This window comes from Leptonema illini DSM 21528, from assembly GCF_000243335.1.
In the GTDB taxonomy this organism is placed as follows: domain Bacteria; phylum Spirochaetota; class Leptospiria; order Leptospirales; family Leptonemataceae; genus Leptonema; species Leptonema illini.
In genome coordinates, this window is record NZ_JH597773.1 from 3,618,115 (window position 1) to 3,729,751 (window position 111,637).

Consider the following 111,637-nt stretch of genomic DNA (forward strand, 5'->3'; position numbering starts at 1 on the left):
AGAGAGAAGGAACCGTGTTTGGGAGTTCGGATGTATTGTTGATCCGACAGTGCAGGCTCTGCCATTCGTGTGGTTCAAAAACAATTTCTGCGGAGAGATCTGGAAGTTCCCTGCCTATGAATGTCAGGAAAAGGATTCTCCATGCGATGATGCTATCGACTGTGATGCATGACATCAGTCGAGCTCCGGTCTTCATCTGTCGGTTTTCAATCTTGCATCCAGATTTGAGGACCTTGAAGAAGGTCTCAATGATCCAGCGATCGGTGTACCATTCCACCTTCTCAACGGCTTCTTCGAAAGTGAGAACCGGCATTGTGGTGAGCAGCATCCATGAAATCCCCTCTTCCTTTTGCGGTGGATTTTTTTTCGCATGTATATACTGCATAGAGATCGAAAGATGGATTCTCTTTCACAGGATATCGGTGAAAAGGCCGTCGCATTGTTATCTTTGAGAAGCGTATTTGCAGCGTTGCTTCTCTTGCTTTCTTACCCACCTTTCTTTGAACCTGAATATCATACTCACCGAATACATCTATGGACTCCATGAAATCCCACAAAAAGCCCGAATCCCCGGCCAATTTGCGGTCTTTTGCAGCTCGAACAAGCAAATCAGGCGGATTTTCTGTAGATAGTTTATGATGCTCAAGGAAGAGATCATACATATCTCCTTCGCGATCGCAGACGTTTACGAAGTGAACTTTATCATTCATCTCCTTTTGAATCTCACAGACCTTGCGGTAGCTGTTTATCCATTTCATGCTCTCTTTGTCTTCGAGAGGAGTATTTCTTCTTTCCTCACGTGTGAGTTCAGAAGACCATGTGTTGTCAGGTCTATTCCAGATTTGTAGATCCAGTATTCCGAGCGGTGTGCCTTCGGGAGTAACGGCAAGAGTGGGATGAAGCATAAGTCCTCTTGTAAGGCGATTGCCGGCCGGTCCAATATCGTCGATAGCGTCACGAGTGCTATAGTCGATCGTCGATGTATCCTGAATCGCAAGAACAAGCTCTCGACCCTCGATCCTTCGCTTCGTGGACTCTGTGTGCGGACTTAAAATATTCTGTGAGTTCACCTTGCCGTTGTCAAAGAACCGATACACTCCTTTCGCACCCGCCCAGCTTGCCGACGCCTTTGGAACAGACGCACCCGGCTTCTGCATGAAAGCCTCAGCGACAGCAATGAGTCTGGCGTTCAAACGCGCATCACCGATATTTGCACTGGCGAATTCCTGCGCCCCCCAATTGGCTACTTCGCTATCCAGCTCCTGTGGTTCCTGAGCACTCTGCTGTCGTTTCTTCATGCGACATATTGCGCGGGCTCAAAAACAGTACAAGGAGAAATACTTCTGGGTAAGGATATGGCGGGTGAGGGTGGGAGCGAGCCGGGTTACCAGATGAACTCGCCCGCTCCTCCGCGCTTATCTCGTCCGTCAAGGACGTGAAAGCGGCGCACGCGATTCAGCTGAACCGGATTTATGTTCGAAAGCGGAAAGTGCGCGATGCGCTGGCCGAAGCGCCCGGCGAGGTAATGCAGACGTTGCGACGGAGGATGCTCGGCGACGTGCACGACGACGTTCTTCTCGTTATACAGAATGGCGGCGGCAAGCAGACGATCGCGGGCCTTATCAAATTGATTGAAGAAGGGATCGGTCCAGATATCGCCGAGCCGCCCGGGAGGGTAGGTTAACAGAAAACCTCCATAGACACAGCGACTGATTCCCGGGCCGACCATGTGCGTATGCATCGGAGTCGCATAAAAGGCCATGTCGGATTCCTGCGTATGCTCTCCCCACCAGACGACCTTCCACGGATGGGCCTCTTCGTCGTCGCTGTAGATGACGACGACGCTGCCGGCTTCGGCTCCTTTGCGTCGCACTTCTTTTACGAAAATGCGATCCTGATATACGTTGCGGATCGTTTCGCGATAATCGATACCGTCAAGCAGCGACGACGAGAAAGGCAGCGTGCGGCTTTCGTTACTCTTTAGAAGAGAAACGGCTTTCGTCTGCAGATACTTCGCGAAGTCCTCGATAATGATATCTTCTGGCGGGTACGAGCACATGCCGCCTTCGCCGAACGACTCCTTCCATTCGCCTGGATATTTTTCGCGTTGCAGCCCTTTGCGTATGGCCGGCGGCGCCACCTTCGGCTTATGATTGAGCTTCATACGGAAGCGGATCATCCGGCTGTTGCGATAGAGATCGTCGAGCGTTACCCGGGCCTCGGGAAAGGGCGAGTCTTTTTTCTCGAAACGCAGAAGAGTATCGTAAAAGATGCGGGCGAAGTTATCGTTTACGAACGATCGGGCGGCGACGACGAGTCGATACGGATCGGGCAATAACCGTTTGCCGAGAAGCGACCAGTTGCGGGCGAAGCGAAAGAAGAGCTTTTCGCGCTGCGGCGGAATAAACTCCGACGATTCCTCTTCGTAGATACGCCGTACTGTGCGATATACTTCGCGCTGCAGAAGGATGCGATCAAAGAGCGGGAATCTGCGCGGATCATTGCGTATCTGCAGCCACTTCACGTTATAGTATGCGGGTTGTTCGAGCACCTCTCCGCTTTCGGTTGAAAGCGAAAGGATCTCGACCTCTCCAGGAATCGGCTTCTCGTAACGGCGTTCGCTTTCCTGCGATTGCACGATGAGATCGAGAGGCTCGTCTTCTGATTCCAGATGCGATTCCATCACGGCCTGCAGCTCGCCGCTCACAGAATCTTCGGCGGCATAGGGTGAAACAAGCGCCATGAGCTCGTCGCGGGCCTTTGCATATTCGTCGTCGCTGCTGGATAACCATTTTTGAATGCGGGGCAGATGCCTGATGCCGCATAAAAAGAGGATGGGCCCGGGCAGGGCAGCTTCGATCTGACGCAGAGATTCGGCCATGCTGAATTCGCGCACGGCGTCGATAAGGTCGGTTTCCGGTGAGGCTGTCGCCAGTTCCTTGCGGTACTGCGTATACAGATCGTTCAGCGGATAATGCACAAGACTGTAGGTATCTGGAAAGGGCTCGCGAAAGATCGACGGCAGGTTGCTCAGCCGGTCGATGCAGAAGACGGGAACGCCGGCTTCAACCGCCGACCGCAATCCCTCAACAAGCGGTTCGAGAGGTTCAAGGATCAGATAAAACGGAAACTCGCCGTCGCGCTTGAGCACCGGAAAGCCGTCTGCATGAGCGATTGCTCTGTGCAGCTCATGACGCATATCGGCAGGCAGTTCGAGAACGACGGCAGAAGGCGGCCGCTCGAAGAAGACCCGGCGTACAAGAACGGTTACCTCGGCCGAGCCGTGAATCACCGGCAGCGCCTGGATCTTCTCGCTCAGCGGAATTAAAGGAAGCGGTCCCTGTGTGACATGGTTAACCATACGTAGGCCGATTCGAAATCAGACGATGTAACGCAGAGCGTCGTCGCCGAGAATGCCCATGACGGCATCGTGCAGAAGCTCTCGCAGAAGACCCGGCGACACGGCGCCTGTTCCGTTGATGTTGATCTGCTTTCGCGACGTACCGAGCTTGAGGATCATACGCGTGATATTGATGCCGTCCCGCACCGAGAACGGTTCGTCGTGCGAATGAGCGTTCTGTAAGAAGCTGACGACGTAGGCGATGATCTCGTCGGGAGCGAAGGGCATGTTCGCCTTGATGATTTCATGTTCTTCGTCGGCGTCGGCGAAGTCGATGTAGATCTGCGGTTGAAGCCGGCTCTGAATATACTCGGGGATTTCGAAGGTAGAGGCGTCTTCGTTCATCGTCGTACAGAACCGAAACTCCGGATGCGCCTTGATCTTTACGCCGGCGACGATGGATTCGACATAACGCCGGTGGTCAAGCAGCGGGGCGAGCGACGCCCAGGACTTCTCGCCCATTCGGTTGCCTTCGTCGAGGATGGCGACTCCGCCTTCGATCATGGCCGTTACGATGCCCGATGCGACATATTTAATCTTTCCCTCGGCATTGATGACAGGCGAGATGAGCAGGTCTTCGGGACGCGTATCCATCGTGCCCTGAAAGATCCAGTAGGGTCGGTCAAGCGCCTTAGCGGCGGCGCAGGCAAGGGTGGTTTTACCGACGCCCGGTCGGCCGATCAGCCTCGGACTGAGCGGCAGGTCGGATTCATGCACCTTCATCCAGCAGGCGAGCAGCTGATCGAGCACCTCCATGTTTCCGACCCAGTTCTGGTCCTGAGAGTCGGGCGGGGTGAGTTCGAGGGCGACGCCGTCGAGCTGAATCGTTTTCATGAACCCGTTTCGCTCCCTACGGGGCGATGTTCAAACATTTTTATTGTAGAGAACCCGAGCTTTCTTATCATGGTAGAGCCGTATCGGAAATCGCAGGCGCTCCGAACGGAGATTGCCTGGCAGCTGGCGGAGGGCTGAAATGAGAATCCCGCAGTCGATTTAGAGGCCCGCGTTTTTCTGTTTCTCTGTTAATTTCAAGTCCGCGACGTTCGATACTGGATGAAGGAGATCCGTGATGTTCAAGAAGCTCGGCCTGTTTGCCCTACTTGTTACCTTCCTCTCGGGAGGAGTACTGTTCAGCCAGGCTCCCAATATTTCCGAGCAGCCGGCGCAGCCCGGCAATACGACGGCCGTTAACAATACGGCGATGATCGCCATCGAGAACTTCAATCCTCAGCCCATGAGCGATCCGCGTTTTGTCGTATCGAACTTCTCGCTCGATCGCCGTTATGCTCCGGACGGCAAAGGTGAAATCCTCGACGTTTACTTCGACATTTATAATAACACATCCGAGGCTATCGAACTGTATGCCTGGGTCATGGCCTATACAGAAACGAATGCCATCGATAAAGACGAGCGACGGATCGTCCCTTACCCCACATGGCGGGTAGAGAATCCCGACAAGCGGCTCTTCCTGAACCGGTACATTACGATTACCCCGCAGAACATCGCCGCCGACCAGATATGGACGAAAGAGGATCCTGATTACAAGAGGCATATGTACGCCATTGAGCGTATGCGTTCGACTGTCGGCTCCATCAAGCCGATCGGTGACGTCTTTCCGCCGGCATGGAAGTATGTGGCCTATATCAACCGATTCCCGACGAAAGGTCTGCTTTTGAAGCTTTACGGAGATCAGGGTCCGGCGCAGAACGAGCTGGTGCAGACGAACTATGTGCCTCCGACACCCGAAGAAAAACGCACAAAGATCTTCAAGAATGTTCCCGCCCACACCTACACACTTGAACACACTCGTCGCAAGCTGATCTTCCGATCGCATCATTACTCGGCGTATCGGGCGGACTTTGAGTTCTTCAATAACGTCGCCATCGTTCTCTTTGATGCAAAGAAGGCCGCCGAAGCAGAAGAGCAGTCCAAGCGTGAGCTGCGCGAAGGTGAGATGCCCGCTCAGCCGATGGTGTACTATCGAACGATTCGCGCCAACAAAAAGCTGCGCATCTATTGATCTTGCTTCTGCGGTTGGCGAAAAACGGCGAAACCCGCTCCGGCGGGTTTTTGCATGTACGTGAAAAAAGGCGTTGACCGGCCGACGGAATACGGCAGCATTTTATTCCTTGTCGCATTCAGTAGATCAGAACGCTCTCACCGAGAGCCTGCTTTCGAATCGCTCCCTTGTATACGAGCTTCAGGGGAGCGATGACGCTTTTTTGCGTAACCTCAATTCGTTCACACACAGAGTTCTGTCCGAACTCGACCTTCTCTTTCTGAACGAGCCCATATTCATCATTCAATCCGAGCTGATAACGAACTTCCTGAAGGCCTGCGCCAAGCGTGTCTTCTTTGAGCGGGAAGGCCTCAGTCTTTCCGAGGCGGCCGATTATCAGAAGGGAATGCAGAGCTTTCGTACCGAGGTGCTCGAAAAGTGGGATTCGCAGGCCATACGGCTGGCCGAACATGGCATGCGAATCGTGATTACGTACGCGCTTACCGACGGCGGCATGCTTCTCACGATCGAGAATAATGTGGAGATCTCGCCGTTTGAATATGAGCGCATTCAGAAGCGACTCTCGTTCGACGTTCACTCTGTCGGCATCGATCCCGACTTCACGGGCAATATCGACCTCTCGGAGGGCGGCGGCCTGGGATTGATTCTCATCACCATCCTGCTTCAGAATACGGGAATCGGACGCAAGAACCTTCAATTTCATGCCGACAAAAACGGAACGCGGATGAAGCTCTTTATTCCGCTGCACGTCAGTCGTCCCGTCATTGAGCGACATCTGAGTGAGCGCGTCATCGGCAAGGTGGAGGCGCTGCCCTCCTTTCCCGAACACATTCGTCGCCTCATGGATCTGTGCGATTCGCCGAGTTCCGGGCTTGACCTGATCGCCTCGCATATCGGTCGAGACCCTTCGTTAACCGCTCAAATACTCAAACTGGCAGGGTCGGCGGGTTATATTACGCGAAACAAAAATCCGTCTCTTCTTGAAGCCGTACAGATCGTAGGACTCAATCAGGTGAAGTCTTTCTTGCTCGTCGCCGGCGTGCGCACCATTCTTACAGGTCTTGTTCCGTGCGAGCGCATGGAAGAGATCTGGGAAAGCAGCAATCGCATTTCTTTTTTTGCAGGCCAGCTTGTCCGTGATAAGCGAGAGCTCAAGGAAACGGTCATCGTCTCCGGCCTTCTGAACGACCTCGGCCGGATCGTCATCTATTCGTTCAGCGAAGAGGATTTCGATCGTTTGCGAAAGCTGACGGGCAAAGAGAGCAGCGAGGTGCAGGTCGTGCTTGAAGAGACGACGCTTGGGATCAGCTTTCCCGAAATCGGCGCCATGCTGGCCCGTAAGTGGAACTTTCCCGAGAACATCCTTTATGCCATCCGCTACCAGATGCGTCCGCTTCATGTAGATGAATCGAGAGAATCGCTCGTTTATCCCGTCTATCTCGCCCGTTGCATGGCCGAGGTTCTCAAAGGCTGCCAGCAGTTCGAGTACATCGAATACCGCGTGTTAAAGGCATACGGGCTTCTTGATAGAAACGTTTTCAACAAAACGTTAGCCGAGATGGAAGAGCGATTCGTAAAGCAGTATTCCGTGTAGCGGAAAGTAAAGCACTGATCGGCCATTCAGGCGGCCGGCTACATCAGGCTATCGTTTCAGTCCGCTCTGCACAAGCATCACAATTAACAGAAGAGCCGTCACCGGTAGAAAATGCTCCTGAAAGACGTGCAGGGAGCTGTGATCCCTACAGAGGATGCCGGCGCAGGCCGATGCTGCCAGTGAAGACGAGAGAAAAAGAGCGATGGCCGATGCCTCGCGGTTCAGGACGAAGCGATTCCGGACGATGATGGCGAGAAAGATGAAGGGCAGGATGCCGATGAGCATGATGTCGAGGATACACATGCTGCCATGCCAGCGCATGATCTCTTCGGCTGCCTGCGGCATTAACGAGATGTCATAGAGAAGGTATGCTCCCCATAGAACGAAGAACACGACAGTGAGCAGTTGCCAGGGCTTCGTCCGGCGCCCAGGAAGAGAGAGCAGAATCGCCCAGATACCCGAGGGCACAGCGGGCAGAAGCGCGAGCAAAAAGGCCGGATTAATAAGATGAAATGCCCAGCTGCGTTCGGGCATAATCATCGAGGCGATCGTCAGCGACGAAAGCACAAGGATAAGAAAGGCGCCCGCCCAGGTAAGGAGCGGCGGCCACAGACGCGAGCGATCGGGCACGCAGGATAGCTCGTTTACGAGCGAATCGATAAGATCAGATCGGCGTTCGTTCATGGCCGCTCTCCCTGAAGCGACGACTCCGCCTCACCACCGGGGAATCTTGCCCGGATCTTCTTATACGCCCTGTGGGCGGCTACCTTCAATGCCGTTTCGCTCATATCAAGAATAGAGGCCGCTTCCTTCACCGAGAATCCGTCGATTTTCAGGAGACGCACGATCTCACGCTGACGCTCGGGCAGATCCTGAATGGCACGCAATACGGCCTCTCGATCGACCAGGTCGTCGGGGTTTTCCTTTTCATGATTCGCTATTAAAGGCAGGATGGTTTCACCCGGAACCTCCATTCGATCGATACGGCTCTGTTTTCTTACATAGTCGATATAGCGACGGTAGGCGATCGAATACATCCAGTTCGAATAGGGCAGCGAAGGATTGTAGGTGGAGCGGGCCCGATGGAGCGAGAGCAGCGTTTCCTGTATCAGATCGTCCCGGTTATCCTGCCTGTAGATGCGGGAGCGAAAGTAGTCCGAGAGCATGCGGGCGCTCTCTTCAAGCAGCAGCCTGTAGGAGCGCTGGTCTCCTGCGAGAGACTCGGTCATCCACCGTTTCAGTTGCTGCTCTTTGCTGTGCGCCATCGGAAATGTGTTTGAAAAATGGAGCCCGAATGCGACTTAATCCATGTGAAAAAGCGGAAGAAGGATTCAGCGCTCGACTTTACGGTCGGTGATATGATTGAAGACAACCGGAGCAAGAAAAATACTGCCGACCGGTCGGATCGGGGCCTGTTTCCGGAATTTCAGATTCAGGGCGGAGTTCAGAAGGCAGCCCGGCTGCTTCTTGCCCTCGGGGCCGACGAGGCGTCGCGCATTTTGCGAGAGATGCGGGATGACGAGATCCGCCTGCTCATCGAAGAGATGAGTCGCATCCGCTTTATTACTGCAGAAGAGAAGAATCGCATTCTTGACGAGTTCCGCTCGGCCGTTCCTTCCGAGGCGCCGGTGGAGGGCGGCCCCGAGGCCGCTCGCAGCATGCTTGTGCGCAGCTTCGGCGAGGCGAAGGCCGACGAGATGCTCAGTCGCATGCAGCGGCAGGATGCACGGCGGCAGTTCGATTTTCTGACCGCCTATGAGCCTTCTCTCATCGCCTCGGTTCTGTCGCAGGAGCATCCGCAGATTGCCGCCGTCACGCTCTCGTATATGAAGCCCTCTCTGGCCGCCCAGGCCTTCAAATACATGCCCGATGAGTTGCGTATGGATCTCTGTACGCGCATCGGCCGCTCGGCTAAGATCAGCCCCGAGGCCGTCGTGCGTGCGGCGAAGTCGCTTCAGGAGAAATTCGAGAAGCGCATCGACGAAACCTTCAGCGACACAGGCGGAGCCGAGACGTTGGCCGGCATCCTCAACCATCTCGATCGTGGAACGGAAGAGCGCATCCTCGATCAGCTACAGAACGCCGAGCCCGAGCTGTTTGAGCGCGTGAAAGAGCGGCTTTATACGTTTGAAGAACTTGTGAGCCTCGATGCAAAGGAGCTGCGTCTGCTTCTCTCGCAGATCGACACCGATACGATAGCGACCGCATTGCGAGGAGCGCCCGAAGAGATGCGTCGCGCCTTTTTCAATTCGCTGTCGCAGAACCGCGCCGCCGACGTACTTGATGAGATGGACCATCGGGGCCCGATCTCGGTGCGTGAGATCAACGAAGGGCGCGGCTTCATTCTTCAGACGGCGCGACGACTCGATGAAGAAGGCCGCATCTTGATCAAGAAGGAGCGCGACGAGTACATTTAGAGCCCTGCAAAGGGGCACGGAATTCCATGGTCGGTGCGACTTCTATCTGTGAAAGAGAGCGTCGAAGAAAAGGCGGGCGCTTCCTGTTGTGAAGAACAGGTCGACAAGCGGCAGAAAGAGGCGTCGTCGGCTAACCAGAAAGACCGGCCTCCATTGCGGATGAAACTTCGCTTTGAAGGCATATAGTCCGCGCGCATGATAAGCGTGTGACATCATACGTCCGTAAAAATGAATGCGAATATCGGGCGGATCGCCGACTACAAAAGGGCATTCACCAAGGCTGAGTTCGTATGCTCCCTCCTGTTTGAGATCTGTAGCCGCCCGTATGATGAGCGCTTCCATCGTTCCTTTCGGAGCGTCCTGTGCTCGCATAAGGATTTCTGTGTGGTAGGCTCGTTCACCGCGACGACTGGCCGTCACCAGGCCGACGACCTGACCGCCGACGACGAAAGACCATGCCTTATGCCATTGAGATGCGTCGGTGAGATAAAGCCCGCGTAACGCCGGCCTGTTTGCGTACGCGGAGCGGCTGCGTAGTTCACTCAGATCGGGGTAGGGCCGGTCGGTTTGTGATGTCGGGAAGTATTCGATATGGCCGTACCGCAAAGCACGCCTCGCAAGCTCTCGCAGCGACGATCTATGCCAGGCCGTATCATTGAGATCAAGGGCCGCTTCGATGCCGCTCTGGAAGACGTGGCTGCCTGTTTTACGAAATCGTAGCGCAATCTCTTCGCCCGCTCCGCGTAGAACGGCAGGGCGTGCAGATACAAGCAGAGCGGTGAGAAGTTCATCAAGGTCGGATGTTTGCTTGAGCGAGGCGCTCTGAATCCACTGTGAGCGCGAGAGCAGCAGCGAGCGAGATATAACGGTCGCCTTATCGTCGAGACGCCAGCTCAGCGGGAGCTTTTCAGTCGTAGTAACTCCTCCTCGTTTTTATGTATGATCTTTACAAGGTTCTGAATCAGGCCCAGAACGAAGTCGGGGTTCGCCTGCATCAGAGCATCGAGATGGTCACGGTGTGCCACGGCAACGACACAGTCTGTCACGCATTCGGCAGTCGCCGATCGCGGCTTATCTGATACAAGAGCCATCTCGCCGAAGATACTTCCCGGGCCGAGTTCCGAGAGCTGCAGACGCTTGCCGTTATCAAGCTCCTTGAAGAATGCGATCTGTCCCTTTTTTATCAGAAAGAATTGTCCTCCGCGATCGCCCTCTTTGAAAATAGACTCACCGGCGCAGTAGTCGCGCTCGTTCTGCATTACGGTGAGCGGACGGACGAAAAGCGCGCGCACGCTATGACTGCCCGGAAAATTCAGAAGAAGCATGAAGCCTTTGATCAAACGAAAGAAAAGATAACGCAGAAAGTAGCGCTTATAGGATTGCTGATCGGGCAGAAGATCGACGATCATTCCCGAGGGATAGTGGCCGGTGTTATTCTCGATCGTTTCGCGAACGACATAGGTTATCGTTGAGCTGGTTCTGTTATGATAGCTCATCCGGAGCTGAATGCGATCTCCTTCTCCGAAGAAATCTTCAGAATGGATAAACATCGATCGCGAAGAGATCTCATAAGAGATCGCCGAGATGCGAGTGTTTCGGTGACCGGTCATCTCGATGTCGACGACGACGGGAATACGCAGCCGTTTGTTCTTAAAGTACTCGGAGTTCACGCTACCGATAACAAAAAAGATCACGCCAAACGAGGCGGGCATGATGCCGAAAATGGCGAGGCGATAGCTTGTATCTACTTTAAGAAAGGGCGAGTACCAATCCGCATCAATAAAATAAAGAGCGGCGAAGGCAAGCATGACCAGCGAAAGAAAGATACGCAGATAGTTCGGCTGAAAGCGAAAGAACGGAATATGCGGTAGATTGCGCGTCCCGGACGAATAAAGGATCCACTTGGCGTAACCGAGCTGCTTTTCAAGCGTGAACCAGTCCTCGAAGCGCCAGGCTCGGTCGGCGAGATAAGAATGTTCGGGAAAGGTCTGCATGCGCGAATACAGGACTTCAAACAGCAGCACGGAAAGGACGATCATCGGCCCCGTATAGACCTCCCAACCCTGATCGGGCATGCAGGTCAGATCGTACAGTCCGTGCAGGGCGACAGGAACGGCAAACGCAAGGACAAGCGACCTGACTCTATTTCCAGAAAGGGCAAAGGATCGGCCCATGCCGATGTAATACGCCTGGATGCCGCACGTCGCCAGATGCATGGGCACGGAGCTGATAAAGCGAATATAGATGCTTTCGGGAGGAAGATTGAAGGCATAAACGAGGTTTTCGAGAAATGCGAAACCGGCCCCGAAGTGGATACCGGCCGAGACAAAACGCCGGATTCCTGCTTTTCGGTAGAACAGGTGAATGAGTGCCAGCAAAAAGAGATAGCTGATCGCTTTCTCGAGAGCGGCCGCCTTGATAAAGACGCTCCAGTCGCCCTTGAGCAGCAAAAAAAATCCGCTCAACACAGAGGATAAAATCAAGAGAATGAGGCCGGCAAGAATTCCCGTCAGGAAGGACTGGAAGAGAAAGATGTATGGACGCAGGTTGCCGTAGTAGCTCAGGTACGCATAAAGCACCAGAAGCTGCACGAAGAGAAAGCCCAGTGTACGCGCATCAAGAGCCATAGATCCGTTTCTATTATCGGATCAGCGGTGGCGGTTTATTGCAAAGAGCATAAAAAAGGCGAGCCACAGCCCGCCTTCTTCATATTCAAAATGGTTTGGACCGCGGGCGTGAATCACATATCCTTCGTCAGAGCCTTGTAGATATAGGCATTTGCACCGAGCATAATGGGGAAGAATGCAAGTGCGCCTGCAAATGCGAACAGAGTACCGATGATCTGATGGATGAACCCACCGATCGCGCTGAGGATGGCAAGACCGACAAAGAGTGCAGCGGTGAGCGCCAGCGTTCCAAGGAAAATCGTCCACTTTTTGCCGTAAGTCAGTTCGTTGCTTTTACGAAGTGCTGCCATAGGGTCAAGGCCGCGATCCAGCAACAGGTAAAAGCTCTGGCCGAAGGCGATGCGCACAATGGGCATTACCAGAAGAGCCAGTGAAGCGAGCAGCATTCCAAACATAAGTCCGGAAAGAAGGAAGAATTCGCCCATCTGCTTACGATACTCAGGGTTGAAGATCTCAGTGGGGCTCAGACCTTCATCTTTTACCATCTTCGGAACAAGATTCACGAGACCGATCGTAGTGCCGACGTTGATATAGGGAATCCACGCCGTCAGTACGTACAGGAAGGCGTTGATCAGAAGAGGAACAAAGTTCCGGAGCCCGATCTGTATGCCGTTGGTGACGATGGCTCCTATCGTTAATTCGTTCATTGAATGAACCTCCGTTTTTTATGTTTCGGTAGCGTGAGCGCTTACCGCACGGAAGTCAATATGTTTTATTTTCAGAAATAGTTTTCGCCGTGTTTTTTCAGGTCGGTTTACAGCGGCTTATCGACAAAGACGATATCGGTGTTCGCCATCAGTTGTGAAAGCTCTTCGTTGAGAGAGCGGCAACGAGCCGCGTTGCTTTCTTTCGCGGCGATCTCAATCTCGCGACCCAGTTCGGTAACGCGATCGAATCCGTAACCGCCGCCGGCCCCTTTCATACGATGACCGAGCGTTCGGACCGTTTCAAAATCTCCGGACTGAAGTGCATCATGGATAGACGATATGTTTTTCGACACCGTATCAAGAAACAACGGCATGATATCTTCAAGCTCTTTTGAAACTTCGAGGCGAATGCGGGACATACAGGCTCATTCTACCGGCGTCCGCGAACAGGCAAGCTTAAATCCCGCCTGCACCCACCTTCGGCCGTGCGGGTAAAGCACGGGCACACCTCATTCCTCACCCCGCGGGTGGTGCTTTGTTGTTTGGTTGAGCACCGGGCGGGGTTCGGATGGGCGTGCCTGTGCTGGGATTGGTCGGATTGTTGGGCGCGGCGACGCTGTATCCGCTGCTGACACAACTGATGCAAAGGTTGTTCTAACGCGCTATTTCAGGGGGAAGGGCTTTGCTGCGGATATTCCTGGCTGATGCGATTGTAGATCTTGCGGCAAATGGACGAGTACAGTCGGCGTCGGGCTGTGACTTCGTCTTCGACGAGGCCTTCTTGAGTGGAGTATTGCGTGCGGGCGTCTTCTTCAAATGATGTGACCGTCAGCCCCGTCTGGCGCTCGATCAGGCGCACGCGCACGACCATGTTAAGGTCGTATCGCGTGGGATTGAGCTCGTTGTCGAACAGATGGCCTTCGCGGCGATAGAGGATGACGTCTCCGAAGAGAATGAAGCGAGCAGCGTCACGATCTTCAACAAGAACGTATCCGCGGCGCATGTGGATGTATGTGCGCAGTGATTCCGTCAGCTCCATCTGCAAATCGCCTTCAAACGTCGAGTTGCCGAAGTTCTGTAAGAAAAGCGTGCGCTGCTCGACGGGAAGGCCCGATAGGCGCCTGTCTTCGGTGATGCATGCGACGGAGAGCAAAAGCAGCATCAGCGGCAGAAATCGAGACGGACGGAAAAGGGCACAAACGGAATCCACAACTCCTGATACTGACGGGCACTCAAGACGGCAACCGAATCTCAGGGAGTCGGGATGGCACTGAGTCGATCGACAAAGCGGTCGAATCGTTCCTTCTTCACCGCATCGATGACGCCCTCCGAGTCCGCGCGGATCATCGTACCGTTCGGCCCTTCAAGCTCTCCATTATAGAGTGTGAGTCGCAGCGTGCGATCGCCAAACGTGCGCTGGAGAGCGCTGCCGGCTGCCGGCCCTTCAAGCACAAGATCAAGCTCTATCGTGTAAAGAGGCTGACCGGGCGTCTCTTTTTCTGTCAGCATCTCGTCTCGTTGCATATCATACAGCGTCGTGAGCAGGTTCATCACCGTCGGCTGTGCAATCTCTTTTTCCTCGCCGCCCTTCGCCTTTACAAACCAGTGAACAGCTTCGACCTTAGATCCGTCGGGCGCCTGGGCCGCCTGCTTTTTGCGAAAGAGTTCGACGCTGCGATCGGGGCCGACGATGCGCAGGCGATCGGGAACCGTGCCTGCCGGCATCACAATCAACCGCTTCTCGATATAGTGCGCGGGATCGGTGGATAGCCGGCTGAAGATATGATCGGGCAGAAGATAGACGCGCTGCGGATCTTCGGGCATCCTTACGGGGCTGAGGGCGTTCTGCGTTCTTCCGGCGCAGAGCGTGTCGGTGGAGCTTCCGTGAAAGAGGCGGATGCATTGCGCGTCGGCAAAGCGTTTGCCGGCCTCGGCCTCATCGAGGATGTACTCCCCTTTGACGATCGGAGCTTCGAATTCGGCGAAGATTCCTTTTACGGCCGGCGATCCCGGTCGGCGGATAACCTTTCCGTTAACCGAAGGCGTTATAAAGAAGCGGTCTTCAAACCAGCCCGATTCTTTTTCAAGACGCACCGGCCCGGTCGGGCCTTCATACTCGATGGCGTCGATGGATTTACGCCAGAGCCGTCCGAACTCTTCTTTCTTCGGAGTAAAGAAGATGAAGCCGAGCAGGGCGATCAGTCCGAGGGCTCCGAAGAGCAGCCACTTTTTTTCGGAGCTCATCGATTCTGCTCTCCGAACTTACGGCGGCGGCGATACAGATAGAGCGAAAGAGCAAGCAGCAAACCCGAGGCGACGGGAAATCCGAATACGCCGAGCACGATATTGCGCAGCTTCAGATCGTCGTTTACCTGAATGGCGCGGTCGGTGCGTTCTTTTACTACGATGCCGGGAATCTCGCTGCCGCCGACCAGCCAGAGCATGCTATCAAGGCCGAAGCGCACGTTCTCTTTATCGACGGGAAAGGCCAGCATGGCGTTGGAAAGCATATTTGCGTCCGAAAGCACGATTAGCTTGCCCGGCTGTGCGGTTAACGAAGCGTCACGCTGGGATTCGCCGGGCATGGGCGCTGTCGAGCCTTCTGAAGGGCGTTCTGTGGTATCTTCAAAGAGCAGACCGAGTACGAAGCGACCGGCCTCTTCGCCCGGCTCGATACGCCCGTTGCGATTGCGATCGCGAAAGGCGCGACCGTCGGAATGCAGTAGCAGATCTTCTTTATACGCGGTCTTCGTTCCCTCGGGCTGAGTTGCCGCAGGCTCAGTCGGCTTTCGCTTTTCGAAGAATCCCTGGCCGGAAAGCAGCACGGCTCCGCGCAGCACCGACTTCAGGCTCTGGACCATCTTATGATCGCTGAACGAACCCGTGTGCAGCAGGCCGGGATGATCGCGAAACATACTCAAAAAGCCCGACTGTAAGCGATATTGAGAGCCCACGTCTTCAAGAAGCCAGGCAAAATCCTCTTTGCCGGTCGGATTGGCAAGCGCAAGCACCGAGCCTCCTTTTCGCAGATAAGCAAGGATGGCATCACGGCTCTCTATCGAGTAGGGCACGGTCGGGCCCGCCAGTACTAACGCTTTTGCGTCGTCGGGAATGGTGATGGTCGGGCCGCTGTCCGTCTGAGTGATTGTGAAGTTATAGAAACGCAAGGCGGTGATCCATTCGTCGAGTCCGTCTGGAGCGGGGCGTCCGGCAGAGGGACCGAGCTCGCCGTTTGACCGGGCGAAGTAGATCTTCGACGGCGGCAGCGATACGTGCACAAGCGCCTCGATCAGGCTCTTTTCAAACCGATCCAGATCCTTTTCGCCGTACACGTAGACCCTTCTTTCGGCGAATGGCGTTGTCGTCGATGCCTCATCGGAATACGAGCGAATCAGGATCGTGCCGTTTGTGATGCCGCGATACTCTTCGTTGCCGGGGTCGACTAAATCTGCGTTCACGATATCGACGGATAACTTCGGATTGATGAGCTTGAGCTGATCGATCATTACGCGCAGCTCTTCTGATATCGTCGTCAGTTCCGGAGGAGTGGTGCGCCGTCCCGTATCGCGGATCACCTGCTGCACGGGAAGAAAGGCGATGATACGCACGGGACGGTCGATGGCCTTGATGACGGCGCGGGCCGGTTCGCTATACGAGTACAGTCCGGGACTGAGATCAAGCGAGGCGTTGCGATAGGCCGAGATAACGTTCAGGCCTGCAAGCAGGGCGACGAGTCCGATGACCTGAAGGGCAGCCAGAGAGCCGAATCGACTGCGAATGCCCGGATCTCGTACCGTGTCTTCTGAGGCGGCCTCAAGACCGAGCCACAGGCGATAGAGGAATCCGCCGAAGAGGCCGATCAAGAAAAGCGCAAGCAGCACCGAGCGCAGACGTCCAATCGGAGTATCTTCGACGGCGCCCGTCTTATCAAGGGGCAACGAAAGAAACGACCGCACGATAAAGAGCACGCTTGCAAGGGCGAACGTTGCCCAGGCGGCTAACAGGCGCGGTCGATAGTATGCAGCGGCCGACCGGAACGAAGGAGCGGGCGCAACAAAAAAGGCGATCGGATCAACAAGCAAGGCGACAAGGGAAAGCAGGGCGAAGGCCCATCCCATCCAGCCATCGAGAGAGTTAAGCGACAGGAGCAGGCCGACGGAGCCGACAAGAAGCAGCCATGCGCCGGCGGAGCTGAGCATGCGAGAGAAACGTGTATGATTCATGATAGCAGACCTCGATACAGTGCGGTTAGTAACCTTGCTCAATTCCATCCGCGAAAGCGTCGGAACTCAAGCGCCTTCACGGCCAGGAAATGAAAGAGGACGCCGCCCGACAGGAAGAGCACCGTCCCTTTAAGCGGGATTACGCCTCTTGCAAAAGGCAGAAATTGATTGAAGGCGTGAAAGTGCGAGAAGATCTCACGGGCCGGCGAGGGAAATAGCCCCGAATAAAAACCGCCGATGTCGACGGCGATGATCACGCCGACAGCGATAAGAAGAGCCATAAACGGACTCTCGCTGACCGAGGAGGCAAAAACGCCAAGAGCGACGGCATAGTAGGCGACAGTGAGCAATCCAACGAAGGCGGCAAAGGCCTGATAGAAAGGCGTCTCGGCGATGCCGACGATGTAGATGACGTCGAGAAGAAGCAGCAATCCGGCGACGACAGAAAAGTTCATCAGTATCTTGCCCGTTACGAGCTCGAAATCTGTGACCGGAAGCGTATAGAGCAGATCAAGCGTGCCCTGACGCTTCTCGGCGACGAACGTGTTCATCGTTAAGAAAACGCTGGCGACTAACGTGAGAATGTAGAACATGCGAATCATCAGCGCTGTCACCTGTTCGTAGGTCGCTCCCTGGCTGAGGCCGAGAACGACGCTGACGAGTCCGGCAAGAAAAACGACGACGGTCAGGCTGATAGCCGGCGATCCCGAGCCCGGAAAAGAAGCGAACTCTTTTAAGAGAATCCAGCGGATGCGAAGAAGCGACTGTCGCCCGCGATTCATCGATGATTCCGTATTCATCGTCCTACCTCCATCTCTCCGCCTGTAAGCGACAGGAAGCGCTCTTCAAGGTTATTCAGCTCGTCGCCCTGAAACTCGGCGACCTTCTCGCCGCGATGCAAAATGATGACGCGGTCGCAGGTGCGCGAGACCTCGGTTAAGATGTGGCTTGAAAGAAGGATCGTATGATCCTGCGCCAGCTCGCGCACAAGCTTGCGCATCTCGACGATCTGATGCGGGTCCAGGCCCGAAACGGGCTCGTCGAATATGAGAAGCGGCGGATGCCCCATAAGCGTCTGTGCGATACCGACTCGCTTGCGATAGCCGAGCGAGAGGTGTTTGATTAAAGAATGCCGGGCCTTTTCAAGCCCGGTCTTTGACGTCACCTTTTCAAAGAGTGCATCAAACTCCGCCTCGGAAACGCCGCGCAGGCGTGCGATGAAGCGCAGGTACTGGAGTACGGTGAGCTCAGCGTAGACGGCGGGATTTTCGGGCAGATAACCGATGCGAGAACGAGCGGCCATGGGATCGGCGACGATGTCGTTCCCTTCAAGAAAGACCCTGCCCTCTGTGGGAAGCAGAAGGCCGGTGAGCACCTTGAGGCATGTCGTTTTGCCGGCGCCGTTGCGACCGAGCAATCCGACCACCTCTCCTCTGTTGATTTCAAACGATACCCGGCGAAGGGCCTGAAAATCGCCGTAGGATCGGCTCAGTCCTTCGACCTGGACCACGGGTTGCTTTGCCGACATAGATGCTCAGATGCGGGATTTGCGGCCTGTATGTCAACGTCTTTCAGGGGCAATACGGAATGACAGCAATCTGCCGTCTGCTGTACTGGATTTACTTCCCGACTGCTCAGGTGTAACTCTTTGAGTTCACTGTCGGGCTTCTCTCAGGTCACTGGTATGAAAAAGTTCGCCTTCTCTTTTGCTTCTGTACTCCTCATTTTTCTGTCCGTTCAGGGTCTTCAGGCCCAGGATGCTCTGCGAGAAGGCAAGATCGCCTTTGCAAAGCGCAATTATTCGCAGGCCATCACGCTCTTGCAGGCGGCAAAGAAGGCAAGGCCGTCCGATGGCGAGGCCTATTACTACACCGCCCTTGTGTATGAGCGCACCGGCAAGAAGGGCGCGGCCTTGAGCGAATACCGCCGGGCTACGGAATTGCAGCTCGCTCCGGAGCTGAAAGAGAAGGCCTTCTGGAAGCTTGTGCTGCACTATCGTCACGTACAGGATTGGGATAATCTCTATTCGGTATCGCAGCGCTTTTTAGCATTCCGGCCTAACAGAGAGGTCGAGAAGTTCCGGGATCAGGCCGAGGCCAATCTGAATCCCGCCCGCAAGCGCATACAGCGACTGATTGCCGAGGGCGAGGCCGACGAGAAGCGAGGGCAGCTCTCGCAGGCCGCCGCCCACTATGCCGAGGCGGCGCGTCTTGATCCCGAGAATATCAAGATCCTCTGGAAGGCCGGCGACGCCTATCGCAAGCTCGATCGTTGCCGCGACGCCCTGCCCTACTACAAAAAGGCCATCGCCGCCGATGATGATTCGTGGTACTCTCATTTTCAGGCGGGCGTCTGCCAGTACGGTCTGCGCGAATTCGACGATGCGCTTGTATCGTTTGCAAAGGCCGAGAAGCGCAACGATCGCCCCGATGAGACGTTTAAGTTCTATCTGAATACGGGGCGCGGCCTCGCTCATCTTGAGCTCGAGCAGATCGACGAGGCGGAACGAGCGCTCAGTATTCTAAAATCGAATCGCAAGCTTTTCGAGAAAAGTGCTCCGGCTTCGATTCTGGCGGCCATGCTTGCCCTTCTCAAGAATGACCGAGCGTCCATCGATCCTTACCTGAATCGTATCGGCAAAACCGATCCCGACCGCCCGGCCGTACCTCTTCTGCGATCGATCCGCGCCGTGAACGTCGGCGACTATGCAGAGGCCGAGAAGCAGATGGATGAACTCTTCCTCGAGAACGAGAAGCGTGGGAACAGGTTTAACCACTATGTCGCCCAGGCCCTTGTATTGATCGCCCATCATCATTATCTGAACGGACGTAACGAAAAGGCGCTACAGGCCCTTGCACGCTATAGATCTCTTGAAGTAGATGAAACGGCCTCTAAAGGCGTTCTCTACAGATTATCCTCGGCCAACCCCGTCACTCCTTTCAAAGAAGGACAGTCGGCCCTTGCACAGAAATACTCGGCTGTGCTTCGTATCCTGGCCGCTCATCCGACACAGGCAGCGGCCATCGTCGAAGGCCGTATTCTCTTTGAAGAGGATGAACGAGAGCAGGCCTGGTCTGCTTTAAACAAGGCTCAGGGTGATCCTCTCTGCCGTTTCTATCTGGCCGAACTGCAACGCGAAAGAGGCGATGCAAAGCTTGCCCGCGAAACTTTAAAGTCGGCTCTACGCGAAGACGACACGCTTGTGCAACGGCTTCAAGAGTTCAAGGAGCTCGACGAGATCTGGCGAACGCCCGAACCCGTGCCCGAAGCGAAGCCATAAGCCTATGATTCCGCATATCGCAGGCATCCTCAATATGACGACGGATTCTTTCTCGGACGGAGGGCTTTTCGTCGAGGGTGCAGCGGCTGAGCGACAGGCGCTGAGGTTGATCGAAGAGGGAGCAACAACAATCGATATCGGCGCCGTCTCGTCTAACCCCACCGGAGCGGACGTCTCTGTACAGGATGAGATCGATCGCTTGAATCGCGTTGTGCCCGCATTGCTTGAGCGCGGACTTTCTATATCGATCGATAGTTTTCGTACTCCGGTGCAACGTCATTTTCTACGAAGCGGCATCAGGTTCCTCAACGACATCTCGGGCTTCGCAGATCGCTCGTTTTATTCGGAGCTCGCCGATAGCGAAGTCCGCCTGGTCATCATGCATAGCGTGCAGAGCGGACGGGCCCGGGTCGAAGAGATTGATCCGGCATCGATACCGTCACGATTGATCGCCTTTTTCGATGAAAGAATCGAGGCGCTTGAGAAGGCTGGCGTTGCGCGTGAGCGGATGATCCTTGATCCGGGCATGGGGCATTTTATCGGACGCAATCCTCAGTGCTCCGTGCAGGCCATCCGATTCTTGCCCGAATTAAAGGCCCGGTACGGTACTTCGCTGCTTGTGGGCGTTTCCCGTAAGTCGTTTCTTGGCGCCATAACGGGGCGAGACGTCACGGAGCGACAGTCGGCGACGCTGGCAGCCGAGCTGGCCTGCGTGTTGCGCGGCGCGGATTTTATTCGCACACATGAGCCGGCTCCGCTTCTTGACGCTTGCCGTGTGCTTGATCGAATCAATGCAGATAGTATGCCTGCCCTTTAGCAGGAAGAACCCGTCAATAAACCCACGGGGGATTATGAGACGTGTTCAAAGTGAATTTTAAAAGTCGTCTGGAGCATGAGTCATGGGAAAGGTTTTAGGAGTGATACCGGCAAGGTACGGTTCGACCCGGTTTCCGGGAAAGGTTCTTGCGAAGATCGGAACGTATCCGATGATCCGATATGTATATGAGGCGGCGAAGCAGGCGAAGGGCCTTGACCATCTTGTCATCGCCACCGACGACGAGCGCGTGCGCGAGGCCGTCGAGGCCTTTGGCGGCGAATGCCTCATGACATCCGAAGAGCATAAAAGCGGCACCGATCGTCTGGCCGAGGTGGCCGAGTATTACAAGGATTACGATATTCTTGTGAATATCCAGGGCGACGAGCCCGGCATCGAGCCCGAGCTGATCGACGGCGTAGCGCGCATGAAGATCGAGAACCCGGACTGGGAGATGACGACGGCCGCTCGTCCGTTCAAGCCGGGTGAAGATCCGTTGCAACCGAATCGCGTGAAGGTTGTGATGACGCGCAGCGGAAGGGCGCTGTATTTCTCACGTTCGCTCATCCCCTTCCCTCGTAACAAGGTGGATCGTCCGGTCTATCTGCATCTGGGAATCTACGCCTATCAGCGTGACTTCCTCATGCGTTTTCATACGCTGCCCGCCTCGGGCCTTGAAGATGCCGAGTCCCTCGAACAGCTGCGCGCCCTTGAAAACGATCATTCTATCGGCGTTTTCATTACGGAAGCTTCGCTGCCCGGCGTGGATACGCCCGAGGATCTGGCGGCGATTACGGGAATCTTCAAAAGCAAGGGCCTTCTTCGTTGAATACGCTTGAGACACTTCTCGAAATCCTGAAGCGACTGGAGGAACTCAACCAGAAGCTTCAGGAGATCCCCATACCGACGTCCGAAGACATCTATCGGCGTCATATGAGCGATCTGCACGATTCCGAGGAGAGTCTCATGTATCAATTGCGCCTTTTACAGGAGGCGCATTTTATCTTCATGATCCATATCGTCGAGCCCGACGATCGGTTGATGATTCCGGGCATCTACGGTTATGTCGTCGCGAAGAACGAGATTCTGCATCCGCTTGTGGCCGAGTATCACAGGCGACTCGAGCAGGTGTATGAGGCGCAGCTTTTCAAGCGCAAGGCGGCCTCAACGATCATCCGCGAGTTGATGCCCGAGGTAAAGCAGTACAACAACACGCCGCTCGGGCAGATCCTCAATATCTCGATCATGCTCGAACAGTACGTTCGCCTGATCGCCGAGAAGCCCGAAGAATACGAGGATTACTGGAAGCAGGTAAAGCTACGTCAGCTGCTTCCCGATCTCGAAGGCGTTGAGAGTGTGGACATGCCGGGCTTCGGCGACCTCGCTTCAGATTCAGATCTGGGCGAGGAAGATTCGAAGGGGCCTGTCGAGAAGGTCGTGCGCCGAGCCGTCGATACTCCGGAGTATCAGGAATTGGCCCGCATGGATCTTTCCGGATCCTGGGGCAAGGCCGTGGAAAAGTACGGGGTCGTCTTTTTGATGCGCGTGCATCTTCGCAAGATGGAATTCGACACGCTGAAGCGCCTGATGTCGCGTCGTCGCATCACGCGCGAAGAAGATCTGCGTTACCTGCGAGATTCGCTGCGTGTCATGGAAGAACGGTTCTCGCTCGATCGAAGCATGGCGCACATGATCGAGCCTGTGCGCGAATTAAAGCGCATTGCGCAGATCCGCCTGAATCAGTTCACGATCTTGCGCAAGAAGCTCGAAGACGAACTCGACGTTTAATGCGCGGACTCCGGTCTGCACAGCTAACGGTCCAGATGCCCTGAAAATCCTTCGCCGTCTTTAACGAGAGAAAAGCGTCCATACCCCGATGATGATAAATCCGGCCCCCGCCACCATCTTGATATAAGACGGATCGATGCGGGTGCTCAACCAGTTACCGGCGACGACGCCGATGCCCGCAGCAAGAATTAGGGCGACGGCCGATCCGATAAAAACGATATAAGGATCTCGACCCTCTGCCGAGAACATCATGGTTGCAAGCTGCGTTTTGTCGCCTATCTCTGCGAGAAAGACCGACCAGAATACGATGATAAGGCTACGCCAATCCATGGGCCGTAATTGCGCTATGCTCTATAGAGGCAAATCGTTTGCACCGTTACCCTGTACTTATAGCGTCGCTCTATGAATACCGGCACGCTGGAGAGGCAGCTTGAGAAGGCTCTGAACGACAGGCATTCGTCGCCGGGCCTGAGCGTTCTTCGCTCTACCATACAGTTCCATTCGAGCTCACTCTTTCCGCTGTTTCGCTGGCAGGTTCATCTGTCGGATGGCTCCGCCCCGGTGTATGCCCTGAAGCAGGTGAACGGACTGCAGATGACCCTGAGTGAGGCCGATGGTCTGGCCATGCTTGCCACGCACGGCGCGCGAACGCCGTCGGTGGTCGGTGTGTTGTCGGCCTCTGACGATGCGGCAGAAGGTCCTGCAAGCAAAAGAGAGATGGGTTCAGAGGGAGGCGCAGACAGGCAGGGCGTCTATTACCTTGCGATGCAGTTTATCGAACACCGCGCCGTCGATCGCCTTCTTGCTAAGGAAGATCTGCTCGGGTCGCTGCAGAGGCTCTATTCTTTTTCAGCGGAGGCCTTTGGTTATCAGCGTTTTAACTATGTCGGCTCACTTGAGCAGCGCAACGGTTTACATGTAACGTTTGAGGAATTCTGGTGGCAGGATCGCATTCAGCCGATGCTTGCGCTATGTCAGTCGATGGGCCGCTTGCGAGGGTTAGCCGAAGTCCGGATCGAGCAAACGATACATCGGTGTATTGAAAGGCTGGATTTAGCGTCTGAGCGCCCGACGCCCGTTCACGGCGATCTCTGGAGCGGCAACGTTCTCTTTTCGGGAAGCGAGGCCTACCTGATCGATCCGTCGGTGGCGTATTCTCTTCCCGAGCAAGACTTCGCCATGCTGGAGCTCTTTGGAAGCCCGCTTACGATGGACGACTACCGGAGCCTGCGCGATATTCCCGTTGATCTACTGAAAAGGCGCATCGAGTTTTTTCAGCTGTACCCGCTGCTTGTGCATGTCGCCCTTTTTGGCGGATCGTATGAGAGGCAGGCGTTGCAGCTGCTCGAAAGGATCGCCTCCGCGTAACGACGTTAGCGTCCGAGAATCTGTTTGATGATTCGATCATAATCCGGTTCTACAGCCGTCATATAGGGCTCCGAAAGATGAGCGACCCCTCTTTCTTGTGAGTAAAGACGAATGGCCTCGCTTGTCGTTTTGCCGATCGAACAGATACGCCAGCCCTTTGACCAATCCCGTTTTACACGATCGAGCGAAGCTGCGAAGGCATGAAACGAGGACGGGCTTCCAAATACTAAAAAAGCATCGTCTTGAATAGAAGCAATCGTTGATGCGGGGATTTCAATCGCTTCAGTTGCATAGGCCTCTACGCGTTCGGGCTGGAATCCACCGGCGCTGATGATATCGTAGAATTCTTCGCGACCGGCGGCGGCCGAGAGTCCGACAATGCGTCGGCCGACAAGTCTGCTCTCACGGGCAGCGAGCAGCGAGCGCGCAAGGCCGGCGCCCGTGCCGTCGTCGCCGATGACGATCTGCTGCGAACGCACACCACGCTGTAGCAACATCTCGGCCGTCTTCTCGCCCGGCACTCCCCACACAAACGTGAGATTCTTGAACCAGCGTGCGTCAAGCTGCTCGATCAGGCGCACTGCATCGGCGCTGAAGCATCCGATGACGGTCTGGTCGGGTAGCTCGGGCAGTCTCTCCAGAAGGGGCCGCGTCTCGATAACGCCGATGCAGCGGGCCTCTTTATACGAATCGGAGAGCGACTGCATGCGATCCTTCTTTCCGAACACATAGAGTGGAGTCGAAGCATCCTTCAACTCGGCGATCAGGAATTCACGCAGCACCGCCGGCTCGGCATGCCGTCTCGTGAACTGCACGGTATACGGATAACGCGTCTTCAAGAACTCCTTTCCGAGATAGACGGACGCTTCGACGAATCCATCCCGTGCATGGGCCTGGATTCCCAGAGGCAGATGGCATCCGCCTTCAAGTGCGGCCAGCACCCCACGCTCTACGGATAGGATCTCTGCCAGTGAAGAGTCGTGCAGCTTTGCAAGCGCGTCCCGCGCCGCCGAATCGGCAACCCTGCATTGCACGGCGAGTGTTCCCTGTGCCGGCGCCGGAACCAGCGTTTCGACGTCGACGGGCATGATGGCCAGCTGTTCGAGCAGATGCTCTTCCACGAAGCGCTTCTGTTCTATTAAGCGCTGCACTCCGGCCCCCGAAAGCAGAATGCCTTCAGGCCCGCCTTCTTCGAAGAGTCGTCGCACACGGGTCGGTACGTTACCGCGTAGCTCCATCACCTGTAGGGCCGGCAATAGATGAAGCAGCTGCGAGCGACGGCGCACCGAGGATGTTCCGATCCGCGCATCGGCTCTGATATAGGGGAACGTATCGCTGACCTGATCCTTCTTTTTGAAGATGAAATAGTCGCGGGAGTCGAGCCGTTGCGGAATAGCGGCGATCATCAATTCAGGAACGGAGACCGAAGGCAGATCCTTGTAAGAGTGCACGGCAATGTCAGCCTCGCCGGCAAGCAGGGCATCTTCGATCTCTTTCGTGAAAAGTCCTTTGCGCTCGTCTCCGGAGGCCAGGGCAAAAGGCGCAAGATTCACATCGCCCGTCGTTTTCACGATGAGCTGCTCTGTTTTATAGCCCAGCGATTCGAGCCTGGCCTGGATATACTCCGTCTGGGCGAGGGCAAGGTCAGATCCACGGGTTGCGATGCGAAACATAGTTTCTTTTTTTAGAAGGCATCCGTGCAGTCCACCGCTAAGAGGTGCGTAGGTGGTGTGATTATTTGTCCTTGCCTTTCTGTGTTCGTACCTTTATAAAGAAATTGATGCCTTCTCTCTTCTTTGACGCGCACTTACATATAATCGATCCGCGCTTTCCTATTTCGAAAAACCAGGGATTTCTGCCCGATCCCTACACCGTCGACGATTACAGACAGGCGCTGGCCGATCTGGAAACGCTTGTTACTCCGGTCGGCGGTGCAATCGTATCGGGTAGCTTTCAAGGCTTCGATCAATCCTATCTGCTCGATGCGCTTGAGATTCTCAATGCCGTTGAGGTACAGGAAGCTCGCGGGTCGCAATATGTCGGCGTCACCCAGATCCCCTATGATTATCCAGACACTGGCATTATGTCGCTTCATCGCCAGGGTGTGCGAGCCGTGCGCTTTAACCTGCGCCGTGGCGGATCAGAATCAGCCGATCATATTGAAGTCCTTTCCCGGCGCGTGTATGAACTGGCAGGGTGGCACGTGGAGTTTTATATCGATACAGCAGAGCTCGATGATGGGCTGATCGAGCGGCTGCTGGCGTTGCCGCAGATCGTCGTCGATCACCTTGGATTGTCTGAGGCCGGACTGCCGCCTCTTCTGCGCCTTGTTGAAGGAGGCGCCCGTGTGAAGGCGAGCGGATTCCATCGCGGAGATTTGAACTGGCTGGCCGCAATGAGGCAGATTCATGCGGTGAATCCCGATGCACTGATGTTTGGGACCGACCTGCCGGGTACTCGAGCGCCGATGCCTTTTCAGAGAGCCGATCTGGAGCGCCTTCTGGATGCCTTCGCCGAGGATGTGTTGCAGCGCATTCTGTACGAGAATGCGCGGGCGCTCTATCGGCTGGGTTGAGTTCTGTGCTTGAAGAACGCAAAGCACATCTTCAGAGGCCAGCCTGGCATTGACCAGCCTGCTCAGTGATCAGGCATTGCGGCCGCTCAGCTGAAGTAGCCTCATGTGAATGAGATCGATGTCGGGCGGATCGACGCCTGAGATGCGCGAGGCGGCGTCGAGGTCGACCGGGCGCAGACGCTTCAGCTTTTCACGCGCCTCCTTCTTCATAGCAGTCAGGCTATCATAGTCGAAGTCTGCGGGGATGACGATCTGGCGTGCCTTCTCCCGACGCTCGATGTTCTCCATCTCGCGCTTCACGTAGCCTTCGTATTTCACTTCCATCTCTAATATGCGTCGGTGATCCTCGTCGAGCTGCATCACCTCGGGTACAAAGACCTGAACATCCTCAAGCTGCACCTCGGGACGGCGCAGAAACGAGTCGACGGTCTTACCGAACATCTGGTCCGTACGGGGGATGCCTTTCTCGGCCAGCAGCGCGTCGAACTCGGGAAGCGGGCGCATGCCGGTCGCATAGATCTTTTTCCGAATGCCTTCGATGCGCGCGTAGCGATCGACCATGCGAGCAAAGTCGTCGTCGGTGATCAGGCCGAGCTCATGCCCGTATTTCATAAGCCGACGATCTGCGTTATCCTGTCGCAGCAGCAGCCGATGCTCGGCGCGGCTCGTGAACATACGGTAGGGATCTTCGACGCCCTTGTACACGAGGTCGTCGACAAGGACGCCGATGTAGGCCTCCCCTCGCGAAAGCACAAAGGGCGCCTCTCCGCGCAGCGAACGCAGCACATTGATGCCGGCCATGAGGCCCTGGGCGGCGGCCTCTTCATAACCCGTCGTACCGTTGATCTGTCCGGCGAAGTAAAGATGGCGGATCTTCTTCGTCTGCAAATCGGGACCGAGCTCGCGCGGATCGACATAGTCGTATTCGACCGCATAGCCGGGCTTCATGATCTCAGCCTCTTCAAGACCGCGGCAGGAACGGATGAGCTTCCACTGGATCTCTTCGGGTAGCGACGTCGAGACGCCGTTTAGATAGACCTCTCCGGTACGGATGCCTTCGGGCTCGATAAAGATATGATGTCGCTCTCGGTCCGTGAAGCGCACGACCTTATCTTCGATGCTCGGGCAGTAGCGCGGTCCGGTACTCTGGATCTGTCCCGAGTACATGGGCGCCCGGTCCAGGTTATCGAGGATGAGCCGGTGGGCCTCTGCGTTCGTATAGGTGATGTAGCAGTCGATCTGCTGTTGTCGGATCGCCTGTGTCGCATACGAGAAGGGCTGCGGAATCTCGTCGGGAGGCTGCACCTCCGTCTTTGAAAAGTCAATGGATTTTTTGAGAACGCGTGGAGGCGTGCCGGTTTTCAGACGGCCGAGGGCGAAGCCGTAATGAGCAAGGCAATCCGAGAGGCCGATGGCCGACGATTCAGAGATGCGACCCGATTTTGCCTGGTACTCGCCGATGTGAATCAGGCCGTTCAGGAAGGTGCCCGTCGTCAGAATGACGGCCCGGCCCGCGATCTCATGGCCGCGACCGGTGACGACGCCGACCACCGCATCGTTCTCGATGAGCAGAGAGTTAACCGTATCCTGGCGCAGGCTTAGATTCGGCGTTTCTTCAAGCGTCCACTTCACGACGTTCTGATAGGCCTTCTTTTCGGCCTGGGCTCTAGGCGCCCATACGGCCGGACCCTTGCTGCGATTGAGCATCTTGAAGTGGATGCCCGTCTCGTCGATGACGCGACCCATGATGCCGCCGAGGGCGTCGATCTCACGTACCATGTGCCCTTTGGCAATACCGCCGATGGCCGGGTTGCACGACATCTGGCCGAGCGTATCGAGATTCATCGAGATGAGTACGGTTTGCAGTCCGCCTTTAGCGCAGGCATAAGCGGCCTCGGCGCCGGCATGACCACCGCCTACGACGACGACGTCGAAGCGTGACGGAATAACAGGATTTTGCTCGTTCATAAAAAGGGATGCTTGAAAAGGGGGAAGGCTCAGAACCAGATAAGTGGATTTTTCGCTCATGGCAATCAAACAAAGCAGAGATAATAGAAACGGTATGAAGCGCTCTCTTATCATCATTGGCGGAGGCATGCTGCAGCTTCCGCTTATACGCACCGCCCGTCGCATGGGGCTTTCTGTCATCGTCTTCGACATGGACCCGGATGCCGTGGGTATGAAAGAGGCCGACATGGCCGTGCGCATGAGCACCCGCGACATCGACGGATGTGTGCGCGAGGCGAAAAAGCTGCGTCAGACGATTCAGGTGCACGGCGTCATCACGGCAGGCACCGATGCCAGCCGTGCCGTCGCCGCCATCGCCGGAGCGCTCGAATTACCGGGCATCCGCTACAGCGCCGCCGAGGCCGCTTCGAATAAAGTTCTCATGCGCAAGACATTGCGGCGGCACGGTGTGCCCATTCCCGATTTCTATTCCGTATGGTCGTTGAAAGAGGCGCGGGATGCCCTGGATGAACTGGGCTGTCCGGCCGTGCTCAAGCCGGCCGAGAATATGGGTGCTCGCGGCGTTATCAAGATTCGCAGCCGTGAAGAGCTGCAGCGCGCCTACAGACATACAAAGAAATATGCGACGACGGGGGAACTGATCCTCGAAGAATACATGGAAGGCCCGGAGCTTTCGGTGGATGCTCTTGCATGGAATGGACAGATCCGCATGACGGGCATCGCCGATCGAATCATCACCAATGAGCCCTATTTCATCGAGATCGGCCATAACATGCCGTCTGCCTTGAGTCCGGCTATTCTGGCCGAGGCCGAAGAGGTGATGAAGGCAGGCATGCGTGCGCTTGAGATTCACACAGGAGCGGGCAAGGGCGATTTAAAAGTCACACCGAAAGGCGTCATGGTCGGCGAGATTGCAGCCCGTCTTTCAGGCGGATGGATGAGTTCGCACACCTTCCCTCTGCATAGCGGTATCGATCTGTATCGCGCAGCCATCCGCATCGCACTTAGTGAAGAGCCGGGCGATCTTGATCCGGTGCATGACTTTGTCTGTATAGAGCGTGGTATGCTCTCTGCTCCGGGTAAGATCCTTTCCATCGAGGGCATTGAGGCGATGCGAGCCGTTCCAGGAGTCGAAGAGGTCATTATAACGAAGCCCGTCGGCTCGGTGATGCAGCCGATCACAAGCAACATCGATAAGGTCGGCCATGTGATTCTGCGAGGACGCACGCTTGCCGAGGCCGAGGCTTCTGCCGCTGCTGCCTTTGCGCATCTGCAGATCGCCGTCGACGATACCTTCAGCGTGGACTGGAAGCAGGTGGAGCAGAAGGCACGGGAACGCTTTGGCGAATCTGTATGCTGGGTCTGCAAGGCCTGTGATGGAACAAACTGCGCAAGCTCCGTTCCTGGCATGGGGGGCGTCGGTTCGCAGGCATCGTTCATCGACAACTCTGTTGCTCTTTCGGAGTATAAGATTCTTCCGCGCTACATTCGAGAGTTCGTCACTCCACAGACCGGGCTTGAGCTATTCGGACGTCACCTTGAACATCCGATTATGATCGCGCCCATGACGGGGGCGACGACGAATCTGGGGGATGCTATCTCAGAAGAAGAGCTTGCCCGACACCTCGTGCAGGGCACCCGCGAGACGGGATCGATCGGCTGGGTTGGCGACGGAGCGAGCATCAACAAGTATCATTCTATTTACGGTGTACTGAAAGAGCAGGACGGGTTTGGAATCGCCATCCTCAAGCCGCGGGCCGATACCGATGCGTTGTTACAGCGCATCGATGAGGCCACAGAGGGCGGCTTTGTTGCGGTGGGCATGGATATCGACGCCATTACCTTTCGCACGCTCGCACTGCGCGGACAGAAGGGCATGGCTCGCAGCTTTGCCGCTATTGAGGAACTGTGTCGGCGCACTTCCCTGCCGTTCATATTGAAAGGCATTATGAATCCGGACGATGCACGGGCCGCTGTGGATGCGGGAGTGGCCGCTATCGTCGTTTCAAACCATGGCGGTCGGGTGCATGAAGAGCTTCCCGGAACGGCGCGCGTGCTGCCCGAGGTTGTGGCGGCGGTGGCAGGACGCATTCCTGTTCTTGTCGATGGAGGCATCCGCTCTGGTAGCGACGTTTTCAAGATGCTTTGCCTTGGGGCGAATGCGGTGCTTGTCGGTCGCCCCGCTGTGATTGCTGCGGTCGGGGGTGGCCTGCCCGCCGTGAAGGTGCTGCTGCAGCGCTATGCCGTTGAGCTCCGTCAGACGATGGAACTCTGCGGTGTATTGTCGCTTCGAGATGCCGGACCGTCCTATCTGAAGCGGATCAAAGAGCCGGGCGAAAGCTCATCGGGCGCTGCCGGATCTTCTTCGAAAGATCGGACTCAAGCAACCTGACACTGACCTGACAGCCGTTCTCGTTAAAGTCCTGAAAGGCTACGAAGGAGCGGTTCAGCAGATCGGCGAAGTCGATGGAGCCGAGCAGGATCTCCCTGTCAGTAAAGACGTGCGGATAGTCCTGCTTGAAATCCCCTTTTTCCTGTTTAGCGCTTCCAGGGACTCCGAACCGCGTATGCAGCATCATCGAGACGAGGCGGTCATGCGCCATCTCGCCGGCCCGATTGAGGCAGGCCTGGCGCATCTGTTGCAGTTGTCCGTCACCGGCCCGCATGGTCGAAGAACCGGCTGCCTGTAAGAGATCGGGCGAAAGGAAGCCTTCTTCGAGAAAGTTATAAAGGGCGTCTCGCTTGTAGTAGATCTCGGATGGCTGAAGGGGCGAGCAGCTCATGGCAAGCGGCAGAGCGCCACACAGGATCAGGGCGGCAAAGGAGCGAAAGGGCAAGAGACGCATGGCCCAATCAACGAGACGCTGGCAGGAGAGCATCTGAAATTTCCTGGTTATTGGATTTCAGGGAATGCTCCGACAAAAAGAAGGTCACATGTCTTTTCTTGAAGATCTGAATCCGGCGGCCGACCGGACGATTCTCGAACTCTTTGATGGGCAGGCGATCGAATCGTTTTACTCCTTCTTGCGTGAGAAGAATGATATCGGCGGGTTCTTCTCAAAGGGCGATTTCGAGAGGATCGCCGATCGTCACCTGTATGAGAGCCTGGCCTATGTGGCCCGCATTATGTCCCTGAAAGGTGTTTCACGTGAAACAAAAATCCTCGATGCAGGCAGCGGGCCGGGGTTGCCAGGCTATCTGTTTACCTGCCTGAAAGAGCCTCCTTATGTCACGTTGCTCGACTCGTCCCGTCGGCGCCTATCACTGCTGGAGGAGTTCCACCGTTCGCTGCCCCCGGAGCGCCTGCAACGGCTGAAGGGACGAGTGCGCTTTCAGTATGCCCGCGCCGAGGAAAGCAAAGGCGACTATGATATCGTAACGGCCCGGGCGCTCATCCCCTTCCCTTTCAACGCCATTTTACTGCGCCATCTTCTTAAAGGACAGATGGCGCTGGCCACCGGCCCCTCGCCTGTCACCCCGGAATCAGAAAAACTGCTGCAACAGTTCGGTTTGATGGTGGAAGAATCTTGCCCGCTGGCCGAACTGGATTTTATCGGTGAACGGCATCTGCTTCTGCTACGGAAGAAGAACCGCACATCGACGCTTCAGCCCGTTCCGTGGAAGACCATTCAGGGACTGCGGGCCGCTTCAGAGAAATGACCGATTGCCGTGATAGCATGGCAGGACATCACACACAAAGGAAACATTCATGGCGCAGATAATCGCTATTGCCAACCAGAAAGGCGGAGTCGGGAAAACGACCTCCACGATCAACCTCGCCGCCGCTCTCGGCCGCCTCGGTAAGTCGGTGCTCATCGTCGATCTTGATCCGCAGGGCAACGCCTCCTCGGGACTTGGAATCGATATTCATAAGACGGAGCGCACGATCTACGAGATCCTGCTTGAAGAGTATTCGGTGGCCGAGTGCATCGTGGAGTCGGCAGAGAAAGGCGTGCAGATCGTTCCGTCAAACGTCAACCTCTCGGGTATTGAGGTGGACCTTCTGGAAAGCGAGAATCGCAATCATCGCCTCAAAGGGTATCTTGATCCGGTTCGCAATCGTTTCGACGTCATTCTTATTGATTGCCCGCCGAACCTCGGTATCCTCACGCTGAACGCCCTCTGCGCTGCGGATGGCGTCATCATCCCGCTTCAAACCGAGTACTATGCGCTCGAGGGGATCACACAGCTTGTTAAGGTGATTCAGATGGTGCAGAAGTCGTTGAACCCTGCCCTTGCGTTGACGGGCGTTCTGCTCACCATGTACGATCAGAGAACGAATCTGTCTCGCATGGTCGTCGACGATGTGCGCGGACACTTTCAGGATGCGGTCTTTCAAACGATCGTGCCGCGTAACGTGAAGCTCTCCGAGGCGCCGTCGTTCGGCCAGAGCATCCTGATCTATGCGCCCGACAGTCCGGGTGCAGCGGCCTATCAGGGCGTCGCCGAAGAGCTGGTGAAGCGCATCTGATACCGATGGATCTTCGTACTGCAAGAAAGGCAGTCGGATCGATGTAGAAGGATAAAGGAAGAACTACTATGAGCTTGAAGAAAACAGGACTGGGCCGCGGCCTCTCGAATCTTATTCCCGATGCTCCGTCGGCGAGCGTCGCCTCTTCGTCGGAGTTTCAATACCTGAACCTCGACGAGATTGATCCGAATCCGGATCAGCCACGCCGCGTCTTTAAAGAGCAGGAGCTGAGCGAGCTCGCCGAGACGATCCAGAACGTCGGCGTCATCGAGCCCATCGTCGTGCGCAAAAAAGGCAATCGTTATCTGATTATTTCGGGAGAGCGTCGCTGGCGAGCCTCGAAGCTGGTCGGATATAAAAAGATCCCCGCCGTCATTAAGGACTTCGACGACGTGCGTGCGGCTGAGGTCGCGTTGATTGAGAACATCCAGCGTGAAGACCTGAGCGCCATTGAAGAGGCGCGAGCCTACGAGAGCCTGATGGCGCTGACCGGCGATAAGCCCGGCGACCTGGCTAAGAAGGTAGGAAAGGACCGCACGACGATTACGAACCTGCTGCGTCTGTTGAAGTTGCCCGAAGAGATACTCAAGCTTGTTGAAGAGAAGATGATTACGGCAGGGCAGGCCCGGCCGCTTCTCAGTCTCGGAGATCGGAAGATGATGACCCAGCTTGCCGGCCGGATCGCCAGAGAGGGATGGTCTGCTCGTCGTGTGGAAGACGAGGTGGCGAAGTTAACCGAAGTCGCCGGACCGACGAAGGCGAAGTCGTCGGGCAAGGATGCGAATACGCGAAAGATGGAAGAGCGCATCAGGGCCCGTCTGACGGCAAAGGTTGATCTGGCGCATAAAGGCAGCGGAGGCGGAAAGCTGACGATCCAGTACAGCTCGCTCGATGACCTGGAGCGCATCCTCGATCTGATGGGCGTGAAGATGTGATCAGAATGAAAGGGCTTCAGAGCAGCGTTCTTAAAATCATCCTCATGGGAGTCGCTCTCTTGCTTTTGAGCGGGTCATTGCTGAATGCAAGAGTAGCTCCCCCGAAGCTGCCGCTGAGCGAGAGTGCCGGTTTGCCTGGCAGTCCGGTCAATCTTTCCTTTGTTAGCCAGCCGGATGCCCTGTTCGCCGACTTTCAGTACAGAAGCAGCGATGATCGATTCACCTGCCAGGAGAACGGCGGAAGCTGGCGCGACGGCCAATGCAATTACAGAGGATTGCCGATGCCCGTCGAGGTATGCTTCGCAGGAACGTGTTTGTTCAACAGTCGCTTCTACAAGGTCGCTCAATTGAATATACTGACCGGGCAGTCCTACAGATTCGTCCTGATCGAAGCTGGACTTACGAACACGGCTCAGGGAATTTCCGTTTTTCAATTCGGCGTTTTTGGCAATGAAGCGAAGACATCAGTATTGCAGGCTGCCGGTGGCGGAAATATGAATGAGAATGCAATCGGCGTGCAACTGGCGGGAATATTCAATAATAATAAAGATCGCAGTTACGGAATCTCTGCAGCCGGCCTGGTCAACTTTGGCGGCGATGTAAAGGGAATGCAGCTGACTGCCGGTTTGAACGTCGCAGGAAGAGTGCAGGGAGCACAGGTAGCACTTTTCGGAAATATGGCTGATGAAAGTGCATTCGGAATTCAAGCAGCTGGTCTGGTGAACAAAGTGAGAGGACGGTTAGATGGTGTGCAGGCAGCCGTACTTGTGAATTCAGTTGAAGGCGACGTGGCCGGTCTTCAGGTGTCGGGCCTGGTAAACGAGTCAGCGGGATCTTTGACCGGAGTTCAGCTTGCTGCTGGAGGAAACGGAGTAGATGCTCACCTCGTGGGATTGCAAGGCGCTGTACTGGCAAACTATGCAGGAGAAATGCAGGGAATCCAGGTGGGAATTGCGAACAAGGCACACTGGAGAATGGAAGGCGCTCAGATTGGCGTATTGAACGTGGCAAACGATCAGGGGGCCGAAAAGGGTGCGCAGATCGGTCTCTGGAACAGTGCCGAAAAAAAGTGTCTGGTGCAGCTGGGTGTAATCAACTCATGCAATGGCAGGGCTCGTTTTCAGTTTGGTCTTCTGAATATGGCACAGGATAATTGGATTCCGATAACGATCCTGGTGAATTTTGATTTTAATTGAATTACACAGTGATCGGGAGCATCTATCTGTCCCCGCTTCCCCGAACAAAAAACAACGCTAAAACTCCGGCTCGACAAAAATTTTCGAATCACTTACTTCTGAAGCGGCAACAAAGCAGTGTATCGCAAATATGCGAACCAAACTCAGGAGATAATGAAATGAAAAAGCTCATGCTGGCAGCTATTGCCGCTCTGCTTGTAACACAGGCCGCCGTGGCCGCTGAATTCGAGGTGGATGCATCGCATTCTCAGGTAGGCTTTTCTGTAAAGCACCTCGTGATCTCGAATGTTAAGGGATCTTTCCAGAAGTTTACGGGCAAGTTTACTTTTGACGAAAAGAAGAAAGTCTTCACCGCCGGTGAGGCAGTCATTGAAGCAAAAACGATCTTCACAAACGACGAAAAGCGTGACGAACACCTTCGTTCGGGCGACTTCTTTGACGTCGATAAGCATCCGGAGATCAAGTTCGTTCTGAAAAGCGGCCGGGTGTCCGGGAACAATGTCCAGGTTGTCGGTGATCTGACGATCCGCGGCATCACGAAGACGGTCGTTCTGAACGGTCAGTATCTGGGTGCGGCCAAGGATCCGTGGGGCAACGAACGAGTCGGTTTCACCGCTACCGGCAAGATCAACCGTAAGGATTTCGGGCTGACCTGGCATAAGGCGCTTGAAACGGGCGGAGCCGTTGTAGGTGACGAGGTGATTCTGACGATTGAACTCGAAGGGATCAAGAAGAAGTAATTATCTTCTTTTGCTTCGTTGAAACCCGTCAGCGAACCTGGCGGGTTTTTTTGTATTCGGATCAGCTATTTTTCGACCCACCCTTACATGAACGAACAGTTGCGAACGGAGCGAGAACCCTATTACCGGAGTCGATCTACCCTGCTGATTCCGGATGAGCACTTTAAGAGGTTCTTCTGGCGAAGCCCGTACATAAAAGTGGAGGATTGGGCGTTGGGGGCTTTTCTGAGCATCCTTATGGATGACCCGGCGCTGAAGTACAAACTCAGTTTCATAGAGAGGAGCGGTAAATGGAAGAAGCAATATCAGGAGGAGGGACAGGAATTGCATCGGGTGAATTTTTATCCCGATGACAGGGATTGGGGGAGGTTGTCGGCGATTTCGAATGCTACGGGTTATTCTCGATGTTATATATTTGTGTTTCTCATGTTGATCTTTATGGGGGTGATAGTCCTCGAGAATGGAGGAACTAATCCAATTTTCGTGAAGGGACATTGGAACCCCGTAGTTTTTTGCTCAATTTCCATTGATGCGGCGACCAGAAACCTCACGAGAATACTACAAACATAGCCAGTCTCCGCTGCCGCCCGTTTTCCACCCCGGCTCATTGGAACTCGAGGGCTCCCTTTTGCCTTCGGCCTGGTAAAACGCGCCCGCATGCGTCATGCGGAGCGAATATGCTCGTGCGCATGCAAATGCTTCGAACAGTACTCGTGATCGTCGCAGTCGACGCAAAAACGAAAGTCCATAGTCGGATCATCCGACTCGGTCATCCCGCAGACGGTGCAACGGTGGATGGCGTCCGTGCGGCGGGCCTTGCGTTTGAATGATGCTGTTCGCGAGACCCCTCCGACATGGAGCAGATATGGGATTGCGAAAAAGATGATGTAATTGGCGAAGCCGAGAACCGGACCGAGCAGATGAGAAACGCTCCCTGTAGAAATAGTGTTCCTTGCCGGAATAAAAAGCAGATAAACGGCAACGCCTATGGCCAGCCATCGATACTTCATTGGGATGATAAAAAAAAGCAACAGCTGTCGTTCGGGATCGAGATGGGCGACGGCCAGGAAGACGGAGAGATAGATAAAGACTGCAGAGACGGGTGAGAAGTAAGAGCCCAGGATCGCAAAGACGATGCCTGTGAAGATATAGAGGCTGTAGCGCAGATCGCCGATGGCCGCCTCAAGGTTCTGTCCGATCATGAAGAACATATAGAGATAGACGACAAGGCTCAGCCAGGTCGGAGCGATGCGAAACGGAAAAAGAAGGACGGTCCACCACTCCGGCGTGAAGAGTTTTTCGAAACTGAAATGCGGAAGATTGCCGGGCATCCAGAGATCAAGGCCGTTGACGATGGCGATGAGCAGGATCAGACCCACCGTTAAATTCGGAATTGCAAAGACGGACGGGTCGAATTTCTTCTTCATTAATTCATCGGTGGCCTGCAGGGCCTGTCGGTCAACCGGATTCAGGAGCACGCACTGGATACTTCCACGGCACGCGCAGAGCATCACAGTCGCGGAGGGCATGAGCCGCCGGGGCGACTTTCCTCTTTTTTGCGGATGCTGCGATGGGAACTGCGCCTTGAGCTGCGTAATATCGGAACGATGATCGTTCTGCTGCCGTATGCAGCGACGCTTGCCGTTCTCTTCCATTATTCGCTGCAGCCTGCCGTCTTTCATGAAGGAAAGAACCTGATGGGATTGCTTTTAATCTCTCTCTTCTTTATGGTTTCGATGATGACAGCCCGTGCGATGGGACGCGAAAAGGAATCCGGCGCTTTTCGTATTCTTCTCATGTCGGGTATGGATCGGACGGCCTATCTCTTCGCTCGCGTTGTCGTAAAGTCGAGCATGATTGGTATTCTGCTTCTCGTTTATTCGATTCTTTACAATGTTCTTCTTGTAGGAACTTCGCAGTTCTTCGAGTTAACGGGTCGCACCCTGCTCTTCCTTCTTCCGTGTACGGTAAACCTTGTGCTACTCGGCGAGATAGTCGCCATTCTTTCGGGTGCCAATCGAATACGTGAGATCGTGCTTCCGATTTTATTTTTCCCGCTCTCTCTTCCGATCTTTATCGTCTATTCCGGAAGTTCTGCCGTCCTTGAAGGCAGAGCGGATGCGGCTCCGTATGCTGTCGTCCTGCTTTCCCTGCTCGCCGTCTATGCCGGCGCCGGAGCGTTATTCTTTCAATTTATGGCCACCGACGAGGCCTGATGAGGTGAAGATGCAGATCCGAAATTTCAATGCCGCGCAGACGACCCTGATGGTATTGGCCGCCGTGGCCATGCCGGCGGTCATCATGCTGGCCTTTTATTATCCTCCGGTGATAGCCGATCAGGGACAGGCTCATCGTATCTTCTATATACATGTGCCGGTAGCATGGGTGGCGCTTTATTCGCCGGCCATCGGCGCTCTTGCGGGGTTGGCGTATCTGTTGCGTCGAGAGGAGCGCTTCGACACCATTGTCGTCGTCTCGATGCGGCTGGCCTTGCTTTTTGCCCTGGGCGTCGTGATCAGCGGTCCGCTCTGGGCCTCTACGGAGTGGGGCGTCTTCTGGAATTGGAAGGACTCGCGGCTCATGAGCTTTTTTATCCTGGTTCTTACGATTGGTGGTTTTTTTGTTGTGCGTGAATTCACCGAAGATCCGCGGCGAAAAGGGTTATACAGCGCCGTCATGGCTCTGCTCTGCACGTTTGCCGCACTGCTCACGTGGTTCGCGATCCGCGTAATAACGCCAGAAAGCCATCCGACATCGGTGCTGGGAGCGATGTCGCCGAAAATCAGACAGACCTTCTGGTTATCCGTTCTCGGATTCCATTTCTTTTACCTCTTTCTTTTCGTTTTGAGCTATCGTGCTGAGAAGCTTCAGAAGATTACGGACGGAGTGCGCTGAAAATGATTCGTATGGTAAACGTTTGCATGATAAATACTCGTCTGATGAACAAAGGAAACAACATGCTTCGACGATCGCTCTTTATACTGATACTGCTCTCGTTCGCAGGGCTTCTTCAGGCGCAGCCATCCTTGCAGGAAGAAGCAAAAAGGCTTGAAGAGCAGGCCGATGCCTTGCTGGCGTTGAGTCCGGCCGCCCAGAAAGAGCAGATTCTGAAGATGTCTGCTTCGGAGGCCGAAGCGCTGATGAGCACGCTCAGCCGTCGTGCTCTTGCGAAGAATCCCGAGGCAGCGCCTGTATTTTATCTTTACGAACATCTTGCCTCGCTTGATGCGATCGAGCTGGCACAGAAGCGTCTGGATCGACTGCTGGCCGTCTTTGTAGTCACTCTCTTGCTCTTTGTCGCGTATCTGCTCTTTCTGTTGATGCAGCAGAATAAGATTGTGAAGACGCTACGATCGCAGCATCCGATAGCAGAGGGACGCCTTACAGAGCCCGTAAAGGTGTACCGTGGCGAATAGAATGCCTGCCTACTGCCTCGACAACTTCAAGCATCCTTACATTCGGTTTGAAGACCGTTTCGCCTGGCCATCCGTCCATCTCATTGATACGTCGGCCGAAGAGATTCTGCGAGTGCGGGCGCTTCTTGGCGAACGCTGGCCAGGTTTTGGTGACCATTTTGCATTATGGCAGAACGATATCTTTTCGGGGAATCAGAAGTACCTGAGTTTCGTCTGTCAGACCGATGCGCTGAAGCAGGCAGAGATGATGCTCGAGCTGCGCGTTCTTGTCGGCTACGCAGGCGGCGCTGAGATGACCGAGATCATTCGCCCGGCCGAACAGAATCGATCCCCTGAGTTTTACACCGATCGCATCTACTATAAGGCCGGACTTCTTCCTATCGAGGAGTTCGTTGTAGACCAAGGCGTCGTCAAACATCTTGATATACTGACATTCTCTGAAATCCTTGAGGCCTCGCGTTATTCACTCACGCGGGAACAGAAGGAGATCTGGACGACGGCTCTTTTTGACGCCATCGACTATTCCTATATTCAGGAGCGTCTGCTTGGCATCCTGTCGGGCCTTGAACCCTGGAAACCCGGCATGCTCTTTCCGCCTGTGATGATCGAGCGAATGACGTTCTGTCTGAACGTTCTGACACTTGAACAGGCCGAACAGATGGCGTCAGCATTTCGTGATCTGGTCAAGCACATTCAGGATGAGGATCTGCAACATCTCAACTCGCGGGATGAATGGAAGCGCTACAACTCTGCATGGAACATGGAAAGGGCCATGTCGAGATCGGGGAACCCGCATTGGATTTTCACGGGTTATCCACGTACGCATGGATTCTAACTCACGAAGGCCTGGGCCTGGCGTTTTGTTTTCAATCAGGTAATTTTCATGTTTATCAATCTAACAGACCCATTGCACTCTATTTCTTCACTGCGGACCTTGACGCTTCTGCGTGCTTTGCTGATTCCCGCCGCGATGTCGCTGTGCGTCAGCTTCTGCGCAAAGCCACAGCTAAAGCAGATGAGCGGATGCAATCGTACCGTCGATCTGGAAGGCGTCGTCGACATAGCGGATGCCGGATCCGGTCTTCTCTTTGTAGCCGTGCACGACCGACGGCCGGTCGATGCAAAAGGAGAATCCCTGAATAGCGGAAGAATCGTCACCGTGCATCGGCGCACACTTGAAGTGAAGGAGCTCATTGTTCAGGGTCGAGATGAGTATCCGTTCAAACCGCTGGGCATCGATGCCATGGTCGGGCGAAATGAGCCGATGCTTTTTGTCGTGAACGAGGCATATCATAATCAGAGAAGCATCGAGGTCTACCGACTGCAGCGCGGTAATCTTGTTTTTCAGAAGCGAATCCGCACGGCGCGCATGCAGGGGATCAGAGATATCGCCCTTGTCTCGCCCGACGAGTATGTCATCGTACGAGAGAAGCGTTCGGGCCTATTTGGTGGCGATGGCGATCTGATACTGCATCGCAGCCTGACTCTACGTTATCTACCTGTGAAAACGGGAGGAGCGCTTTATGCCGGCAAAGCGGGAGAGCGCACGGTGCTCATCCCGAACGGAAGCGCTCTTATGGAGCTTGACGTCGATCGCCTTACTCTTCGTGAGATTCCGCTGAGTGTCGGTGAATCGCCGTCTGTGGCGAATATCGCCGACGGGAAGCTCTTTGTTTTGCATGAATCCGAGCAGCCGCAGTTATCGATAGATGCCGCGCTTTTTGTGGCGCCCGTGAAAGATCCGTCGACGTTCTTCGTACTTTCTCCCGAAAAAAGCATCGTCTTCGGGCGCCGTAGCGGAGGGTTAACTGTCTGCGAATTGCCGGCACCGTGATATCAGCTTCTGATGCAATCGCAGCGATGCTCTGAGGTCGTTAAAAAAGGCAGTGAGACTTTCGCCCGATGGACTTGCGCCTTCGTTTGAAAGAAGGCTGCTCTGCATGCCGCTGCTCAATAATCGTGTCACCGAAAAGCCATGCTCTTTATCGAGCTGAAGCAGCTGCCCTGCCAATTCGGCTGAGGGGGCACCTGCTAACATATCTTCCGCCGCCTTGAGCGCGTCATCGAGGCGTTCAAGCAAATCGCCGGCGAATGAGTGAAGTGATTCGAGTATTGCCTCTGTATCAATCGTCTCGGTACCATTTGTAAGGGCGGCAATGCTACCGCCCGGTCGCATCTTATTCACTTCGGCTAACTTCGGATGAGCGGCGAGCGCCTCTGCGAGCTTCTCTGAACCAATACGGGGGACTCTCGAAAATGAAGCCCCTCCACCGTCGACATGCACAACATGCGGAGCCGGGAGTCGAGACCTGTACCATTCATAAAAGATCAGTAGCTTATCGTTAGTTGGAACGGCCCTGCTCTCTGAATTCTGAAGATAGCGTCGGTCGATGGCCGTGAGTTGAGCATGATTCTGTTGATGTGCCGTATGCAGTCTGTGCGTCTTTGCAAGGGCGGCCTCTTCGAGTGCCGAGCCGCGTGCATGGATGCGGTTTTCGGGAAAGGAAAGATCAAGCCCGCACAGATAGACCGGCGAGCAACCAAGTCGGAGCGCAAGATCAAACGCATTAGTCGAAACCGAGCCTCCGAACTGCAGCTCTCCGGCTCCGTCTGGAAAAAGCATCTGGAGCAGTATAGAGGCCGCCGGCAATGGATTCTGAAATGTATAATAAGGACCTTTCAGATGACGCAAGGCCAGATAGCTTACGGTCGTATCGACGACAAGGGTGGCCTCTCCACTGTAGGATCGCAGATGCAGGAAGTTAGGCGCCTGGGCGTCCACGGAGAGCAGATAGTCCGGATCAAGACCGAAATGGCGCAGAGCGCTCACGGCCGTGTCTACGGCGATAAGAATAATGCGAGAGCGATGTTCGGCCAGAGCGGGCAGGCAACGATCAAGCGAAGGGCCGGCCGATACGACGACGGCGGGCATGTTCCTGTGACTCTCAAAGAGCGACGATACAGGACGTAGTTGTGAAGCCGTTGCCAGATTGTAGTACAGGTTTTTCAACCATATTTTATCGAAGCGTTTGAGCGTGTTGCGGTTAACGGTTTCGCGAAAGCCGCGCTGCTCAAGATCGGCTACAAACGAAACATATTGAGGCCGGAAGGTTGCACGTAGCGAAAAGACATGCCATGTGTCGGGCGTTCCCGGAAGCAGGGAGCGAAGATGCGCAAAGTCTGGAAGAGAGTTGCGCAGTATAAGGCGATCCCCTGATTTACTCGAATAAATCGTCTGACCGTCGACGATGCGTCGCCGCAGGCCGGTCAACTTCGAGGCCAGCCTTCGCAGAGCAGCCTCTCGAATACGTTCGTCCGGCTCGATCCAGAGCAGCATCGCGTCGCTGCCTTCAAGCAGAAGGTCGAGCACGAAGCCTAACCCTGGAGAAAGCAGGATGACGCTGCGAGGCGACCGTGCCAGGATTTCAGCGGCCTGACGCTCCGCCTCACGCTGAGCATGGCGACTGTGCACGGCCCGGCCGTTCAGCATGAGCTGCTGCGCAGCATCGGCATCGGGCAAAAAGAGCACCTCATCCGTCATGCAGGACGTAGTACCGGCCGTTATGCTCACGGCAAATCAGTTTCATGTCATACAGGTCGCTTAGATTCTGGGATGTGAGTACATCCGCCTTTACTCCCGATGCGAGGATCTGGCCTTCTTTAAGCAGGATGATGTCGGTGACGAATTCAGGCACCTCTTCGATACGGTGAAGCACCGATAACGAGAGCCTTGCATGTTCTTCTAATGTGGAGGCGATCAGGCGTTCAAAGGCGGCCCGGGCGGGAAGATCAAGCCCGTCGAAGGGCTCATCAAGAATGAGCACCGCCGGATGCGTCACAAGCGAACGCAGAAGCAACATACGAAATCGTTCACCGGTGGACATCGTGCTGAAGGCCCGGTTCTCTTCGGTGGACTGCACGTACTTACGAAAGAACGTGCGAGCCGCCTGCCATTCCTCGGGGCTCGCTTCATGATAGTAGGCGAGCGCCTGCCGGAATCCCGTGCTGATCAATTCAAGGGCCGTGATATCGGGATGATAGGCCTCGATATGGGCCGCATATCGCGGAAAGAAATGTCCGAACATCGCCTTCACATGCGCCGGATGCTCGATGCCGTCGTCTGTATGCACCAAGACCTTTCCCGTCGTAGGCCAGTCCATGCCACAGATCAGCGATAGAAGCGTCGTCTTTCCCGCTCCGTTCGGTCCGATCAGACAGTAGTGACGGCCTTCGTCAAGGCGCAGGTCGATGCCTTTGAGTATGGCGTTACCAGATCTATAGAAGGTCGCTTTTTCGAGCGAGAGGTGCATGTTAGCGAAACAGCTCCAGTAATTCCTGAAGGCCTTTTTTATCGGGAGCCTGTGCGATCAGGCGCAGGATGGGCTCGGTGTTCGAGGCGCGCAGATGTACCCAGGACCGGTCGTTAAAGAGCAGATGCAACCCGTCACGGTGATCGACGTATTGCAGCTTGCCTGTTCGCAGGGCAATGGATTCGAAGCGGCCAAAGGCCTCGTTGAGATCGCCGTTTCGTTCAAGCTTCTGCTTGCTCATAAAAAGCGGGGGGATCTGTTGTAACAGGTCGTCTACGCCTTTTACGTTCTGCGCCGCCATCGCCGAAAGAATCCACGCGGCGCCGGCCAGCGAATCTCTTCCAAAAGAAGGCAGAGCCGGATCAATCACGCCTCCGTTCCCCTCACCTCCAAACAGCGCCTTGCGCGAAAGCATCTGCCCGACGACGTTCGCCTCACCGACGGCGGAGCGCTCCACCCGATGTGGGCCGGCGACGGCATCAAGCAGCGTCGATGTCGACAGGTTCACGACCAGGATGCCGGGCTTTTTAAGCGTCTCGCGTTTACCGAGAAAAGCCAGCGGAAGCGTGTATTCTTCGTGAACCGCTCCGAGGTTAACCGATCCCGTTACCAGGCGATCGGCGTCGGGATCGAGGGCGAATCCGACGGCGGCTTTTTCTTTTTTAACGAGAGCGCCGAATTGCTTTAAGGCGGCCGGCGTGGGCTCGGGCGGACGCGGAAAGCGGTCGCTTGCTTCACAATAAAGCGGAACGACCTTGCAACCGAGCTCGGCAAGAAGACGCGGCAGCGCTTCTCGTCCGGCTCCGCCGACAGCGTCGACGACGACGCGAAACTTGTGTTTGCGGATGGCGCTTATATTCGGCAGCGATTTCAGGATGGCCTTGATATGCAGGTCGATGCCGTCTTCATGCGTCGTTCTGCCGAGCTTCAGGCTGCGTCCGGGTGTGGCGGCAACAGTCGGTCGGTGTGCGGGCGAGGCGATCTCGGCAAGCAAGGCGTCGACCGATGTCTGGTCGTAGAAGAATCCGCCTTTACCGAGGAACTTCAGGCCGTTCCATTCTTCGGGGTTGTGAGATGCAGTGACGATGAGACCTCCGCTTGCCTTTCGCGCGGCGACGACGGCCTTCACCGTCGGCGTCGGAGCGATCCCCGTATCGATCACCGTCTTGCCGCGCATCTCAAGGATCGCACGAAAAAGGCTGATAATCGGTTCTCCTGTGGGCCGTGAGTCACGACCGAGAACGATGGTGTTTCCCGTCGTGTCGGCGAAGGCCGTGGCGATGGTGCAGAGCTCGTTCGGATCAAGTCCGTCGGGCAGAACGGCGCGAATCCCCGAGACCGAGATCATCAGCTTTTTCTCGGCGACGGCCTTTTGAAAGATGGATGGCAGCTTCATTGGTTCCAGCTCTGATCGTCAGACGGAGCAGTCGAATTTATTTTTTGCTCGACCGGCGAAGAAGCCGGCGAAACGTTGCATCAAGCTCAGGTGGTGGAATGGTAGACACGCTACTTTGAGGTGGTAGTGCCTTCGTGGTGTGGGGGTTCAAGTCCCCCCCTGAGCAGTTTCTTCTTCCTGTTGCTTGCGACAGAACCTCCCCAACTTCCACCGCTTATCAGGACGCTCTTACGGGCTCGTAGCGCATTTCAATACCTGCAAGATCGACCGCTGTGCAATGTCCTTCCTTCTGCTGCCCTGTTGTCAGCGCGAGGGCGTTCGGTTCTGGTATTTTCATGTCGGCCGGTTCCTGCGCGCTTGTTTTTATGGCCATGAAATCCGAAAGACATTAGGAATGGACCCGCTTTTAGATGAAAAGATCGTGCTGACCGTATCTCGCTCCTTTGTCGAGTATATGGAGGAACAGCTGCATATTCAGGCATGGCGCGAGGCATATGGCCCGTCGGTGAACGAAGGCCTCTGTTACGAGAGCACGACCGCACTACCTTTTTCGGGCGATTTCTCGGGCAGCCTCTACTTCTGCATGGACGGTTATACCCGTCTCAAGCTGCTTCCGCTTATAGCCGAAACCTTCCAGATCGATAGCGTGGCAAAGGGCATGGCCGATTCCATTCTGGCCGAGTTCGCCAACCAGATCAGCTTTCGCATTCTGCACGAATTCGACGATGCCGGTTATCAGCTTCATCTGCAACCGCCCGAATCGCTCAACCATAAACTTGTGAGTATCAATCTGCAGAACCAGAGGCAGTATATCGTGATCTTCTTTATCGAGGATCGACAGAAGAAACAATACCTCGGTCGCTGTCACGTCGTGCTGGTGCTCGATAAGTTCTGATCTGTACCCGGGTGTGCGTCGTTATCGCGGGCAGCTTTTCATTTCAGATGCAGCCCGTTTCGTTCGAAGATGGAATAATGGCTCGCCTCGCCTCTCTTTTCCGGGTTGCTTTTCTGCCGATGACGCTTCTCTGCGTACTGCCGCTGCGTTCCGAGACGATCGTTCTCAAAGAGGATCGACCCATCCCCGCATCTCTTGGCTTCGGGGAGGAGCTGGATGCCGAGGAAATCGTGACATGGTACGAACTCGAAAAGATAGCCGCCGCCGAAAATCGTATCGTTCTATCGGATTGCGGCACGGCCGGACTTCAGGATAACATCGCCCGCTGGATTCCTGAGACGGGGCTTGAGTTCACTCTGAGGCCGCAGAGCAATCGCCGTGTTTTCTTATATCTGGATTTTGTCGGCATGATCGACCAGGACATGGAGGCCATCGCCGACGAGCAGCGCTGTCGGCCGGCTCGCCGCGAGACCATTCTTCCCTCCGCGAAACCGGGCCCGTACGAGTGGGTTGAGGTATTCGTAAACGGCAAGCGCAAGCTCATCACCTATCAGGGTCACGACGTCGGCTTTACAGGGCCGATCGCCGTTCCGGTATCGCGCGATGAGTTTCGCGCCGGCCTGATACACGTGCGTATCGTGCCATCAGGCCGATTGCTGGCGCTGTGGGATGTCTTTTTAAGCCACAGCCCGCCCGAAGAATAGGCGGAGCTGCGATAAGGAATAGGCGAAATCAGAATCCGCTGTAACGAGTTTGAAAATCGTCGGTGGAGAGGATTTCAAAATAGGTGGTGAGACCGCTTACTTTGAAGACCTTCTCGATGGCGGGCTTGAGGTTGGCCACACACATATTTCCGTTCAGGCTCTGCACATAATTCAGAGATTTTATGAGAATTCCGATCCCGCTTGAGTCTATATACGTCAGACGGTCAAGGTTGATGCAGACGTCGGAGTTCTGAGCCTTGATGCTATCCTCAAGCGCGCTTTTCAGATCGAGCGAAGTATAGATGTCGAGAGACCCTTCAAGGTCGAAGACATATTTATTTTCTTTGTTGCGGACGGTGATTTCCATAGAGAATTACCAGTAAAAGAGCTGCCAGGGGACTGAATCGTGCCGGCTTTGATAAGAGCCGTCCTTGCCGAACACATGAAAAAAGATGGAAATTTCTTTTCAATGACTTTTCGAAACTTTGCAATTAAAAAAACCTGCGTGTTACTGCTGATTCTTCTGGTCACATTCGTCCAGGGTCTGCATGCAAACGGCCGCGCCCTTTTTGAAGAGGCCTACCGAATTGAGAAAACCCGGCCGGAACGTGCCGCCGTCCTTTATCGGCAGGCGCTGGATGCCGGTCTGACGGCCGATCTGAATAAAGCGGCTCGCTGGAGGCTGTATTTCCTCTGCCGCTCGCAGGGCTGGTATCTGGAGGCCTATGAAACGCTGAAAACCGTCTCGCATAAGGCTTCGATCGAAGACTCGTTGATGGACGACATCAAGAGCCAGTGGGGGCTTCGCCGGCAGAGCTTCCTCAACTACGCGAAAATCGCCCGAAGCTTTAAAAAGGGCCGAAGCCCCAGCGAATCCGATCTATCCGCCTTGCGTGCGATCTATGGAGAGGGCTCGAACCGCTTTCGTGCCGACCTCGATCGGTGGCTGAAGGAGCAGGGTCAGGAGGCCGTCAGTGTTCAGCTTGCGTCAGGCGATAAGAATCTCTCGGATGCAGAAGCGGCGATCCGAACGGCATCGTATTTCGTCGATCGTAACGATCCAGGAAAGGCCCGGGAAGCTCTTGAGTCGGTTCTCACATCGGATCGTCTGAGCCGCGACGAGCGTATGCGCATCCTGTATTTGCTCGGCCGTCTGGAGCGCCTGACCGACGACGGGGAGTCGGCCGTTTACTTTCGCATGGCGGCTAACTATGGCTCGGGCAACGAAAGGCAGCGGCAGATGGCGCTCGCCGCCTTTTCGCTCTATCGGGATGGGTTATCTGAACAGGCCTCTCAGCTGACGGTTCATATCGATGCGACCGTCATCGACGATGCAGGCATGAAGCTCTTTCTGGACGTCGTCGCCGCCGACGTGCGCGAAGATGCCGACGCTCTTGCCCGACTGCGCGCACGAGAAAAGGATCTGCGCAAACAACGCAACAGCTTCCTGGCCGAAAGAGCTCTGATGATACTGGAGCGAAGGCGATGAAAACTTTGAAAGCATGGCTGCTATTGCTGCTCATCGTCTCCTGTGCGTCTCCGCAGAGGAAAGACGAGATCGATAGCGGCAAGGATTCTCGATCTAAACCCGAAGCAGAAAGGAAGACCGATGAGTCCACTGCCCTCACTGCAGAAGAATCTCGCCGCCGCGCAGAAAAGGCCTATGAAGAGATGCTGCGTCGTGAGCGAGAACAGAAGAATAGCGACATCAGTATTGAGCAGGATCAGACCGGAAAAGAAGAAGCTAAAAAAGAAACAGTCTCAGATGTGGCGCAGAAGGACGAAGGGCGTGACAGCCATGAAGATTCCGATCGACAGAATCGCCTTGAAGAGCAAATGCTGGCCGACGAGGCAAAGAAGGAGCGAGAGCGAACGGAGGCCGTCGCGCTATTGAGCAAAGATAGAGAGGAAGAGCAGCAGGCGCGCAAGGCGCAGGATGTCTACAGTAAGAACCGCCCGCTGATGCAAGAAGAGGCCCGTCGCCTCAGCGTTGCCGATGCATCGGAGCAGAAGCTCTTTGATCAGGATTACGAACACTTCCTTGCCGCAAAGAAGCGTGACGAAGAATACCGAAGCAGCCGCATCGCTAAAGTCGACACAGGACGCGATCTCTTCTATCGCCTTGACGCCCTGAAGATGTTTCCGTCGCGCCTCGAGATCGGCGATGTGCGCAGCCGATCGATTCAGCTGATGCGAAACCGTAACCGTCAGCAGTTCATGGGCTTTGTAAAAGACATGAAGTATGTTCCGCTTGTGCAGGCGGTTCCGCTGCCCGGCGGTCCGCCCTCTCGACTGAGGCTATACGAATTCTTTAAAGGCCGTCCCGGTAACTATGTGCTTCTGGAAGACGGACAGCCCGTGACGATTCGCGTAAAAAATCAGAACTACCGCATCATCAACATCCGAAGCGACGGCGATGTGCTGATTATCCTGGATCTTGAACGCGATGACTTCAAGGAGTATTACAGACTGTCGGTCGATGATATCGTGCTTGTGCTGGAGTGAGCCGAAGCGGGCCTTCAGAAGAGAATTGAATAAATGTAGGATCACTATGCACCCATTGGAAGTAGAATACGGATTAACATGTGAGCGATTGTTGGATAGTCTTGCGAAACGGTTTCGAGCGAGAGTCACCCTTGAGGGGGCCGTTGCAGAGGAGCAAATGGCTGAGCACTTGAGAAAAGCGAAGCAGAAAGGCGTGATTGAGAGGTTTGAAGAGCACGACCTGGATGGACACGCAGATTTTTCGATATGGATTCGCGGCCGTAACGAGCCACTTCTGGCCGAGTGCAAGAATGTTCGCAACCACGAAGAGGCTTACAGAAAAGGTGGTGAGGTTATCGCCTATAAAGTGGAGACGCAAAAGACCCGGACATCGAATAGTGATGCATCGAGTCGTTACTACGATACAACCCAGTTTGATATCTTGGGCGTCTGCCTTGGCAAAAAAACGAAAGATTGGCGCAATTTTGTCTTTGTAGCTACACATCGACTTGCTCGACATAAAGCTTATCCCGGGAAACTCGCCGTTATGCAGCCCGTACCTTTGCCCTATCTCGTCGAAGTCCCTTGGTACGACGATATTGGGGATTTGATCGAAGCCGAATTCGGGAAAAAATAGTTGCCTGGACCAAACATGCGTTTAGCGTGGGATTATGAAGCCATACTATAAGACAAAATCTGGCCGTGCTTATTTGGGTGATTGCCTAGAGGTTCTGAAGCAGGTGCAGACAGAGTCTGTAGATTTGGTTGTTACTTCACCTCCCTACGCGCTACATTTTAAGAAAGAATATGGCAATGCCAGCCAATCTGAATATGTCGATTGGTTTTTGCCGATTGCGTTAGAAATAAAGCGAATCATGAAGCCGACTGCCAGCTTCGTTCTAAATATTGGCGGAACCTGGACTCCCAAAATCCCTACCCGCTCTTTGTATGTTTACAAGCTCGTTTTAGCCTTATGTGAAACCGCTTCATTTCATCTGTTGCAGGAATTCTTCTGGTTCAACCCGGCTCGAATGCCGGCACCGGCTGAGTGGGTGAATGTACGTAGAATTCGAGTCAAAGATTCCGTTGAGTATATTTTTTGGTTCGGAAAAGATCCTTTTGTTAAAGCTGACAACAGGCGAATTCTTCGGGAATACAGCAAAGATATGCAGCGTTTGATAAAGAAAGGCGTGAAGAATACGGTGCGCCCCTCCGGTCACGTTATCAATGAGTCCTTTTCAGCCGACAAGGGTGGCAGTATTCCACCTAATATTATCATCGCTGGCAATAATGAAAGCAATAGCAATTATATTCAAGGAACAAAAGCCAAAGGGCAAAAGGTGCATCCTGCTAGATTTCCAGGCGATATTCCGCGTCTGTTTATCGAATTTCTAACCAATCCGGGTGACGTTGTCCTAGATCCATTTGCAGGCTCGAATACAACGGGCTTTATTGCTGAACAGCTGGGAAGGCAGTGGATCGCAGTCGAGCTGTCTGAGGAGTACCTCTCTAATTCGCAGCTTCGGTTTAAGGCGGGTAAGCAGAAGCAGGATTCAGATGAGAACGATCTTTTTGCAGCGGTTGGGTCGTAAAATCTTCAGGCTTCTTTGAAGATTGCCTACGCTCAATTTGTCCAAGAGTATCCTTGGATTATTGAGGGAAGAGCCAAATCTCTGCGTTGCGTTTTACAGTGTATCAATACAGAGGCAGTAACTGCGCAGTTCTTGGAACAGCATGATCAATGTCATTGGTATCCTGCCGATCGAAGTTCACGCGCTTTCTGAATATCTTCATCGACCGAACCGATTTCAGCGTCGAAATATCCGTGGAACTTGAGAAAGGGTTTTTCGGCAGGCTCAAGCCGAATTCCATCCTTATCAATATTCCACTCGATCACGTCTGAGACGCCGAGTTTCATTCTGTCTCGAATCTCACGAGGGATAGTGATCTGGAATTTTGATGTCACTCTGGAGCGAATCTTTTTCACTCCCTTACCAAAGGGGAAATTGTAAGGGGAGTCAAGTTGTTTCTGCGAGTGTGCAAAAAAACGGTCGGAGGCTATGAGCGATTAGCATTGAGCGGAAGCGGGCCCAGGCCCGCCTCATTCAAGCTCTTGTATCAATCTTTCTTTTTGAAAAGTCCGATGATACGTTGCAGCAGAGAAGGCTTCTTCACCGGCTCTCTCTGTTCGCGACGTGAATCACGACGCTGGTCCCTGCGCTGATCGCCCCGACCACGATTGTCGCGATCCTGGCGACCGCGTCCCTGCGAGCCCCGGCCCGAATCACGACGGGAGTCGTTGCGACCGCCTCGTCTCGATTCGCCCTGTCGGGAATCGCCCGGCCTGGAGTCGCCCGGACGAGCCGGTCCTCTCTGCCCGTCACGAGCCTGGCCCGCAACGCCCTCAATCGTCGCCTCGCGTCCCTGATTGTTCTTTTTACGACGACGCTTCTTCTTACCCGTTTGCTCGCCTGACTCGCCGGCAACGGCGGCCTCGGGCCTTGCAGGCCGCTCACCGCTGCGGCGATCGGAACCCTGACCACGTCCACCGCGGGTATCGCGTCCGCCGCGACGGTTTCCGTCTGACAGGCGATCTCCGCGCGGACGGCGATCGCTTTCGTTCAGGCGCTCCTCTTCGGGAACGCTGATCGGCGACGGCGCCGGAAAGATAAACATCTCGGGATCGATGGCATCGACGGGAATCTTATGTTCGAGAAGGATCTCGATGCGCGGAAGGCATTCATAGTCCATCTCGGAGCAGAACGAAATCGCCGTGCCTTCTTTGCCCGCTCGCGCCGTTCGTCCGATACGATGCACGTAGGATTCGGCGTCTTGCGGAAGGTCATAGTTAAAAACGTGTGTGATGTCGTCGATGTCGAGGCCGCGGCTGGCGACGTCGGTGGCGACAAGAACGTTATACTTTCCGAGCTTGAACGACTTGAGCAGATGGATGCGCTTCTTCTGATCGAGAAGCGAACTGATGCCCGTCGCATGCACTCCGTATTTGCCGAGTACACGCACGATGTCCTGCACGCGATGACGTGAGTTTGTGAAAACGATGCCTTTGATATCGGGAATGCTGCGGATCAGATTCACAAGATAGGGCATCTTTTCATCGATGCTCAGATGATAGAGGCTCTGCTTGATCTTCTCGACTTCGACCTGATCGGTATCGATCTTGATATGCTCGGGCTCTTCCATGAAGTCGGTGATGAGGCGCATCACATAATACGACATGGTGGCCGTGAAAAGCATGATCTGCGAGTTCTCGGGGATGGCGCGCATCACGTATCGGATGTCGCGTATAAATCCCATGTCGAACATGCGGTCGGCTTCGTCGAGAACGAGCACCTTCATCGTCTCGACGGGGATCTTCTTCTGTTTCATGAAGTCGATCAGTCGGCCCGGCGTGGCGACGATAAAGTGCGGCATGGCCGCAAGCTCTTTCTCCTGCCTGTTGTAGCCTTCGCCGCCGTAGACGGTGGCCACACGAAGCGGATGAGCGGCCGTAAGCCGTACGAGCTCTTCTGAGATTTGAACGCAGAGCTCACGCGTGGGGGCGAGGATAATGCATGTGGGAGTGTCGATTTTCTCGCTGTAGATTCGATTCAGAATGGGCAGAAGGAAGGCAAGGGTCTTACCGGTTCCTGTCTGCGATATGCCTACGATATTTTTACCGGCTGAGCCGGGGGCAAAACACTGTATCTGAATGGGGGTGGGAGTCTCGAAGCCAAGTCTGTCAATGGAATTGAGGAGTTCGGGCTCCAGACCGAGGTCCCGGAATGTCATACTGACACATCGTGTTTGAACGGCATCCTGTCAATGTCGATTCCGGTTGACGTACCGGTCTCAATACCTTACCATAACAGAGATGTTACGTCACTCTTTCTTGATTTCTGCCGTATTCTTCGGTGTTTTTAGCTCTTCTCAGCTCTTATCGGCCCCTGAGCCCGGTTCATCTCTGCGATTGAAACGCATCGTTCAGACCGGAGTCATCAAGATCGGCCTGCAGAAGATTCAACCGCTCTATCTCGAAGAAGAGAGCCGTCCGGGCATCGACGTCGAGCTGGCGCATCGCATCGCCGCCGATCTTGGAGTGAAGGCCGAGATCGTCATAGGCACGCCGGAAGAGCTGATCGAGCGCGTAACTAAAGGCACGATCGATCTCAGCCTCGGCGGGTTATCGTCGACGGTGAATCGTGGATTGCAGGTGCGCTTTACAGGTCCGTACATCCTCGTCACGCCGGCCGGTCTGCTGAACCGACTGAAGATTCCCGAAGAGTCCGCATCGATCGACTTCCCGAAACGTCAGATCAATTCGCTGCGTGATATTCAGATTCCAGGAAAACTCGTCGTCGGAGTAAGAGCGGGAAGCACAAACGAACAGATCCTGAAGGCCGATGCGAAGTTCTCGACTTTTCATATCGAAACCTTCGCGACTAACCTTGACATCCTGACGGCGCTTGATAAGAACCAGATCGATCTGCTTGTCGCCGACGACATATGGATTCGATCCGCCCTGAAGAATCGGCCCGATATCGTCTCTCGTTTTCAACCCATCCTTGGCCCTTACAGCGAAGAGCATCTGAGCATCGCCGTGCCTCCAGGCGACGCCGAATACTGGATGCTCATCGACTTCATGGTCAAAGAGTATCGTCGCACCGGCGTGATCACGCAGATCCTCGAACGATATATCGACGTCACGCGCGACGTACGTTGAGGGGGATGAATGCGTCGGATTCTGTTTTTCAGTATTGCCATCAGTCTTTCCGTTCCCGTTTCTGTTTTCGCTCAATCCGCCGAAAAGCGCTTTAACTATAACGGCGACATGCTTGTGCGCGGGTTTTATACTTCGCGGGATCTTCCGCTTGAGCGTGTGACGAAGGAGCCGTGTCCGAATCCGGCAGAGGCAGGCAAGGCAGAAGCGGTGCAGTCGCCGTGCCAGGAGGCGAAGGATTTCTATACGGCACGCTTTCGGTTAAACATGATCTTTACGCCGAACGCCTATGCCGACATCTATTATGGGCTTGAGGTCGGCGACATCACCTTCGGACAGGACAGATCCAGTAAGACGGGACCGGGCTCGGGCGGCAAAGGAGCTGACGCGGTGAATCTGGAAACGCGTGAGATGCGACTGCGCTTTCATAACGAGGACCGCACGATTCATTTCGATTCGGGGCTCTTTCCAGTCGGCTCGCCGGCCGGTCTTGTTCTGGCCACAAGCGGAGCGGGCTTTCGTCTTGAAAGCGAGGCGAAGTCTCTCTATTCGAGCTTTCAGCTCGTTTATCTGCGGCAATCCGACGATTCGATCAAAGACGGCGACCAGAACGGATACAACGACGATACCTTCAAGGACGTTAACCTTCTCTACGGCAACTGGCGCTTCTTCGGTTTTCAGGATTGGAACTTCGATAGCTACGCCATCTACAGGCGTGATCCGACCGAGTACGATGATAGCGGTAATCTGCGCGATACGTCGCAGCTCTACTGGACCGGATCGCAGGTGCGTTATACGAAGGGCGATTTTTCGCTTATGTTGCACGGCGTCGCCAATGCTGGCATCGTATTGTCGACGACGGACCGTGAGACGAGCGGATCGAACAATAAGTTCTATCAACCCTCAATTACGAACGACGGCAACATTCTCTGGACGGCGACCGATAGCGTCGATCTGCGAAAGGCGTCGTCGATCTACGAGAGCGAACGTCTCACGCTGATCGAGGAGGCCCGCAATGCCTTCCCGGCGAGCCGACGACGTTATCCTGTGCGTTCGGGGGCGGCGCAGTTCGAGATGTCTTATCGGGTGGCCGACGGTACGACGGTTTCTCTGTCGGGGGCCGGCGCAAGCGGTCGTTTGAACGCCGAGACCGACGGAACGTCACAGGCCTACCGTACCGACCGATTTTTCACGGCCGGATCGGCCTTTCAATTCACCGAGATCGCCCTCGACACATCCGGAGGTTATACAATCTTCCGTAACGGAGAGCTGACAGGCTTGCGAGCCTACAAGCTCGAATGGAAACAGAAATTCACGACGACCATTGAAGGCAGGACTTCTTACACGCATATCCGCTCCGCACACGGGCTGGACGGGCAATATAACCAGTTCTACGGCTGGTGGAAGGGTCCGCCGTCCAGCGATATCGGTAACGAATGGAATGTCGTCGTTGACTGGCGTCCGTTTGCTCAATTCGTGCTTACCGCAAAGGCGGCCATCTTTCTGCCGGGGCGTGGCTATCGTTTTTTACAAGATGCCGAGCATGGCAGCGCGATCCGGGAGTATTCGATCTATTTATTGCAGCGGTTTTGAGTATGGACGATAGTAAGAGCGCACTTGTTGTCATTGACGCTCAAAGAGATTTTCTCGATGAAGAAGGGCCCTATGCGCGACGTCATAAGGGAATAGCTTCCATGCGACATACTGCCATGCGTATTGCGATGCTCTTAAAGCAGCCTCCCGTCCCTGTCGTTGCCGTCATCGCTCATTACCGACCGGATCAGTTCGCAGAGGGTCTTTCTCTTTGCATTCGAGACACATCCGGCGTTGAGCCCGCACTGGAATTACCGAAAGATCTGCCGACCTTTGTGAAACATGAGCACAGCGCCTTCAGTTCGGCTCCGTTTTTACAGTATCTGGCCGATCAACAGATCAAGCGCCTCTTTCTCGCTGGATTCTTGATAGAATACTGTGTTCGGGCCACGGCACTTGATGCATTAGCGGCCGGATTTGCTGTTGTCATCGTTGAGGATCTGGTCGATACTGCCGATGACGTTCAGCAAAGAAAAGAGAAGACAATCACTGAGTTGCGAGGGGCGGGAATAGCGAGCTGTATATCGATCGATGTACCGGTGGCCAGCTTATGAACATATCAATCCGACCGATGGTTTCCATTCTACTATATGTATTGCTCTCTCCTTTTCTCGCATCATGCATGTCAGGCCTTGAAAGAGATGTGAGGGTCCGCTTCAAGCAGTACTCGCCGGGCATGACCTCCCTGATTGAAGAAGCTCAGAGAAGAGTTCAGGCCGAGCCCAGCCGAATTAAACTGCAAACAGTGCGCAACAGATTCCTCTCAATCACGGCTGAAGATCATGGCCGACAGATCTGCGCCGTAGTGTCGTATTATCTACTGTTGAAGTACAGCGATGCCGATCTACCGGACTTCCCCGACTTCTATTTGCGTGCCATTGATGAGGGCATTATTTCAGAGACGAAATCAAAAGATTTTCCGCCCGGTTTTGCTCTCCTGGCTGGTCCCGATGCAGCAGCAAGGCTTGTAGAGCGTTACAGGGTGAAGGGCCATCCTGTTAACCTGCAACGGTCAGAAGAACCTGACCGATTTGATGCCTTGCTCTCAAGCCGAAGCAAGTATGCCGTGTTCGGTCGCGTCGATGAGAACTATGACGGGCACTATTTTCTCGTTTACGTTGACGACGAAGGAATGCTTCGCTATGCCGATGCCTTGAATACCCACAAATTCGGAACTGTCGTGGAAGAGCGGCCAAGAACCGTAGCATTCCTCGATATCAATGAGCCCTCGCCCGAAGACGAAGGCCCTTGATGATAACGATGCAGATTATCGCGAATACTTCGCCGTGATCGAGCCTTCGGCAAGCTTCATCTGATTGATCATAAATCCGACAAGGGCCGGAGAGGCATTGCCGTCCAGTGGCAGTTTATCGCTTAATGCGAAGACTCTGAGGATGTAGCGGTGCTCTCCATGACCGACAGGAGGGCAGGCTCCGGCAAACGCTGCGGCGCCTCCGTCATTCCGGGCCATGGTAGCGCCGGGTGGCAGCGTGCTCGCATTCTTGCCTGCGTCGGCCTTGAGAGACGTCACCGAAGCGGGAATATTGAAGACGACCCAGTGCCAGAAGCCGCTGCCTGTCGGAGCATCGGGATCGTAGATGGAGACGGCATAGAACTTCGTATCGGCCGGCGCTCCGTTCCATTGCACGTCGGGCGAGATGTTCTTGCCCGTGCATCCGAAGGTATTCGCAACCTGATCGTCGGCGAGTCGCTGGCCTTGTTTGAAGGCCTGGCTGCTTACGGTTAACGCCGGAACGGATCGCTCGGCCGGAGCGGAGGCACAGGCTTGCAGAATAAAAGCGGCGGCCGTTACGGCAAGCCAGGTCGCTACGGTATGAGACCTCTTTGCTGATCGCAAGAGGCGCAGTGTGTTCAGGGATTGCATGACAGGAAAGAAGCGACGGAGCCCGAAACGGCAAGGGTTTTTCGAGCTCTCTCGTTTGTTGAGTCGATCACTGCATATCAATAGGCGCTTGCGGCATCGAGCAGCTTCAACGCCTCTGCATCGAGCTTTACGTCCAGAGCGGCGATAAGAGCGTCGAGTTGCTCCGTCGTCGTCGCACTGACGATAGGCGCCGTTACGGCCGGGCGACTGAGCAGCCAGGCGAGTGCGATCTGCGCCGGAGTCGCATGAACGTTAGCCGCCACCGTATCAAGCGCACCCAGAATGCGAAGCCCGCGATCGTTCATGTACTTTTTCATGCCTCCGCCACGGGCGCTTTTCGAGAAATCCGCCTCGGAGCGATACTTGCCCGTAAGAAATCCCGCCGCCAGAGAGAAATAGGGGATGACTGCCAGCCCCTGCTCTTTGCTGACTGCGGCAAGGTCGGTCTCGAAGTCCTGCCGTTCATAGAGATTATAATGCGGCTGTAACGTCTGGAATACGGCGTAGTTCTTAGATTTCGCAATTCCCTGAGCCTCACGCAGGCGGGCGCCTGAATAGTTCGAAGCACCGATGGCCTTTACCTTGCCCGCCTTCACAAGCGAATCAAATGCTTCGAGCGATTCCTCAAGAGGCGTCGCCGGATCATCCTGATGCGCCTGATAGAGATCGATACAGTCGATCTGAAGTCGCTGCAATGATTCATCGACCGATGCAAGGATGTGTTTCTTCGAGAGGCCTTTGCGATCGGGAGCCATTTCCATGCCGACCTTCGTTGCGATGACGAGCTTCTCGCGCTTTCCTGATTGCTTGAGCCAGCGACCGATGATCGACTCAGAGATACCGGGCTTACCGATCCATCGAGCATACGTGTCGGCCGTATCGATGCAGTTCAGACCGCGATCGACAAGATGGTCGAGCATCCGGAACGATTGCGCTTCGTCGATGGTCCAGCCGAAGACGTTGCATCCGAAAACGATGGGTGTGATGTTCGTATTTTCAAAAAGGGGGCGTTGCATGTTAACCTCTATGGACAGTATAAATAGAATGGGGTGCAGCGGGGAGGATTATTTCGAGGATCGCAACGGAGACGGACGGTATGAGATCATGATTGAATACCGAAACGGCCGCCAGATCCGATACCTCGACAGAAATCTCGATAACTTCTATGATGCCCACGAAGTCGTTCCATGAGTTCATTGTGCCGGCTGATCAATTAAGCATTGACGCCGGCGCTGAGCGTGCAATTCATAGAGTATGCGTCGATTCCTGATCCTGACGACAATCCTGCTTATTTCGTTGAATTCCTGTCTTTCTCTCGGAAATGCCGTGAACGGTACGCGCGGAGGCGAAAAGATTGCCGGTTCTGTCGTAACGGGTGGCTTCGACGGCTGGGCTGCCTCTGCGATGCTCAGATCTCCGGTGGGATGGGTTAGTACGGCCGGGGCTGTTTACGGAGGACTTACCGTAGTCGTTCTGTTACTGAACCTGAGTGGCGGCGTATCTGATCTGGTCGAATTGCGGGCCGATGTTCCGGCAGGCGGCACTGCAATGAAGCCGTCCGGTGAAAGCGGCCCGATTGAAAGCAAGCAATAAGAAGAACCTGCTCCGAGCAGGATTCGAACCTGCGACACCTGGATTCGAAGTCCAGTACTCTATCCAGCTGAGCTATCGGAGCGGTACGTCAGAACGCCCTGCCTCAGCTCTCTGACAACCGCTTTTTAGATATTAGCCTGATTCCGGACGAACTTCTTTTCATTCTCAAAATCAAAAGCCTCATTTTTCTAAAAGCAGCGGATTTTTCTTCTTGCTCGATTCCTGAATTCGTGTCGGTCTGGCGGCTCTAAAAATATACCCCTACCCGCTAAAGGTAGTAAGGAGGAAGAGTATGCCACTTCAATCGCCCGGACTGATGTTTCGTAAGGCTTTAAATTTCCGCTACGCCGTCGGAGCCTTCAACGTGAATAATATGGAGATGCTGCAGGGTATCGTCGAGGCGGCGCGGGCTCTGCGTTCGCCCGTGATCTTGCAGGTTTCGGCCGGTGCGCGCAAATACGCCGGCCATGACTATCTGGTGAAGATGGTGGAGGCGGCCGCGACGACCGACGTGCCCATCGCCCTGCATCTTGATCATGGCGCCGATTTCGAGATATGCAAGGCTGCCATCGACGGAGGCTTTAATTCGGTGATGATCGACGGATCGCATCATGGTTTCGAAGAGAACATCCGGCTAACGCGACGCGTCGTTGATTATGCCGATGAGCGCGGCGTGTTTGTAGAGGCGGAGCTCGGCCAGCTTGCCGGCGTCGAGGACGACGTATCGGCCGAGCACAGCGTCTTTACAGATCCTGATCAGGCCGTGGAGTTTGTTCATCGAACCGGATGTCATTCGCTTGCCGTCGCCATCGGAACGAGTCACGGCGCATATAAGTTCAAAGGAGCGGCTCGTCTGGATTTCGAACGGTTGAGCCGGATTCATACGCTCATGCCGGGTTATCCGCTTGTGCTGCACGGCGCTTCGTCGGTACCGGCTGCCCTCATCGAAGAAGCGAACCGATACGGAGCGAAAATCGAAGACGCACAGGGCATTCCCGAAGAGATGCTGCGAGAAGCGACGACGATGGGAGTGGCGAAGATCAACATCGACACCGACCTGCGTCTTGCAGCCGTGATGGCGCTGCGTCGTGCGATGGCGGGTAACCCGGCGGAGTTTGATCCGCGCAAGTTTTTCGGTCCGGTGCGCGACGCCATCCGCGAGATCGTGCAGCATAAGATGAAGAACGTACTCGGAAGCGCCGGTCGCGCCGATGACGTTATCGGAGCGGCGTCATGAACGCGGCAATGCTTGCGCCTTCCATCCTGTCGGCCGATCTAACGCGGCTTCGCGATCAGATCATCGCCGTCGAGAAAGGCGGCGCCGATCTGCTTCATGTCGACATCATGGACGGACATTTTGTGCCGAACATGACGTTCGGGCCCAATATCGTGCGTGCCCTGAAGTCCATCAGTAATCTGCCGCTTGATGTTCATCTTATGATCGAAAGACCCGAGAACTATGTGGACGAGTTTATCGAAGCGGGAGCGTCGATCGTGAGCGTTCACTATGAGGCGACCGTGCATCTGCATCGTCTGGTGCAGCGCATCCGCTCAAAGGGAGCGAAGGCAGGCGTCGCTCTGAATCCGGCGACTCCGGTCAGCGTGCTCGAAGAGATTTTACCCGATCTCGATATGGTTCTTCTTATGTCTGTGAATCCGGGATTCGGCGGTCAGAAGTTTATCCCGGCATCTGCGGCTAAAGTCGAGAAGCTTCGTGCGATGTGTGATCGACTCGGCGTGAATCCGCTGATCGAGATGGACGGCGGCATCGGTGTGGATAACGCAAAAGACCTGCGCCGGGCCGGAGTGGACGTCTTCGTCGCGGGGAACGCCGTTTTTGGCGCTCCGCAGATTGCGGCGACGGTCGATCTGTTGCGCACGTTGATTCAGGCCAATCAACCCGTCCAGCAGCCGGTGGAGGTGCGATGATGGAGCGTCCTACACGTAACCTGGGTTTTGATCTTCTGCGCGTAACCGAGTCGGCGGCCATGATGGCGGCGCGCTGGATGGGGCGGGGTGATAAAAACGAAGGAGACCGCGCTGCCGTCGATGCGATGCGGTTGATGTTTGGCACGGTCGACTTTCGCGGGCGTGTCGTGATCGGCGAGGGCGAAAAAGACGAGGCTCCGATGCTGTATACGGGCGAAGAGCTCGGTACAGGCAACGGGCCCGAGATGGATATCGCCGTCGATCCCGTCGAAGGCACGACGCTTCTTGCGAACGGGCGTCCGAACGCGATCGCCGTCGTCGGTCTTGCTCCGCGCGGATCGATGATGGATCCCGGTCGCTCGTATTATATGCAGAAGCTCGTTGTTCCGCCCGGCGCTCGAAATGCCGTCGATCTCGACGCTCCCGTTTCGGATAACCTTGCAAGCATAGCTAAGGCTCTTGGAAAGCAGGTCGACGATCTCGTCGTCTTCGTCCTTGATAAGCCGCGTCATCGCACGCTTGTCGATGAAATTCGTCGTGCCGGGGCGCGTATTCAGTTTCATACCGATGGCGATGTGAACGGAGCGCTGATGGCCGCCCAGGGAAATTGCGGTATCGATTTGATGATTGGAACGGGAGGAACGCCCGAAGGCATCCTGGCCGCTGTTGCCATCAAGGTGATCGGAGGTCAGATCCTTGGCAGGCTTGATCCACAGAGCGAGGACGAGCGTCGTCACCTTGAGGAGGCGGGCTTTGATCTGAGGAAGGTGTACAGCGTCGACGATATGGTGCGTTCGAACGACGTCTATTTTGCCGCGACGGGGATCACCGACGGTCCTTTTCTCAAGGGCGTGCGTTATGAATCGCATTTCGTCGTCACACATTCGATGGTGATGCGCGGATCTACGGGATCGCTGCGGTACATCGAATCACACACCGATCTTGATAAGCTGATGCAGATCAGCGCCCTGTCGTATCACTGAACGACCACGAATTCTGCAACTCTCACTTTTTTATAGGAGTATCGTATGTCTGTTAAATATCCGGTTATTGCGGTCACAGGCTCATCAGGAGCGGGAACGAGTACCGTTCGCGTCGCCTTCGAGCATATGTTTCGTCGGTTAAAGATCAATGCCATTACTGTGGAAGGCGATAGCTTTCATCGGTATGATCGCAAAGAGTTCAAGAGCGTCGTCGCCGAATCCTATGATAACGGGCAATGCAGGCCGCCAAGTCACTTCGGTCCGGAAGGCAATCACTTCGATAAGATCGCCTCTCTGTTTCAGGAGTTCGGGCAGAGCGGACAAGGGCATGTGCGGCATTATATTCACAGCGAAGAAGAGGCCGAGCAGTACGGAACGGCGCCTGGAACGTTCACCGAGTTTGAGCCCATTCCAGAAGGCACTGAGGTTCTGTTTTACGAAGGACTGCATGGCGGCGTCGTGCATGGCGACGTCGATGCCGCATCACATGTCGATCTTCTTGTCGGAGTCGTGCCGATCGTTAACCTTGAATGGATTCAGAAGATTCATCGAGACGTCGGCCAGCGAGGCTACACGGCTGAGGCGGCCACCGAAACGATTCTGCGTCGTATGTACGACTATGTGCACTATATCACCCCGCAGTTTTCGCTTACGAACGTCAACTTTCAGCGAGTGCCCACGGTCGACACTTCCAATCCGTTTATTGCACGGGACATCCCCACACCCGATGAAAGCTTTGTCGTTATCCGATTTCGCTATCCCAAGAGGATCGATTTTCCATATCTCTTGCAGATGATTCAAGGAGCGTTCATGTCCCGGCCGAATACGATTTGCGTGCCGGGTGGAAAATTCGGAATGGCGCTTGAAATCATTTTGCAGCCAAAAATCGAGCGTATTTACGAAGCGAGCTTGCAGGCGCGCGGAGTTAAATGAAGACCGGCTTACAGGCTCGCGGAGTCGACGAGAGCCTGTAAGCCGGCGGAATTGAATGAGCCTGCCTCTCAGACGGTGAGGGAATCAAGGTACGCAAGGTCGACGTAGCCATCATGAAGCGCGGGCCCATTTATCAGACGGGCCGGCGTTTTAGGATCTCCGAGATCGCTGAGCACGGCGGCGGCTCCCGAGAAGTCGTGATGATCGGTGAATTCATTCTGCGTGATGAGCACGGGCAATCCTGCAGATCGAGCTGCCACAAGGCCGATGTGGCTGTCTTCGATGACGATGATATTCTTGCGGTTCTGTTCAAGAAGCATCTGCTTTGCCGTTACATAGATAGCCGGATCGGGCTTTTTATGGCGGATCTCCGTTCCGGTGAGCAAGAAGGCGAAGTATTTCGAATAGTCCTCGGCGAGAGAATAGCGAAGCAACGGATCAACGTTCACGCGAGATGTCGTCGTCGTCAGACCGCACGTGATGTCGCAAGCGAGGGCGTCTTCGAGCAGCCTGCGCACACCGGGACGGATCTGAAACCCGGCCTCCATGCGCTCGACGTATAACTCATTCTTCAGCTTGTGAAGTCCGGCGGCAAGATCGCGCAGATGGTCGGGAGGGTTGTCGAGTTTTTCAAAAAAATGACGGATGCGCTCTCGACCGCCGGCGATTTCAAGCAGGGTTCGATATTCTTCAAAAGACCACTGATATGGAAGCCCGAAGTGCTGGAAGGCCTCGTTGAAGCATTGCAGATGAACGGTTTCGGTCTCGGCTATGGTACCGTCGAGATCAAAGAGCACGGCCTGAAGACGCATGACGTAGTGATACAGGTCCGATGATTCTGGCGAGCATAAATTGGCTAACGCCGCACGTCCGCAGCACGGTGTTTCAGAAAGGCCAGGAATTCTCGTGCGGCTCGCGGAAGCTGTTTGCCGCGTCTTGAAACGGCGAACCACTGCTTCTGTAGCGGGAATTTCTCGGTCTTGATTACCACCATCCTTTTCGAAGCGGTTTCCAGTTCGATGCTGGAAAGCGAGAGCACCGAGATGCCGAGCCCGCCCATCACGGCCTGCCGGACGGCTTCATTACTGCCAAGCTCCATATAGGGCTTGATCTCGTAACCGCTTTCGCGCATCACCGTTTCAAAGGCCAGCCGTGTGCCCGATTCAGGTTCGCGCAAGAGCAGTCGCTCGGTAGCAAGCTGTTCAAGGGAGATCGATTTCTTTTTCGCAAGCGGATGGTCGGGCGAGGCGACGACGACCAGCTCATTTTTCATGATGGGCAGGGCGTCAACAGGCAAACTCTCGGGCACTCGTCCTGTAATAAATATGTCATCGCGGTTCCCTGCGATGCGTTCGATCAGCTCAGAGCGATTGCCAACATGAAGTCGGGGGATGACGTGTGGATGCAGATCGAGAAACAGGCCCAGGTAAAACGGTATAAAGCCGGCGGTGCTCACGGAGCAGATGCGCAGCTCTCCTTTGAGATCCCCCTGCATTCCCGAGATTTCGTCATCGAGCTTCTGCAAAGCCGCAAGGATGCTGCGAGCCGCATCATAAACCTGCTGACCTGTTTCTGTTAATTCCTGTGTGCGACCGATGGTCTGGAAAAGCGCTGATCCGACGATTTCTGCCATGCGGCTCAGCTGAATAGAGATCGTCGGTTGTGTAATGTTCAGCTCTCTTGCAGCGGCGGAATGCCCGCCATGATCAACGACGGCGACGAGTAGCTGGAGCTGGCGCAACGTCAGATGCTGAATAAAATAGTCGGTTTCTCGCATACCGTTCCTGCCCGGCGTACACAGCTTCGCTTTTCAGATGCCGGCTGCACATTGATGGCAGTTTATCCGGAGCAATAGATAATTGTCTATTAGTATTTGGAGAAAAATAGATTGAAAGCAATACCAGTCCTGACAGACGTTTGCTTACGGCCTGGAACAAGGAATGTCGTCAGGAGCCTGCGCGAAGGTAAGAGTCGACGAAATACGACGAAACAAGTCGAGATACGACAATTGGCCTCGTAAAATCTGGAGGGAATTATGGATCAATCAAAACGTTATGCGAGACTGGATCTTCGCGAAGAAGACCTGATCTCTGGCGGAAGACATGTTCTGACCGCCTATCGCATGAAGCCGAAGCAGGGTTACGGTTATCTTGAGACGGCGGCGCATTTCGCGGCGGAATCTTCGACGGGAACGAACGTCGAGGTGAGCACGACGGACGATTTCACACGAGGCGTCGACGCCCTCGTCTACTGGATCGACGAAGCGAACGAGCTGATGAAGATTGCGTATCCGATCGATCTCTTTGATCGTAACATACTCGATGGCCGTGCGATGATGGTTTCGTTTCTGACGCTTGCCATCGGAAACAATCAGGGCATGGGCGATGTTGAGTATGCGAAGATGCTCGACTTTTATTTTCCACCGGCCTATCTGCGTCTTTTCGACGGACCGACAAAAAACATCGCCGATCTGTGGCGTGTGCTCGGTCGGCCGGTCGTGAACGGCGGCTTTATCCAGGGCACGATTATTAAGCCGAAGCTCGGGTTGCGAGCCATCCCCTTTGCGAAGGCTTGCTATGAATACTGGGCGGCCGGCGGGGACTTCATCAAGAACGACGAGCCGCAGGGCAATCAGGTCTTTGCTCCATTGCAGAAGGTGATCCCTCTTGTCGCCGATGCCATGAAACGAGCGATGGATGAGACGGGCGAGGCCAAGCTTTTTTCGGCGAATATTACGGCCGATGATCCCGCTGAGATCATCGCTCGCGGCGAGTTCATACTGCGAGAGTTCGGCGAGCATGCCGATCATGTCGCCTTTTTAATCGACGGCTATCTCGCCGGTACGACGGGCGTGACCACGGCACGACGCAACTTTCCGGATCAGTTCATCCACTATCATCGAGCCGGTCATGGGGCGATCACCTCTCCACAATCGAAGCGGGGTTATACATCGTTTGTTCTTTCGAAGATGGCCCGATTGCAGGGAGCGTCTGGCATCCATACGGGCACGATGGGATTCGGGAAAATGGAAGGAGATCCCGAAGACCGCATCCTCGCCTATATGCTCGAAGGCGATTCCGTCGATGGGCCATTCTTTCATCAGGAGTGGCTCGGTATGAAGGCCTGCACGCCGATTATCTCGGGTGGTATGAACGCCCTGCGTCTGCCGGCCTTCTTTGATAATCTCGGGCATGCGAATATCATTCAGACGTCTGGCGGCGGTAGCTTCGGTCATAGAGACGGAGTGAAGGCCGGTGTGGCATCGATCAGACAGGCCGTCGAGGCATGGCAGAAGGGCATTTCCCTGCTGGACTATGCAGGCGACCATCAGGAACTGGCAGCAGCGTTTCATTCTTTTCCGGGCGATGCTGATGTCATGTTCCCGGGATGGAGGGAGAAACTGCGATGAATAGCACTTATAAAGAAGCGGCTTCGGAGTATGCACGGACCGCTACCGTCGACGAGGAGCGAGAGATGGATCGTAAAACACTGGCCAATGCTATTCGAGCGTTGAGCATCGACGCCGTCGAGAAGGCGAACTCCGGGCATCCCGGTGCTCCGATGGGAATGGCCGATATGGCTGAGGTTCTCTGGAACGATTTTCTCAGACACAATCCGAAGAATCCGAATTGGGCGAACCGTGATCGTGTCGTGCTTTCAAACGGCCATGCCTCGATGTTGCTCTACTCGGCTCTGCATCTGAGCGGTTATGATCTTACGATCGATGATCTGAAGAACTTCAGACAGTTGCATTCGAAGACTCCGGGGCATCCCGAATACGGTCACACGGCCGGCGTCGAGACGACAACAGGGCCGCTCGGACAGGGCATCACGACCGCTGTCGGCATGGCGCTTGGCGAGAAGCTGCTTGCTTCTGAGTTTAACCGGGACGGCCTTTCTATCGTCGATCATCATACGTATGTTCTTGTCGGCGACGGATGTCTCATGGAAGGCATCTCGCACGAAGCGGCTTCTCTGGCGGGAACATGGAAGCTGGGCAAGCTCATCGCCCTGTATGACGACAACGGCATCTCCATCGACGGAGAGGTAAAAGGCTGGTTCAGCGAAGACGTCGCCGGTCGTTTCCGCTCGTACGGATGGCAGGTGATCGACGGAGTTGACGGCCATGACGCATCTGCCGTCGCCGCTGCCATAGCGAAGGCGAAGGCCGATACGGAGCATCCTACCTTGATCTGTTGCAAGACCGTTATCGGATTCGGCTCTCCTGCGAAGGCAGGCAAAGAAAGCGTGCATGGCGCTCCGCTTGGAAAAGACGAGGCGGCCGCGACAAAGGCTGCGCTTGGCTGGAATCATGACGCCTTTGTTATTCCCGACGAGGTCTATAAGGCCTGGAACGCTTCGGTTAAAGGAGCGGAGGCCGAAGCGCAGTGGAATGCGCTTTTTGCAAAGTATGAAGCCGCGCATCCCGATCTCGCCGTCGAGTTTAAGCGGCGCGGCGAAGGGCGCCTTCCGGCTAACTTTGAAGAAGTCGTGAAGGCCTTTCTTTCAAAAGAGCAGCCTGCAAAAGAGGCGACTCGCAAAACGTCGCAGCGTGTGCTGGGCGAGTTGAAGGCGGCCCTGCCCGAGATGCTCGGCGGTTCGGCCGACCTTACACATTCGAATCTTACGAACTGGTCGGGTATGAAATCCGTACAGCCTGGCGCAAACGGCGGTAACTATCTGCATTTCGGCGTACGTGAATTCGCCATGGCGGCGATCATGAACGGCCTGCAACTGCACGGACACTATCGACCGTTCGGCGGAACCTTTCTCGTCTTCTCGGATTACATGCGCAATGCGATGCGGTTATCCGCCCTGATGAAGCTGCCTGTTATCTATGTTCTCACGCATGATTCGATCGGCCTCGGCGAAGACGGCCCGACACATCAGCCCGTCGAACATGTGCCGTCGTTGCGCTTGATTCCCGATCTGGACGTCTGGCGCCCCGCGAACGTCGAAGAGACGCTTGTGGCATGGAGCGAGGCCTTGAAGCGTAAGGACGGACCGTCGGCCTTTATCCTCAGTCGATCGAATATCGACTTCACTCCCGTAACGGATCTATCGGCCGTTGCAAAAGGCGCCTATGTCGCCGTCGAACCTTCGCGTAAGGCCGAACAGCTCATCATCGCAACGGGATCAGAGCTGCCGTTAGCCATCGAGGCGGCAAAGCAGAAGAATGCATCAGGCGGAGCGGTGCGCATTGTTTCGATGCCCTGTGCCGAACGGTTTGATCGTCAGGATGCGGCGTATCGGGAGTCGATCCTGAATGTGCCTTATGCGAATCGTTATGCGATTGAAGCTGCGCATCCGGGTCTGTGGGCGAAGTATGCGCCGTTTGAAAACATCATCGGTATTGATTCGTTCGGAGCCTCGGCCCCCGGAGAACTCTTGATGAAGCACTTCGGATTCACGGTGGAGAATCTGCTGAAGCGACTCGGTTGAGTTTTACAGCAGAAAGCATCGACAGCGAAGCAAAGCCGATTCGATGAATGAAGGCCGCCTGTTAAGGCGGCCTTTTGCTATGCTGAGGGCATGTTTCTCGTCAATGGCGCTGGACTCAGCTTTCTCAGAATGGCTTGACGACGGCCAGGATAACGACGGCGATCAGAACGAGGGTGGGAAGCTCGTTTAAAAATCGAAAGCGTTTATGATCGAAGGCCTCGCCGGCCATAAGGCGTTTATGATAGCGCACGGCCAGGAAGTGATTGGCAAAAAGCACGAGCACGATCATCAACTTCGTCCAGATCCATCCGACGGCCATGAAATAGTCGAGATTGATGAAGAGCATGACGAGCCCGAGCACCGTCGTCACGATCATCGCCGGATTCATAATGATGCGAATCAGTTTCGATTCCATGACGCCCAGCTGCTCTTTTACGGCGGGCGAGTCGTTCATCGCATGATAGACGAAAAGCCTCCAGATGTAGAAGAGGCCGGCGAACCAGGCGACGAGAGCGATGATGTGAAAAGCCTTGATCCAGAGGTAATAAGTCATTGACGTTCCTTCTTCGCCCGATGCGATGAACCATGCTGCCCGGAGCGATGAGCGAGTTCTTCCAGCGGAATCATATAATGTGTCTGGCTACGGCATCAGGCGGTCAACCGTATTCCACTCCGCTCTTCTATCATTTCAGTGCAACAGACGTGATTTTCACTTTTCTCAGCTCCCTTCAAACGCGCCATGCCGACGAAGCCATTCTTAACGAACGTGTGAGCGCCGCCGTCTATGCGCCTCATCGTGACGTGGCCATGCTTCAAGGGGCGCAGATGCTCGGAACGGTGAGCATGCACCGCCCTGACGAGCGTGAAACAGCGAAGGACTTTGCCGGTTACAGAGAGAGGTTTCCGGAATGCGAGCCGCTGCTTGGCGATCCCGAGCTGCGCTTCTGGACGCTTCGGGTGCACTGGATCAAATATACGGATAACACCGTGCGCTTCGGGCATAAAGAAATCTGGAGTCGATCGTGATCCTTGTTCTGGACGGTTTTAACGTTATCTATAAGTTTCCCGAGTTTGAAGAGGATATGGTGCGCGGTCAGCTGGAATCGGCCATGCGCGGACTGACGTCTTACATGGCCTTCTTGCGAAAGAGTTATCCGAAAATGGAGATACATATCTTTTTCGACGGTAGGCGTTCGAGGGGCGACGATACGTTCCGGGATTACGAAAGCGGCATTCATACGTATTATAGCATCGACGAAAGCGCCGATCATCTGATCCGGGAGTTCGTCGAGTCGAAGTTCGGCGGGGAGCAGATTCGCGTCGTCAGCTCAGATAAACAGGTCAGGCAATACGCAAAGGCGCATCGCTGCGAGCTCCAGAGCTCCGAAGAATTCTATGAATGGTACGGGAAGGCGACGACGCCGAAGCCCGGTCGCGTCGCCGAGAAGCCCGATCGGCAGATGAGCTCTCGCGAGGTCGAAGACTGGATGAAGCTCTTTCGGTCTGGGAAAAAAAAGCGGACTTAAAGTAGCTCCTGAAGCCTTATCCAAATTCAGCTATCACTCCTTATTTCCGATCAGATCGAATCAAGCCCGTCTGCGTTATAACTCAGGAATGATTGTAGGAAAAAAGTGTTGCACCCTGCAAGGATAGATTAATAGTCAGTACTGCCTGTGTGAGGTGATGGATGGACGCTTTTCGTGGTTTTGTATTCTGCCTTCTTTTCCTGTCATTTTCGTGTGCTCATGAGAATGCAAAATTTGCATTCCATTCGACCGGTCAGGTTACGGAAAGGACAGACAGGCCGATTCTCATTATCCCGCCTGTAGTTCTTCACTCGGGCAGAACCCTGCTGAAGAAGCAAAATCTGCGCATCGTCGATGGCAATGGATTCTCTTCGAATTTTTCAGAGATTCAGGAAAGTCTACCGGCCGAAGTCAGGCAGAGGGTTCGTTACAGCCAGAATGACGGCCAGGCGCTTTTGGGAAAGGTCGGACGTTCAGGGAATCCGGCCATGCTGGAACACAGTCAGTGCGTACACTGCGTGAGAGACTTCCTGCGCAGCCATGATGCCGACTGGTTGGTTGTGCCCGCCATCGATTTTGAGCTAAGAAAGGGTACGTTTATCCCGAGCAGTCAAGCTGCCGGCTCATTTACGTTCTGTCAGAATGCAGAATGGATTCAGGGCGATTCGTTTATCCTTATATTTAATCGGAATGGCGAATTGATGCTCGATTCAAGAGATACGGATCTATACCGGTCTAACTTCGGTGCGACATCATCTCGCAGCGTCAATCGGATTCAGCTGTTTGAAGTACGGAAGAAAACTGAAAATAAGTGCGATATGGTTTATCAACCTCAGTTTCAGCCGTCTGCATATTTCGAAGGCATAAATTGGTCGGTGATTTCGGAGCTCCCATGAGAACAACTGGTAACGCGTTATTTTTTTTCAAGCGAATTTTCCGGGTAGGATCTTTCTTTCTACTGACTGGCTGCATGACTCTTACTGGTGGAACGAATCAGTATGTTGAGATCCAGTCTGATCGGCCCGGAGTGCAAGCAGTGATTCTGCTGAATGGAGAGGTTGTCAGGACTTCCGACCCAGGGGATGAGTGGATTGCCGTCCCGAAAACTCCCGGAGTTGTTATCCGCTTTGATCTAAAAGGGCACCCTTCAAAGTCCTTTGTTCCGACGGTTCGACCCGATCAGGTACAGGGAGTGAAGGTCCTTCTTTTTAACCTGCCGAATATTTTTGTAGGTTATCTGATCGATGAAGCCAACGGGGCGACGAATGTTATCGCACCTGAAACGGTTGAGCTGAAATGGAGTGAAGACCATTCGAAGTAGCAGGGATCACAGGAATCCGGCAAGGTGCGTATGACGTACAGCACCCACAGGATAAAAAAAATAGGAGAACAATCGATGTTGAGAAAAACCGGTATTTGTGCACTGGCGCTGATAGTTTTGTCGAGTTGCATTGCGAATGCTAACCTGAAGGAGGGTCCGCCCGATGATAATAAAATTGTCATTACCGGCGTGATTACTCGAAAAGAAGGTGGAGAGCAGGTTTCCTGGATGCGTTATCGTGTATTGATGGCGGTGAATTGCGTTGGAAGCGCCGCATTCGACCCGGAAGGAAAAAGTGCCGCTGGTGTGGGTATTGATTCAGGAACGGGCCTCTATGCGATTGAAGTTCCGGTAGACTACGCAGCGACGGCATCAAACGGGCGATTGGTGCTCGCCTGCACATTTGCATGGGGACAGAACACGACTCTTGCGTCAACCGTTCTCTATGATCTGGGCTTCATTAAAAAGCCGGGAGTGTATGTCGTTCCAGCTCTCGACGCACATTTTGCTTCCTGGGATAGCATCGTTCCTTCGTCTATCGTATTACAGAGCGGACAGCCGCACGAGACGAGCCTGAAGGTATTTCAGGAGAAGTACAAAGATTACAATGGATACGGTAATATTATACCGGTCGATCCAAAGATGATTGTGCATGTGAAGAAATAGTATGCGCTGCCGGCAGGTTGGACTCTGCGTTTCCTGCTGCGATATCAAGATCTTGCGCCGATAAGCTAAAGCTGTAGCGGATGCAGGCCTGTCAATCCGGGCCTGCATCCGCTACAGACAGCTCAAGGATCGTGATTATCTCTGTTCTCTTTCTGCACAAATCCGTTCAAGCAACGCAAGCACGGTCGACTTCATTCCCTTCTCTTCTGATAGACCGATACATGCCGGGCATCCGTCCTCGCAGGCGCATGCGGCGACATGATCGTGTGCGGCCTGGCTGATTACTTCGAGATTACCGAGAACGTAGTAGGCCAGCTCCAGTCCTCCTGGAAAGTTATCCACCGCATAGATGCACGGAAGAGCAAAGACGGGATTGCGAACCTCGGCGTGAAAACGCATATCGCGCGGATCGCACATCGCATGAATGGGAGCGACGACTCCAAGTGCATGTGCCACGCCGGCAAGCGTCGCGCCTATACGTGCGTCAGAATCCAGACCGGGAAGCTGATCGAGATCGCGAAAGAGCATCCAGAAGCCCTGCGTATGCATCTCAAGCTCGGGAAGATGAATATCGCCCCAGCCGAGATTCTCATGCGTCTCGAATTTGATCTTCTTGAACATGACGGCGCGGCGCTGGAGCTGCAGCTCCCCTTTGTAGAGATCGAAGGTCTCGCAGGATCCGGCGACCTCGCTTTCGAGGATCGAGACGTCGACCTTCTCCTGAGCATCGGTATAATAGTCGACCTCGACCTTGCGTATCTTCGCGATGCGATCCTCCCAGAGCAGCTCTTCGACGTAATACGGCTCGCTCTGATGCAGATAGATGGCATGCGGATGAATCATCGTCGGAGCGGCGAAACGATCGATCTCGCCGATGATCTTCTCGCGTCCCGTGTCGCTGATATCGACGATGACGAAATTCTCGCGCGGGCCCGCACGCAGGCTGATATTGTTCGCCGGATACGAATCGTCAGACCAGTGCCAGTCGTCTCCGCTTCGGGTAACGATGCGCCCCTGTGCCAGCAGATCGAGCAGCTCCGTCACCTCGGCGAAACGGCCGAACGATTCGCCCTTCTTAAAAGGCAGCTCGAAAACGGCGCATTTCAGATGCTCTATCAGGATAAGCAGATTGTCGGCATTGATGCGACCGTGCTCCGGGCTGCGACCGAGCAAAAATTCCGGATGTTGCACGACATATTGATCGGTCGCTTCTGACGTGGCGATGAGAATCGATATGGCGTCATTCTGTTTGCGCCCTGCGCGGCCGGATTGTTGTAATAGCGAGCTGATGCTGCCCGGGAATCCGACGGTGATGGAGACGTCGAGCGAGCCGATGTCGATGCCCAGTTCAAGGGCGTTTGTGCTGACGACGGCGAGCAGTTTGCCTTCGCGCAGATCCCGTTCAATAGAGCGACGCTCGTTGGGAAGATAGCCGCCGCGATAGGCCATGACGCGATTGGCCTTCTGTTTCGACGCCTCTTTCAGATAATTCGTGAGCACCTCGACGCGCGTGCGGCTGCGACAGAACAGGATTGAATGCACGTTGTTGTCGACAAACAGTCCGCCTAACTTTGCCGCCTCTTTCACCGACGAAACTCGGATGCCCAGCTCCTTCTGCACGACGGGCGGATTATAGAAAAGAAAGACCTTACGGCCCGAAGGCGCTCCATTCTCATCGACGACATCAAATGGTCGCTCGAAAAGCTTCTCGGCGAGCTCACCCGGATTCCCGATCGTCGCCGAGGCACAGATGATGCGGGGGCTTTTTCCGTAAAAAGCAGCGATGCGAAGCAAACGACGCATGACGTTCGCAAAATGGCTGCCGAAGACGCCGCGATAGGTATGCATCTCATCGACGACGATCGTCTCCAGATTCTCAAATAGCCTGATCCACATCGTATGATGCGGCAGGATGCCTGCATGCAGCATATCGGGGTTTGTGATGACGAAGTCTCCCGATTCACGAATGCGATTGCGTGCCGAGGCCGACGTATCTCCGTCATAGGTGAAGGTGCGCAGCTCCATCTTCGCCGCCTCAGAGAAGTTTTCGATGGCCGCCTGTTGATCGCGCGAGAGCGCCTTGGTCGGGAAGAGTAGAATCGTGCGCGCCTCGGGATTCTCGAGCTTGCGGTGAAGAACAGGCAACAGGTAGGATAACGATTTTCCGGAAGCCGTCGGTGTGACGACGACGACATCACGACCTTCGCGCATCCGACGGTAGGTTTCGGCCTGATGAATATAAAGCCTTTTGATGCCCTGCGCCTGTAGCATGCCTTTCAGCGCAGCGGGCAGGTCTTCGGGGATTTCGATCGACCGCTCTTCGCGCGCCGGTATCTCGTGAAGCGAAGAGATGTTTGCGGCAAAGCGTTCGTTCTTCTGTAAAAAATCGATCAGCTGAGAAACGTTCATGTTCTGTTCCGGTTCGCCTCGTCCGTTGCAAGCTTCTTGCGAATTCGAGCGCGACGTCGTTCAAGCGGTTCGCCGCGCAGCAAACCGACGGCGCGCACACGACCGACGGTCAGAGCCGGTTCGGTGAAGTCGATGATGGCCGGAATCTCGTCGATGAGCTTCAAAGCCGCATCAAAATCGAGCAGGCGGTATTCAAGGAATCTAAGAAGCAATAGCATCTCAAACGGGCTTCTGTCGCGGCGAACGAGTCGATCGAGACAGAAAGCCGCTTCTTCATTTCTATCAAGTCGTGAATAGATGCGATAGAGCGTCGTTAAAAGAATACGTTCGTCGTCGGCACGTTCGATCGTTTCATTTAGCAGGGGCTCAAGCAGAGCCAGAGCCTCTCTGCCCTGATGATTGCGAAAAAGGATACGACCGATGCGGATGCGCGTCGATGGGTTATCCTTTTTCTTAGCGCTCAGATTTTGCTCGAAAAGCGCCGCCGCCTCTGCGTAGAGGGCGATCATGCCCTGCATATCGAGTTCGTTATGCCGTATGATCTGCGTCAGTCCGTTATCGACGCCGTATTTAATCCAGTCGAAGTAGATACCCGGAATCGCTGCGCCGTCGATGTCGTCGATGCGCGGAGCTCGAAGAAGCGTCGTTTCCAGGTTCTTCTGTTTGAAGCCGCCGGGATAATCGCGCGGCAGCAGTCTCTTCCAGATATGCAGCAGGTCGAAATGATGGGCAAAGACCTTCATCGTGCTGCGTTGCAGGGCGAAGCGATTGCGAATCAGCGGCACGTCGTAGGATTTTCCGTTGAACGTGCATAGATACGGGAATCGCGAAAAAAGGGCGTCCATTTCTTTTACAAGAGCGGCCTCTCCTCCTGGAGAACTCAAGAAAAGCTGCCGGATCGTCAGGCGCTCTTCGTGCCACCAGGCAAGTCCGATTAAAAAAGGCAGCGTTCCCGTGCCGATGGATAACCCTGTCGTTTCGGTATCGAGAAAGAGCACGTCGCCGGCGGGCAGACCGGGACCGGCAAGATCGAGCATGCCCATGACGGCCGTCGGCAGTTGCAGGGCATCGTAGGGCAAAGGAACGATATTCTGTTGCAGTGGCAGCTCGACCTGCCGGTGAAGAAGCCCTGAAGAAAGCGGCAGGAATTCCGGCAGCTCCTTCACCGACGGCGCCGGAGCTTCAGGGGCCGATCCCGTCACCCCTCCGTATAGCTTCAGTCTGGCCGCCGCCTTCATGCGGATCAGAATAGGATTATGTCCTGTATCGGCCAGCGGAATTTCAGCGCTTCAGGTGCACCACCATCTCCATATGCGGGGTGCGGGGAAAGAAATCAAAGGCGGCCAGGCCGGCGACGGTGAATCCGCCTTTTTTCAGAAGGCCGATATCACGGTTCAGCGTCTGCGGATTACACGACGAATAAATCATCTCGCTGATTTTCGAGCGATTCGCCTCATGGCAGAGCGGTTCTTTCATGCCCGCCCGCGGCGGATTCACGATCCACAGATCGGAACGCATTTCGCCTAACCCGGAGATGCCTTTTTTCTGGTATAGATCGCGCAGCAGAAAGCGGCCTTCAAGGCCGGACCGCTTGAAGTTCAGGCGGGCCTGCTCAAGCGAGGCGCCGTAGGATTCGACTCCCGTGTAGCTGCGAAGATTCTTGCGCACGTAGCCTCCGATGAGGCCCGATCCACAGAAAAGCTCAAGGGCGTTGCGCGGCGATCCGGCAAGCAGGTCGTCAATATAAGCAAGCCAGGGCCCGATCAAGAAGCGATTGGCCTGAAAGAAGAGCCCGGGTCGGTACGGCCAAGAGAAGGACCGATCGGGCGTTTGCAGTTTGAAATCGATTTCTTTGTTTTTCTCGCTCGATTCTATGACCTGACGGTCGGTGGTCAGATAAAGAGAGAATTCCGAGGCCAGTGGTTTCGTCGCCCGTAAGGCTGCGTTCAGCTCCGGCGCAAGTTGCAGGCATCCCGATTCGGGAAGCTGGATGAGTTCCTCCGTCCAGAGTGCAAAGAATCCGACAGCGGCGTCTGTGCGGTGCAGGCGGGCGTGATGTCGGTAGCCATCCGGATCGGCCGTGAAAAATTCAAGCCGATCGAGCTCCGGCTCAAGATGCCGATGTTCTCGTAACAGATCGCGCTTGATCTCGATCTCTTTTGCATAGTCTATGTGGCGAAAGCTGCATCCGCCACACTGCGGAAAGATCGAGCAGTCTGATGGTTTACGGCCAGCGGAGGCTTCGAGAACGTCTGTGACGACGGCAAAGCGATGACCGGTGCGCTCACGGCGGATCTCTGCCTGCACGAGCTCGCCGGGCAAGGCGCCGTGAACAAAGACGGCCTGCCCTTCATGATGAGCAAGCGTCAGTCCTCCCTGGACGAATTTTTCAGGTCGGATGGTGATCGAATCAGATGAGGGCATCCCGTCGGTATTTATGAAGCCGTGCGGGCGACAACTGAATCTGCGTGGGGAACCGTCCCTGAATGCAGTCAGGCCGACTTTTATCTAATTGACAGAGCGCTTCTCGGGCTTAGAATTATTGAGTGCCCACGATCTTTCGACATAATGGTTTTCGATACTTTTTTTTCGCAAATGAAAATCGGTCCTCGAATGAGCCCATTCACGTGCACGTCGAGAAAGCCGAAAAGGCTGCAAAGTTCTGGATAGAGAACGGTATAGTCCTGGCCGAATCGTACAATATGAGTACGAAAGAATTGGCTGATATCGAAGAGATAGTCAGAGAGAATGAAGATGTCATCATCATTCGGTGGAAAGAGTTTTTCGGAGAATAAAATGGAAGCACCAAAGGCTGTGTCGGTCAAGATCGATGATACGTCGATTCTTATCGAATTGAAAGATGGGCGTAATCTATCGGTTCCTCTCTCATGGTACCCCAGATTGAGCAAGGCCACTCCCGAGGATCGCGCCGACTTCCGTTTAATTGGTGGTGGGATCGGTATCCATTGGCCCAGACTGGATGAGGACTTGAGCATCAAAGGATTCCTTCTGGGTAATCCGGATCTAACGAGACCCATTGAGACGAGCTCGCCTTAAAGAAACTGAAACGCTTGCGATACTCTGTACGCAAACCTCTCTTACGGCTTCTTGAAATTCGCCGTATACGTCCGTTCCTTCCCGAAACGCTGTTCGAATACGAATCCTGCCGGTTCGAGAATCGATTTCACCTCATCTAACGAAAGGGCATCGGGATCGCCGCCCTGCTCCGTGATCGAAACGATGCCGCCCGGCTTCAAGATGCGGAACATCTCTTTTGCATAGGCGCCCTGCTCTGCAACCTCACCCAGCACCGAAATGAGATATATGCCGTCGAACATACTATCGCCATAGGGCAGCGTGCTTCCCTCGCAGACGGTTAACTCTACGTTTGTGACGCCTTTCTTCTTGAGGCGCTTCGCCGCCTTCGCTATCATCTCAGGCTGGATGTCGGTAAGATACAGCCTACCTTTCGACGCTGCTTTCGCGACGGCCGGACTGAAATAACCGGGCCCGCAGCCGATTTCGAGCAGAACGGAGTCCGGTCGCACAGCGAGCCGCTCGATCAGCTTTTTCGGTGAAAGATAGAGGTTGCGCAGGGGCAGAAGCAGCGTCCACGCCATCTGATGCGGAAAGAGGCCCTTGCCCGAGAAACGCTGTGATATGTCAGAGAGGTCTGTCATCGCGTCGGACGGGGCTCGATCCGCTCAAGCGTTCTATCAATACTTGCAATGTAATATGCGAAGGCCTCGCTCTCCGTCATGGAGATCTTGCGATTCGGATCATTGGGATCCTTTATTTCAATGGGTTTTCCCGGTTCCTGTGTATTAACCTGTTGGAGCTCCTTTTCACATCGTTTTCGGAATTTTTGCAGCACCGGTTTGCATCGAGCGTCGCATATTTTTTCGGCAAGCGGCAGAGCCCTCCCTGTGTCATAATAGGGAAAGTAGCGACTGTTTACAAGGAGCTGGATAATATCGGGCATCATGTCCGGCGATTTCCATTCTAATAGCGGGTCCATGCCGAGATTGGATTCGGAATCGCGACTGGCCAGTCGGAACAGTATGGCTCGCGTCGATTCGGCAAAGGGTAATTTACCGAGCGCCGCTGAAGCAGCTTTTTCCGGATTCATCGTCTCATACGGGCTCTTGATCAAAAACGCAGTCGAATACGACGTCGTTCCCTGAATCATTCGCTCAAGCGCGGGCCGGGCCGACTCCAGTTTTAGATCGCCGGCAACAGTCGCTCCGTAAAAGCGCATCCGATTATCCTGATGCGCCATGGCTCGAAGCGCAGGAGTATCGCCGTATGCCGTCGTTACGATACGCAAAAGAGAAAGAATCGGTCCGTTCGGACACAGCCAGACGGGTTCCTCAAACGGGGCCTCGAATTCGTTGCTGAGGTGATTCTCATCCTTGAACGTCGTAAAGAGAGGCGTCCTTGTGGCGAACTGGAATTCCTCTTCATGGAATGCGCTGTCGATTTCGAGCGTCAGGAAACCATTTATCCGGGCCGCCGTATAACGACGGCCCTGCACTCTTCTGTCCCGGCTGTTGTATTCCGATGAGAGCGCCTGTCCCTGCCATTCAAGAGAGACCTTAAACGGCGATGCCGGATCTTCCTTTAATCCGGCCGAGGTTAGAATCTCTGCTAACACCTTCCTGATACCCGGATCAGGCGCACCGGCCGGGAGGTTTCTAACTTCGTTTAAAGCGAAGGTCTTCTGGCCCCGCATCAGCGTTACCAGATCGTCGTCCGGTAAGGAATACTCCCGTTCTGCCGATGAGGTGCATCCGACAGAAAAGGTTAACAGAAGGAGCAAAGCTCTGAAATAACGGTTCATTTTCATCCTCTTACAAATCTCTTCAAAAAAGCGATGCCTCTTCTTCTTGAATATCGACGGGACGCAGCTCGCCGTCTTTCTTCTGGAGCATCTGCAGACGTTTTTCGGCCTGACCTAAATAATCCGTGCACAGATCGCGCAGCTTGATACCCTCTTCGTAAGCGGCGAGGGATTCGTCGAGGCTGAGCTCGCCCGATTCAAGATTGCGCGTGATCTCTTCAAGACGGTCGAGGGCGTCTTCAAAACGGAACTCTTCTGTGTCTTTGCGTTTCTTGCTCATGGCAATGGCCTCTGTTATGTGGAGAATAGCGGATCAGCTCAGATGACTGAGCAGTGAGACGAGCTCCTGCATGGTAGGATGCACGACCTGCTTGCGTCTGGCAAAGATTTTTTCGCAGTCCTCAAGGAAACGTCCGGGCCTGTACGAATGTCCGGTGATTCCCCAGGAAAGCGGCGGCACATACGACGACGGCGAACCGGCAAAGATGTTCGAGCCGGCATCGACGACCGTGCCCGTATTGAGCATCGTGCCGATCGCCGTCTTCACGCAATCCCCGAGAATAGAGCCGAACTTGATCTTGCCCGTTTCGAGCGTGAAGAACGAGCTTGCACGCGTAGGAAAGCGCTCTTGCGGCAGTTGCAGGCGTATCTCGCCGTAGTTATTCTTAAGATCGGATGTCGTCGTCAGAGCGCCGAGGTTGACCCAGTTGCCGATCAGGCTATGACCGACGAAGCCTTCATGATGCTTGTTCGAGAAGCGTCCGAAGAGCGAATTCTCGATCTCTCCGCCGACGCGGCAGCCTTCGCCGAGCACGGTGCCGCCTGTGATGCGGACGTTATCCAGATGGCAGTCCGGCGCCGCATAGAACGGTCCGGCGATGTACGTGAACGGAGTGAGCGAGCATCGCTCGTCGATAACGACCGGACCTTCGCGCGTATCAAAGACGACGCCGGGCGGCACCTCGACGGACTGATGAATCCACAGATCCTGCTTTGCTCCGATGAGCTGTGCGGCCTGACGGTGTTCAAAGTCTTCTCGGTTTAAAAGAAAAAGATCGGCGGCGATGCGCGACGGAGCGTCGTCAAGCAGCGCGACGACGTCGGCCGAGAACTCGACGTCATCATAGAGGGATTGTAGCTCTGTCTCGACAAAAGAGCGGCGGTCGGCGCCCGTATGCGCATGCTCCGACGAAAAAGCCGTCAGATCGACCTTCGCCTGATCGGCGCGAAAAGGAACAAGGCCGAGCCGGTCGGCAAAGAGCCGCTCCAGCCGGGCATCGGGATGCAGATACACGGGCACCGCATCAGGATGCAGGCGTCTGATGCGTTCGATGTCCGAGAAGATGCCGTTGCGATACGCGAAAACGGGCTCGAAGCGACTGAGCACTCGTCCTGCCGGATGATCGAGATCGACAAGCAGGAACTTCATGCATCACTCCACCGTTACGGATTTTGCAAGGTTACGCGGCTGATCGGGCTCACATCCTCTTTCTATGGCTGCATAGTAGGCCAGCAGCTGCAACGGAATGACCGTTAAAAGCGGCGTCAGGAAGTCGGGTGCGGCAGGAATATGGAAGTAATGATCGGCGAGATCGGGAACCATCGTATCGCCTTCGGTGCAGATGGCGAGGATCTTGCCTTTGCGTGCCTTTACTTCCTGGATGTTCGACACCATCTTGTCGTAGACCTCGGTCTTCGGAGCGATGCATACGACGGGGATGTTCTCGTCGATGAGGGCGATCGGTCCATGCTTGAACTCACCGCCTGCATAACCCGAGGCATGAATGTACGAGATCTCCTTCAGCTTCAGGGCGCCTTCAAGCGCCGTCGGATGGTTATAATAGCGACCCAGGAAGATGAAGTCGCGGGCGCCGATATACTCGCGCGCCCAGTGGCGGATCTCTTCGGCCCGCGCAAGGATCGATTCGATCTTCACCGGCAGCTTGCGAATCTCTTCAAAGATGGCTTCGCGCTCCTCTTTCTGCGTGATCCAGCGGATGCCCGACATATAAAGCGAGAAGAAAAGCATGTTTAACAGCTGAGCCGTATAGGCCTTCGTCGAGGCCACGCCGATTTCTGGCCCCGCCATCAGGTTGATGAAGGCATCGGAATCCCGGGCGATCGTCGAATCGACGCGATTCACAAAAGAGAGCACGCGGCAGAACTTCGACTTTGCCTCGAGGATGCCGGCCAGCGTATCGGCCGTCTCGCCGCTCTGCGAGATACCGATGACCATCGTATCGCCTTCAGCGATCGGATTGCGGTAACGGAACTCCGACGACAGATCGACGTCGGTGGCGATGCGGGCGAACTTCTCGAAATAGAGCTTTCCGACTAACCCTGCATGCCAGGACGTCCCCGCGCTCGTAATGAGGATGCGCCCTACGCGACCGAGCACGTCGTTCGACATCTCCATCTCGGGAAAACGCACCTTGCCCTTCTCGTCCATTCTCGCCTCGATGATGCGACGAAAGACGTCGGGCTGCTCGAAGATCTCTTTGAGCATGAAATGATCGTAGGGGCCTTTTTCCAGATCTTCGACGGTGAGCTTGATATGCTCCAGATGCACGTCGACGGGCGATCCGTCTTTTTCGAACAGATGGAACTCGTCGCGGGTCATCCATCCCCACTGGCCGTCTTTGATAATGCATTGCTCTTTCGCCTGCGGAATGATGGCCATGATGTCGCTGGCAAGGAAGCCTTCATTCTTGCCTTTACCGTAGATCAGAGGCGAGCCGTCTTTAATGAAGTAGATGCGCTCCGGGTCTTTTTCGTAGAGGATGGCGCAGGCGAACTTGCCTTCAAGCTTCGCCACCGCCGCGGGAATCGCCTTCTCAAGCGTGCCGTGCGTTTTCAGCTCTTCTTCAAGCAGATGCGGGATGACCTCGGTATCGGTCTCGGTGTGAAAGAGGTGGCCTTTTTTCGTCAGCTCATGACGCAGATGCATGTAGTTTTCGATGATGCCGTTATGAACGACGGCGATCTTACGTGAGCCGTCGACGTGCGGATGGGCGTTTCCACGGGAGGGCTCGCCGTGTGTGGCCCATCGCGTGTGGCCGATGCCGATATGGCCGTTTACGGGATGCAGCTTCAGGTAGTCTTCAAGCGCCTTGATCTTGCCCTTTTCTTTTCGGATCTCAAGCTCGCCCTGGTCGATCGCGGCGATGCCCGCCGAGTCATAACCCCGGTATTCAAGCCGGATCAGACCGACCAGAAGAACCGAATGGATGGACTTATCGCCCGAATATCCTACAATACCACACATAGAGGCCCACACTTCACCGTGTCAGTCGTCCTTCAACTAAGAAAAGTACCGGTGAACGGCTTCATTTATACTAACAAATCCTGTGCTACAGGAATGATACAGTGTCGGGTTTTTGGCCGGATGGTTAACAGACATAAAAAAAGGGGCCGTAGCCCCTTTTTCGTCTCAGACCCGTCGCCGGGCCCAAGGCCTACATTTAACGCAAGATCACTTCTTTTTGAGGAACTTCATCATGCTGCGCAGTTTGGCGCCCGTCTCTTCGATCTGGTGCTTCTTGCCTTCGTCACGCATGCGATTGAAATTCGGGTATCCCTTCGCCGTTTCTTCGAGCCATTCTTTAGCGAAACGAGCGCCTTTATCTTTCTGGATGTCGTCCAGAACGGAGCGCATGGCCGCTTTTGAATGAGCGTCGACAACGCGGGGACCGCGGGTCAGGTCGCCGAACTCCGCCGTATCTGAAATGGAGCTGCGCATATTGGCGATGCCGCCTTCGTAGATCAGGTCTACGATCAGCTTCACTTCGTGCAGACATTCGAAATAGGCGATGTCGGGATCGTATCCGGCCTCGACAAGCGTTTCAAATCCCTTCGTAATAAGGGAGGTCAGGCCGCCGCAAAGCACTGCCTGCTCGCCGAAAAGGTCGGTTTCGGTCTCGTCACGGAACGTCGTTTCGAGGATGCCCGCACGTCCGCCACCGACGCCCGCAGCGTGAGCCAGCGCACGTTTGTGAGCCTCGCCCGTCGCATCCTGATGGATGGCGATAAGGCAGGGAACTCCGCCTCCCTCTGTGTAAACACGGCGAACGAGATGGCCGGGACCCTTCGGGGCGACCATGTAGACGTCGACGTCTTTCGGAGGCTGGATGATGTCATAGTGGATGTTGAATCCGTGCGAGAAGACAAGGGCCTTCCCGGCTGTAAGGTTCGGAGCGATCGCTTCGTTATAAAGAGATCCCTGCGTCTGGTCAGGAGTCAGAACCTGGATGATATCGGCCTTCTTGCAGGCCTCGGACGGAGGCAGAACCTCGAAACCGACCTCTTTCGCCTGGGCGAAGGATTTCGAATCCGGGCGCAATCCGATGATAACATTCAGGCCGGAATCCCGCATATTCTGTGCCTGGGCGTGGCCCTGGCTACCGTATCCGAGTACCGCGATGGTTTTACCCTTGAGCAGGCTCAGATCACATGCGTCGTCGTAGAAAATTTTTGCCATACAGGTATGGCTTTGTTACGGGCCGATGGTGACAAGGAAAATTCAAATCACAGGTCCATTGTGTGCACACAGGAAGAGGGGAGGCGGTGACATAAAAGAGTAAGCAGGCACATCTCTGAACATCTTGACTCTTATCGGATTATGGGTTGAACTGACCTGTCCGCAAGGCTAAAATATGAAACTACTATTTAGACTCAGATTGAGATTGCTTGTTGTCGGCTTGGTGCTGGTTTTTTCCGGCGGTGCGACCGCAAAGCCTCTCGTACTGAGTCGATGCGAACATGGGGATTGCTGGAACGGCTATGGCTTGGGTCAACTGGCTGGTTTTACAGCAAAGGTGTGGTGGGAAGGCTGGTGGGCCAATGGGCACCCAAAAGGGGAAGGCTGGGTCCAGACCGATGCCAGGATACCATGCACGGCAAAGGAAGACGGCGTTTTCAATTGTTACGAGGACGGGAATCCCTACGAGGGGGCGATGATACTAACACAAGTTCGCCCTGGCAGCGCCGGGAAAATTGTTGATACAAAGTATGTGTGGCTTGTAAGGCACGGGCTTGGCAGGATGAAGGGGGAAGCTGACGGCACTTTCGATGAAGAGGGAACATATCAATACGACCGGCTCTTCAACGGGATTCAACGTCGGCTGGTTCAAGGTAAAACCATTGTCGTCGTCGTTAGAAATGGTGTGCCCGACGAGAGGGAATGGAAAGAGGCTGTTGCTTCAGCGTTGAAACAAGCTTTGCACGACTCAAACAATGATAAAGAATTGGCAGCTATGAAGGGAGAGCGGAGCTACAGAGCCTATTGTGCCGCATGCCATAAGCCAGATATGACAGGCCTCGTTGGCCCCAATCTCACAGACAACTCATGGTTGCATGGGCATCGATTTGAAGAGATATTCTGGTCGCTGATGTACGGCATAGGAACGGAGCGTGTGAAACAATTACCTCCCAAAGGGCCCTGTCCTGCGCATGCGCAGTCTCTCGGGACTGACGAGCTTATTCAGATCATACGATACCTTCAGGCTACAAACAAAAACATCGAGTAAGCAAAATCTCCTTTGCGTGTCAGTGTCCGAACAGTCTCATACGGTATAGTTGATAAATCGATTTGTTTCGAATGGGATGAGCGCAAGAGTCGTCAGAATTTAGGAAAAAATGGCATCGCAGATAATCACAATGAGGAAAGAATACGACTTTTCAAAAGCGAAGAAAAACCCTTATGCTCGCAGGCTGAAGAAGCAGATCACGATTCGCATCAACTCAGAGGCCATCGATTACTTCAAGTCTATGGCTGAGGAGACGGGCATCCCATACCAGAATCTCATCGATCTCTATCTGCTGGATTGTGCTAAAAGGCATAAAAAGATCGAGCTCTCGTTCAAGTAGCGGAGAAGGAACCTGAGTAAGGCGAATATTGAGATCGTTTCTACTTGCGCCTTCGCCATAAAAACCGGCACTTTGCCTTTTGTCGAAAGGGAGCCGCTTTTATAGCGAAGGAAGCAGGAGGATTACTTATCCTGCCGTTCCGTGACGGGCTCCACATAGATCCACATCCCCGTGGCTTCAAAGAGAGGATCCCACACCAGGTTCACGGTGACTGTTTTCTGCTCGGACTGTCCGGATAACCTGATTCTGGAAGCACTACTATCGTCCTTTTGCGTTTGATCCTCGACGTTCTTCAGAGCAACACCGCAGACTGTCCTATTTTGGTAAAAGCCGCGCATCAGCTTCAATGTTTGAAGGGCTCGCTGAAAGTTCGTCTCCTCGCTGACGGAGCTGAGAACCGGGTATCCGTTTTCTTCCTTTCGGACATGGATCTCCTTGATCTGTGCAGGAATGGGAAATGTGCAATCATAGACCGATACCGCTCCATTGACGGCCTTGAGCGGCGGTATTTTTCCCACAGTACATGCAGTTTTCTGACCTGCATAGCAGGCAGAACGCAGTTTTTCAGCGGCTTCTTCATTCTTCCCGGTTTGCAGATAGATCTGCCCGATGATGAGCTCGGCTTCGCTCTGTGTGGAGTTCTTGCCTTCGGTTAGATAGGTCAGGGCTTCATCGTACCGACCGAGCTTGAAAAGCACCCTGCCGATGTTCAGGGAAATGTGCATGTGCTCCGGAGCCTTCGGCTGGATCTCCTTGAATAGCGCGAGGGCCTCTTCGAGTTTTCCCTGCTCTTCGTAGATTTCTGCAATCCTCCACTGTTCGTTGGTGGCCTGCCATCCCTTCTCAACGGGTACTTTCAGTACGGCGACGGCTTCGTCGAGCCGGCCCAGTGCTTTTAAAGCAAGGCCCAGGTGCACATAAACCAGCCGGTGCTGCGGGCTCTTGTTTTTCACTTTTTCAAGATGCAAAACCTTCTTTTTCGGATCCTTCGAGAGCATTCCTACCTGGAAGTTGCAATAGACATCGTCGGGTTTGATTTGAAGAGCCCTTTCGAAATATGGGACGGCTTTGCGGCCCGCTCCGCCGGAAATCCAGTAATGGGAGCGGCCGAGACCGGCGTTCGCCTCAAAAGAGGCAGGGTTTTTTCGAAGATACGATCCGTACTTTTCAATGGCGCATTCGAAATCCCGCTTCTTCTCGCATGCCGTGGCCTCCTGAAGAAGAGGATCTACGGCGTCGCCGACCGGTTCGGCGGTCAGAGCGGAGGAAAAGAGCAGGAATGCAATCGTAAGGCGAAAGGAAGATTTGACCATGGTGTTAAATCGTAAGCAGCCGTTCGATGTCAATGATTTTCAGTATTTCCTGCCATCATCTCGCAACTCAATGACGTTCACTTTGCCGTGTAGCTTTGAGCGAAAGTCTTTCATCTCTCGCACGAGTTTTCGATAGTCCGGCTGCTGTGCCTTTTCCAGGTCGGGGGAATCCCCGGCAATTTCGGAAGTCTTGATTTCAAAGGCAGCGAACTGAACGACCATATTGTCTTGCGGCAAGACGTCCTCTACTCGCTCGTCGTAAGGATCCAGAACGAGAATGGTTCGTTCGCTATCGCTCAGACATTTCACATGGCTGATGCAAAACTCATTGAGAGAATCGTCGGACCAATCAATTCCGGTCACTCCGGTCAGAGTGACGGATGTCATCTCTCCGTCTCGCTCTGTAAGATCGAGATCAACGACGCGGCGTGACAGGTTAATCCTTATCCCGGTCAGCGTTCGATCGCGCAAGAAACGCTCCAGTTCCGTGATGCGATTCATGCGAGCGTAACTACAACGGCAGCTGAAAGCGCCCGTCAAGAATTCCCTGAACCGTCAGGTCTTCGTCGAGCTCTTCCCAGCGAAGGGCTGCTCCGTTCAGGCGAATCGAGATGCGAGCAAGCTGTTCTTCTGTTGCGTTTTTCAAAAGGCGGAAGCGATCAGCAGGAAAGGCAAGCAATCGGCCGTCCGATAGCTCGAGATGAACCATCCGCCCCTCTGTCCATGCACGCAGAGTAATGGCCTCGGAATGAACTTTCCCGACCGTGGAACTCATTGTATTTACCAATCAGAAGGGCCTGATGCTCAAAGACAAGTCTTTCTATTGTTCGGATTTCGTATGCTTTTAATCCGGAGTTCCTGGCCAGAACAACCGGATCGAGCCAGAATTTGCACTCAACGTCATCTCTCGTGACATGAATATGGGCGGGTTCTTCGCCTTCGTTCGAATAAAAATGAAAGCGGAACGGACCAATGTGCATCACTGTAGGCACAATTCATGCCTTCAGGCTCGTGTGCTCAGTTGAGCGATTGTCAGGAAATCGGATTTTTTCTTTTCTATGCTCGCCAATGCCCTCTTCTGACATATGCGCTGGCTGGCCTTACCTCTGCTCGTTGCAGTTCTTTCCTCCTGTTTGTCGGGCGCCATGCGTTTGAATACAGATCGCAGGGTTCGTTCTGCTGCAGAATCTCCGCAATCCTGTAACTTCTACGTTCAGGGAGAAGAGGATCATAGTAGACTTGGAATGTGGGATCTTACCGGAATGATATCGGCTCCTGTTCTGGATGTTGGCGTCATTTACTATCTCAGTCTTTCGAATCCCTGGTATGGCTTTGGATATTTTGCGCTGGGTTATCCTATGGTCGCTGCTGAGCGGGTCCCGCCGTGGGGCTTTGGCCGCTGGTGTGGAACACCAGAAGCGCCACAGCAGCCTCCGTTTGAGTATTACTATATGCTGGAATCAGCGAGCGACACATGCGAATTAACAGAAGAGAGAGAACGGTTCCTTGACTTTACTTTCCTGCACTTCAATGAGATTGCCGTGCATTGGTCGCAGATTGAGAATGCTGAGAGCGTTCCACCCCTTCCAATGGAGATGAAGCGCCTGTCGGTGCCGGCAGAAAAAGGCCTCTGCGTGTATGCCTATTACATGCCCGGCGGCGAAGAGGCCTTCAAGAAGGAAATGGTGGCGCAAAAAAAGGAACCAAACGAAGAATAATGACCGGATGTTTCTCGCAGTCATGAATTGCACAGTTTCCTGAACCTTTCGAGAATAGCACTGTAAAGAGGTTCTCCATCAATTTGTCGGATGATACCCAGCGCATATCCGAGCGATGCGGCTGCAAGGTTTAACCAGATGTCATGAATGTCGAATACACGCTCCGGTACGAAAATCTGAATGGCCTCATCGACGGAAGCCAGTGAAAGAGCTGCTATGAAGGATACCAGGATTCCAAATCTTCGATGCAGCCCTGAAGAAAAACCCAGACCGAGTGGAAAAGCCCACATAGCATGTATTACATTGGCCTTGCCCTGTCCGTCCTGGCCGACAAATACTAACGCTGGCATGGCCAGAACTGCCATGTGCGCTGGAACGATCAGGGAATAGAATCGAGAATTCTCTGGAAGCCGGGCCGTTATCCATAGTCCCAGGACCGTTCCGGTAACGATGAGAAATAACAGGTAGCTCGCAACGTTATGTTCGCTTTGAAGGAGAGAACCAGCTTGTTCTGACCCAAACAGAGTAGTTGCATAGATCGCGCAGGCATAGAGAAGAGGCGCCAGAAGCGGCACAATAGCGAACCTGTTCCAGATACGATGCCAGATGAAGACAATTAAGGCAACGCTGAATGATATCGGTGATCCGATGAATAGTACGGCCGACAGCGTTCGAAAGCTTGTATCCATAATCAAAACATCGGAAAAGGGAAGAACCCCTGACGACTCCCCCCCTCAATACGCCGTAATCAGAATCGTCTCGATCTCGTTGCGCTCCATATCACGAGGAGTGTTCTTGATAAGCGGATACTCGGCGGCAAGCTCGGCGATCTCGCCCAGTGTGGATTTGGCGATCTCGAAATCCGACAGGCGCTGTGCTACGTTCAGGTCAAGGTAGAGCTTGCGCACGCCTTCGACGGCCTTGATGGCCGCTTCGATGATTGAGATGTCGTGGATGTCCTGCTCAAGCGCCCGGGCGATCTGCACGTATTTTGACGCCGAGCTGGTGAGGTTATACTCCATCACATGCGGCAGAAGAATATTGAGGGCGCTATAAAAATCCATGCCCGTCACGAGATGAACGGACTGTGCGATGCTGTAGCTCAGGCCAAGCGCCGTGCTTGATGCAGCCATACCGCAGACGACGGAGGCGACGGCGAGGTTATACCTGGCCCCCTGATTCGCCTGATCGGTCATCAGCGTATTGATCGAACGCACGACAAGCTCGATGGCCTTCAGCGAAAGTGAGCCCGTAATCTCGTTGGATTTGCGCGAGAGGATGGATTCGACTGAGGCGGCGATGACGGCCATACCCTGACGCACGAGCTCGTTTCGCGACGGATTGGAAACGAGGTTCGGATCCACCAGAATGGCCTCGGGATACAACCTGTGATCTCTGTGATAAAAGAAATCGCCCGTGCTGCTATCGTAGCCGAACATATCGGGCGAGCTCTCTTCGCCGATGGTCAATCCGGTGGGAATACAGACCACGGGCATCGGCGCCTTTTTCAGCGGAAAGCGTTTCTGTTTCAATTCGCCGGCATAAACCTCGTTGCGGGCAAGCATGGCCAGCGAACGGGCGACCTGAAACGTATGGCGTCCGCCGATGGCGATGATGATGTCGGCGCCGCTGCGTCGCAGAAAGTAAGAGGCCGAATCCATCTGATCGTACGAGGGCAGCGAATGGAATTCATCATAGATGATGCAGCCCGACATCTGCTTCTTGAGGCCGGTAAGCAGGATCTGGTATTCATCTTCAGAGCGGATCTCTTCCTGAATACTGAAGACGAAGGGACGCTCGCCCAGATCGCGAATCAGGGTGCCCATGTTATGTGTGGAATTCCGCTGCACGTAGGTCCGCGTCGGAAACTGAAAATCGACCCATTCAAAGGATTGCACGCATCCCCCCTGTGATTCAGATAATTCTGATGCCTCTCATAAACGGAAGTGTTTTCGCGGTTCTCCGGCGGCGGGCGTCGGGAAAAGTGGAGGTATGAAAGAGATCGATCAGGATCGGATGGCTGCGGATCTACGCTCGGCCGGCATCCATTTAAAGAAAGATGCCCTTGATCGACTCTGGTCCTTTCATCGCATTCTACGCGAGCGCAACCGCGAGCTCAATCTCACGCGGCTTTATAGCTACGAGACGATGGTGCGCAAGCATTACGTCGACTGCCTGCTTGTAACCGAGCTGCTTTCAAAAAGCGGCCTGCGGCTTGAGGGCCCCGTCATGGATCTGGGATCAGGCGGCGGCTTTCCAGGAATGCCTCTGGCCATCGAATCGCCCGATACGGCCTGGTATCTTGTAGAAGGCCGCGAGAACCGCTGTGCTTATTTAAAAGAAACGGCGGCCGAGCTTGGCCTCTCGAACGTCACCGTCTACTGGCGCAAGCTGCAACCCACCGACGCCGTATCTGTGCGTGCCGTCATCACGCGAGCCGTCGAAGGCATGACGGGCACGGCTGAGCGCGTCAGCGGATCTCTCGAAAAAGGCGGATTGCTTCTGTTTATGAAGGGCCCTCACTGCGACGACGAGATCCGGGAGATGCAGGCAGAGCCCTATGAGCTTGTGCTCGATGAGCATTATACGCTACCCGGATCGGAGCGCGATCGACGTCGCCTTGTCGTCTTCAGGCGCACGTCCGAGCCGGGGCGCGGGCGCAGGCTCTATCCCTATGGCGAGACGGCCGAGCAGTGGAAGCATGCACTGCATATCACGTCGGCCGAGAACGTGCGTTATAAATCGCTGAAGAAGATCATGCAGGGCGGAGCGCGCTCCATCATGAAAGAAGGGCAGACACTCGTCTACGGGCGACGCGTCGTCGATGAGGTGCTGAACGAGACGCCCGAAAACGTCGAGGCCGTGCTGTTCGAAGAGCGGTCTGTGAAGAAAGGCCTTGCCGACGATGCCATGACCGACATTGCCCGGGAGGAGCGGCTTCCGGCTGGCATGGATCTGCTTGTGCTTTCCGGTCCGCTGATCGACGGCCTCGGTCTGAAGGGCTTCGAGCCGCCCTATCTGCTCTACAAGGTGAATCCCATTATACAGTGGGATGCCTCTGCGCTGACCGAGCCCACGCTCTTTCTGCCGCTGGGCGATCCCGAGAACATGGGCCTTGCCTTGCGCTCCGCACTTGCCTTCGGATTCAAAGAGATCATTCTTCTTGAAGAAGCGGCCTCTCCGTACCTGCCCACCGTCATCAGGGCGTCGTCCGGAGCCTCGCTGCGTCTGAACTATCGCCGCGGGCCGTCTATACTCAAGCTTGCTAACGTACTGGGCGAAATGCGTGCCGGCTTACCGGGCGGTGGGCCGGGAAAGGCTCTTGAAGCTCCGATCTTCTATCTCGATCGTGACGGGCAGGCGTTGCCCGAGCAGAGTCGGCCGGCGACCGCCTTTGGTCTGATCGTCGGCGAAGAGGGCAGGGGCATACCCGATTCCCTGCGCGAGCTCGCCGAGCAGGGAGCTGTGAAGGCGCTGAGCATCCCCATGTCAGAAGAGATCGAAAGCCTGAACGCCGCCGTCAGCCTGTCGATTGCCATGTATCAGCTCACGCTGACACGTTAGTTTTCGATCTGTTACTTTCAGAGAGTCCGCAGATCAGTAAATCAGCAAATCTCTATCGCTTGCGAGAGCCCGCCTTAGAAGTCGCTCCTGCGCTTCAGGTCGGGTTCGCCACCTGTTGTTGAAAAAAATGGAGTTGACTGCAAGTTTGAAGCCTGATCCAGTCTGCTCATGCAGACGACCGTCTTCCAGCGTTACGCCGAAGAAGACCTGTCGGAGTTCTCGGTCCGCGATATCAAGTATGCCCGCGCCCGGCTCGGTCTGCTGGACGCACTGCTCGAAGAACTACAGCACTCTCCGATTCATCAGATTCGCGTGAGAGATCTTTGCCGGCGGGCCGAGGTGAGCGAATCGGCTTTCTTCAATTATTATCCACAGAAAGACGATCTGCTTTTCTTATTCGTGCGGCTCTGGAGCATCGACGCCGCTCTATTCAATCGCAGCACCCCTTCAGGGCTGGAGATGCTGCGAGGTTTCTATAATTATACCGGTCGCATCGCCGAGCAGCATCCCTATCTGATGAAAGAGCTTCTCTCGTATCAGGCGCGGGCCGATATTCCAGGCCGGGCTCAGTTTGTTCCGCCTCTTCGTCCCTGTGAGAAGGTGATGGTTTTCGGTCGTGTTCCGGGTATGGAAGACATCTCAGATCTCGGCATCCGCGGCTTGATACAGCTCGGTCTGACCGATGCGATCAGGCAGGGCGAGCTGCCTGCTATGGATCTGGAGCAGGCGATGATCTCGGTGGGCAGTGTTTTCTTCGGAGTCGCCGGCCTTCTGGCGTCGCGTGATTTTCAAGGCCTTCCTGAGGCCTATGCTCGCTCGTTACGGATCGTCTTTTCGGGTCTGGGCGCCGGGTCGTAAAGGGACGATCGCCCATCCATACTGATCGAGAGGTTTCGTCGGATGCCGGGGCTCCGGGCCTGTAACGGTTATTCTATCTGTAATTCTATTTTATATTTTATAGGGGGAAATATGAAAGAGGGAAAATCAGAAAAGCCGATCAGGCAGCTCGAAGAGATCGAAAAAGAAGAGATCAGAGACCTTTTGAATGCTGGCTGGATGACGCATGATGCGATGTGGTTCAGCCATTGCGTTGCGGAATTCGGAATCGAACAGACAAATCGCATCAACAGAGCGGCCGTTCGCTCCATGGCTGCCATCGAGGCAAAGCGCATTAAGAAGCTGCTTGGTATGCGCACGGTTGAGAGTTACGATGAGATCCGGCATTTCGTTACGACGGGTTTTGGGCTCATTCGAGGCAGCTTCATGCGCTTCGAGTTTGATTTTCCGGGGGACAACCTCTTTGTATGGAATGTACCGCGATGCTTTGCTCATGACGGGGTGAAACGGCTGGGGCAGATTGAGAGGTACGAATGCGGTATCGTCGAGCGCATTATCGGTTGGTTCGAGGCCCTGGGCATCGGCTACTCTATTGATCCGGCTCCAAATGGCTGCCTGATGCACCGACAGGGAAAATGTGAGATGATCATCCGCCTGCAGGCTTCTTGACAGGCGTTTTTTGAAAAAAAAAGATGGAAAAAGGCGCCGCTTATCTGTCTATAGATATGCGGAGCATCCATACAGGGCAAGCCTGCACGGTATGGATCATGACCGTATTGACGGCCGGAGGAATGTTATGATGGATTTTATGATGAAAAAAGGCTGGATGGCGTTGCTTGTAAGTTTCGCCCTGCTGGCCTACTGTGGCAATAAAGAGCAAAAGGCCGTTGTCGAAGGTTCTGCCCCTGTTGCACGCCTGACGATTACAAAAGGCGACGTAAAGGTTGTTGAGGGCGAAACGGTGCGCACCGCTGCTGCCGGTCAGGTCCTCACAGCAGGGCAGCTGATTCGTACGGGAGCCGAGGCGATGGCAGAGATCTTCGTCAAAGATCAGGGCATTGTGCGTCTCAGCGCCAATACGGAATTCGCCCTGAAGCGTGTTGATGCAGAGGGCGTTGAGCTCGATCAGAAGTCCGGCAAGTCGACGGTCTTTCTCAAAAGGCTGAAGCAGGATTCTGAGTTCACGATCAACACGCCGACCTCGGTCGCTGCCGTTCGTGGAACGAGCTTCATGGTAGACGTAAAAAGCAAGACCGAGTCCACGTTTGCGCTGTATGATGGTGCGATTGAGGTGAAGAACGGCAAAGGTCAATCCGTCGTTCTTGACGGCAGGGGTGAGCTTTCGGTCACCGATAAGGGCGATATCTCAAAAGAGGCCATCCGACCGCTTTCGAAGGAATCGCTGGAGCATCTGAAAAAGATGGCCGTATTCCAGAAGACCCAGATCGAGGAATACAACAGCTTCATTGATGATCTTAAAGAGACCGATGCAATCAAGATGACCCGCGAAGAAGGCGATGTAAATGAGCAGGTCGCAAACATCAAGGATCGTCCTTCGTCTCAGGATAACACCGGAAAGGCATCGACCACCGATGAGAATATGATCCGACGCAATACAGAGAAGGATCCGCTGAAGATTCAGCCTCAGAAGACCTTCAAGTAAGAGTCGATTCGAAGGCCTTTTCATAAGGCAGAGTGCCACCAGATCGGTGGGATTGCGGGGCTTCAACTCTGTGCAGCAGCTAAAAACGGTTGCCGCCTGAGAGGAGCCCCGTTCCTTTATTCTGTGCTTCGTTTTTTTTCGTATGTTTGCCGCTCTGCCCGATCGGCTGTCGGCCGCCGTTTTTATAGATCCTCTTTTCTGAGTGCTGTGCTGCTTATGCCGGTGCTGCTGCTTGCCCAGGCGCCGCAAGTGCCACAGTCTCAGCAGCAGAACCCGGAAGTCAGCGAAGCCGATAAGAAGCCGACAGCGGAGGCCGTGCAGCCGATTGTTGAGTCCGCTCCGTTACCGCCGGCGACTGAAGAGCAGAGTGGGCCGGTCCGGCTGCTCTTTGCAGGCGACACGCATTTTCTCTGGGGCGTGCGTGATCAGCAAAGTCGGCGCGGTCTGCTTTCGCCGGTAGAGAAGATACGTCCGCTCTTTCTGGGCGCCGACTATCGCGTCATCAACCTCGAAACCGTCGTTGGTCCCGATGGAAAGAGCGTTAACCATAAGACTTATATATTCAGATCAGACCCGGAGAACCTGTCCGTGCTGAAGCATCTTGAAGTTCAGGGGCTCTTTCTTGCGAACAATCATACGTTTGATCTGGGCCTTCCCGGTATCGAGCAAACGGTAACGCATGTTGCGGCGGCAGGGCTGTCGTATTCGGGGATCGGCAAGAACGAGGCCGAGGCGATCAAGCCCTTTATTAGCGAGGTGCAGGGCCTGCGCATCGCATTCTTTTCGATTTCGACGGTAGGCCGCTACGATACCTTTGCGGCGGCGACAAGGCCTGGAACAGCACACCCTTCGCCCGCTTTTTTCGCCGAGCTGCGACGTGCTCGCAGTAAAGCCGACTTTGTCGTAGTGGGTGTTCACTGGGGCAACGAATACGAGCTGTTCCCCAATAACGAGCAGCGTGATCTGGCGCGCAAGCTTGTACGTGACGGCGCCGATGCCGTCATCGGTCACCATCCGCACGTGCCACAGGGAACGGAGTTTATCAATGGCCGGCCGGTCGTTTATTCTCTTGGAAATTTTCTTTTCGGTTCGGCAAACTATCAACAGACGCATAACCTGATCGCCGTTTTGCGAATCGACCGGAAGACAAAGCGGGCAATCGCGGTGGAGCTGCATCCTATCACGGGCAGATATCGAAGCGACGGATATGTCATCGACATGCCCCGCGAAGAAGAACGCACCGCGTTCTGGGAAGAGGTCTACCTGCTCTGCCAGAAGCTGAACCCGGCGCAGAACATCGTCTTTGAAGACGGCCTTCGGCGCATGGTGATTACCCCGTGAGTTGTTGTTTCAGAGGGCCGGTTGCAACACCGGATCTCGAACGTCGGGGCCTTTGCGGCGCGTACCTTCGCATTTTTCAAAACCGACTCTGATGCGACTGATGGCGGCATCGTTGAGTTTTGTTCCCTGCAGGCCTGACATTCCCGTACCTGTGCGACAGAGCAGCTCTCCCGTACGGGCCAGATCTTCTTCGACGTAATGTCCGTTACTCAGCAGCTGCAGATTGAACTCAAGGGCTCGCTGGAATTCACCGGCGTTCATGCGAATGGTCGCCTGCATGCGGATGAGATCGGGGTTCTTCGACTGGCGGGTTTTCTCAAGCAGGCGCAGCAGATCAGCGCTACTATCAAGCTTCAGACCGAGGCGAAAGTAATGAACGTAGAAATCGTCTTCACTGAGGCCGCGCTCTTCAGCGAGGCGGTAATAGGGCAGGGCCTCTTTTTCGCGCTTCATATCTTCAAGGATGAGCCCGGCCAGAAAGTAGGCCTCGGGCATGTTGTCGCGCAGATCAAGGACTCTTTTCGTTTCGTCAAGGGCGGCCGAGAACGAGCCCGTAAGCCAGAGGGCGCGGGCATGATTGTATCGGTACACGGGATGATAGGGTTCGAAGGCGATGGCCTTTTCGAAGGCCTTCAGCGCTCGCTCCTGATCGCCAGATCTTGAATAGAGATAGCCGAGCATGTTCCACGCCGGATCAAGCTCGTTGTTTTTTTTGAGGCATTCTTCAAGCATGAAGATGGATGTGGCAAAGTTGCCTTTCTCGAACTCGAGGATAGATTGGAAATAGAGATCGATTCCGTTTGTGGGGTTCAACGCCTTCAATTCGGTGAGTAGCGCCTCGCCTTTACGAAAGTTTTTGAGAAAAAACTCACGTGTGATTGCGGATGTCAGGTCTCTGATCTTCAAACGCTGGTTGGCCTTTTCAAGAGCCTTCTCATCAAAGAGTTTGTTTGCATCGATGGGCTTCTGCGGTTCTTTTGCCGCTTCGAATGCGGCGCTCTGAACCGTTTTCCATTCGCTGAAGAATCCTGGAAGCAGAGTAGAAACGGCCATCGTCGAGGCCAGTAAGGCAGAAGAAAGAGAGATCATGTTTATGCTCAGCTCGGGCAGGCGCCCGGCCACCGATTTAAGAAGCTATACCAGCGATCTTTCCACACGGCCGGTACAGGATCAACCTTTTTCAGGGCTTCAAATTGTTCGAGATTGCCACAGTCATACCGCAATCCCGAATAGAGAGAGCCCTGCAGGCGATCGCCAGGCATCGCCGCATATCGTTGAAACGTGTCGCGCAGCTCTGCCACTGCGCCGGGCTCGATATCGCTGACGGCATCGGTATGAAGAAGCGAAAGGCCTGAGTAGTAGAAGCTTCCGGCGCCCATTCGCAGCGGCACAAAACGTTCGGAAAGGTGATTGGCCAGACTATCTGCCAGACTATCAACGACAGGCTCGAACCCGCGCTCCGTGTTGCCGGGTTCTTTCGGGCATAGATAAAGAAAGAGGTCTCTGGACCCGGCCGGAGCTTCGGGCCGGCGATCGGGCCAGAAGATCGTATCGGGGTTCATGTACAGGAATTGCCCCTGAAGCGGCGTCGTCTGCATGGCATAGCGGATGCCGCCAGCCGTTCCAAGAATGCGTTCTTTCTCTTCGCTGAAGTGTATCGGGAAGAACGGAAAGTCTTTCAGGTATTCTTTGATCTGGTCGCCGCGATAATGCAGGTTGATGATGCATCGTTCGATCTGCCATTCATGCAGAAGAAAAAGCGAATAGGCAAGAAGCGGTACGCCGTGAACCGGAAGAAGCGGTTTGGGACGATCGGCCGTAAGCTGGCCCATGCGCAGGCCGAAGCCGGCACAGGGAATCATGGCCAGCCCGTTCATGCCGGCGAAGCGATCCTCTGCGCCAGATCTTGCAGTGCATCAAGATGAAGCGTGCGCATATCCTTCACAAAAAGAAAGACCGTATCGGGAAAATGTCCGAGCAGCACGATCTCTTCCAGTCGTCGCAGGGCGGGCTCGATGCTATGCACATAGAAGGGCTTTTCTTTCTCAAACGTGAGAAAGAGATAGCTACCAAGGGCCTTAAAGATGCGCTGAAGCGCCTGTAGATAATAACGGTTTCCATCTTCGCCCGGACGACGATCCGTAATGGAGCGATAATAGTCGAGCCAGTGCCGTCGCTGTTCCATCGTCAGATCGCTGTACGGATCATAGAGCAGCGATGAGAGGTCATACCAGGGAAGCCCCATACGCGCATCCTGAAAATCGATGAAGACGATGCGTTGTGGATTCGACGGATCGGGAATCATGATGTTGCGCGCATGAAAGTCGCGATGCGTGAAGACGCGCGGCTCGGATTTGCCGAGATGCTCGCAGACGCTGCGCAGAAACATCTGCAGCTCGAACGACGGCCGCATGTCTACGTGCAAACGATCACTCAGGCGATCCAGGCGGGCAAAGAGGAACTCCATCTCCCACCAGAGTTTGTCGAAATCAAAGAAGCGGCCGGCCACAACATTTGGAGCCGTCAAACGATGCCAGCGTGCCAGCTCGTCGATGGCGGCCGTATAGGCTAACTCGCCGGCCTGGCGGTCTTTGCGGTACAGCGAATCGAGCGATTCGGCGCCTGCATCTTCAAGAAGCAGCCATCCGCGCTCGTCGAGATCGATGATAGACGGAACGGCCGCTCCTTCTTTTTTTAAGAAGCGACCGATCTGAACGAAATCAGAGCTCTCAATTTGAAAGGGAAGGTCAAGGCAGAGAATCGCCGATCCGCCTGCGGATTGCACACGCCAGTAGCGCCGGGCCGATCCTTCATCGGCAAGCGCCGCCGCCTTCTCGAAGTCGAAGCCGTTTCTCGAAAGAAACGGCTGCAATTCCGATAAACGTTGCCGCAGCGGACCGATCGTCATCAATCGAGCTCGCGAATAAAGGTTCCGATGCGCTCCACTCCGGAACGGATGGCCTCTTCGCCCAGAGCGTAAGACAGACGCACGCAGCGATCGTCTCCGAAGGCGATACCCGGAACGACGGCGACGTTATGCTTTTCGATAAGCAGGTTTGAGAAGGCCATGCTCATCGACGTCTCTCCCGGCGGAACAAGCTGCTTGAACTTCGGCTTGTTGTAGATGGCCGAGATGTCGGGAAAGATATAAAAAGCGCCCGAGGGCAGGAAGACCTTCACGCCGTCGATGCTTTCAAGAATGCGAAACATGAGATCGCGTCGCCCCTGAAAGATGCGTTTGAAATCACCGATGAACGATTGATCGCCTGAAAGCGCTGCCGCAGCAGCAGTCTGAGCGATGGAGGCAGGGTTAGACGTGCTCTGCCCCTGAATCGTTTCCATCGCCTCGATTATATGAGCGGGGCCGGCTCCGTAACCGATGCGCCATCCGGTCATGCTGTAGGCCTTGCTCACGCCGTTAACGACGACGGTGCGGTCGCGAAGCGAGGGCTCGATCATGAGGATGTTTTTAAATTTTAGCCCGTCATAGAGCAGGTGCTCGTAGATGTCGTCTGAAACGATGAGAACATGCGGATGCTTTAAGAGAATATCGGCATACTGTCGCAGCATGGCCTCGTCGAAGTAGCTTCCCGTCGGATTGGATGGCGAGTTGATGACGATCATCTTCGTCTTCGGTGTAATAAGCGCTGCGAGTTTTGCCGGTGAAGGAACATACTTCTCTTCGATCGACGTTTCCAGTACGACTGGTTTTGCGCCGCAGAAGGATACGATATCATTGTAAGAAACCCAGTAAGGAGCGGGGATGATGACTTCGTCTCCCGGATTGAGCACGGCGAGGAAGAGATTGAACAGAACCTGTTTGCCGCCCACTGAAGCGGTGATCTCGTTTAATCCGTATTTGAAGCCGTTCTCGCGCTCGAACTTCTGCTGAATGGCCTTCTTGAGTTGAACGGTGCCGCCGACAGGTGTGTATTTTGTCTGCCCGTCACGGATAGCCGTGATGGCCGCTTCTTTAATGGAATCCGGAGTATCGAAGTCGGGTTCGCCGGCGCCGAAGCCGATGACGTCGCGACCCATGGCCTTGAGTTCTTTTGCCTTTGCTGTGATGGCCAGGGTCAGCGAAGGGGAGATGGTGTTCATGCGTTCTGATACGGAGATCATGGGCGAGCCTCAGACGGTGGATTACGGTAAATTTTTTACAGCGCGTACTCCAGCAATTAGAAAATACTTCCGGCTCTTAGCTTCGCGGTAGCTCTGGCTCTGTGCAGATCGTTCTTATCGAGCCGAAGATACCGCAGAATACGGGCAATATCATCCGACTGTGTGCTTGCACCGGGGCCAGCCTGACCATCGTTGGCGAACCGGCCTTCTCGATGGATGATGCTCACATGCGTCGCGCCGGCCTTGACTATTACCGTGAAATCTCTATCGAAAGGCAGACCGATTGGTCTTCATTTTTGGATTCCATCGCCGCAAAGGGAAAAGGGTGGCAGGATCTGGCCTTTTTATCACGGTTTGGCCGCAGAACCTATACTGATTACTCTTATAGCATGGATTCGATCCTCGTTTTCGGCAATGAGCCGGATGGCCTTCCTCCGGAACTACGCGAAGAGATTCTACAGCGTTCGCCCGAGCAGCTGCTGCGCATTCCGGTGAGTCGACGGTGTCGTTCGCTCAATCTCGCGAATGCCGTTACGTTGCTTGTATACGAGGCACTGCGTCAGAACAATTTTAGCGATCTGCTGCTTGAGCTGGATTAAGCCGTTTGAAAGGCGCTGCTCTGTCGCGGCGAGGCCGCTTTTCTCAAGAAACGAAAAGGCCTTGCGATTCTTGATTGAAAGCAGATTCTCGCTTTATGCCTTTTCTGTCGCGCTGCTGCCTTCTGTTTTCTGTTTTGTTTTTTACAGGATGCGTGACCACCTACGCCGATGGTAGGACCGAATCCACCTTTGACGGCTTTCGCAATCTCTTTCGCAGCGCTCCGGACCGGGCCTGGAGATACGAAGATGTTGAGCCGCGCAATTTTCTTCGCCCCACCGGCGGGCCCATCCTGATCGCGCCGGCGCCCGAGAATCCGCCCGAACTCGTTATCTTGAATGACGTGCCCGATGTACTGGATCAGGGCATGATGCCGGCCGGACCGATCTTCGCCGCCGGGTATATCGCCAACTCGATGCTACACAGGTCGAAGATGAGCAGCTATCGCTGTTCGCCGTCTTTTCTCTTTCGCATGCTGAACGGCTCTGAATCGACGGCCGTTGAAATGATCGATACGCTGAAGTTTTTGCAATCATCGGGATGCGCCCGCACGGCGCTTGTTCCCTATCGCACTCCCGGCGATTATGGTCGCTCTCCCGATAGCCTTGCCGTTCGCGATGCGCGCAATTTTCGCATACAGGGCTTTGGACGGGTCGATCTGACCGATATGGATCAGATCCGCAACCATCTGCTTCTCGGCCGTGTCGTGATTACAAGCGTTGTTCTGCCTGAGAATCTGGTGCAGTACGACGATGACGTCTTTGACCATCCCGAAGGGGACGTGATGGGAAGACAGAGTTTTGCTTTGATCGGCTATGATGCAAAGAAGGCGCGAGTGCTTCTGCAGAATTCGATGGGCAAGGACTGGGGCGATGACGGACGTGTGTGGATTCCGGTCGGATGGTATGTACGTATGGTCGTTGACGCTTACGTTATATACTGATAGGATTCTAAGGACCGGATCTGAGCAGGCTCTTCACAGGTCAAATTTTTCTATTGCCCGGTAGGGGTATCTGAAAAGTATTCACTTAGCAGACTGCGAAAGCGGCAACCCGTTTGCAGGCAGTTAGATGTTATCTGATTAAAGAGCGTTCATCGCTCCTGAAAGATTGAAGAAATACAGCATGCAGGAAGGTGTATGATTCTGGCAATTCCAAAGGAGACAACTGAGGGCGAAAAGCGCGTAGCCATCGTGCCCGAAACCGTCTCGAAACTGCGTAAGATCGGCCACACCGTGCGTATCCAGAAAGGAGCCGGTGAGGCATCTGGCTTTCCCGATCATCTCTATGAGAAAGAGGGAGCCGTTCTTGTCGACGATGTGAATGATCTGTACGGTACGGCAGACGTTCTTCTGAAAGTCGACCGACCCGTCGTTCATCCGTCATCCGGAAAGAGCGAACTTGAAATGATGAAAAAAGGGGCCATCTTTGTCGGCTTCTTCTACTCGATGAGCAACGTCGATCTGGCTAAGAAGGCCGCCTCTACGGGCGTGCAGGTTCTGTCGATGGACGCCGTGCCGCGTATAACGAAGGCGCAGCGTATGGATGCGCTCAGTTCGCAGACGAACCTTGCCGGCTATAAAGCCGTCCTGCTTGCAGCCGATCATCTGCATAAGATCTTCCCGTTGCTCATGACGGCCGCCGGAACGATCTCACCGGCTAAAGTAGTGATTCTTGGCGCCGGTGTTGCCGGTCTTCAGGCCATCGCCACTGCAAAACGCCTTGGCGCCGTCGTTGAGGTCTCTGACGTCCGCCCCGAAACCAAAGAGCAGGTTCAATCGCTGGGCGGAAAGTTCATCGAGCCTCCGCAAGACGAGAGTCTTGTAGGCGAAGGCGGTTATGCAAAAGAGGCCAGCGCCGAGTATCTGGCCAAACAGCAGGAGATCCTGCGTAAGCATATCTGTGAGGCCGATGCCGTCATTACTACGGCTCAGGTTCCGGGCCGAAAGGCTCCCGTGCTGATCAAGGCCGACGTTGTGAAAGATATGCAGCCCGGCGCCGTCATCGTCGATATGGCAGCCGGTACAGGCGGGAACTGCGAGCTCACCGAACCGGGACAGGTCGTAAAGAAGCATGGTGTGACCATCGTCGGTCATACGAATCTTCCGGCCGAACTGGCCTATCATGCCAGTCAGCTTTACAGCCGCAATCTTCAGGCGCTTATCGAGTACCTGACGAAAGAAGGCAATCTGAACCTCGACGCGAACGACGAGATCGTCAAAGGCGCTCTCATCACGCGTGACGGACAGATCGTCCACGAGAAAACAAGAGAACTGGCGGGTTAACCGTTCTCACAGGAGTGTATTCATGGGTCTGCATGAAATCATTATGCTGGTCACGGTATTCGTGATCTCGATTTTTCTGGGATTTGAACTGATTTCGAAAGTTCCGCCCACTCTGCACACGCCGCTTATGTCGGGTTCGAACGCCATCTCGGGCATCACCGTCGTAGGCGCCCTCGTTTCAGCCGGATCGGGCGGGCCGAATCTCGTCTCCATTCTCGGGTATGAAACGAGCATATCGAGCATTCTCGGTTTTGTGGCCATCGTATTTGCGACGATTAACGTCGTCGGCGGCTATCTTGTCACCGACCGTATGACGCGCATGTTCAAGAAGAAGTGAGGATAACCCTTTCATGGAAACAAAAGATCTATTGATTCTTGCCTATCTGGTTGCCTCTGTTCTTTTTATCGTCGGCATCAAGCAGCTGAGCAAGGTAAAGACGGCACGTCAGGCAAACGGACTTTCGGCACTCGGTATGCTGATCGCCATCGTCGCGACGCTTTTCGATCAGGAAATCCTGTCTTATGAACTGGTCGCAGCCGGTCTGCTTGTCGGCGCTCTGATCGGCCTTGTGCTTGCATTGAAGGTGCAGATGACGGGCATGCCTCAGATGGTCGCTCTGCTGAACGGTTTTGGCGGCGGCGCCTCGTTGCTTGTCGCTTCGGGCGACTTTTATAGCTCTGGCGGCGACTCCGAGCCGTTTATTGCCACGACGATCTTTTTATCTGTATTGATCGGTGGCGTCACGTTTACGGGATCGCTGATCGCCTTCGGAAAGCTGCAGGGCATCGTTACCGAGAAAAGCGTTATGTATCCGGGGCAGCATGCGGTGAATGCATTCCTGATTCTGGTCGGAGTCATTGCCGGCGTGTTTATCGCCCTTCCGCCTATCGACAGCTATGCCGCTCTTGATGCGATCGGGCTCTCTGCCCTTGCCGGATTCACGATGCTTGAGATCCTGATCGTTCTCTCGCTTGTGCTCGGCGTGTTACTTGTGATTCCGATCGGCGGGGCCGATATGCCTGTCGTCATCTCGCTTCTGAACTCCTACTCGGGAATCGCCGCTGCGATGACGGGCTTTGTTCTCGGCAATACCGTCTTGATTATTACCGGTTCGCTGGTCGGCGCTTCGGGTATCATCCTGACGCAGATCATGTGCAAGTCGATGAACCGTTCGCTGATGAACGTGCTTCTTGGCGGCTTCGGTCAGACGGCCGGCAAGGGCCCGTCCGGACCGCAGGCCGATATCATCGTCAAAGAGATCGGTACCGAAGAAGCGGCCATGCTTTTCGACGGAGCCTCGACTGTCGTCATCGTGCCGGGCTATGGTATGGCCGTGGCTCAGGCGCAGCACGTGGTGCGTGAGTTGAGCGACCTGCTCAGCAAGCGAGGAGCGCAGGTGCGGTTTGCCATACACCCCGTCGCCGGTCGTATGCCCGGTCATATGAACGTGCTTCTTGCCGAGGCGAACGTTCCGTATGAGAATCTGCTCGAGATGGATCAGATCAACGACGACTTCGCTAATACCGACGTCGCTCTCATCATCGGAGCAAACGACGTAACGAACCCGGCCGCACGTCACGATCAGAACAGCCCGATCTACGGCATGCCCATTCTGAACGTCGATAAGGCTCGCACCGTTATCGTTATCAAGCGCAGCCTGAGGCCCGGTTATGCGGGCATCGATAACGAGCTGTACGGGTATCCGAACTGTCTGATGTATCTTGGCGACGCGAAAGACGCTATCTCCAAGCTGATCACGGAGATAAAAGAGAACGCCTGAGTGAGCGAGTTTCGACATGAAAAGTCGCTGTTCATGCGAACAGAATGAAAAAGCCCTGCCGTTCGGCGGGGCTTTTTGCTTTATAGATCGCTGATGGAAACTGAGGGCCTCACACACGATCGGGATAGATCAATCGGATCGTTTTCGTTTTGACCCAGTCGTCTCCCTTCTTATCGAAATAGACGTATTGATGCAGTCGGCCCGTTTCATCGTATTCGTAGACACAACGGAACGCAGAGTCGGGTAAAGTCTTGATGCGTTCTTTCAAACGATCTTTCTCATCATACGAGTAACTGATCTGCTGCAGCGGCTTGCGCTGTTCGTCGGCCAGCTCCATCTTCGTCGGTCTGCCCTTTGCATCGAGCGCGATATGAAACACGTCGGAGTTCTTGTCCACGGTTTCGCGCACGGCGATCTTATCTCGCGCATAGGTGTAGCTGCGAACAAATTGCAGCGTCTTGCCGTTATGGACATCGATACGACTGACGCGGCCCTGCATGTACTGACGAGTCTTCGTCGAGACCGACTCTGCCTTTGCATTGAAGAATTCTTCTTTGACGGGCAGGCCTTTTTCGAATGTATAACGGATCTCGCCGGTAAAGTTGTTCCGGTCGTCATAGAACGATTCGCTCTGAATCCGACCTTTTTCATCATAGCGGATGCGCGACGTCTCGACGATCTGGCCTTTTTCGTTCATGGCGATGAGCATGAGCGGGCCTTTTAAGCCGTCCTGCATGAGATATGGACCGAGCGGGTTGGCCACTCCGGGTTCGTAAGCGAACGGATCAAGCGGCTCACCGGAGAGGGCGAGAAGGCCAACGGGAGAGAGCAAGAGAATAAAGAAGAGGCGAAGGCGTGAGATCATGGCCCTACGATTCTCGGCAGAATCGTTTCAGGGCTTAATCTCTTTCTTCCGGTCGAATCGGCTGGTTAAGCCTGCTCGCCGACACGACGGGCGTCATGGTCACGCTTGCTTCGAAAGCGCTCGCTGAATGGGATCTCAAGACGGGCAATCGTCTGCTCGCCCTGGATGAGGATACGAAAGTAGGACGGATCAATCCCCTCGCCTTTAAGAAGAATGATGATCAGAGCCAGACCGAGGCCGGCGCCTTCGGTATCGCCCGACATGGCCTGTTCCATATAGAACTCGGCCAGGTCGTTATAGCCCATGGCCTTTTTCAGCTTGTCGCGCATGATCGTCTCTTCGGCCGGGATGATGGCCGTGTTATTCACGACTTCGATGCGGATGCCCTCTTTATCGAATTCAAAGTCGATCATGCAATAGAGGCCGCGATCGCGGGCCTTTTTACCGTATTCGAGGGCCATCTTTTCGCTGAAGGCCTTTTTATAGAGTTCGATGCCCTTATGGTACTGGCTTTCGTCGTTCAGGTCGAGGCTCTGTTCGTCGAAGAAGATGCGCTTCTGGTTTGCCTTACATCCGTTGATGACAAGCTCTTTAAGGATCGTATACAGAGTATGGATGAGCCGCTCATGCTCGGTCTTGCGAAGAATGGACTCAAGAGAGAACATAATATGTTTCTCGACGAGTTCCGTCATCCGGTGCGTTTTCAGAATCAGATAGCGACCCTGATTCACCGCCCCTTCAATGTTACGATTGATGCGTTCGACCTGTTCCGTTACCATGGCAGCCCACTGTGGGAATTTACTGTTGACTAAAAACTTTCCGGGAAAGATGGCAATACTTTTTAACGCTTCCGGCAGGTGCGTCTTTGTTATTTTCGTCCATAGACAGGTGATAATTCAATGAAACTCGTATTCATGCGACATGCAGAAGCGGTTGAAGTACCCGAGAACGGCGAACGTGCGCTGACGGCGAAGGGCCATCGGGATGCCGAAAAGATGGGCCGTATGCTGCGTAGCAGCGGATGGCAGTGGACGGAGGTGCGCTCCAGTCCCGTATTGCGGGCCCGACAGACGGCGGAGCATATCGCGCCTCTTCTGCATACGCAGCATCGTATCGATCCGTTACTGCAGCCCGGTGTGACGCCCGAGCAATTCCTCGGTGGCCTGGACGGCCTTGTGCAGTCGTCGGCGCAGCTCTGCATCTTTCACATGCCCGATATCGCTTATGTCGCTTCACGCCTTCTTGGAATCGAAAGCTCTCATCTGTTTTTTTCGCCCGGCAGCGCTCTTGCCATCAATATGGCCAGCCGCGGCGGAGAGTGTATTCAAATCTTTCAGTATCAGCCCGATTTTATCGGATGACGGAAACGATCTGAAGCAGACGCTCCGTTAGCACGGCGGAGCCGTAGTGACTGAAGAAAAGCTCGCGGGTGTCGTTTTTTCTCGCGTTGTCTGCTTCTGTTACTCCGGCTGATTCATCGGTCAGATCGGCCTTCGTTATGCGTTTGAAATAGCGGGCCCGTCCGAGGGATGATTCGCGAAACACGGCAGAGTCGGGCAGAGCCATGGGCAGATCAAAGGCCATCGATTCGATGACGGGCACACAGAATCCTTCATGTAAAGAGGCCGTTACAAAAAGATCTGCCATGCGATAGAGCGTTGCAAGTTGAGACAGGGACGTGCCGTTCAGGAAAATCACTTCGAGGGTACGACACTTGGATGCCGCTCGCCGTACCATCCTGTTGTATTTCGGAAAGCCGGGCGAAAACGCCCCAGCAACAAAAAGCACGGGATGCGATCCGCTGCGGTCTCGCTCTGTGAAGAAGCGCATTCTTAACGCCTTCGACACATGCTGCCATAGCCGCTGCCACCGGCTCTGGGCGAGACGGAAGGATGCGATCTCATCCCTGAACGGAGCTGTATCAGAAAGAGCTTTATCGATATCCTCGATCAATACATGTACGTTCTTATGCGGCGAGATGCGACCGACAAAGAGCAGGCGTTTGCCCGAGTAATGCTGTAGCCTTGCTTCAAGCTTTTCGTCGTTCTCAATGGAGAGAAGCAATTCTGTCTGAGAGAAGGGAGGAAGGACTTCTGTGGCAGGGTTCTTTCCTGTCACTGAAGTGTAGTCGATTGCATTCTCTTTTGAATCGGCCAGCAGAAGATCGGGAGCGGGCAGAGCCGTCAGGCGTTCCCGTCCGCGGTGGCAGGCGTTTGCGACGGCTCTGTTATACGGACGCAGCAATCGGGCAGGCGTGACGTTATGATAACGCAGGATGCGCCTGCCATTGAACGAATTGTAGATTTGATCGCCGACATCCCACTCAACGGCATAATGATAAATGAGTAACTCGTCGCCGGGAGGATTCTTCAAATAGTCCGATGCCGGAGTGTATTCGATGCCTTCCGCGCAATGAACGCAGACGATGCGAACGGCGTGTCTTGAGCGAAGGGCATCGGCCATGCCGAGCACATCGTTGCCGACGCCGTCGCCGGGAAAAAGGTCGGGAACAAGCAGCGCAATGTTCAGGAAAGGCGCTCCCGGCGAAACGTTGCCGGATATTCGATCATCAGCAGATGCTCGCCTGTGTGAAGGTCGCGATCAAAATACGCGATCTTTGACTGGAAGGAGCCGCGGTACCGGCCCTGTCGTACCTCTCCGTTCACCGAGCCTTCATAACGAAGAGGCCCGGCCGGAATATCCTTCTGCAAGCGTATGAGGATTCGGTTCGAGGTTTCGAGAAGCACCCTGCCTTTCACGGAAACTCCGCGGGCAATCAGGAAGACTTCGTCGTCGGGCTTGAGAAGCGGCATACTGTAGATTGTCTTCATGCCAGAAACTGTCAACGACGATACAATCAGGCGAGCGGGAATGCAGCCGTAACGCAGAATCCGACTCGACAGTGCGGTCATTCTTGCCGTTCTGGAACCATGGCATCCATTCTCAAACAGACACCTCCGGCCGGCACAAAAGTAGGCCTTGCATTCTCGGGCGGCCTCGACACCCGCACTGCCGTAGCGTGGATGAACGAGAAGGGCCTCGAAGTCTACAGCTATACGGCCGATCTCGGGCAGCCCGACGAGAAAGACCCGGCCGATATTCCGCCGCAGGCTACGGATCACGGCGCAAAGAAGGCGGTGCTTCTCGATTGCCGCGAGGCGCTTGCCACGGAGGGCCTGATCGCCTTGCAATGCGGCGCCTTTCATATCGTATCGGGCGGTCTGAAGTACTTTAATACGACTCCGCTTGGAAGGGCCGTCACATCGGTCGCTATCGTCAAAGAGATGAACAAAGACGGAGTCAACGTCTTTGGCGACGGCTCCACACATCGAGGCAACGACATCCAGCGTTTCTTTCGCTACGGACGCCTCTGCAATGCAGATCTGAAGATCTACAAGCCCTGGCTTGATAACGCCTTTGTGCAGGCCTTTGGTGGCAGAACTGAGATGGCCGAGTATTTGCAGAAGATCGGCAAGCCCTATCGATCCTCCGTTGAAAAGGCATACAGCACCGACTCCAACATGCTGGGAGCCACGCATGAAGCGAAGGATCTGGAGTATCTGGATCGCTCGATGATGATCGTCGAGCCGATCATGGGCGTTCCTTTCTGGGATGATTCCGTGAGTATTGCGTCTGAAGAGGTTGTCGTCGATTTTGAGAACGGCCTGCCCGTTCGACTGAACGGAAAGGCCTTTGCGCAGCGCTATGAGCTCATTCTCGAGGCGAATCGCATCGGCGGCCGGCATGGACTCGGCATGTCTGACATGATCGAGAACCGCGTCATCGAAGCGAAAAGCCGCGGCATCTATGAGGCCCCCGGCATGGCGCTGCTTCACATCGCCTATGAACGGTTGCTGCAATGCTTTCATAACGAGAATACGCTGAACCTCTATTATGAACAGGGCCGAAGGCTGGGCCGACTGCTGTATGAAGGCCGCTGGTATGATCCGGAATCCCTGGCCCTGAAAAAGGCCCTGACGTCGATCGTCGCTCGTCCCGTTTCGGGAAGCGTCGTCATCCGCCTGCGACGCGGCAACGACTATACCGTCGTGCGGACAGATGCGAAGAGCGGAGTGTACAATGCCGAGGCCCTTTCGATGGAAAAGACGGATTCGCAGTTCACCCCCGAGGATCGTATCGGGCAGCTTGAGGTGCAGTCGTTGAACCTGACCGATACGAGAAGCATCCGTGATCTGCTTGGTGAGAGTTTTTAAGCGTCTCTTCTAAGGCTCCCTCACGTGTTTAGCAAAAGGCGCGTATTCCTGACAGACAGGCGGGTGAGTTTGACGCCTGTCTGCATCAGGCCCGCTGCTTTCGGTAGACGAGAAAACCGACTGCTGTAGCGATAGCCATCAATATGGCCACAACGACGGCGATCAGGCGAGTATGATACTGCTCTTCTGTGATGGCCGGCCTTGCACCTTCTTGTAGAAGTATATTGCGCGCCGTTAGCTGGATCATTGCCGCGAGCTTTGCGTCCATGGCGACGGTTTCTTCATTCGTCTGCTTGCGCACAATGGCCGGATCAGGATAGGCTGTGATATAATAATTGTAATCACGACTGGCAAAAAAGAGATTCATTGAATTCATACGGCGTAGCGGGTGATTCTGCCGCCGGTACCGGATAGAATGAAATTCCAGCACCTCGATACCGCTGGAGGTCTCGACGGCAAGGTTCGTTGCCGCCATGTCGTCGGATTGTAGGCGTTCTGCAGGGGGATGAAACGTGCGCAGCGGATTGGGCTGGCAGAGCACGGCCACAAAAACGTGATTGGCCTGGTCGAACCCGAGAAGCGAATCGGGCTGTATCTCGACCGGTTGCAGACCTTCGCCGATGCGGATGCTCATCGCGCACTCTTCGATAAAAGCCGCACGGGCTTCCTGTTGCTGCACCGGGGGCTGAGCTTGCACCGTGCCGGTGATGGTAATGATCAGGATGATGGCGATGCGAAGTCGGATGTGCATGATCGCATCCTTGATATCAGGCCGTCATGCTGTCGCAAAGCCGAAAAAGTTCTGGACTCTTCTGCATTTCAGGCTGTTTTTCCTGTATGCGAAACCGTCGACTGTTCTCCTTCTTGATCCTCTTCTTGTTGTGGGGCTGCGTCGATGTGCGAAATACATTCATCGAATGGTTCTCGCCGGATTATCACGCGGAGCCGTCAGAGGTACAGCCGTCGATCCAATTGCAGCCCGTTTTCGAGGGGTTCCCTGCAATCACCGAGATCGTTTTTCTGCCGGGCAGCAGCAGCCGCTTTCTCGCACTACTGAAGGGAGGCTCTCTTCTCTGGTTTGACATTCCGACGAAGCGGACGGGCCAGTTATTAAAGCTCGATGTGCTCACGGCCTCAGAGCAGGGATTGCTTGGTCTGGCATTCTCGCCTACCTTTGCGCGAAGCGGCTTGCTATACCTTTACTATTCCGTCGATGTGAAAGGAAAGAAGATGAGCCGTATCTCGGAGTGGAAGGCGGATCGTCCCGATGATATCACCCGCAGTCGCATCACATCTGAGAGGATTCTTCTCGAAATCGAGCAGCCGTATGCGAATCATAACGGGGGTCGCATGGAGTTCGGTCCTGACGGATACCTGTACATCGGTCTCGGCGACGGCGGATGGCGAGCCGATCCGGGGCGGCACGGTCAAAACGGTCAAACCCTGCTCGGCAGTATTCTGCGTATCGACGTGCGTCCCGATAAGAACGGGCGACCGTATTCGATTCCGCATGATAATCCGAAGGGCGCTTGGGCACCTGAGGTCTTTGCTATAGGACTGCGCAATCCGTGGAAGTTCTCGTTCGCTCCCGATGGACGCCTTATCGTCGCCGATGTCGGGCAGGACAAATACGAAGAGATCTCGATCGTTCGTAAAGGCGGCAATTACGGCTGGAACATCCGCGAGGGCTTCCATTGTTTTGAACCGCCACAGGCATGTCGCACGGCCGGTCTGATTGATCCGATCTATGAATACTCGCATGACGAGGGAAAATCCATCACCGGCGGCTATGTGTACACAGGATCTGGCATCCCGTCTCTTCGCGGAAAATACGTTTTCGCAGACTTTGTTTCAGGTTGGATGCGAGCGATCACACTTCCGCGCGAGGGAAAGGCGCAGGCGATTGACCTCGGTAAATGGCCGATTCTGATCGCAACGTTCGGGCGGGCGGCTGATGGAGAGCTCTACGTGTCGGATTTCGGAAAAGGGACGATCTACAAGTTAACGGCGAAATAATCTGAGTTGCTGATTTTACAACTTTACGTCATCTGACTTCAAGGGTCGCTTGCGGCCACTGAATCTGAATTGGCGGTGTTGCATGAACTGGATAAAGAAAACGCTCCTGCTTGCTCTGATCGCTCCTCTGGCATTAGAGGCGCAAGAGATATCGGTTGAAGATGCCTTAAAGGATCGTCCTATCGGGCCCGAGGCTCCTTTGAAATACAGCGCCGGCTACGTTCGACTGAAATCGCTGTATATCGACTCCGCTCTTACAAAAGTAGGATTTGAATTTCTCAATTCCAGGCTG

General features: G+C 54.6%; 118 protein-coding genes and 2 tRNA genes (1 of these 120 cut by a window edge). 64 read left to right on the forward strand and 56 right to left on the reverse strand.

The genetic code is table 11. The features are described from left to right. From LEPIL_RS23965 to LEPIL_RS16730, 4 genes are all read right to left on the reverse strand, one after another. On the reverse strand, positions 1-328 hold a 328-nt coding region (locus tag LEPIL_RS23965), incomplete at its 3' end, for an IS4 family transposase (protein WP_246811971.1). Further along, positions 282-1,298 (reverse strand): IS4 family transposase, encoded by a 1,017-nt coding sequence (locus LEPIL_RS16720; RefSeq protein ID WP_052608436.1) that lies wholly within the window; start codon positions 1,296-1,298, stop codon positions 282-284. The genes LEPIL_RS23965 and LEPIL_RS16720, both read right to left, overlap by 47 nt. An 86-nt stretch (positions 1,299-1,384) precedes the next feature. Beyond that, on the reverse strand, positions 1,385-3,361 hold the full coding sequence (locus LEPIL_RS16725) for a hypothetical protein (protein ID WP_002774267.1): 1,977 nt from the start codon (positions 3,359-3,361) through the stop codon (positions 1,385-1,387). A gap of 18 nt (positions 3,362-3,379) precedes the next feature. After that, positions 3,380-4,234, reverse strand: coding sequence for an AAA family ATPase (locus LEPIL_RS16730; RefSeq protein WP_002774268.1), 855 nt, complete (start codon positions 4,232-4,234; stop codon positions 3,380-3,382). A 235-nt stretch (positions 4,235-4,469) separates the two neighbouring features. Between LEPIL_RS16730 and LEPIL_RS16735 the strand changes: the two genes are divergently transcribed. Beyond that, positions 4,470-5,420, forward strand: coding sequence for a hypothetical protein (locus LEPIL_RS16735; RefSeq protein ID WP_002774270.1), 951 nt, complete (start codon positions 4,470-4,472; stop codon positions 5,418-5,420). A 109-nt stretch (positions 5,421-5,529) separates the two neighbouring features. After that, positions 5,530-7,014, forward strand: coding sequence for an HDOD domain-containing protein (locus LEPIL_RS16740; RefSeq protein WP_002774272.1), 1,485 nt, complete (start codon positions 5,530-5,532; stop codon positions 7,012-7,014). Positions 7,015-7,062: 48 nt separating this feature from the next. Here the strand turns inward: LEPIL_RS16740 and LEPIL_RS16745 are convergent, their stop codons facing one another. Continuing rightward, a complete protein-coding gene (locus tag LEPIL_RS16745; RefSeq protein ID WP_002774273.1) occupies positions 7,063-7,698 on the reverse strand; it encodes an NrsF family protein in 636 nt (211 codons plus the stop codon). Then, a complete protein-coding gene (locus LEPIL_RS16750; RefSeq protein ID WP_002774276.1) occupies positions 7,695-8,279 on the reverse strand; it encodes a sigma-70 family RNA polymerase sigma factor in 585 nt (194 codons plus the stop codon). The genes LEPIL_RS16745 and LEPIL_RS16750 overlap by 4 nt, the downstream gene beginning before the upstream one ends. A 45-nt stretch (positions 8,280-8,324) precedes the next feature. On the opposite strand from LEPIL_RS16750, the gene fliG reads away from it, so the two are divergent. Further along, positions 8,325-9,431, forward strand: coding sequence for a flagellar motor switch protein FliG (fliG, locus tag LEPIL_RS16755; RefSeq protein ID WP_157135100.1), 1,107 nt, complete (start codon positions 8,325-8,327; stop codon positions 9,429-9,431). A gap of 42 nt (positions 9,432-9,473) precedes the next feature. Here the strand turns inward: fliG and LEPIL_RS23100 are convergent, their stop codons facing one another. The 9 genes from LEPIL_RS23100 to LEPIL_RS16800 form a co-directional block, all read right to left on the reverse strand. Continuing rightward, the gene (locus tag LEPIL_RS23100; protein WP_002774280.1) at positions 9,474-10,328 is read right to left on the reverse strand and encodes a phosphatidylglycerol lysyltransferase domain-containing protein; all 855 of its coding nucleotides are present in this window, start codon (positions 10,326-10,328) and stop codon (positions 9,474-9,476) included. Next, the gene (locus LEPIL_RS16765) at positions 10,325-12,058 is read right to left on the reverse strand and encodes a cyclic nucleotide-binding domain-containing protein (RefSeq protein WP_002774282.1); all 1,734 of its coding nucleotides are present in this window, start codon (positions 12,056-12,058) and stop codon (positions 10,325-10,327) included. The genes LEPIL_RS23100 and LEPIL_RS16765 overlap by 4 nt, the downstream gene beginning before the upstream one ends. A gap of 113 nt (positions 12,059-12,171) precedes the next feature. Then, positions 12,172-12,765 (reverse strand): hypothetical protein, encoded by a 594-nt coding sequence (locus LEPIL_RS16770; protein WP_002774284.1) that lies wholly within the window; start codon positions 12,763-12,765, stop codon positions 12,172-12,174. A gap of 107 nt (positions 12,766-12,872) precedes the next feature. Continuing rightward, positions 12,873-13,184 (reverse strand): Hpt domain-containing protein, encoded by a 312-nt coding sequence (locus LEPIL_RS16775; protein ID WP_002774285.1) that lies wholly within the window; start codon positions 13,182-13,184, stop codon positions 12,873-12,875. Between the two features lie 248 nt (positions 13,185-13,432). Continuing rightward, positions 13,433-13,975, reverse strand: coding sequence for an LPS assembly lipoprotein LptE (lptE, locus tag LEPIL_RS16780; protein WP_040919043.1), 543 nt, complete (start codon positions 13,973-13,975; stop codon positions 13,433-13,435). A gap of 41 nt (positions 13,976-14,016) precedes the next feature. After that, positions 14,017-15,009: a hypothetical protein gene (locus tag LEPIL_RS16785; protein WP_002774290.1), complete on the reverse strand. Its 993-nt coding sequence runs from the start codon at positions 15,007-15,009 to the stop codon at positions 14,017-14,019. Beyond that, on the reverse strand, positions 15,006-16,988 hold the full coding sequence (locus tag LEPIL_RS16790) for a Gldg family protein (RefSeq protein WP_002774292.1): 1,983 nt from the start codon (positions 16,986-16,988) through the stop codon (positions 15,006-15,008). The genes LEPIL_RS16785 and LEPIL_RS16790 overlap by 4 nt, the downstream gene beginning before the upstream one ends. A 38-nt stretch (positions 16,989-17,026) precedes the next feature. Next, on the reverse strand, positions 17,027-17,788 hold the full coding sequence (locus LEPIL_RS16795) for an ABC transporter permease (protein WP_002774294.1): 762 nt from the start codon (positions 17,786-17,788) through the stop codon (positions 17,027-17,029). Beyond that, the gene (locus LEPIL_RS16800; protein ID WP_002774296.1) at positions 17,785-18,516 is read right to left on the reverse strand and encodes an ABC transporter ATP-binding protein; all 732 of its coding nucleotides are present in this window, start codon (positions 18,514-18,516) and stop codon (positions 17,785-17,787) included. Before LEPIL_RS16800 ends, LEPIL_RS16795 begins: the two co-directional genes overlap by 4 nt. Before the next feature lie 156 nt (positions 18,517-18,672). On the opposite strand from LEPIL_RS16800, the gene LEPIL_RS16805 reads away from it, so the two are divergent. The 4 genes from LEPIL_RS16805 to LEPIL_RS16820 all read left to right on the forward strand — a co-directional run bounded on the left by LEPIL_RS16805 (position 18,673) and on the right by LEPIL_RS16820 (position 22,870). Continuing rightward, positions 18,673-20,268, forward strand: a complete 1,596-nt coding sequence (locus LEPIL_RS16805) for a tetratricopeptide repeat protein (RefSeq protein ID WP_002774297.1) — start codon at positions 18,673-18,675, stop codon at positions 20,266-20,268. A 4-nt stretch (positions 20,269-20,272) separates the two neighbouring features. Continuing rightward, on the forward strand, positions 20,273-21,085 hold the full coding sequence (folP, locus tag LEPIL_RS16810) for a dihydropteroate synthase (protein ID WP_002774299.1): 813 nt from the start codon (positions 20,273-20,275) through the stop codon (positions 21,083-21,085). Between the two features lie 82 nt (positions 21,086-21,167). Continuing rightward, positions 21,168-21,911 (forward strand): 3-deoxy-manno-octulosonate cytidylyltransferase, encoded by a 744-nt coding sequence (gene kdsB / locus LEPIL_RS16815; RefSeq protein WP_002774301.1) that lies wholly within the window; start codon positions 21,168-21,170, stop codon positions 21,909-21,911. Then, positions 21,908-22,870, forward strand: a complete 963-nt coding sequence (locus tag LEPIL_RS16820) for a hypothetical protein (RefSeq protein WP_002774302.1) — start codon at positions 21,908-21,910, stop codon at positions 22,868-22,870. Before kdsB ends, LEPIL_RS16820 begins: the two co-directional genes overlap by 4 nt. Before the next feature lie 60 nt (positions 22,871-22,930). Here the strand turns inward: LEPIL_RS16820 and LEPIL_RS16825 are convergent, their stop codons facing one another. Continuing rightward, positions 22,931-23,200, reverse strand: coding sequence for a TMEM165/GDT1 family protein (locus LEPIL_RS16825; protein ID WP_002774303.1), 270 nt, complete (start codon positions 23,198-23,200; stop codon positions 22,931-22,933). A gap of 72 nt (positions 23,201-23,272) precedes the next feature. On the opposite strand from LEPIL_RS16825, the gene LEPIL_RS16830 reads away from it, so the two are divergent. Then, positions 23,273-24,238: a fructosamine kinase family protein gene (locus LEPIL_RS16830; protein ID WP_002774304.1), complete on the forward strand. Its 966-nt coding sequence runs from the start codon at positions 23,273-23,275 to the stop codon at positions 24,236-24,238. A gap of 5 nt (positions 24,239-24,243) precedes the next feature. On the opposite strand, the gene hemC is transcribed toward LEPIL_RS16830, so the two are convergent. Beyond that, entirely contained in the window at positions 24,244-25,911 is a 1,668-nt protein-coding gene (gene hemC / locus LEPIL_RS22495) for a hydroxymethylbilane synthase (protein ID WP_002774305.1), read from the reverse strand. Between the two features lie 107 nt (positions 25,912-26,018). Here hemC and LEPIL_RS16840 point away from each other — a divergent pair, with 107 nt between their 5' ends. Next, complete coding sequence (locus tag LEPIL_RS16840; protein WP_002774306.1) at positions 26,019-26,813, forward strand: amidohydrolase family protein; 795 nt, start codon at positions 26,019-26,021, stop codon at positions 26,811-26,813. Positions 26,814-26,882: 69 nt separating this feature from the next. On the opposite strand, the gene mnmG is transcribed toward LEPIL_RS16840, so the two are convergent. Beyond that, the gene (gene mnmG, locus LEPIL_RS16845; RefSeq protein ID WP_040920525.1) at positions 26,883-28,781 is read right to left on the reverse strand and encodes a tRNA uridine-5-carboxymethylaminomethyl(34) synthesis enzyme MnmG; all 1,899 of its coding nucleotides are present in this window, start codon (positions 28,779-28,781) and stop codon (positions 26,883-26,885) included. Between the two features lie 94 nt (positions 28,782-28,875). Between mnmG and LEPIL_RS16850 the strand changes: the two genes are divergently transcribed. Continuing rightward, a complete protein-coding gene (locus LEPIL_RS16850; RefSeq protein WP_002774308.1) occupies positions 28,876-31,173 on the forward strand; it encodes an alpha-hydroxy-acid oxidizing protein in 2,298 nt (765 codons plus the stop codon). On the opposite strand, the gene LEPIL_RS16855 is transcribed toward LEPIL_RS16850, so the two are convergent. Further along, entirely contained in the window at positions 31,103-31,660 is a 558-nt protein-coding gene (locus tag LEPIL_RS16855) for a hypothetical protein (protein WP_002774309.1), read from the reverse strand. The two genes, LEPIL_RS16850 and LEPIL_RS16855, sit on opposite strands and share 71 nt — an antisense overlap. Before the next feature lie 55 nt (positions 31,661-31,715). On the opposite strand from LEPIL_RS16855, the gene LEPIL_RS16860 reads away from it, so the two are divergent. The 6 genes from LEPIL_RS16860 (at position 31,716) to LEPIL_RS16885 (ending at position 36,693) form a co-directional block, all read left to right on the forward strand. Next, positions 31,716-32,441 (forward strand): RsmG family class I SAM-dependent methyltransferase, encoded by a 726-nt coding sequence (locus LEPIL_RS16860; RefSeq protein WP_002774310.1) that lies wholly within the window; start codon positions 31,716-31,718, stop codon positions 32,439-32,441. 49 nt (positions 32,442-32,490) lie between these two features. Next, entirely contained in the window at positions 32,491-33,252 is a 762-nt protein-coding gene (locus tag LEPIL_RS16865) for a ParA family protein (protein WP_002774311.1), read from the forward strand. A 68-nt stretch (positions 33,253-33,320) separates the two neighbouring features. Beyond that, a complete protein-coding gene (locus LEPIL_RS16870; RefSeq protein WP_002774312.1) occupies positions 33,321-34,187 on the forward strand; it encodes a ParB/RepB/Spo0J family partition protein in 867 nt (288 codons plus the stop codon). A gap of 5 nt (positions 34,188-34,192) precedes the next feature. After that, a complete protein-coding gene (locus tag LEPIL_RS16875; RefSeq protein ID WP_002774314.1) occupies positions 34,193-35,383 on the forward strand; it encodes an LA_2272 family surface repeat-containing protein in 1,191 nt (396 codons plus the stop codon). Positions 35,384-35,541: 158 nt separating this feature from the next. Further along, on the forward strand, positions 35,542-36,123 hold the full coding sequence (locus LEPIL_RS16880) for a YceI family protein (protein WP_002774316.1): 582 nt from the start codon (positions 35,542-35,544) through the stop codon (positions 36,121-36,123). Positions 36,124-36,210: 87 nt separating this feature from the next. Further along, positions 36,211-36,693: a DUF1564 family protein gene (locus tag LEPIL_RS16885; RefSeq protein ID WP_002774318.1), complete on the forward strand. Its 483-nt coding sequence runs from the start codon at positions 36,211-36,213 to the stop codon at positions 36,691-36,693. A 92-nt stretch (positions 36,694-36,785) separates the two neighbouring features. On the opposite strand, the gene LEPIL_RS16890 is transcribed toward LEPIL_RS16885, so the two are convergent. Further along, positions 36,786-37,550: a hypothetical protein gene (locus tag LEPIL_RS16890; RefSeq protein WP_143464790.1), complete on the reverse strand. Its 765-nt coding sequence runs from the start codon at positions 37,548-37,550 to the stop codon at positions 36,786-36,788. Positions 37,551-37,685: 135 nt separating this feature from the next. Between LEPIL_RS16890 and LEPIL_RS16895 the strand changes: the two genes are divergently transcribed. The 5 genes from LEPIL_RS16895 to LEPIL_RS16915 all read left to right on the forward strand — a co-directional run bounded on the left by LEPIL_RS16895 (position 37,686) and on the right by LEPIL_RS16915 (position 41,373). Further along, positions 37,686-38,339, forward strand: coding sequence for a heme exporter protein CcmB (locus LEPIL_RS16895; RefSeq protein WP_002774322.1), 654 nt, complete (start codon positions 37,686-37,688; stop codon positions 38,337-38,339). A gap of 10 nt (positions 38,340-38,349) precedes the next feature. Further along, positions 38,350-39,018: a cytochrome c biogenesis protein CcsA gene (gene ccsA / locus LEPIL_RS16900; RefSeq protein WP_002774323.1), complete on the forward strand. Its 669-nt coding sequence runs from the start codon at positions 38,350-38,352 to the stop codon at positions 39,016-39,018. A gap of 62 nt (positions 39,019-39,080) precedes the next feature. Next, positions 39,081-39,539 (forward strand): hypothetical protein, encoded by a 459-nt coding sequence (locus LEPIL_RS16905; RefSeq protein ID WP_143464789.1) that lies wholly within the window; start codon positions 39,081-39,083, stop codon positions 39,537-39,539. 1 nt (position 39,540) lies between these two features. Further along, a complete protein-coding gene (locus LEPIL_RS16910; protein ID WP_002774326.1) occupies positions 39,541-40,374 on the forward strand; it encodes a hypothetical protein in 834 nt (277 codons plus the stop codon). Positions 40,375-40,509: 135 nt separating this feature from the next. After that, positions 40,510-41,373, forward strand: coding sequence for a hypothetical protein (locus LEPIL_RS16915; RefSeq protein WP_143464788.1), 864 nt, complete (start codon positions 40,510-40,512; stop codon positions 41,371-41,373). On the opposite strand, the gene LEPIL_RS16920 is transcribed toward LEPIL_RS16915, so the two are convergent. The 3 genes from LEPIL_RS16920 to LEPIL_RS16930 are packed head-to-tail and all read right to left on the reverse strand — an operon-like array spanning position 41,344 to position 45,245. Beyond that, the gene (locus tag LEPIL_RS16920) at positions 41,344-43,080 is read right to left on the reverse strand and encodes a motility associated factor glycosyltransferase family protein (RefSeq protein WP_002774329.1); all 1,737 of its coding nucleotides are present in this window, start codon (positions 43,078-43,080) and stop codon (positions 41,344-41,346) included. The genes LEPIL_RS16915 and LEPIL_RS16920 overlap by 30 nt on opposite strands. Further along, complete coding sequence (locus LEPIL_RS16925) at positions 43,070-43,849, reverse strand: ABC transporter ATP-binding protein (protein ID WP_002774331.1); 780 nt, start codon at positions 43,847-43,849, stop codon at positions 43,070-43,072. Before LEPIL_RS16925 ends, LEPIL_RS16920 begins: the two co-directional genes overlap by 11 nt. A gap of 1 nt (position 43,850) precedes the next feature. Beyond that, entirely contained in the window at positions 43,851-45,245 is a 1,395-nt protein-coding gene (locus LEPIL_RS16930; RefSeq protein WP_002774333.1) for a phosphohexomutase domain-containing protein, read from the reverse strand. 84 nt (positions 45,246-45,329) lie between these two features. On the opposite strand from LEPIL_RS16930, the gene LEPIL_RS16935 reads away from it, so the two are divergent. The 3 genes from LEPIL_RS16935 (at position 45,330) to LEPIL_RS16945 (ending at position 46,844) form a co-directional block, all read left to right on the forward strand. Further along, positions 45,330-45,411 (forward strand) — tRNA-Leu (locus tag LEPIL_RS16935). A gap of 228 nt (positions 45,412-45,639) precedes the next feature. After that, positions 45,640-46,140, forward strand: a complete 501-nt coding sequence (locus LEPIL_RS16940) for a chemotaxis protein CheX (RefSeq protein WP_040919048.1) — start codon at positions 45,640-45,642, stop codon at positions 46,138-46,140. A gap of 47 nt (positions 46,141-46,187) precedes the next feature. Then, positions 46,188-46,844 carry an LIC10729 family protein gene (locus tag LEPIL_RS16945; RefSeq protein ID WP_002774336.1) on the forward strand — a complete coding sequence of 219 codons (657 nt, stop codon included), beginning with the start codon at positions 46,188-46,190 and terminating at the stop codon, positions 46,842-46,844. Positions 46,845-46,872: 28 nt separating this feature from the next. Here LEPIL_RS16945 and LEPIL_RS16950 read toward each other — a convergent pair whose 3' ends face one another. After that, entirely contained in the window at positions 46,873-47,211 is a 339-nt protein-coding gene (locus LEPIL_RS16950; RefSeq protein WP_002774338.1) for an STAS domain-containing protein, read from the reverse strand. Between the two features lie 138 nt (positions 47,212-47,349). On the opposite strand from LEPIL_RS16950, the gene LEPIL_RS16955 reads away from it, so the two are divergent. The 4 genes from LEPIL_RS16955 (at position 47,350) to LEPIL_RS16970 (ending at position 50,920) form a co-directional block, all read left to right on the forward strand. Next, positions 47,350-48,333 carry a tetratricopeptide repeat protein gene (locus LEPIL_RS16955; RefSeq protein WP_157135101.1) on the forward strand — a complete coding sequence of 328 codons (984 nt, stop codon included), beginning with the start codon at positions 47,350-47,352 and terminating at the stop codon, positions 48,331-48,333. Beyond that, positions 48,330-49,349, forward strand: coding sequence for a hypothetical protein (locus LEPIL_RS16960; RefSeq protein WP_002774347.1), 1,020 nt, complete (start codon positions 48,330-48,332; stop codon positions 49,347-49,349). Before LEPIL_RS16955 ends, LEPIL_RS16960 begins: the two co-directional genes overlap by 4 nt. A 157-nt stretch (positions 49,350-49,506) precedes the next feature. Next, positions 49,507-49,965 carry a hypothetical protein gene (locus LEPIL_RS16965; protein ID WP_245826904.1) on the forward strand — a complete coding sequence of 153 codons (459 nt, stop codon included), beginning with the start codon at positions 49,507-49,509 and terminating at the stop codon, positions 49,963-49,965. Between the two features lie 34 nt (positions 49,966-49,999). Continuing rightward, positions 50,000-50,920: a DNA-methyltransferase gene (locus tag LEPIL_RS16970; RefSeq protein ID WP_002774350.1), complete on the forward strand. Its 921-nt coding sequence runs from the start codon at positions 50,000-50,002 to the stop codon at positions 50,918-50,920. Positions 50,921-51,072: 152 nt separating this feature from the next. Here LEPIL_RS16970 and LEPIL_RS16975 read toward each other — a convergent pair whose 3' ends face one another. Further along, the gene (locus LEPIL_RS16975) at positions 51,073-51,315 is read right to left on the reverse strand and encodes an AbrB/MazE/SpoVT family DNA-binding domain-containing protein (protein WP_040919053.1); all 243 of its coding nucleotides are present in this window, start codon (positions 51,313-51,315) and stop codon (positions 51,073-51,075) included. Positions 51,316-51,446: 131 nt separating this feature from the next. Continuing rightward, complete coding sequence (locus LEPIL_RS16980) at positions 51,447-53,117, reverse strand: DEAD/DEAH box helicase (protein ID WP_002774354.1); 1,671 nt, start codon at positions 53,115-53,117, stop codon at positions 51,447-51,449. 82 nt (positions 53,118-53,199) lie between these two features. Here LEPIL_RS16980 and LEPIL_RS16985 point away from each other — a divergent pair, with 82 nt between their 5' ends. Genes LEPIL_RS16985 through LEPIL_RS17000 form a run of 4 tightly spaced genes read left to right on the forward strand, consistent with a single transcriptional unit; the run spans position 53,200 to position 56,890 of the window. Continuing rightward, on the forward strand, positions 53,200-54,048 hold the full coding sequence (locus LEPIL_RS16985) for a substrate-binding periplasmic protein (protein WP_002774356.1): 849 nt from the start codon (positions 53,200-53,202) through the stop codon (positions 54,046-54,048). 9 nt (positions 54,049-54,057) lie between these two features. Continuing rightward, complete coding sequence (locus LEPIL_RS16990; protein ID WP_002774358.1) at positions 54,058-55,638, forward strand: hypothetical protein; 1,581 nt, start codon at positions 54,058-54,060, stop codon at positions 55,636-55,638. Between the two features lie 2 nt (positions 55,639-55,640). Continuing rightward, entirely contained in the window at positions 55,641-56,192 is a 552-nt protein-coding gene (locus LEPIL_RS22500) for a cysteine hydrolase family protein (RefSeq protein WP_002774360.1), read from the forward strand. Further along, positions 56,189-56,890: a hypothetical protein gene (locus LEPIL_RS17000; protein ID WP_002774362.1), complete on the forward strand. Its 702-nt coding sequence runs from the start codon at positions 56,189-56,191 to the stop codon at positions 56,888-56,890. The genes LEPIL_RS22500 and LEPIL_RS17000 overlap by 4 nt, the downstream gene beginning before the upstream one ends. Before the next feature lie 15 nt (positions 56,891-56,905). Here LEPIL_RS17000 and LEPIL_RS17005 read toward each other — a convergent pair whose 3' ends face one another. Beyond that, entirely contained in the window at positions 56,906-57,523 is a 618-nt protein-coding gene (locus LEPIL_RS17005) for a YbhB/YbcL family Raf kinase inhibitor-like protein (RefSeq protein ID WP_002774364.1), read from the reverse strand. Between the two features lie 77 nt (positions 57,524-57,600). Further along, positions 57,601-58,539 carry an aldo/keto reductase gene (locus LEPIL_RS17010; RefSeq protein WP_002774366.1) on the reverse strand — a complete coding sequence of 313 codons (939 nt, stop codon included), beginning with the start codon at positions 58,537-58,539 and terminating at the stop codon, positions 57,601-57,603. A gap of 10 nt (positions 58,540-58,549) precedes the next feature. Between LEPIL_RS17010 and LEPIL_RS23570 the strand changes: the two genes are divergently transcribed. Together LEPIL_RS23570 and LEPIL_RS17015 are read left to right on the forward strand one after the other, a co-directional pair. Further along, positions 58,550-58,714 (forward strand): hypothetical protein, encoded by a 165-nt coding sequence (locus LEPIL_RS23570; protein ID WP_002774367.1) that lies wholly within the window; start codon positions 58,550-58,552, stop codon positions 58,712-58,714. A gap of 63 nt (positions 58,715-58,777) precedes the next feature. Beyond that, positions 58,778-59,116, forward strand: a complete 339-nt coding sequence (locus tag LEPIL_RS17015) for a hypothetical protein (RefSeq protein ID WP_002774369.1) — start codon at positions 58,778-58,780, stop codon at positions 59,114-59,116. A gap of 8 nt (positions 59,117-59,124) precedes the next feature. On the opposite strand, the gene LEPIL_RS17020 is transcribed toward LEPIL_RS17015, so the two are convergent. Further along, positions 59,125-59,198 (reverse strand) — tRNA-Arg (locus LEPIL_RS17020). 210 nt (positions 59,199-59,408) lie between these two features. Between LEPIL_RS17020 and fba the strand changes: the two genes are divergently transcribed. Genes fba through LEPIL_RS17040 form a run of 4 tightly spaced genes read left to right on the forward strand, consistent with a single transcriptional unit; the run spans position 59,409 to position 62,961 of the window. Then, positions 59,409-60,353: a class II fructose-1,6-bisphosphate aldolase gene (fba, locus tag LEPIL_RS17025; protein WP_002774371.1), complete on the forward strand. Its 945-nt coding sequence runs from the start codon at positions 59,409-59,411 to the stop codon at positions 60,351-60,353. Next, positions 60,350-61,045: a ribulose-phosphate 3-epimerase gene (gene rpe / locus LEPIL_RS17030; protein WP_002774373.1), complete on the forward strand. Its 696-nt coding sequence runs from the start codon at positions 60,350-60,352 to the stop codon at positions 61,043-61,045. The genes fba and rpe overlap by 4 nt, the downstream gene beginning before the upstream one ends. Further along, positions 61,045-62,028: a class II fructose-bisphosphatase gene (gene glpX, locus LEPIL_RS17035; protein WP_040920533.1), complete on the forward strand. Its 984-nt coding sequence runs from the start codon at positions 61,045-61,047 to the stop codon at positions 62,026-62,028. The genes rpe and glpX overlap by 1 nt, the downstream gene beginning before the upstream one ends. 45 nt (positions 62,029-62,073) lie before the next feature. Continuing rightward, the gene (locus LEPIL_RS17040) at positions 62,074-62,961 is read left to right on the forward strand and encodes a phosphoribulokinase (protein WP_002774377.1); all 888 of its coding nucleotides are present in this window, start codon (positions 62,074-62,076) and stop codon (positions 62,959-62,961) included. 68 nt (positions 62,962-63,029) lie between these two features. Here the strand turns inward: LEPIL_RS17040 and LEPIL_RS17045 are convergent, their stop codons facing one another. Next, a complete protein-coding gene (locus LEPIL_RS17045) occupies positions 63,030-63,773 on the reverse strand; it encodes an HAD-IA family hydrolase (protein ID WP_002774379.1) in 744 nt (247 codons plus the stop codon). Between the two features lie 44 nt (positions 63,774-63,817). Continuing rightward, a complete protein-coding gene (locus LEPIL_RS17050) occupies positions 63,818-64,738 on the reverse strand; it encodes a LysR family transcriptional regulator (protein WP_002774389.1) in 921 nt (306 codons plus the stop codon). A gap of 258 nt (positions 64,739-64,996) precedes the next feature. Between LEPIL_RS17050 and LEPIL_RS17055 the strand changes: the two genes are divergently transcribed. Together LEPIL_RS17055 and tkt are read left to right on the forward strand one after the other, a co-directional pair. Further along, positions 64,997-66,370: a ribulose-bisphosphate carboxylase gene (locus LEPIL_RS17055; RefSeq protein ID WP_002774391.1), complete on the forward strand. Its 1,374-nt coding sequence runs from the start codon at positions 64,997-64,999 to the stop codon at positions 66,368-66,370. After that, positions 66,367-68,403 (forward strand): transketolase, encoded by a 2,037-nt coding sequence (gene tkt / locus LEPIL_RS17060; protein ID WP_002774393.1) that lies wholly within the window; start codon positions 66,367-66,369, stop codon positions 68,401-68,403. The genes LEPIL_RS17055 and tkt overlap by 4 nt, the downstream gene beginning before the upstream one ends. A gap of 124 nt (positions 68,404-68,527) precedes the next feature. On the opposite strand, the gene hemJ is transcribed toward tkt, so the two are convergent. Beyond that, on the reverse strand, positions 68,528-68,956 hold the full coding sequence (gene hemJ, locus LEPIL_RS17065; protein ID WP_002774394.1) for a protoporphyrinogen oxidase HemJ: 429 nt from the start codon (positions 68,954-68,956) through the stop codon (positions 68,528-68,530). A 47-nt stretch (positions 68,957-69,003) separates the two neighbouring features. Between hemJ and LEPIL_RS17070 the strand changes: the two genes are divergently transcribed. From LEPIL_RS17070 to LEPIL_RS17090, 5 genes are all read left to right on the forward strand, one after another. Next, complete coding sequence (locus tag LEPIL_RS17070; RefSeq protein ID WP_157135103.1) at positions 69,004-69,429, forward strand: pyridoxamine 5'-phosphate oxidase family protein; 426 nt, start codon at positions 69,004-69,006, stop codon at positions 69,427-69,429. Beyond that, entirely contained in the window at positions 69,426-69,929 is a 504-nt protein-coding gene (locus LEPIL_RS17075) for an NYN domain-containing protein (RefSeq protein WP_002774397.1), read from the forward strand. The genes LEPIL_RS17070 and LEPIL_RS17075 overlap by 4 nt, the downstream gene beginning before the upstream one ends. Before the next feature lie 488 nt (positions 69,930-70,417). After that, positions 70,418-70,825: a hypothetical protein gene (locus LEPIL_RS23820; RefSeq protein ID WP_211208650.1), complete on the forward strand. Its 408-nt coding sequence runs from the start codon at positions 70,418-70,420 to the stop codon at positions 70,823-70,825. Further along, positions 70,822-71,250: a hypothetical protein gene (locus LEPIL_RS17085; RefSeq protein WP_002774399.1), complete on the forward strand. Its 429-nt coding sequence runs from the start codon at positions 70,822-70,824 to the stop codon at positions 71,248-71,250. The genes LEPIL_RS23820 and LEPIL_RS17085 overlap by 4 nt, the downstream gene beginning before the upstream one ends. Before the next feature lie 30 nt (positions 71,251-71,280). Further along, on the forward strand, positions 71,281-71,916 hold the full coding sequence (locus LEPIL_RS17090; RefSeq protein ID WP_040919057.1) for a hypothetical protein: 636 nt from the start codon (positions 71,281-71,283) through the stop codon (positions 71,914-71,916). 135 nt (positions 71,917-72,051) lie between these two features. On the opposite strand, the gene LEPIL_RS17095 is transcribed toward LEPIL_RS17090, so the two are convergent. The 3 genes from LEPIL_RS17095 to LEPIL_RS17105 are packed head-to-tail and all read right to left on the reverse strand — an operon-like array spanning position 72,052 to position 76,749. Next, positions 72,052-74,325, reverse strand: a complete 2,274-nt coding sequence (locus LEPIL_RS17095; protein ID WP_002774401.1) for a DEAD/DEAH box helicase — start codon at positions 74,323-74,325, stop codon at positions 72,052-72,054. Then, positions 74,322-75,563 (reverse strand): ribonuclease H-like domain-containing protein, encoded by a 1,242-nt coding sequence (locus LEPIL_RS22505; RefSeq protein WP_002774403.1) that lies wholly within the window; start codon positions 75,561-75,563, stop codon positions 74,322-74,324. Before LEPIL_RS22505 ends, LEPIL_RS17095 begins: the two co-directional genes overlap by 4 nt. 43 nt (positions 75,564-75,606) lie before the next feature. Beyond that, positions 75,607-76,749: a class I SAM-dependent RNA methyltransferase gene (locus tag LEPIL_RS17105; protein ID WP_002774404.1), complete on the reverse strand. Its 1,143-nt coding sequence runs from the start codon at positions 76,747-76,749 to the stop codon at positions 75,607-75,609. Between the two features lie 122 nt (positions 76,750-76,871). Here LEPIL_RS17105 and LEPIL_RS24215 point away from each other — a divergent pair, with 122 nt between their 5' ends. After that, positions 76,872-77,120 carry a DUF4160 domain-containing protein gene (locus LEPIL_RS24215; protein WP_002774406.1) on the forward strand — a complete coding sequence of 83 codons (249 nt, stop codon included), beginning with the start codon at positions 76,872-76,874 and terminating at the stop codon, positions 77,118-77,120. Between the two features lies 1 nt (position 77,121). Beyond that, on the forward strand, positions 77,122-77,382 hold the full coding sequence (locus tag LEPIL_RS17115; RefSeq protein WP_002774407.1) for a DUF2442 domain-containing protein: 261 nt from the start codon (positions 77,122-77,124) through the stop codon (positions 77,380-77,382). A gap of 41 nt (positions 77,383-77,423) precedes the next feature. Here LEPIL_RS17115 and LEPIL_RS17120 read toward each other — a convergent pair whose 3' ends face one another. The 6 genes from LEPIL_RS17120 to ilvC all read right to left on the reverse strand — a co-directional run bounded on the left by LEPIL_RS17120 (position 77,424) and on the right by ilvC (position 83,642). Further along, positions 77,424-78,005, reverse strand: coding sequence for a class I SAM-dependent methyltransferase (locus LEPIL_RS17120; protein WP_002774409.1), 582 nt, complete (start codon positions 78,003-78,005; stop codon positions 77,424-77,426). Further along, complete coding sequence (locus tag LEPIL_RS17125) at positions 78,002-79,165, reverse strand: hypothetical protein (RefSeq protein WP_002774411.1); 1,164 nt, start codon at positions 79,163-79,165, stop codon at positions 78,002-78,004. Before LEPIL_RS17125 ends, LEPIL_RS17120 begins: the two co-directional genes overlap by 4 nt. 22 nt (positions 79,166-79,187) lie before the next feature. Then, positions 79,188-79,445 (reverse strand): exodeoxyribonuclease VII small subunit, encoded by a 258-nt coding sequence (locus tag LEPIL_RS17130; protein WP_002774413.1) that lies wholly within the window; start codon positions 79,443-79,445, stop codon positions 79,188-79,190. 33 nt (positions 79,446-79,478) lie between these two features. Next, positions 79,479-80,594 (reverse strand): glucose-1-phosphate thymidylyltransferase, encoded by a 1,116-nt coding sequence (locus LEPIL_RS17135; protein WP_002774415.1) that lies wholly within the window; start codon positions 80,592-80,594, stop codon positions 79,479-79,481. Between the two features lie 3 nt (positions 80,595-80,597). Beyond that, on the reverse strand, positions 80,598-82,430 hold the full coding sequence (gene glmS, locus LEPIL_RS17140; protein ID WP_002774417.1) for a glutamine--fructose-6-phosphate transaminase (isomerizing): 1,833 nt from the start codon (positions 82,428-82,430) through the stop codon (positions 80,598-80,600). A 207-nt stretch (positions 82,431-82,637) separates the two neighbouring features. After that, positions 82,638-83,642, reverse strand: coding sequence for a ketol-acid reductoisomerase (gene ilvC / locus LEPIL_RS17145; RefSeq protein ID WP_002774419.1), 1,005 nt, complete (start codon positions 83,640-83,642; stop codon positions 82,638-82,640). Positions 83,643-83,817: 175 nt separating this feature from the next. On the opposite strand from ilvC, the gene LEPIL_RS22510 reads away from it, so the two are divergent. Together LEPIL_RS22510 and LEPIL_RS17155 are read left to right on the forward strand one after the other, a co-directional pair. Further along, positions 83,818-84,690 (forward strand): c-type cytochrome, encoded by an 873-nt coding sequence (locus tag LEPIL_RS22510; protein ID WP_002774420.1) that lies wholly within the window; start codon positions 83,818-83,820, stop codon positions 84,688-84,690. 130 nt (positions 84,691-84,820) lie between these two features. Beyond that, positions 84,821-85,030, forward strand: a complete 210-nt coding sequence (locus tag LEPIL_RS17155) for a CopG family antitoxin (protein ID WP_040920541.1) — start codon at positions 84,821-84,823, stop codon at positions 85,028-85,030. 122 nt (positions 85,031-85,152) lie between these two features. Here LEPIL_RS17155 and LEPIL_RS17160 read toward each other — a convergent pair whose 3' ends face one another. The 4 genes from LEPIL_RS17160 to LEPIL_RS23105 are packed head-to-tail and all read right to left on the reverse strand — an operon-like array spanning position 85,153 to position 87,323. Further along, positions 85,153-86,343 (reverse strand): tetratricopeptide repeat protein, encoded by a 1,191-nt coding sequence (locus tag LEPIL_RS17160; protein ID WP_002774422.1) that lies wholly within the window; start codon positions 86,341-86,343, stop codon positions 85,153-85,155. A 39-nt stretch (positions 86,344-86,382) separates the two neighbouring features. Further along, on the reverse strand, positions 86,383-86,844 hold the full coding sequence (locus LEPIL_RS17165) for a hypothetical protein (RefSeq protein WP_002774423.1): 462 nt from the start codon (positions 86,842-86,844) through the stop codon (positions 86,383-86,385). Between the two features lie 10 nt (positions 86,845-86,854). Further along, complete coding sequence (locus LEPIL_RS17170) at positions 86,855-87,052, reverse strand: DUF2442 domain-containing protein (RefSeq protein ID WP_040919059.1); 198 nt, start codon at positions 87,050-87,052, stop codon at positions 86,855-86,857. Further along, positions 87,003-87,323: a DUF4160 domain-containing protein gene (locus LEPIL_RS23105; protein ID WP_245826905.1), complete on the reverse strand. Its 321-nt coding sequence runs from the start codon at positions 87,321-87,323 to the stop codon at positions 87,003-87,005. The genes LEPIL_RS17170 and LEPIL_RS23105 overlap by 50 nt, the downstream gene beginning before the upstream one ends. Before the next feature lie 105 nt (positions 87,324-87,428). Between LEPIL_RS23105 and LEPIL_RS17175 the strand changes: the two genes are divergently transcribed. Next, positions 87,429-88,061 (forward strand): hypothetical protein, encoded by a 633-nt coding sequence (locus LEPIL_RS17175; protein ID WP_002774425.1) that lies wholly within the window; start codon positions 87,429-87,431, stop codon positions 88,059-88,061. Positions 88,062-88,081: 20 nt separating this feature from the next. Here LEPIL_RS17175 and LEPIL_RS17180 read toward each other — a convergent pair whose 3' ends face one another. Both LEPIL_RS17180 and LEPIL_RS17185 read right to left on the reverse strand, forming a co-directional pair. Beyond that, entirely contained in the window at positions 88,082-88,750 is a 669-nt protein-coding gene (locus LEPIL_RS17180) for a VanZ family protein (RefSeq protein WP_002774426.1), read from the reverse strand. Between the two features lie 45 nt (positions 88,751-88,795). Beyond that, on the reverse strand, positions 88,796-89,959 hold the full coding sequence (locus LEPIL_RS17185; protein ID WP_002774427.1) for an iron-containing alcohol dehydrogenase: 1,164 nt from the start codon (positions 89,957-89,959) through the stop codon (positions 88,796-88,798). A 94-nt stretch (positions 89,960-90,053) separates the two neighbouring features. Here LEPIL_RS17185 and rsmG point away from each other — a divergent pair, with 94 nt between their 5' ends. The 5 genes from rsmG (at position 90,054) to LEPIL_RS17210 (ending at position 95,466) form a co-directional block, all read left to right on the forward strand. After that, positions 90,054-91,625: a 16S rRNA (guanine(527)-N(7))-methyltransferase RsmG gene (gene rsmG / locus LEPIL_RS17190; RefSeq protein WP_002774428.1), complete on the forward strand. Its 1,572-nt coding sequence runs from the start codon at positions 90,054-90,056 to the stop codon at positions 91,623-91,625. A gap of 168 nt (positions 91,626-91,793) precedes the next feature. Continuing rightward, positions 91,794-92,483, forward strand: a complete 690-nt coding sequence (locus LEPIL_RS22515; protein WP_002774429.1) for a TetR/AcrR family transcriptional regulator — start codon at positions 91,794-91,796, stop codon at positions 92,481-92,483. 111 nt (positions 92,484-92,594) lie between these two features. After that, positions 92,595-93,131: a DUF6125 family protein gene (locus tag LEPIL_RS17200; RefSeq protein WP_002774432.1), complete on the forward strand. Its 537-nt coding sequence runs from the start codon at positions 92,595-92,597 to the stop codon at positions 93,129-93,131. Positions 93,132-93,258: 127 nt separating this feature from the next. Continuing rightward, complete coding sequence (locus LEPIL_RS17205; protein ID WP_002774434.1) at positions 93,259-94,125, forward strand: FecR family protein; 867 nt, start codon at positions 93,259-93,261, stop codon at positions 94,123-94,125. Between the two features lie 249 nt (positions 94,126-94,374). Continuing rightward, complete coding sequence (locus LEPIL_RS17210; protein WP_157135105.1) at positions 94,375-95,466, forward strand: CapA family protein; 1,092 nt, start codon at positions 94,375-94,377, stop codon at positions 95,464-95,466. A gap of 9 nt (positions 95,467-95,475) precedes the next feature. Here LEPIL_RS17210 and LEPIL_RS17215 read toward each other — a convergent pair whose 3' ends face one another. Genes LEPIL_RS17215 through LEPIL_RS17230 form a run of 4 tightly spaced genes read right to left on the reverse strand, consistent with a single transcriptional unit; the run spans position 95,476 to position 99,588 of the window. Further along, a complete protein-coding gene (locus LEPIL_RS17215) occupies positions 95,476-96,555 on the reverse strand; it encodes a tetratricopeptide repeat protein (RefSeq protein WP_002774437.1) in 1,080 nt (359 codons plus the stop codon). Between the two features lie 8 nt (positions 96,556-96,563). Continuing rightward, positions 96,564-97,343 carry an NTP transferase domain-containing protein gene (locus LEPIL_RS17220; RefSeq protein WP_002774438.1) on the reverse strand — a complete coding sequence of 260 codons (780 nt, stop codon included), beginning with the start codon at positions 97,341-97,343 and terminating at the stop codon, positions 96,564-96,566. Further along, positions 97,340-98,338, reverse strand: a complete 999-nt coding sequence (locus LEPIL_RS17225) for an aminoglycoside phosphotransferase family protein (protein ID WP_179117383.1) — start codon at positions 98,336-98,338, stop codon at positions 97,340-97,342. Before LEPIL_RS17225 ends, LEPIL_RS17220 begins: the two co-directional genes overlap by 4 nt. 35 nt (positions 98,339-98,373) lie before the next feature. Next, on the reverse strand, positions 98,374-99,588 hold the full coding sequence (locus tag LEPIL_RS17230; RefSeq protein WP_002774441.1) for a pyridoxal phosphate-dependent aminotransferase: 1,215 nt from the start codon (positions 99,586-99,588) through the stop codon (positions 98,374-98,376). Between the two features lie 101 nt (positions 99,589-99,689). Here LEPIL_RS17230 and LEPIL_RS17235 point away from each other — a divergent pair, with 101 nt between their 5' ends. The 5 genes from LEPIL_RS17235 to LEPIL_RS17255 all read left to right on the forward strand — a co-directional run bounded on the left by LEPIL_RS17235 (position 99,690) and on the right by LEPIL_RS17255 (position 104,250). Then, positions 99,690-100,187, forward strand: coding sequence for a tRNA (cytidine(34)-2'-O)-methyltransferase (locus tag LEPIL_RS17235; protein ID WP_002774443.1), 498 nt, complete (start codon positions 99,690-99,692; stop codon positions 100,185-100,187). Positions 100,188-100,339: 152 nt separating this feature from the next. Further along, on the forward strand, positions 100,340-101,128 hold the full coding sequence (locus tag LEPIL_RS17240; protein ID WP_157135106.1) for a C1 family peptidase: 789 nt from the start codon (positions 100,340-100,342) through the stop codon (positions 101,126-101,128). Between the two features lie 195 nt (positions 101,129-101,323). Then, positions 101,324-102,469, forward strand: coding sequence for a Re/Si-specific NAD(P)(+) transhydrogenase subunit alpha (locus LEPIL_RS17245; RefSeq protein ID WP_002774446.1), 1,146 nt, complete (start codon positions 101,324-101,326; stop codon positions 102,467-102,469). Between the two features lie 28 nt (positions 102,470-102,497). After that, a complete protein-coding gene (locus LEPIL_RS17250) occupies positions 102,498-102,806 on the forward strand; it encodes an NAD(P) transhydrogenase subunit alpha part 2 (RefSeq protein WP_425435261.1) in 309 nt (102 codons plus the stop codon). A gap of 13 nt (positions 102,807-102,819) precedes the next feature. Next, a complete protein-coding gene (locus LEPIL_RS17255) occupies positions 102,820-104,250 on the forward strand; it encodes an NAD(P)(+) transhydrogenase (Re/Si-specific) subunit beta (RefSeq protein WP_002774448.1) in 1,431 nt (476 codons plus the stop codon). A gap of 109 nt (positions 104,251-104,359) precedes the next feature. Here LEPIL_RS17255 and LEPIL_RS17260 read toward each other — a convergent pair whose 3' ends face one another. Then, positions 104,360-105,115: a hypothetical protein gene (locus LEPIL_RS17260; protein WP_002774449.1), complete on the reverse strand. Its 756-nt coding sequence runs from the start codon at positions 105,113-105,115 to the stop codon at positions 104,360-104,362. A 65-nt stretch (positions 105,116-105,180) separates the two neighbouring features. Next, positions 105,181-105,894, reverse strand: a complete 714-nt coding sequence (locus tag LEPIL_RS17265) for a hypothetical protein (protein WP_002774450.1) — start codon at positions 105,892-105,894, stop codon at positions 105,181-105,183. Positions 105,895-106,014: 120 nt separating this feature from the next. Here LEPIL_RS17265 and LEPIL_RS17270 point away from each other — a divergent pair, with 120 nt between their 5' ends. Further along, positions 106,015-106,476: a SixA phosphatase family protein gene (locus LEPIL_RS17270; protein WP_002774452.1), complete on the forward strand. Its 462-nt coding sequence runs from the start codon at positions 106,015-106,017 to the stop codon at positions 106,474-106,476. Here the strand turns inward: LEPIL_RS17270 and LEPIL_RS17275 are convergent. Beyond that, positions 106,466-107,578, reverse strand: a complete 1,113-nt coding sequence (locus tag LEPIL_RS17275; RefSeq protein WP_002774454.1) for a glycosyltransferase — start codon at positions 107,576-107,578, stop codon at positions 106,466-106,468. The two genes, LEPIL_RS17270 and LEPIL_RS17275, sit on opposite strands and share 11 nt — an antisense overlap. A gap of 62 nt (positions 107,579-107,640) precedes the next feature. Next, positions 107,641-107,946, reverse strand: a complete 306-nt coding sequence (locus tag LEPIL_RS17280; RefSeq protein ID WP_143464783.1) for a hypothetical protein — start codon at positions 107,944-107,946, stop codon at positions 107,641-107,643. A gap of 99 nt (positions 107,947-108,045) precedes the next feature. Between LEPIL_RS17280 and argG the strand changes: the two genes are divergently transcribed. Next, positions 108,046-109,329, forward strand: coding sequence for an argininosuccinate synthase (gene argG, locus LEPIL_RS17285; RefSeq protein ID WP_002774456.1), 1,284 nt, complete (start codon positions 108,046-108,048; stop codon positions 109,327-109,329). Between the two features lie 85 nt (positions 109,330-109,414). Here the strand turns inward: argG and LEPIL_RS17290 are convergent, their stop codons facing one another. Next, on the reverse strand, positions 109,415-110,080 hold the full coding sequence (locus LEPIL_RS17290; RefSeq protein WP_002774458.1) for a hypothetical protein: 666 nt from the start codon (positions 110,078-110,080) through the stop codon (positions 109,415-109,417). 86 nt (positions 110,081-110,166) lie between these two features. Here LEPIL_RS17290 and LEPIL_RS17295 point away from each other — a divergent pair, with 86 nt between their 5' ends. Then, positions 110,167-111,345 carry a PQQ-dependent sugar dehydrogenase gene (locus LEPIL_RS17295; RefSeq protein ID WP_002774459.1) on the forward strand — a complete coding sequence of 393 codons (1,179 nt, stop codon included), beginning with the start codon at positions 110,167-110,169 and terminating at the stop codon, positions 111,343-111,345. Between the two features lie 82 nt (positions 111,346-111,427). Next, positions 111,428-111,637 carry the 5' end (the start) of a hypothetical protein gene (locus tag LEPIL_RS17300; protein ID WP_002774461.1) on the forward strand. 1,005 nt of this gene lie beyond the right edge of the window, so the window shows 210 of its 1,215 coding nt (coding positions 1-210); it begins with the start codon at positions 111,428-111,430; its stop codon lies beyond the right edge, outside the window.

Coding starts and splice junctions, on each gene's coding strand:
- LEPIL_RS16735 (WP_002774270.1), top strand. CDS start 4,470: ATGTTCAAGAAGCTCGGCCTGTTTGCCCTACTTGTTACCTTCCTCTCG.
- LEPIL_RS17160 (WP_002774422.1), bottom strand. CDS start 86,343: ATGGTCAAATCTTCCTTTCGCCTTACGATTGCATTCCTGCTCTTTTCC.
- LEPIL_RS17295 (WP_002774459.1), top strand. CDS start 110,167: ATGCGAAACCGTCGACTGTTCTCCTTCTTGATCCTCTTCTTGTTGTGG.
- glmS (WP_002774417.1), bottom strand. CDS start 82,430: ATGTGTGGTATTGTAGGATATTCGGGCGATAAGTCCATCCATTCGGTT.
- LEPIL_RS17135 (WP_002774415.1), bottom strand. CDS start 80,594: ATGAAGTTCCTGCTTGTCGATCTCGATCATCCGGCAGGACGAGTGCTC.
- LEPIL_RS16965 (WP_245826904.1), top strand. CDS start 49,507: ATGGCTGAGCACTTGAGAAAAGCGAAGCAGAAAGGCGTGATTGAGAGG.
- LEPIL_RS16910 (WP_002774326.1), top strand. CDS start 39,541: ATGCCTGCCTACTGCCTCGACAACTTCAAGCATCCTTACATTCGGTTT.
- LEPIL_RS16730 (WP_002774268.1), bottom strand. CDS start 4,234: ATGAAAACGATTCAGCTCGACGGCGTCGCCCTCGAACTCACCCCGCCC.
- LEPIL_RS16985 (WP_002774356.1), top strand. CDS start 53,200: ATGTTACGTCACTCTTTCTTGATTTCTGCCGTATTCTTCGGTGTTTTT.
- LEPIL_RS16785 (WP_002774290.1), bottom strand. CDS start 15,009: ATGAGCTCCGAAAAAAAGTGGCTGCTCTTCGGAGCCCTCGGACTGATC.
- LEPIL_RS16805 (WP_002774297.1), top strand. CDS start 18,673: ATGAAAAAGTTCGCCTTCTCTTTTGCTTCTGTACTCCTCATTTTTCTG.
- ccsA (WP_002774323.1), top strand. CDS start 38,350: ATGCAGATCCGAAATTTCAATGCCGCGCAGACGACCCTGATGGTATTG.
- LEPIL_RS17255 (WP_002774448.1), top strand. CDS start 102,820: ATGGAAACAAAAGATCTATTGATTCTTGCCTATCTGGTTGCCTCTGTT.
- LEPIL_RS17045 (WP_002774379.1), bottom strand. CDS start 63,773: ATGCGTCTTCAGGCCGTGCTCTTTGATCTCGACGGTACCATAGCCGAG.
- hemJ (WP_002774394.1), bottom strand. CDS start 68,956: ATGACTTATTACCTCTGGATCAAGGCTTTTCACATCATCGCTCTCGTC.
- LEPIL_RS17015 (WP_002774369.1), top strand. CDS start 58,778: ATGCGTCGATTCCTGATCCTGACGACAATCCTGCTTATTTCGTTGAAT.
- LEPIL_RS17290 (WP_002774458.1), bottom strand. CDS start 110,080: ATGCACATCCGACTTCGCATCGCCATCATCCTGATCATTACCATCACC.
- mnmG (WP_040920525.1), bottom strand. CDS start 28,781: ATGAACGAGCAAAATCCTGTTATTCCGTCACGCTTCGACGTCGTCGTC.
- glpX (WP_040920533.1), top strand. CDS start 61,045: ATGGAGCGTCCTACACGTAACCTGGGTTTTGATCTTCTGCGCGTAACC.
- LEPIL_RS16725 (WP_002774267.1), bottom strand. CDS start 3,361: ATGGTTAACCATGTCACACAGGGACCGCTTCCTTTAATTCCGCTGAGC.
- LEPIL_RS17220 (WP_002774438.1), bottom strand. CDS start 97,343: ATGAACGGGCTGGCCATGATTCCCTGTGCCGGCTTCGGCCTGCGCATG.
- LEPIL_RS16720 (WP_052608436.1), bottom strand. CDS start 1,298: ATGAAGAAACGACAGCAGAGTGCTCAGGAACCACAGGAGCTGGATAGC.
- LEPIL_RS17070 (WP_157135103.1), top strand. CDS start 69,004: ATGAGCGAGTTCTTCCAGCGGAATCATATAATGTGTCTGGCTACGGCA.
- LEPIL_RS17260 (WP_002774449.1), bottom strand. CDS start 105,115: ATGATCTCACGCCTTCGCCTCTTCTTTATTCTCTTGCTCTCTCCCGTT.
- LEPIL_RS16930 (WP_002774333.1), bottom strand. CDS start 45,245: ATGAAGCTGCCATCCATCTTTCAAAAGGCCGTCGCCGAGAAAAAGCTG.
- LEPIL_RS22510 (WP_002774420.1), top strand. CDS start 83,818: ATGAAACTACTATTTAGACTCAGATTGAGATTGCTTGTTGTCGGCTTG.
- LEPIL_RS17095 (WP_002774401.1), bottom strand. CDS start 74,325: ATGAACGTTTCTCAGCTGATCGATTTTTTACAGAAGAACGAACGCTTT.
- LEPIL_RS17275 (WP_002774454.1), bottom strand. CDS start 107,578: ATGGCCGATGCCCTTCGCTCAAGACACGCCGTTCGCATCGTCTGCGTT.
- LEPIL_RS16855 (WP_002774309.1), bottom strand. CDS start 31,660: ATGCTCTCCTGCCAGCGTCTCGTTGATTGGGCCATGCGTCTCTTGCCC.
- LEPIL_RS17200 (WP_002774432.1), top strand. CDS start 92,595: ATGAAAGAGGGAAAATCAGAAAAGCCGATCAGGCAGCTCGAAGAGATC.
- LEPIL_RS17010 (WP_002774366.1), bottom strand. CDS start 58,539: ATGCAACGCCCCCTTTTTGAAAATACGAACATCACACCCATCGTTTTC.
- LEPIL_RS16905 (WP_143464789.1), top strand. CDS start 39,081: ATGCTTCGACGATCGCTCTTTATACTGATACTGCTCTCGTTCGCAGGG.
- LEPIL_RS16885 (WP_002774318.1), top strand. CDS start 36,211: ATGAACGAACAGTTGCGAACGGAGCGAGAACCCTATTACCGGAGTCGA.
- LEPIL_RS17085 (WP_002774399.1), top strand. CDS start 70,822: ATGAGAACAACTGGTAACGCGTTATTTTTTTTCAAGCGAATTTTCCGG.
- rsmG (WP_002774428.1), top strand. CDS start 90,054: ATGAAAGAGATCGATCAGGATCGGATGGCTGCGGATCTACGCTCGGCC.
- LEPIL_RS17205 (WP_002774434.1), top strand. CDS start 93,259: ATGATGGATTTTATGATGAAAAAAGGCTGGATGGCGTTGCTTGTAAGT.
- LEPIL_RS16950 (WP_002774338.1), bottom strand. CDS start 47,211: ATGGAAATCACCGTCCGCAACAAAGAAAATAAATATGTCTTCGACCTT.
- LEPIL_RS22515 (WP_002774429.1), top strand. CDS start 91,794: ATGCAGACGACCGTCTTCCAGCGTTACGCCGAAGAAGACCTGTCGGAG.
- LEPIL_RS17265 (WP_002774450.1), bottom strand. CDS start 105,894: ATGGTAACGGAACAGGTCGAACGCATCAATCGTAACATTGAAGGGGCG.
- LEPIL_RS23570 (WP_002774367.1), top strand. CDS start 58,550: ATGGACAGTATAAATAGAATGGGGTGCAGCGGGGAGGATTATTTCGAG.
- LEPIL_RS23820 (WP_211208650.1), top strand. CDS start 70,418: ATGCTGGAACACAGTCAGTGCGTACACTGCGTGAGAGACTTCCTGCGC.
- LEPIL_RS16865 (WP_002774311.1), top strand. CDS start 32,491: ATGGCGCAGATAATCGCTATTGCCAACCAGAAAGGCGGAGTCGGGAAA.
- LEPIL_RS16750 (WP_002774276.1), bottom strand. CDS start 8,279: ATGGCGCACAGCAAAGAGCAGCAACTGAAACGGTGGATGACCGAGTCT.
- LEPIL_RS17245 (WP_002774446.1), top strand. CDS start 101,324: ATGATTCTGGCAATTCCAAAGGAGACAACTGAGGGCGAAAAGCGCGTA.
- tkt (WP_002774393.1), top strand. CDS start 66,367: ATGAATAGCACTTATAAAGAAGCGGCTTCGGAGTATGCACGGACCGCT.
- LEPIL_RS17180 (WP_002774426.1), bottom strand. CDS start 88,750: ATGGATACAAGCTTTCGAACGCTGTCGGCCGTACTATTCATCGGATCA.
- LEPIL_RS17230 (WP_002774441.1), bottom strand. CDS start 99,588: ATGATCTCCGTATCAGAACGCATGAACACCATCTCCCCTTCGCTGACC.
- LEPIL_RS16860 (WP_002774310.1), top strand. CDS start 31,716: ATGTCTTTTCTTGAAGATCTGAATCCGGCGGCCGACCGGACGATTCTC.
- rpe (WP_002774373.1), top strand. CDS start 60,350: ATGAACGCGGCAATGCTTGCGCCTTCCATCCTGTCGGCCGATCTAACG.
- LEPIL_RS17120 (WP_002774409.1), bottom strand. CDS start 78,005: ATGACAGACCTCTCTGACATATCACAGCGTTTCTCGGGCAAGGGCCTC.
- LEPIL_RS17215 (WP_002774437.1), bottom strand. CDS start 96,555: ATGATCTCTCTTTCTTCTGCCTTACTGGCCTCGACGATGGCCGTTTCT.
- LEPIL_RS16920 (WP_002774329.1), bottom strand. CDS start 43,080: ATGACGGATGAGGTGCTCTTTTTGCCCGATGCCGATGCTGCGCAGCAG.
- LEPIL_RS16850 (WP_002774308.1), top strand. CDS start 28,876: ATGAAGCGCTCTCTTATCATCATTGGCGGAGGCATGCTGCAGCTTCCG.
- LEPIL_RS23105 (WP_245826905.1), bottom strand. CDS start 87,323: ATGCACATTGGTCCGTTCCGCTTTCATTTTTATTCGAACGAAGGCGAA.
- LEPIL_RS16775 (WP_002774285.1), bottom strand. CDS start 13,184: ATGTCCCGCATTCGCCTCGAAGTTTCAAAAGAGCTTGAAGATATCATG.
- LEPIL_RS16825 (WP_002774303.1), bottom strand. CDS start 23,200: ATGGATTGGCGTAGCCTTATCATCGTATTCTGGTCGGTCTTTCTCGCA.
- folP (WP_002774299.1), top strand. CDS start 20,273: ATGATTCCGCATATCGCAGGCATCCTCAATATGACGACGGATTCTTTC.
- LEPIL_RS16800 (WP_002774296.1), bottom strand. CDS start 18,516: ATGTCGGCAAAGCAACCCGTGGTCCAGGTCGAAGGACTGAGCCGATCC.
- LEPIL_RS17040 (WP_002774377.1), top strand. CDS start 62,074: ATGTCTGTTAAATATCCGGTTATTGCGGTCACAGGCTCATCAGGAGCG.
- LEPIL_RS16980 (WP_002774354.1), bottom strand. CDS start 53,117: ATGACATTCCGGGACCTCGGTCTGGAGCCCGAACTCCTCAATTCCATT.
- LEPIL_RS16895 (WP_002774322.1), top strand. CDS start 37,686: ATGCTGCGATGGGAACTGCGCCTTGAGCTGCGTAATATCGGAACGATG.
- argG (WP_002774456.1), top strand. CDS start 108,046: ATGGCATCCATTCTCAAACAGACACCTCCGGCCGGCACAAAAGTAGGC.
- LEPIL_RS17270 (WP_002774452.1), top strand. CDS start 106,015: ATGAAACTCGTATTCATGCGACATGCAGAAGCGGTTGAAGTACCCGAG.
- LEPIL_RS16790 (WP_002774292.1), bottom strand. CDS start 16,988: ATGAATCATACACGTTTCTCTCGCATGCTCAGCTCCGCCGGCGCATGG.
- LEPIL_RS16875 (WP_002774314.1), top strand. CDS start 34,193: ATGAAAGGGCTTCAGAGCAGCGTTCTTAAAATCATCCTCATGGGAGTC.
- LEPIL_RS17000 (WP_002774362.1), top strand. CDS start 56,189: ATGAACATATCAATCCGACCGATGGTTTCCATTCTACTATATGTATTG.
- LEPIL_RS17050 (WP_002774389.1), bottom strand. CDS start 64,738: ATGCGAGAAACCGACTATTTTATTCAGCATCTGACGTTGCGCCAGCTC.
- LEPIL_RS17175 (WP_002774425.1), top strand. CDS start 87,429: ATGCGCTGGCTGGCCTTACCTCTGCTCGTTGCAGTTCTTTCCTCCTGT.
- LEPIL_RS17155 (WP_040920541.1), top strand. CDS start 84,821: ATGAGGAAAGAATACGACTTTTCAAAAGCGAAGAAAAACCCTTATGCT.
- LEPIL_RS16870 (WP_002774312.1), top strand. CDS start 33,321: ATGAGCTTGAAGAAAACAGGACTGGGCCGCGGCCTCTCGAATCTTATT.
- LEPIL_RS16745 (WP_002774273.1), bottom strand. CDS start 7,698: ATGAACGAACGCCGATCTGATCTTATCGATTCGCTCGTAAACGAGCTA.
- hemC (WP_002774305.1), bottom strand. CDS start 25,911: ATGTTTCGCATCGCAACCCGTGGATCTGACCTTGCCCTCGCCCAGACG.
- LEPIL_RS16990 (WP_002774358.1), top strand. CDS start 54,058: ATGCGTCGGATTCTGTTTTTCAGTATTGCCATCAGTCTTTCCGTTCCC.
- ilvC (WP_002774419.1), bottom strand. CDS start 83,642: ATGGCAAAAATTTTCTACGACGACGCATGTGATCTGAGCCTGCTCAAG.
- LEPIL_RS17165 (WP_002774423.1), bottom strand. CDS start 86,844: ATGAATCGCATCACGGAACTGGAGCGTTTCTTGCGCGATCGAACGCTG.
- LEPIL_RS16840 (WP_002774306.1), top strand. CDS start 26,019: ATGCCTTCTCTCTTCTTTGACGCGCACTTACATATAATCGATCCGCGC.
- LEPIL_RS16945 (WP_002774336.1), top strand. CDS start 46,188: ATGCAGCCCGTTTCGTTCGAAGATGGAATAATGGCTCGCCTCGCCTCT.
- LEPIL_RS16830 (WP_002774304.1), top strand. CDS start 23,273: ATGAATACCGGCACGCTGGAGAGGCAGCTTGAGAAGGCTCTGAACGAC.
- LEPIL_RS16915 (WP_143464788.1), top strand. CDS start 40,510: ATGTCGCTGTGCGTCAGCTTCTGCGCAAAGCCACAGCTAAAGCAGATG.
- LEPIL_RS17005 (WP_002774364.1), bottom strand. CDS start 57,523: ATGCAATCCCTGAACACACTGCGCCTCTTGCGATCAGCAAAGAGGTCT.
- LEPIL_RS16940 (WP_040919048.1), top strand. CDS start 45,640: ATGGACCCGCTTTTAGATGAAAAGATCGTGCTGACCGTATCTCGCTCC.
- LEPIL_RS17105 (WP_002774404.1), bottom strand. CDS start 76,749: ATGCCCTCATCTGATTCGATCACCATCCGACCTGAAAAATTCGTCCAG.
- LEPIL_RS16770 (WP_002774284.1), bottom strand. CDS start 12,765: ATGAACGAATTAACGATAGGAGCCATCGTCACCAACGGCATACAGATC.
- LEPIL_RS17170 (WP_040919059.1), bottom strand. CDS start 87,052: ATGGTTCATCTCGAGCTATCGGACGGCCGATTGCTTGCCTTTCCTGCT.
- LEPIL_RS17125 (WP_002774411.1), bottom strand. CDS start 79,165: ATGAACCGTTATTTCAGAGCTTTGCTCCTTCTGTTAACCTTTTCTGTC.
- LEPIL_RS17090 (WP_040919057.1), top strand. CDS start 71,281: ATGACGTACAGCACCCACAGGATAAAAAAAATAGGAGAACAATCGATG.
- LEPIL_RS22505 (WP_002774403.1), bottom strand. CDS start 75,563: ATGAAGGCGGCGGCCAGACTGAAGCTATACGGAGGGGTGACGGGATCG.
- LEPIL_RS17130 (WP_002774413.1), bottom strand. CDS start 79,445: ATGAGCAAGAAACGCAAAGACACAGAAGAGTTCCGTTTTGAAGACGCC.
- LEPIL_RS17280 (WP_143464783.1), bottom strand. CDS start 107,946: ATGAAGACAATCTACAGTATGCCGCTTCTCAAGCCCGACGACGAAGTC.
- LEPIL_RS16795 (WP_002774294.1), bottom strand. CDS start 17,788: ATGAATACGGAATCATCGATGAATCGCGGGCGACAGTCGCTTCTTCGC.
- LEPIL_RS16960 (WP_002774347.1), top strand. CDS start 48,330: ATGAAAACTTTGAAAGCATGGCTGCTATTGCTGCTCATCGTCTCCTGT.
- LEPIL_RS16765 (WP_002774282.1), bottom strand. CDS start 12,058: ATGGCTCTTGATGCGCGTACACTGGGCTTTCTCTTCGTGCAGCTTCTG.
- LEPIL_RS22500 (WP_002774360.1), top strand. CDS start 55,641: ATGGACGATAGTAAGAGCGCACTTGTTGTCATTGACGCTCAAAGAGAT.
- fba (WP_002774371.1), top strand. CDS start 59,409: ATGCCACTTCAATCGCCCGGACTGATGTTTCGTAAGGCTTTAAATTTC.
- LEPIL_RS16925 (WP_002774331.1), bottom strand. CDS start 43,849: ATGCACCTCTCGCTCGAAAAAGCGACCTTCTATAGATCTGGTAACGCC.
- LEPIL_RS16880 (WP_002774316.1), top strand. CDS start 35,542: ATGAAAAAGCTCATGCTGGCAGCTATTGCCGCTCTGCTTGTAACACAG.
- LEPIL_RS17115 (WP_002774407.1), top strand. CDS start 77,122: ATGGAAGCACCAAAGGCTGTGTCGGTCAAGATCGATGATACGTCGATT.
- LEPIL_RS16970 (WP_002774350.1), top strand. CDS start 50,000: ATGAAGCCATACTATAAGACAAAATCTGGCCGTGCTTATTTGGGTGAT.
- kdsB (WP_002774301.1), top strand. CDS start 21,168: ATGGGAAAGGTTTTAGGAGTGATACCGGCAAGGTACGGTTCGACCCGG.
- LEPIL_RS17055 (WP_002774391.1), top strand. CDS start 64,997: ATGGATCAATCAAAACGTTATGCGAGACTGGATCTTCGCGAAGAAGAC.
- LEPIL_RS16890 (WP_143464790.1), bottom strand. CDS start 37,550: ATGAAGAAGAAATTCGACCCGTCCGTCTTTGCAATTCCGAATTTAACG.